92 protein-coding genes, 1 tRNA gene and 6 pseudogenes (1 of these 99 running past the window's edge) are annotated in these 115343 nt (G+C 54.0%); 68 read left to right on the forward strand and 31 right to left on the reverse strand.

All coding sequences use genetic code 11. The features are described 5' to 3' along the window. Positions 1-106: 106 nt before the first annotated feature. Positions 107-913 carry a lipoprotein NlpA gene (gene nlpA, locus ACLI4M_RS06430; RefSeq protein WP_133622685.1) on the forward strand — a complete coding sequence of 269 codons (807 nt, stop codon included), beginning with the start codon at positions 107-109 and terminating at the stop codon, positions 911-913. A gap of 48 nt (positions 914-961) precedes the next feature. On the opposite strand, the gene ACLI4M_RS06435 is transcribed toward nlpA, so the two are convergent. Further along, a complete protein-coding gene (locus ACLI4M_RS06435; protein WP_053110389.1) occupies positions 962-1522 on the reverse strand; it encodes a UPF0149 family protein in 561 nt (186 codons plus the stop codon). Between the two features lie 173 nt (positions 1523-1695). Here ACLI4M_RS06435 and ACLI4M_RS06440 point away from each other — a divergent pair, with 173 nt between their 5' ends. Both ACLI4M_RS06440 and ACLI4M_RS06445 read left to right on the forward strand, forming a co-directional pair. After that, positions 1696-2691: a hypothetical protein gene (locus ACLI4M_RS06440; RefSeq protein ID WP_133622684.1), complete on the forward strand. Its 996-nt coding sequence runs from the start codon at positions 1696-1698 to the stop codon at positions 2689-2691. A 721-nt stretch (positions 2692-3412) separates the two neighbouring features. Then, positions 3413-3748 (forward strand): SymE family type I addiction module toxin, encoded by a 336-nt coding sequence (locus ACLI4M_RS06445; protein WP_099754706.1) that lies wholly within the window; start codon positions 3413-3415, stop codon positions 3746-3748. Positions 3749-3789: 41 nt separating this feature from the next. Here ACLI4M_RS06445 and ACLI4M_RS06450 read toward each other — a convergent pair whose 3' ends face one another. Together ACLI4M_RS06450 and ACLI4M_RS06455 are read right to left on the reverse strand one after the other, a co-directional pair. Beyond that, on the reverse strand, positions 3790-4344 hold the full coding sequence (locus ACLI4M_RS06450; protein ID WP_133622683.1) for a hypothetical protein: 555 nt from the start codon (positions 4342-4344) through the stop codon (positions 3790-3792). Further along, the gene (locus ACLI4M_RS06455; RefSeq protein ID WP_133622682.1) at positions 4345-4869 is read right to left on the reverse strand and encodes a hypothetical protein; all 525 of its coding nucleotides are present in this window, start codon (positions 4867-4869) and stop codon (positions 4345-4347) included. 188 nt (positions 4870-5057) lie between these two features. On the opposite strand from ACLI4M_RS06455, the gene ACLI4M_RS06460 reads away from it, so the two are divergent. The 9 genes from ACLI4M_RS06460 to ACLI4M_RS06500 all read left to right on the forward strand — a co-directional run bounded on the left by ACLI4M_RS06460 (position 5058) and on the right by ACLI4M_RS06500 (position 14083). Continuing rightward, complete coding sequence (locus ACLI4M_RS06460; RefSeq protein ID WP_133622681.1) at positions 5058-6071, forward strand: HNH endonuclease domain-containing protein; 1014 nt, start codon at positions 5058-5060, stop codon at positions 6069-6071. After that, positions 6071-6661: a class I SAM-dependent methyltransferase gene (locus ACLI4M_RS06465; protein WP_133622680.1), complete on the forward strand. Its 591-nt coding sequence runs from the start codon at positions 6071-6073 to the stop codon at positions 6659-6661. The genes ACLI4M_RS06460 and ACLI4M_RS06465 overlap by 1 nt, the downstream gene beginning before the upstream one ends. Before the next feature lie 533 nt (positions 6662-7194). Further along, positions 7195-7707, forward strand: a complete 513-nt coding sequence (locus ACLI4M_RS06470; protein ID WP_133622678.1) for a helix-turn-helix domain-containing protein — start codon at positions 7195-7197, stop codon at positions 7705-7707. 323 nt (positions 7708-8030) lie between these two features. Continuing rightward, the gene (locus ACLI4M_RS06475; RefSeq protein WP_133622677.1) at positions 8031-8822 is read left to right on the forward strand and encodes a class I fructose-bisphosphate aldolase; all 792 of its coding nucleotides are present in this window, start codon (positions 8031-8033) and stop codon (positions 8820-8822) included. 14 nt (positions 8823-8836) lie between these two features. Continuing rightward, positions 8837-9388 (forward strand): glycerol-3-phosphate responsive antiterminator, encoded by a 552-nt coding sequence (locus ACLI4M_RS06480; protein WP_048917473.1) that lies wholly within the window; start codon positions 8837-8839, stop codon positions 9386-9388. Between the two features lie 20 nt (positions 9389-9408). Further along, the gene (locus tag ACLI4M_RS06485) at positions 9409-10947 is read left to right on the forward strand and encodes an FGGY-family carbohydrate kinase (protein ID WP_133622676.1); all 1539 of its coding nucleotides are present in this window, start codon (positions 9409-9411) and stop codon (positions 10945-10947) included. Positions 10948-10957: 10 nt separating this feature from the next. Beyond that, the gene (locus tag ACLI4M_RS06490; RefSeq protein WP_048917471.1) at positions 10958-11719 is read left to right on the forward strand and encodes an SDR family NAD(P)-dependent oxidoreductase; all 762 of its coding nucleotides are present in this window, start codon (positions 10958-10960) and stop codon (positions 11717-11719) included. A 16-nt stretch (positions 11720-11735) separates the two neighbouring features. After that, positions 11736-12737, forward strand: a complete 1002-nt coding sequence (locus ACLI4M_RS06495; protein WP_133622675.1) for a 2-hydroxyacid dehydrogenase — start codon at positions 11736-11738, stop codon at positions 12735-12737. An 83-nt stretch (positions 12738-12820) separates the two neighbouring features. Continuing rightward, a complete protein-coding gene (locus ACLI4M_RS06500) occupies positions 12821-14083 on the forward strand; it encodes a PTS galactitol transporter subunit IIC (RefSeq protein WP_133622674.1) in 1263 nt (420 codons plus the stop codon). An 83-nt stretch (positions 14084-14166) separates the two neighbouring features. Here ACLI4M_RS06500 and ACLI4M_RS06505 read toward each other — a convergent pair whose 3' ends face one another. Continuing rightward, on the reverse strand, positions 14167-14499 hold the full coding sequence (locus ACLI4M_RS06505) for a DUF1493 family protein (protein WP_133622673.1): 333 nt from the start codon (positions 14497-14499) through the stop codon (positions 14167-14169). 211 nt (positions 14500-14710) lie between these two features. Between ACLI4M_RS06505 and ACLI4M_RS06510 the strand changes: the two genes are divergently transcribed. Next, complete coding sequence (locus tag ACLI4M_RS06510) at positions 14711-15064, forward strand: DUF1294 domain-containing protein (protein ID WP_133622672.1); 354 nt, start codon at positions 14711-14713, stop codon at positions 15062-15064. A 223-nt stretch (positions 15065-15287) separates the two neighbouring features. On the opposite strand, the pseudogene ACLI4M_RS06515 reads toward ACLI4M_RS06510, so the two are convergent. Continuing rightward, positions 15288-15430 (reverse strand): annotated as a pseudogene (locus ACLI4M_RS06515) (DUF4942 domain-containing protein); the annotation flags it as partial. A gap of 78 nt (positions 15431-15508) precedes the next feature. Between ACLI4M_RS06515 and ACLI4M_RS06520 the strand changes: the two are divergent. The 5 genes and pseudogenes from ACLI4M_RS06520 (at position 15509) to ACLI4M_RS06540 (ending at position 22395) form a co-directional block, all read left to right on the forward strand. Further along, a pseudogene (locus ACLI4M_RS06520) lies at positions 15509-16431 on the forward strand (IS5 family transposase). A gap of 195 nt (positions 16432-16626) precedes the next feature. After that, on the forward strand, positions 16627-17535 hold the full coding sequence (locus ACLI4M_RS06525) for a helix-turn-helix transcriptional regulator (RefSeq protein ID WP_133622671.1): 909 nt from the start codon (positions 16627-16629) through the stop codon (positions 17533-17535). Between the two features lie 3 nt (positions 17536-17538). After that, a complete protein-coding gene (locus tag ACLI4M_RS06530) occupies positions 17539-18384 on the forward strand; it encodes a hypothetical protein (protein ID WP_133622670.1) in 846 nt (281 codons plus the stop codon). After that, positions 18384-19835, forward strand: a complete 1452-nt coding sequence (locus tag ACLI4M_RS06535) for a hypothetical protein (RefSeq protein WP_133622669.1) — start codon at positions 18384-18386, stop codon at positions 19833-19835. The genes ACLI4M_RS06530 and ACLI4M_RS06535 overlap by 1 nt, the downstream gene beginning before the upstream one ends. 40 nt (positions 19836-19875) lie before the next feature. Beyond that, a complete protein-coding gene (locus ACLI4M_RS06540; protein WP_133625006.1) occupies positions 19876-22395 on the forward strand; it encodes a hypothetical protein in 2520 nt (839 codons plus the stop codon). A 149-nt stretch (positions 22396-22544) separates the two neighbouring features. Here the strand turns inward: ACLI4M_RS06540 and ACLI4M_RS06545 are convergent, their stop codons facing one another. The 9 genes and pseudogenes from ACLI4M_RS06545 to ACLI4M_RS06585 all read right to left on the reverse strand — a co-directional run bounded on the left by ACLI4M_RS06545 (position 22545) and on the right by ACLI4M_RS06585 (position 46922). Continuing rightward, positions 22545-25202 carry a DEAD/DEAH box helicase gene (locus ACLI4M_RS06545; RefSeq protein ID WP_133622668.1) on the reverse strand — a complete coding sequence of 886 codons (2658 nt, stop codon included), beginning with the start codon at positions 25200-25202 and terminating at the stop codon, positions 22545-22547. Continuing rightward, complete coding sequence (locus ACLI4M_RS06550; protein ID WP_133622667.1) at positions 25192-27093, reverse strand: hypothetical protein; 1902 nt, start codon at positions 27091-27093, stop codon at positions 25192-25194. The genes ACLI4M_RS06545 and ACLI4M_RS06550 overlap by 11 nt, the downstream gene beginning before the upstream one ends. Further along, positions 27090-28478: a hypothetical protein gene (locus ACLI4M_RS06555; protein WP_133622666.1), complete on the reverse strand. Its 1389-nt coding sequence runs from the start codon at positions 28476-28478 to the stop codon at positions 27090-27092. The genes ACLI4M_RS06550 and ACLI4M_RS06555 overlap by 4 nt, the downstream gene beginning before the upstream one ends. A gap of 180 nt (positions 28479-28658) precedes the next feature. After that, positions 28659-30782 carry a UvrD-helicase domain-containing protein gene (locus ACLI4M_RS06560; RefSeq protein WP_133622665.1) on the reverse strand — a complete coding sequence of 708 codons (2124 nt, stop codon included), beginning with the start codon at positions 30780-30782 and terminating at the stop codon, positions 28659-28661. Continuing rightward, positions 30779-37126, reverse strand: a complete 6348-nt coding sequence (locus ACLI4M_RS06565) for a DEAD/DEAH box helicase (RefSeq protein WP_133622664.1) — start codon at positions 37124-37126, stop codon at positions 30779-30781. The genes ACLI4M_RS06560 and ACLI4M_RS06565 overlap by 4 nt, the downstream gene beginning before the upstream one ends. Beyond that, on the reverse strand, positions 37126-42063 hold the full coding sequence (locus ACLI4M_RS06570; RefSeq protein ID WP_133622663.1) for an Eco57I restriction-modification methylase domain-containing protein: 4938 nt from the start codon (positions 42061-42063) through the stop codon (positions 37126-37128). The genes ACLI4M_RS06565 and ACLI4M_RS06570 overlap by 1 nt, the downstream gene beginning before the upstream one ends. A 2-nt stretch (positions 42064-42065) precedes the next feature. Continuing rightward, entirely contained in the window at positions 42066-44930 is a 2865-nt protein-coding gene (locus ACLI4M_RS06575; RefSeq protein ID WP_133622662.1) for a DEAD/DEAH box helicase, read from the reverse strand. Positions 44931-45153: 223 nt separating this feature from the next. Then, a pseudogene (locus tag ACLI4M_RS06580) lies at positions 45154-45975 on the reverse strand (DEAD/DEAH box helicase); the annotation flags it as partial. A gap of 44 nt (positions 45976-46019) precedes the next feature. Next, a pseudogene (locus tag ACLI4M_RS06585) lies at positions 46020-46922 on the reverse strand (IS5 family transposase). A gap of 247 nt (positions 46923-47169) precedes the next feature. On the opposite strand from ACLI4M_RS06585, the gene zorA2 reads away from it, so the two are divergent. The 3 genes and pseudogenes from zorA2 to zorE all read left to right on the forward strand — a co-directional run bounded on the left by zorA2 (position 47170) and on the right by zorE (position 50632). Beyond that, the gene (gene zorA2 / locus ACLI4M_RS06590; protein ID WP_133622661.1) at positions 47170-48822 is read left to right on the forward strand and encodes a type II Zorya anti-phage system protein ZorA2; all 1653 of its coding nucleotides are present in this window, start codon (positions 47170-47172) and stop codon (positions 48820-48822) included. 6 nt (positions 48823-48828) lie between these two features. Then, complete coding sequence (zorB2, locus tag ACLI4M_RS06595; protein ID WP_133622660.1) at positions 48829-49536, forward strand: type II Zorya anti-phage system protein ZorB2; 708 nt, start codon at positions 48829-48831, stop codon at positions 49534-49536. A gap of 5 nt (positions 49537-49541) precedes the next feature. Next, positions 49542-50632, forward strand: a pseudogene (zorE, locus tag ACLI4M_RS06600) (type II Zorya anti-phage system protein ZorE). A gap of 92 nt (positions 50633-50724) precedes the next feature. Here zorE and ACLI4M_RS06605 read toward each other — a convergent pair. After that, positions 50725-51968 (reverse strand): annotated as a pseudogene (locus ACLI4M_RS06605) (tyrosine-type recombinase/integrase). Between the two features lie 205 nt (positions 51969-52173). Further along, positions 52174-52258, reverse strand: a tRNA-Leu gene (locus ACLI4M_RS06610). Between the two features lie 379 nt (positions 52259-52637). On the opposite strand from ACLI4M_RS06610, the gene ACLI4M_RS06615 reads away from it, so the two are divergent. The 20 genes from ACLI4M_RS06615 to ACLI4M_RS06710 all read left to right on the forward strand — a co-directional run bounded on the left by ACLI4M_RS06615 (position 52638) and on the right by ACLI4M_RS06710 (position 72517). After that, positions 52638-53150, forward strand: a complete 513-nt coding sequence (locus ACLI4M_RS06615; RefSeq protein ID WP_099754642.1) for a DUF2501 domain-containing protein — start codon at positions 52638-52640, stop codon at positions 53148-53150. A gap of 597 nt (positions 53151-53747) precedes the next feature. Next, on the forward strand, positions 53748-54305 hold the full coding sequence (locus tag ACLI4M_RS06620; RefSeq protein WP_048917465.1) for a fimbrial protein: 558 nt from the start codon (positions 53748-53750) through the stop codon (positions 54303-54305). A gap of 76 nt (positions 54306-54381) precedes the next feature. Beyond that, entirely contained in the window at positions 54382-54597 is a 216-nt protein-coding gene (locus ACLI4M_RS06625) for a hypothetical protein (RefSeq protein WP_133622658.1), read from the forward strand. 105 nt (positions 54598-54702) lie between these two features. After that, complete coding sequence (locus tag ACLI4M_RS06630) at positions 54703-57186, forward strand: fimbria/pilus outer membrane usher protein (RefSeq protein WP_133622657.1); 2484 nt, start codon at positions 54703-54705, stop codon at positions 57184-57186. Between the two features lie 47 nt (positions 57187-57233). Then, complete coding sequence (locus ACLI4M_RS06635) at positions 57234-57974, forward strand: fimbrial biogenesis chaperone (protein WP_413449785.1); 741 nt, start codon at positions 57234-57236, stop codon at positions 57972-57974. Positions 57975-57995: 21 nt separating this feature from the next. Beyond that, positions 57996-58619, forward strand: coding sequence for a fimbrial protein (locus tag ACLI4M_RS06640; protein ID WP_133622656.1), 624 nt, complete (start codon positions 57996-57998; stop codon positions 58617-58619). After that, entirely contained in the window at positions 58619-59677 is a 1059-nt protein-coding gene (locus tag ACLI4M_RS06645) for a fimbrial protein (protein WP_133622655.1), read from the forward strand. Before ACLI4M_RS06640 ends, ACLI4M_RS06645 begins: the two co-directional genes overlap by 1 nt. Before the next feature lie 9 nt (positions 59678-59686). Continuing rightward, positions 59687-60235: a fimbrial protein gene (locus ACLI4M_RS06650; protein WP_099754638.1), complete on the forward strand. Its 549-nt coding sequence runs from the start codon at positions 59687-59689 to the stop codon at positions 60233-60235. A 23-nt stretch (positions 60236-60258) separates the two neighbouring features. Then, positions 60259-60924: a DNA-binding response regulator gene (locus ACLI4M_RS06655; protein WP_133622654.1), complete on the forward strand. Its 666-nt coding sequence runs from the start codon at positions 60259-60261 to the stop codon at positions 60922-60924. A gap of 88 nt (positions 60925-61012) precedes the next feature. Continuing rightward, positions 61013-61210 carry a DUF4762 family protein gene (locus ACLI4M_RS06660; protein ID WP_048917458.1) on the forward strand — a complete coding sequence of 66 codons (198 nt, stop codon included), beginning with the start codon at positions 61013-61015 and terminating at the stop codon, positions 61208-61210. 74 nt (positions 61211-61284) lie between these two features. Further along, positions 61285-61950: a DsbA family protein gene (locus tag ACLI4M_RS06665; RefSeq protein ID WP_133625004.1), complete on the forward strand. Its 666-nt coding sequence runs from the start codon at positions 61285-61287 to the stop codon at positions 61948-61950. Positions 61951-61955: 5 nt separating this feature from the next. After that, positions 61956-62906 (forward strand): ABC transporter, encoded by a 951-nt coding sequence (locus tag ACLI4M_RS06670; RefSeq protein WP_133622653.1) that lies wholly within the window; start codon positions 61956-61958, stop codon positions 62904-62906. A gap of 8 nt (positions 62907-62914) precedes the next feature. After that, positions 62915-65029, forward strand: coding sequence for a peptidase domain-containing ABC transporter (locus ACLI4M_RS06675; protein ID WP_133625003.1), 2115 nt, complete (start codon positions 62915-62917; stop codon positions 65027-65029). After that, complete coding sequence (locus tag ACLI4M_RS06680; protein ID WP_133622652.1) at positions 65019-66170, forward strand: efflux RND transporter periplasmic adaptor subunit; 1152 nt, start codon at positions 65019-65021, stop codon at positions 66168-66170. The genes ACLI4M_RS06675 and ACLI4M_RS06680 overlap by 11 nt, the downstream gene beginning before the upstream one ends. Before the next feature lie 3 nt (positions 66171-66173). Then, positions 66174-68105: an ABC transporter permease gene (locus ACLI4M_RS06685; protein WP_133622651.1), complete on the forward strand. Its 1932-nt coding sequence runs from the start codon at positions 66174-66176 to the stop codon at positions 68103-68105. Next, positions 68102-69496 (forward strand): TolC family protein, encoded by a 1395-nt coding sequence (locus ACLI4M_RS06690; protein WP_099754634.1) that lies wholly within the window; start codon positions 68102-68104, stop codon positions 69494-69496. Before ACLI4M_RS06685 ends, ACLI4M_RS06690 begins: the two co-directional genes overlap by 4 nt. Then, a complete protein-coding gene (locus tag ACLI4M_RS06695; RefSeq protein ID WP_133622650.1) occupies positions 69483-70736 on the forward strand; it encodes a beta-ketoacyl-[acyl-carrier-protein] synthase family protein in 1254 nt (417 codons plus the stop codon). Before ACLI4M_RS06690 ends, ACLI4M_RS06695 begins: the two co-directional genes overlap by 14 nt. Then, positions 70733-71524 (forward strand): MaoC/PaaZ C-terminal domain-containing protein, encoded by a 792-nt coding sequence (locus tag ACLI4M_RS06700; protein ID WP_133622649.1) that lies wholly within the window; start codon positions 70733-70735, stop codon positions 71522-71524. The genes ACLI4M_RS06695 and ACLI4M_RS06700 overlap by 4 nt, the downstream gene beginning before the upstream one ends. A gap of 14 nt (positions 71525-71538) precedes the next feature. Further along, complete coding sequence (locus tag ACLI4M_RS06705; RefSeq protein ID WP_133622648.1) at positions 71539-71778, forward strand: acyl carrier protein; 240 nt, start codon at positions 71539-71541, stop codon at positions 71776-71778. Position 71779: 1 nt separating this feature from the next. Then, complete coding sequence (locus ACLI4M_RS06710) at positions 71780-72517, forward strand: SDR family NAD(P)-dependent oxidoreductase (protein ID WP_048917450.1); 738 nt, start codon at positions 71780-71782, stop codon at positions 72515-72517. A 117-nt stretch (positions 72518-72634) separates the two neighbouring features. Here ACLI4M_RS06710 and ACLI4M_RS06715 read toward each other — a convergent pair whose 3' ends face one another. Both ACLI4M_RS06715 and ACLI4M_RS06720 read right to left on the reverse strand, forming a co-directional pair. Continuing rightward, complete coding sequence (locus tag ACLI4M_RS06715) at positions 72635-73120, reverse strand: FidL-like protein (RefSeq protein WP_048917449.1); 486 nt, start codon at positions 73118-73120, stop codon at positions 72635-72637. After that, positions 73113-73847 (reverse strand): winged helix-turn-helix domain-containing protein, encoded by a 735-nt coding sequence (locus ACLI4M_RS06720; protein ID WP_062818068.1) that lies wholly within the window; start codon positions 73845-73847, stop codon positions 73113-73115. The genes ACLI4M_RS06715 and ACLI4M_RS06720 overlap by 8 nt, the downstream gene beginning before the upstream one ends. Before the next feature lie 172 nt (positions 73848-74019). On the opposite strand from ACLI4M_RS06720, the gene ACLI4M_RS06725 reads away from it, so the two are divergent. From ACLI4M_RS06725 to ACLI4M_RS06735, 3 genes are all read left to right on the forward strand, one after another. Then, positions 74020-74367: a FaeA/PapI family transcriptional regulator gene (locus ACLI4M_RS06725; RefSeq protein ID WP_048918870.1), complete on the forward strand. Its 348-nt coding sequence runs from the start codon at positions 74020-74022 to the stop codon at positions 74365-74367. 431 nt (positions 74368-74798) lie between these two features. After that, on the forward strand, positions 74799-76301 hold the full coding sequence (locus ACLI4M_RS06730) for a helicase HerA-like domain-containing protein (RefSeq protein ID WP_133622647.1): 1503 nt from the start codon (positions 74799-74801) through the stop codon (positions 76299-76301). A 7-nt stretch (positions 76302-76308) separates the two neighbouring features. Continuing rightward, complete coding sequence (locus ACLI4M_RS06735) at positions 76309-77586, forward strand: DUF445 domain-containing protein (RefSeq protein WP_133622646.1); 1278 nt, start codon at positions 76309-76311, stop codon at positions 77584-77586. Between the two features lie 131 nt (positions 77587-77717). Here ACLI4M_RS06735 and lptG read toward each other — a convergent pair whose 3' ends face one another. Further along, positions 77718-78794 carry an LPS export ABC transporter permease LptG gene (lptG, locus tag ACLI4M_RS06740; RefSeq protein WP_048914532.1) on the reverse strand — a complete coding sequence of 359 codons (1077 nt, stop codon included), beginning with the start codon at positions 78792-78794 and terminating at the stop codon, positions 77718-77720. Beyond that, the gene (gene lptF / locus ACLI4M_RS06745) at positions 78794-79894 is read right to left on the reverse strand and encodes an LPS export ABC transporter permease LptF (RefSeq protein ID WP_048914531.1); all 1101 of its coding nucleotides are present in this window, start codon (positions 79892-79894) and stop codon (positions 78794-78796) included. Before lptF ends, lptG begins: the two co-directional genes overlap by 1 nt. 256 nt (positions 79895-80150) lie before the next feature. Between lptF and pepA the strand changes: the two genes are divergently transcribed. The 3 genes from pepA (at position 80151) to ACLI4M_RS06760 (ending at position 85043) form a co-directional block, all read left to right on the forward strand. Further along, entirely contained in the window at positions 80151-81659 is a 1509-nt protein-coding gene (gene pepA / locus ACLI4M_RS06750; protein WP_048914530.1) for a leucyl aminopeptidase, read from the forward strand. Positions 81660-81725: 66 nt separating this feature from the next. Next, entirely contained in the window at positions 81726-82175 is a 450-nt protein-coding gene (locus tag ACLI4M_RS06755) for a DNA polymerase III subunit chi (protein WP_048914529.1), read from the forward strand. A gap of 12 nt (positions 82176-82187) precedes the next feature. Further along, a complete protein-coding gene (locus ACLI4M_RS06760; protein WP_133622645.1) occupies positions 82188-85043 on the forward strand; it encodes a valine--tRNA ligase in 2856 nt (951 codons plus the stop codon). Positions 85044-85109: 66 nt separating this feature from the next. Here ACLI4M_RS06760 and ACLI4M_RS06765 read toward each other — a convergent pair whose 3' ends face one another. Further along, positions 85110-86132, reverse strand: coding sequence for a M48 family metallopeptidase (locus ACLI4M_RS06765; RefSeq protein WP_133625002.1), 1023 nt, complete (start codon positions 86130-86132; stop codon positions 85110-85112). 2 nt (positions 86133-86134) lie between these two features. Beyond that, positions 86135-87322, reverse strand: a complete 1188-nt coding sequence (locus ACLI4M_RS06770) for a YjgN family protein (RefSeq protein ID WP_133622644.1) — start codon at positions 87320-87322, stop codon at positions 86135-86137. 224 nt (positions 87323-87546) lie between these two features. On the opposite strand from ACLI4M_RS06770, the gene ACLI4M_RS06775 reads away from it, so the two are divergent. Then, positions 87547-88050 carry a GNAT family N-acetyltransferase gene (locus ACLI4M_RS06775; RefSeq protein ID WP_048917313.1) on the forward strand — a complete coding sequence of 168 codons (504 nt, stop codon included), beginning with the start codon at positions 87547-87549 and terminating at the stop codon, positions 88048-88050. Positions 88051-88088: 38 nt separating this feature from the next. Here ACLI4M_RS06775 and miaE read toward each other — a convergent pair whose 3' ends face one another. Both miaE and rraB read right to left on the reverse strand, forming a co-directional pair. Beyond that, positions 88089-88847: a tRNA isopentenyl-2-thiomethyl-A-37 hydroxylase MiaE gene (gene miaE, locus ACLI4M_RS06780; RefSeq protein WP_099754124.1), complete on the reverse strand. Its 759-nt coding sequence runs from the start codon at positions 88845-88847 to the stop codon at positions 88089-88091. Between the two features lie 51 nt (positions 88848-88898). Further along, positions 88899-89321: a ribonuclease E inhibitor RraB gene (rraB, locus tag ACLI4M_RS06785; protein ID WP_048917315.1), complete on the reverse strand. Its 423-nt coding sequence runs from the start codon at positions 89319-89321 to the stop codon at positions 88899-88901. A 156-nt stretch (positions 89322-89477) separates the two neighbouring features. Here rraB and argF point away from each other — a divergent pair, with 156 nt between their 5' ends. The 5 genes from argF (at position 89478) to ridA (ending at position 92723) form a co-directional block, all read left to right on the forward strand. Continuing rightward, the gene (gene argF / locus ACLI4M_RS06790; protein ID WP_048917316.1) at positions 89478-90488 is read left to right on the forward strand and encodes an ornithine carbamoyltransferase; all 1011 of its coding nucleotides are present in this window, start codon (positions 89478-89480) and stop codon (positions 90486-90488) included. Positions 90489-90580: 92 nt separating this feature from the next. Beyond that, on the forward strand, positions 90581-90730 hold the full coding sequence (locus tag ACLI4M_RS06795; protein ID WP_166643152.1) for a hypothetical protein: 150 nt from the start codon (positions 90581-90583) through the stop codon (positions 90728-90730). A 12-nt stretch (positions 90731-90742) separates the two neighbouring features. Beyond that, positions 90743-91681 (forward strand): aspartate carbamoyltransferase, encoded by a 939-nt coding sequence (gene pyrB, locus ACLI4M_RS06800; RefSeq protein WP_133622643.1) that lies wholly within the window; start codon positions 90743-90745, stop codon positions 91679-91681. 10 nt (positions 91682-91691) lie between these two features. Next, the gene (gene pyrI / locus ACLI4M_RS06805; RefSeq protein WP_133622642.1) at positions 91692-92156 is read left to right on the forward strand and encodes an aspartate carbamoyltransferase regulatory subunit; all 465 of its coding nucleotides are present in this window, start codon (positions 91692-91694) and stop codon (positions 92154-92156) included. A 180-nt stretch (positions 92157-92336) separates the two neighbouring features. Next, entirely contained in the window at positions 92337-92723 is a 387-nt protein-coding gene (gene ridA / locus ACLI4M_RS06810; RefSeq protein ID WP_048917319.1) for a 2-iminobutanoate/2-iminopropanoate deaminase, read from the forward strand. A gap of 90 nt (positions 92724-92813) precedes the next feature. Here the strand turns inward: ridA and ACLI4M_RS06815 are convergent, their stop codons facing one another. Then, complete coding sequence (locus ACLI4M_RS06815) at positions 92814-95186, reverse strand: beta-N-acetylhexosaminidase (RefSeq protein WP_133622641.1); 2373 nt, start codon at positions 95184-95186, stop codon at positions 92814-92816. A gap of 192 nt (positions 95187-95378) precedes the next feature. On the opposite strand from ACLI4M_RS06815, the gene treC reads away from it, so the two are divergent. Beyond that, the gene (gene treC / locus ACLI4M_RS06820; RefSeq protein WP_133622640.1) at positions 95379-97040 is read left to right on the forward strand and encodes an alpha,alpha-phosphotrehalase; all 1662 of its coding nucleotides are present in this window, start codon (positions 95379-95381) and stop codon (positions 97038-97040) included. A 27-nt stretch (positions 97041-97067) separates the two neighbouring features. On the opposite strand, the gene ACLI4M_RS06825 is transcribed toward treC, so the two are convergent. From ACLI4M_RS06825 to uxaC, 3 genes are read right to left on the reverse strand one after another with little or no spacing between them, the layout of a single operon-like run. After that, entirely contained in the window at positions 97068-98558 is a 1491-nt protein-coding gene (locus ACLI4M_RS06825; RefSeq protein WP_048917322.1) for a UxaA family hydrolase, read from the reverse strand. Positions 98559-98567: 9 nt separating this feature from the next. Further along, positions 98568-100016, reverse strand: a complete 1449-nt coding sequence (locus ACLI4M_RS06830) for a tagaturonate reductase (protein ID WP_133622639.1) — start codon at positions 100014-100016, stop codon at positions 98568-98570. Positions 100017-100028: 12 nt separating this feature from the next. Then, the gene (uxaC, locus tag ACLI4M_RS06835; protein ID WP_133622638.1) at positions 100029-101438 is read right to left on the reverse strand and encodes a glucuronate isomerase; all 1410 of its coding nucleotides are present in this window, start codon (positions 101436-101438) and stop codon (positions 100029-100031) included. A gap of 367 nt (positions 101439-101805) precedes the next feature. Here uxaC and ACLI4M_RS06840 point away from each other — a divergent pair, with 367 nt between their 5' ends. From ACLI4M_RS06840 to ACLI4M_RS06890, 11 genes are all read left to right on the forward strand, one after another. Continuing rightward, positions 101806-103116, forward strand: coding sequence for an MFS transporter (locus ACLI4M_RS06840; RefSeq protein ID WP_048917325.1), 1311 nt, complete (start codon positions 101806-101808; stop codon positions 103114-103116). A gap of 147 nt (positions 103117-103263) precedes the next feature. Then, the gene (exuR, locus tag ACLI4M_RS06845; protein ID WP_048917326.1) at positions 103264-104040 is read left to right on the forward strand and encodes a transcriptional regulator ExuR; all 777 of its coding nucleotides are present in this window, start codon (positions 103264-103266) and stop codon (positions 104038-104040) included. A 315-nt stretch (positions 104041-104355) separates the two neighbouring features. Then, on the forward strand, positions 104356-105027 hold the full coding sequence (locus tag ACLI4M_RS06850; protein WP_048917327.1) for a DedA family protein: 672 nt from the start codon (positions 104356-104358) through the stop codon (positions 105025-105027). Then, on the forward strand, positions 105027-105416 hold the full coding sequence (gene mzrA, locus ACLI4M_RS06855) for an EnvZ/OmpR regulon moderator MzrA (protein WP_048917328.1): 390 nt from the start codon (positions 105027-105029) through the stop codon (positions 105414-105416). The genes ACLI4M_RS06850 and mzrA overlap by 1 nt, the downstream gene beginning before the upstream one ends. 167 nt (positions 105417-105583) lie before the next feature. Next, the gene (locus ACLI4M_RS06860; protein ID WP_048917329.1) at positions 105584-105952 is read left to right on the forward strand and encodes a DUF1090 domain-containing protein; all 369 of its coding nucleotides are present in this window, start codon (positions 105584-105586) and stop codon (positions 105950-105952) included. 41 nt (positions 105953-105993) lie between these two features. After that, complete coding sequence (locus tag ACLI4M_RS06865) at positions 105994-106299, forward strand: DUF883 family protein (protein WP_048917330.1); 306 nt, start codon at positions 105994-105996, stop codon at positions 106297-106299. A gap of 1 nt (position 106300) precedes the next feature. After that, complete coding sequence (locus ACLI4M_RS06870) at positions 106301-106693, forward strand: phage holin family protein (RefSeq protein WP_048917331.1); 393 nt, start codon at positions 106301-106303, stop codon at positions 106691-106693. Beyond that, entirely contained in the window at positions 106693-106974 is a 282-nt protein-coding gene (locus ACLI4M_RS06875) for a YqjK-like family protein (RefSeq protein WP_048917332.1), read from the forward strand. Before ACLI4M_RS06870 ends, ACLI4M_RS06875 begins: the two co-directional genes overlap by 1 nt. A gap of 208 nt (positions 106975-107182) precedes the next feature. Further along, positions 107183-107572 carry a DoxX family protein gene (locus ACLI4M_RS06880; protein WP_048917333.1) on the forward strand — a complete coding sequence of 130 codons (390 nt, stop codon included), beginning with the start codon at positions 107183-107185 and terminating at the stop codon, positions 107570-107572. A 77-nt stretch (positions 107573-107649) separates the two neighbouring features. After that, complete coding sequence (locus ACLI4M_RS06885) at positions 107650-108636, forward strand: glutathione S-transferase family protein (RefSeq protein ID WP_133622637.1); 987 nt, start codon at positions 107650-107652, stop codon at positions 108634-108636. Positions 108637-108789: 153 nt separating this feature from the next. Further along, positions 108790-108936 (forward strand): hypothetical protein, encoded by a 147-nt coding sequence (locus ACLI4M_RS06890; protein ID WP_166643151.1) that lies wholly within the window; start codon positions 108790-108792, stop codon positions 108934-108936. Between the two features lie 22 nt (positions 108937-108958). Here ACLI4M_RS06890 and ACLI4M_RS06895 read toward each other — a convergent pair whose 3' ends face one another. After that, positions 108959-109864: a LysR family transcriptional regulator gene (locus ACLI4M_RS06895; protein WP_099754119.1), complete on the reverse strand. Its 906-nt coding sequence runs from the start codon at positions 109862-109864 to the stop codon at positions 108959-108961. Positions 109865-109987: 123 nt separating this feature from the next. Between ACLI4M_RS06895 and ACLI4M_RS06900 the strand changes: the two genes are divergently transcribed. After that, a complete protein-coding gene (locus ACLI4M_RS06900) occupies positions 109988-110692 on the forward strand; it encodes a pirin family protein (RefSeq protein WP_048917336.1) in 705 nt (234 codons plus the stop codon). Between the two features lie 43 nt (positions 110693-110735). Here the strand turns inward: ACLI4M_RS06900 and ACLI4M_RS06905 are convergent, their stop codons facing one another. Together ACLI4M_RS06905 and ACLI4M_RS06910 are read right to left on the reverse strand one after the other, a co-directional pair. Beyond that, complete coding sequence (locus ACLI4M_RS06905; protein ID WP_133622636.1) at positions 110736-112214, reverse strand: SulP family inorganic anion transporter; 1479 nt, start codon at positions 112212-112214, stop codon at positions 110736-110738. Then, complete coding sequence (locus ACLI4M_RS06910) at positions 112211-112834, reverse strand: carbonic anhydrase (RefSeq protein ID WP_133622635.1); 624 nt, start codon at positions 112832-112834, stop codon at positions 112211-112213. Before ACLI4M_RS06910 ends, ACLI4M_RS06905 begins: the two co-directional genes overlap by 4 nt. 733 nt (positions 112835-113567) lie before the next feature. Here ACLI4M_RS06910 and ACLI4M_RS06915 point away from each other — a divergent pair. Both ACLI4M_RS06915 and ACLI4M_RS06920 read left to right on the forward strand, forming a co-directional pair. Next, the gene (locus ACLI4M_RS06915; RefSeq protein WP_048914525.1) at positions 113568-114947 is read left to right on the forward strand and encodes an MFS transporter; all 1380 of its coding nucleotides are present in this window, start codon (positions 113568-113570) and stop codon (positions 114945-114947) included. A 17-nt stretch (positions 114948-114964) separates the two neighbouring features. Further along, positions 114965-115343, forward strand: the 5' portion of a protein-coding gene (locus ACLI4M_RS06920) for a gallate dioxygenase (RefSeq protein WP_133622634.1). 881 nt of this gene lie beyond the right edge of the window; 379 of the gene's 1260 nt are visible here — the first part of the coding sequence; it begins with the start codon at positions 114965-114967; its stop codon lies off the right edge, out of view.

Here is a 115343-nt window from a genome sequence, read left to right on the forward strand (position 1 = left end):
CTGCTTATATCATGTGCTTTTTTAGCCTGGACTGCGCCGTTGACTCAGCGGCGGATTCACGGATAGTGGTTAGCTTTCTACCTCTTTGTATTTAAGGACAAATAACGTGAAACTGCCTGTACTTACCGCCGCGGCACTGATGCTGGGCATGCTGCTGAGCGGCTGCGATCAAAAAAGCGCCGACGCGCACCATATTAAGGTCGGCGTGATTAACGGTGCCGAGCAGGACGTGGCCGAAGTGGCGAAAAAAGTGGCGAAGGAGAAGTACGGGCTGGATGTGGAGCTGGTTGGCTTTAGCGGCTCGCTGCTGCCTAACGACCCGACCGCGCATGGCGACCTCGATGCCAACGTCTTCCAGCACCGCCCGTTCCTCGAGCAGGACAACAAAGCCAAAGGCACCACGCTGGTCGCGGTGGGTAACACCTTCGTCTTCCCGATGGCGGGCTACTCGAAAAAGATTAAGCAGGTCAGCGAATTAAAACAGGGCGACACCATCGCCATCCCTAACGACCCGACCAACCTGGGCCGCGCCCTGCTGCTGCTGCAAAAAGAGCAGCTGATTACCCTGAAGGCGGGCACCGGCCTGCTGCCGACCAGCGCCGATATCACCCGCAATCCGCTGCAGCTGAAGATTATGGAGATTGAGGGCGCGCAGCTGCCGCGCGTACTGGATGATGCCCAGGTCGCCGTGGCGATTATCAGCACCACCTACCTGCAGCAGACCGGGCTGAACCCAGTGCGCGACAACGTGTTTATCGAAGATAAGCAGTCGCCTTACGTCAATATTATCGTGACGCGGGAAGACAACAAGGATGCGCAGAACGTGCAGGATTTTGTGAAGTCGTATGAGTCGCCAGAAGTGGCAAAAGCGGCGGAAGGGATCTTTAACGGCGGCGCGGTGCCGGGCTGGTAACAGTAGAAAAGGCTGGAGAATGCGCGGGCATTTTCCAGCCTGAGTTTTTTAGTGCAGAACCTTCGGGCTGAACAGGCTGAGTGCCGCCGGGCGGATCGCCTCGATACTCTGCTCATGCTCTTCCGGGCTCATGCTTTCCAGCTTGTCGAAGTTCTCTTCGCTGCCGTGCAGGGCGATAGCCGCCAGCGCGGGCTTCAGCGCTTCCGACAGGGTTGGCCAGTTGTTGCCCAGCGCCACGCCCTTCATATAGCCGTAGCACCACTCCTCAACCACCACAAACTCGGTGCCTTCCATCTCGTTGAGGCCAAACAGCGGTTCGAACTGCTCCGGGTACTCGCTCAGGCGGTCAGCAATATCATTCATATGCTGCGCGATCAGCTCCATAAACTGCTCGAACTCTTCTTCCGATTCCCACTCCGGGTCGTTCTCTTCGCCGCCCCAGATCGCCGGCAGCCACACCTGCGGCTCCACCAGCGTTGGGCCGGAGAGGATAGCGGTGAACATACCGTCAAGTTCTGAGGCATCCAGCACCGAATCGTCATTACCGTACTTGGTTAAGATTTCGTCCAGGAACTCGAGTTCCTCTTCGGTTAAGGGTCCTTGTTGCATGCTGTACCTCCACGGCGTATTAAATTGCGTCTGCGAGTATTCTGGGTGCCGCGCAATAAAAAAGCTACCACAGCCTGTAGTTTAGTTTTACTCGTCGAGAAATACGTGATGACATTTCACAGATTAATCAGCGAGAAGCTAGCGGACAATTTTCACCACAGGAGTTAACCACCATGGGGTTCAGGCAGCGGGCGGCAGTGATTTTTAAAGGGATAGCGGGTGCCATCAGGAAAGAGCCGTCACTGACCGCCCTGACCATTTTCTGCCTGCTGAATATCTGGCTGGTCGGGGTGCAGCTGCCGGGCAAAGGCATCATCCTGCTGCTGAGCCTGGCGGTGCTGCTGCTGTTTCTGTTCTGGCGCGATGACTGGCGCTGGCTGGACCGGTTCCGACGCGGCTGGATCTGCTTCTCCCTGCACTCCCTTGAGGAGAATGCGCACACGCTGGCAACCTGGGCACTGCTGACATTCTTCCTCTCGGTATTGATCGTAAATGCAGGATGGATATCGACGGGGCGCCATCTACTGCTCGGCTTTGCCGCACTGGGGATGCTGTCCGCCCTGCTGCTGCTGTTTGCCTTAATGCGCAACGAGAACCAGACGTTAAAAAAAGCGGGATATATTCTGGGTGCCGCCGTGCCGGTGATTTACGCTATTACCAGCAGCTACGCGGCCAGCGATTTTTATATGATGAGCGGCATTAAGCTGGATGACTCCCCGGTGCTGAATCTGTGGGTCAAGGTGCTCTACTTTTCAGTGTGGTTCTCGCTGCTTATTTACCCCGCCGCCAGTATCACCTTTCTGGTGGTGATGAAAGGCAGCAGGCCGAGAATGATGCTGACCCTCACCACCTCCTTTTTTATTATCGTGCTGTCGATGCAGGGGCTGGTGCAGTGGTTCGGCAAGATCATGGTGGAAACGATGGATTATGCGATTAATCGCGAATGGCAGAGCAGCTATTACTGCGCCGATGAAGCGCGGCGCAGCGACCACGAGCGCTATTTCGCTATGGACGATGAGAACTGGGCGCTCTACTACTCCGGCCGTGACGGCAGCTGGGGCTTTGAGCGCCTGCACTGCACGACAGGCAGCGATGGGCAGCCCGATGCACTGCGCCGCCCCATGGAAGGCCCGCACCCCGTGCCGCAGTGGTTTAAAGATGTGCGCTGAGGGCTGACTGTATCCGTCACGTTGTAGGGGCCGATCCTTTTTTCCGATCGGCCCTATATTACCGCCCTGCATGAACCCTGTAGGGGCCGATCTTCTTTTCCGATTGGCCCTATATTACCGCCCTGCATGAACCCTGTAGGGGCCGATCCTCTTTTTCGATCGGCCCTATATTACCGCCCTGCATAAATCCTGTAGGGGCCGATCCTTTTTTCCGATCGCCCTATATTACCGCCCGGCATGAATCCTGTAGGGGCCGATCCTCTTTTTCGATCGGCACTATATTACCGCCTGCATGAATCCTGTAGGGGCCGATCCTCTTTTTCGATCGGCCCTATATTACCGCCCTGCATGAACCCTGTAGGGGCCGATCCTCTTTTCCGATCGGCCCTATATTACCGCCCTGCATGAATCCTGTAGGGGCCGATCCTTTTTTCCGATCGGCCCTGTATTACCGCCCTGCATGAATCCTGTAGGGGCCGATCCTTTTTTCCGATCGGCCCTCACTGTTAAAGAGATTAATTTTTCACATTCATTTTCAGGGAGGGCTATTTCACGGTTTTCATTTATTTTTTCGAGCCGCTTTGCATTTTCCAACACGGCTTTTATTTTTCGCTGTTTTCCTTTATCCCGCTGGATATAATTACAGGGTATCAAGTCGCGGCGTAAATGTGTTCGAGCACAATTACGCCGCTAGCCACAACAACTATAAGAGGTAGTTATTATGGATGAGCAGGATTGTAATGCAGAAATCATTGAACCAGAAGCCGCAGCGCCGGAATTACACCATTGCCGCGTGGGTTATGTGAGAAACCCTCCAAAATACTGGGATGTGCCCTTACTGCGCATCAGCGGTCAGTGGCTGGCTGATGCGGGCTTCCCACGGGGCACACCGGTGGAGATGCGCGTCGTGAACGGCTGCATAATGATCACCGTACGCGAGCAGTATGAATCACGCCTGCAAAAGGGGATCCGCATCGTGCGCAGGCTCCCGGAATCCAAGCAGCGCCGGGTAGAGAAGTACGTGGCGCGGCTGGCGGGTAGAAAGATTAAAGAGTAGTAGCAGTCAGCGATCCCGGCCTGATGGCCGGGATTTGGCAACTAATATACTGATTCATTACCCCTGCTCTTGGCGTTCACCTTGCTGCGTGCGGCAGCTTTCACCTCTTCAGCCAGTGCTTCCATCGTCCACAGGCAGTCTGCTCCCTGCGGCCCGACATCCAGCAGCGCCAGACGAGTTTGCTCATAATGTTGCGGGTCAAGCAGACCATCGCCAGACTTATTTAATGGAGGAACGCAGCTGGTACCCGTTCCCTGCTGAAAGGGATAGGTATGCTGATTTTTATCCAATATCGCGAGCACCGCTAGCGTATCTTCCGCGTTTGGCAGCAGCGCGTCGTACAGCGCCTTACCAAGCTGAATGGCATGCGGCCTGTCCATCACAGGAGCCAGTTGCGCAGCCAGAGCAATCCAGTCTGCTCTACCTGCGGAGATATTGGCGAGCGTTGTATTCCAGTCGGCGTCAGGAATTTTCTGGGAAAATTCAGCTGGCCAAAAATATTTGATATCGCGCTGAATATCATCTGGAGTGACCGCGGCAGCTGAGAATGCGGGGATGGCGATTAGCGTTAGCCACCATTTCACTGGGATAATCATTTAATCCACCATCCTGAACGGACCTGCCTGGCCCACCGTCCTGATAAGTTGCGCCAGACATGGTTTCGACTTAGCCGTGTTGAGTTTATTAAGAGCCTGCACCGATTTCACAAAGTATTCGTTCTGTTGCGGAACCGTTTCAACATAAAGCGGCATTGAACACACAGACCGAACGCTGACAGGCGGCACGCTGTCATTAAGCACTTCCATTACTCCACCAACATTTTTTGGGATAGCCTGTGCAAGCGCGGTAGCAAGATCCTCAGCGAACCCGGCATCGGTAGCGGCGGCAATCAGTGGGATTATCTTTAACCATTCGGCATTCCCGCTGGATATCCCTGCAATAATATATTCCCAATCACTTTTCACCGCGGCGTGCGCATTCTCTCTGGCTAATGCCTGAAGGTAAGTCTTCGCGCCAGTATGCTGGATATGATCTACAACACTTGTCGGCGTTAGCGCAGCGAATGCCGCAATGGAATTGAACGAAATAGCGCTTAGTGTAAAGAGCATAAACTTATTCATCTCACATCCTGTGTTGATGGCGGGCCAATACATGCCCTGCATTAATGACCCGTTCGTTTTTATCACTCATCCTGAAATTTTGCGAGCCGTCCCGCATTTCTGGTTTACATCGCCGCCATTTTGCTATGTGATCACGTTACTCGTTTAGCCCACTTATCGGGCGCTAACCGGAGCGGGATCCATAACCTATGCGCTTCTATCAGGCCGACCCGACGCTGGCGAACTACTGGCGCGGAGTGATCCTGTTTGGCAAAAACGTTGCCTCCTATAAGTTCGCCCTCGCCCATGCGCTGTATGACCTGCAGCAGCATCAGGACGACCTGATCCCGCTGGAAACCTTAGCCGCACCGTTTGCCCGCCACCTCTGCACGCACCTGCGCGATGCGCCAAAACAGATCACCTCGCGGCAAAGTCAGTTTCTGAATGCCTGCATGCAGTTCAACAACGAGGAGATCGGCGAAGCGCAGCTGATTGAGCAGACGATACGCCGTGGCTTTGCCAACGTGATTGACGCTTTCCATAACGTGAACAGCGCCGAGATCGATAAACGCTTCTTTATCGACGAGCGCAAAACCGCCAAAGGGATTCGCCTGACCGATAACTTCTACCAGCTGACGCAGACCGCGCAGTTTAACAACCTGGTGCAGGAGACGGATGCCCGCTGGCGACTGGTGGAACAGGCGTGGGCGATGGGCGTATCGCGCAACCTGATCGCGCTGGAATACGATCAACAGGAGCAGCTGCTGTTCAGCCGCCAGCAGCAGCGACGCATCAACATCACCAGCTGCCGCGACAGCCTGAACGGCTACCAGAAGGGGCGCTGCTTCTACTGCTATCGCGACATTAGCCTGCAGGCGGGCGATGACAACCTCGCCGACGTCGACCACTTTATTCCCTGGTCGCTGCACGCCACGCACGCTAACCTCAACGGCGTCTGGAACCTGGTGCTGGCCTGCCAGTCATGCAATCGCGGCCACGAAGGCAAGTTTGCGCGCATCCCGTCGTTGCAGCTGCTGGAGCGGCTACATCACCGTAATGAATACTTTATTAACAGCCACCTGCCGCTGCGGGAAACGCTGATCCAGCAAACCGGCAGCAGCAGCCAGCAGCGCCACAACTTCCTGCAACAGCGCTGGCAGAGCGCGCTCAATGCGCTGCTGCACACCTGGCAGCCCGCCGCACAAGGGGACAGTATTTTCTGATGAACAGTGACTATTACCAGCTGCACGCACAGCGCTTTTTCAGCGAGACGGTGGATGTCGATATGTCCGAAATGTATCGCCCGTTCGTCGCCCACCTCAAGCCGGGCGCGCGGATACTCGACGCCGGCTGTGGCTCCGGGCGCGATGCCAAAGCGTTTAGCGAGATGGGCTATGCCGTGGAAGCGTTCGATGCCTCCGTCGAACTGGTCGAGCTGGCGCGCCAGCATACGGGATTACCGGTTAAGCAGATGCGCTTCGAGGACGTCACTGAAGTGGAGCGCTACGACGGTATCTGGTGCTGTGCTTCCTTGCTGCACGTGCCGCTGGCGGAACTGCCGGGGGTGATGACGCAGCTGTCAGAGGCGCTGAAGCCGGGCGGGGTTTGGTATCTGTCGTTTAAGTACGGCTGCGGGGAGAGGGAGAAGGATGGAAGGAGGTTTACGGATATGGATGAGTCTGGGTTGGGAGAAATGATCGTTGGGTTATCAGGGATTGAGGTTGTGGAGTGCTGGCTAACTGGGGACAAACGCGCGGAACGGCAGAACGAGAGATGGTTTAATGCTCTAATTGCAAACAAACCCTCTCACTAACCCTACTCGAAATAATCCATATCCAGTTTTGGTACGCGCAGCAGACGGGAAGAGCCCCCCACTTCACTCTAGCGAAGCGGCTCATGCAATCACAGACTATATCGTCCGGTTTTACAGCCTGTTAAAGCCGCATGAATATAATGGTGAGTTATCTCCAAACGAATCGGAAACCGATACCTTGAAAAACTTTAAAGCGGTGGGCAGTCTTATAGTGGACCACTTCGCATCGCATCATAATTTTTTTGCACCTGGAAGGGAGTTAAAGCTGGGATTAGATGTGCTGGTAGAATGGCCTGCCCAAGCAATAGGTTAGAAATCCCTTCGCCATCAAGTGTTTAAATGACCTTCACAACTCAGTTTGCCATCTCCGCTTGACCCACTACCCCCTCATAAAGTGCTAATATTCTTTTCTTTCCATCCTAAAAAACAATAATATTATCTTTTCATCATCTCCTATCAACTGCCATGCCTACCACAATATATGTGCTATTATTATTTCCACAAAAACCATAAAAAGATAAAATATTAGCATCATGGCAAAAAAAACAGCACCTCTACTTCCTGTCACTGCCCGGCTGCTTACCGATTTTGGTGAGAGGCTAAAGCTGGCCCGCCTGCGCCGTAAACTAACGGCCAAACAGGTTGCGGAACGGGCAGGTATGACGCCAATGACGCTGCGTTCGCTTGAAGCAGGGGGGGCCGGTGTCACAATAGGTGCCTACTTGTCCGTCATGCAGGTGTTGGGGCTGGAAAATGATGTGAATAAGTTAGCCGCTGAGGATGAACGGGGTCGCCAGCTCCAGGATTCCCGCCTGTTAAAAAATGATGGCGTTGCGGCAGCTAAACCCAGGATGCCCCGCAAGCCCATTGCGGATAAAACTTCACTCAGCGATGCCGCTACCGCTGTCACCGATAAAGGATCTGACGGTCCGATAGGGCACCCGGTAAAAAACCATCGCGCCTCGTCCCTCCAACGGAAAGAGGCGGGTACCACATCAGCGGATCTGGCTGCACTGCTTAAACCGCCGAATAAACCGATAAAATGAAATGGTTTATAACTCCCTCAGCGTGAACAAAAATACATGGCGGAAGCATTCAGGCTTGCGGTGAATTAACCACTTACCAAGGCGTGATGGACGTCTCATTTTATCTATCCCGACTGGACAATGCGATCGCCTGCATGCTAGTTATTAACCGCACGGAAGAGTGAGTTTATATTGGAATATATAAACGCCTCTTTCCAGGATAAATAATTCAAGAGTAATGGTTTGCCCCCCCGAACCATTATCATCAGGGTACGTGAAGAGTAAGCCCTCAGAGATTCGTTTCTCTGAGGGCTTTTTTTGTTTTTCTATTCAGGAGGAAATCAATGTCTAAACAACGTCGTCTGTCGAGAATTTTTGCAAAAGATGGCAAATCGGTCACGCTGGCGCTCGATGGTTATCACTTTTCAACTAAAACAGCGGGTATTGATAATACACTCAGTCAGCTTCCGGATTTAGTCGCGCAGGGTCTGGACTGCGCGCTGGTCACTTACGGCATGCTGAAAAATTTCGGTGAGGCATTAAGCCACGTTCCGGTGGTATTACGCGTCGATAGCACGGTAAGTATTTTTGATAATAGCGTGCCCGATACGGTTGCGGTGTTCTCCATTGAAGATGCGCTGAAAGTCGCGGCTGAGGGCGTGGTGTGCATGACCTTCCCCGGCGCCTTCAACGAGGAGAAAACCCACCTTATGGCAATGCAGCTGGCGCAGGCGGCCGACCGCTGGAATATGCCGCTGATTGTTGAATCCCTCCCTTACGGCTATGCCGTGACCAGCGACGACTCGAACAACCCGACGATCATTGCGGCGGCGGCCAGAGCCGCGGTGGAGCTGGGCGCAGACGTGATCAAAACCCGCTTTAGCGGTACTGACGACGACCGGCTGATCGTCGAGGCAGCAGGCGTACCGGTGCTGGCGCTCGGCGGGCCTAAAACCGGTATCGACGGCTACTTTCAATTCGTACAGCACTGCATGCAGGCTGGCGCAAAAGGGGTGGCGGTGGGCCGCAATATCACGCAGGACCCACAGCCAGCAAAAGTGGTAGCAGGTCTGAATGCCATCATCCATCACAATGCCACGGCGGAAGATGCTTACAGCCTCTACATGGCTCATTAACATCGGAAATCACTATGCAGTTAAATAACACCATTATTCCCTCAGTCAGAAAGTATAAGCACCTGGATAAGGCGCTCGCCTGCCCGTCGGAGTATCTGCTGTTGTCGGAGGCCAATATCGGCAACCTGCAGTCGCTGATTGGCAAATGTCATCAGGGCGGTAAAAAAGTGCTGGTCCATCTTGAACTGCTCGGCGGATTTAAACCGGACCAGGCAGGGATCGCCCTGCTAAAAAATTATTACCGGGTTGATGGTGTTATCTCATCCAATCTTTCCGCGCTGCGCTATGCCAAAAAAGAGGGGCTGCTGACCATCTTTCGCGTGTTGCTTATTGATTCGCGCTCGCTCGACCACTCCATCGATATCGTTAAGCACAACCCGCTGGATGCGATTGAAATTCTACCGGCTGAATACGCCTGTCAGTGCCTGGAATTAATTAGCCGTAATTTAAACGGCTGTGAGGTGGTATTTATCGCCGGGGGCTTCGTAAAGCGCAAAACCCTTGTAGAGAAAATATTCCATGCCGGATTTAAAGGGATCACCACCAGCGAACCTGGCTTATGGTAACCAATCAGGAGTCCACGCTAATGAATGATGAATTCGTCATGGGCATTGATAATGGCGGCACCTTCACCAAGGCCGCCATTTACGACCGCCGCGGTAAGGTTATCGCCAGCGCCGCACAGTCCACCCGCATGCTGACCCCGCAAGAGCATCATACCGAACGCGATATGGATGAACTCTGGGCCGCCAATCTTGCCGTTATCCGGCAAGCGCTTGAGCAGTCCGGCATTGCCGCCAGCCAGATCAAAGGCATTGCCGTGACCGGCCACGGCAACGGGCTGTATCTGGTCGATAAAAGCGGTCATCCGCTGCGTAACGGCATTATCTCTACCGACAGCCGGGCAAAAGAGTATGTGGAGAGATGGCAAAACTCGCCGGAGTTTATCTCCCATATTCTGCCCAAAACCATGCAGTCGGTCTGGGCCGGGCAGCCCGTCGCCCTGCTGGCCTGGCTGCAGGACCACGAGCCGGAAACGCTGCAAAACACCCACGCGATTTTTATGGTGAAGGACCTGGTCCGCTTCTGGCTGACCGGGGAAGCCTGCGTGGAGCTGACCGATATCTCCGGCACCAGCCTGATTAACGTGCGCGAGCGCCGCTATGACGACGAACTGCTGGCGTGGTGGGGCCTTGCCGGGCTGCGCGACAGATTACCGCCGATTAAGCTCTCCACCGACTGCTGCGGCACCCTCAGCGCGGAGATCGCCCGCCAGACCGGGCTGCAGGCGGGAACGCCGGTTGCCGGGGGCGTGTTCGATATCTCTGCCTCTGCTATCGCCTGCGGCATCAACAGCATGGATAAGCTGGCGATCGTCACCGGCACCTGGAGCATCAACGAGTACGTCACCGATCGACCGGTGATCGACAAAGATCTGTTTATGACCTCCATCTACCCGATCGACGGTAAATGGCTGATCACCGAGGCCAGCCCCACCTCGGCCAGTAATCTGGAGTGGTTCATCAATAACTTTATGGAGGGCGAGCGGGAAAAAGCGGCCTCGGAGGGTTCATCCGTTTACGACCTGTGCAGCGCGCTGGTCTCCTCCACTACGCCGCAAGAAAGCCACCTGCTGTTCTTTCCCTTTGTGTTTGGCTCTAACACCATCCCGGATGCCTCCGCCGGCTTTATCGGCGTCAGCAGCTTCCATAAAAAAGCCCATTTCCTGCGGGCGATCTACGAGGGCGTGGCCTTCAGCCACCTCTATCACACCGAGCGTTTACGCCACATCAACCCGCAGTTAAGCCGCACGATTCGCATTGCGGGCGGGGTTACCAACTCCCCTGCCTGGCTGCAGCTGTTCGCCGATATCTTCCAGGCGCGGCTGGAAATCGTCGATGTCAAAGAGCACGGCACGCTGGGCACGGCGATGACGGCAGCGGTGATGATCGGCTGGTTTGACGACGTCTTTAGCGCCTCTCAGGCGATGGTCCACGTCTCGCGCACCGTGCTGCCCAACCCGGACAATCAGCAGGTCTATCAGGACAAATATCAGCTGTATAAAAATCTGCTGTCAGAGATGCAGTCCCCGTGGCGGCGCTGCAGCCACTTCATCACCGATTAATGAGGCAAGCATGGATCTGAACTTAAAAAACCGTAGCGCCATCGTCACCGGGGGTGCCAGCGGGCTGGGGAAAGAGCTGGTGCTGTCGCTGGCAAATGAAGGGGTCAACATCTGCTTCAGCTATTTAACGCATGAAGAAAGCGCGCAGCAGCTGGTTGCCAGCGTGAAAAATGCCACCGGCGTTAACATTATCGCGGTGAAAACCGATCTGGCGGATGAGCAAAGCCGGGAGGCGCTGTTCGCAACCTGCGTTGCAAGGCTGGGTAGCGCGGACATCCTGATCAATAACGCGGCGATCTGGCTGAGCGGCTACGTCACTGAATTATCCCAGCAGGACTGGGACCGGGTGATGAACATCAATCTGAAAGCGGTATTTCACCTCAGCCAGCTGTTTGTTAATCACTGCCTGCAGCGGGACCAGGCGGGCAGCATTCTGAACATTACCTCCCAGGCGGCCTTTCACGGCTCTACCACCGGGCATGCGCACTACGCGGCCAGTAAAGCGGGCCTGGTGGCGTTCGCCATTTCGCTGGCGCGCGAGGTCGCCAGGCAGAAAATCAACGTCAATAACCTCGCCGTCGGGATGATGGATACCGCGATGGTTCGTCACCAGCTCGAACGGGATCCTGACTATTACCTCAAGCGCATTCCGCTGGGCCGGGTGGCCCAACCGGAAGAGATCGCCGATATCGGCGTGTTTATGGTCTCCCCTAAAACCCGCTATATGACCGGAGCCACGGTCGATGTCACTGGCGGGATGTTGATGCGTTAACCCATGGAGAACAGTTATGAAATGTCTGGCGATTGCCGATCTTTTTATCAACAAAGCGATGATGGAATCCGGCCTTAAGGCGCTCAGGGATGAAGGCATCGAGGTTGAAGTGCGCGAGTGGACGCATCCCTCCGTCGAGAAATTACAGCAGGATAATCTGCGGGTTGAGCAGCAGGGTGCCGAAGCCGTGGCGTTACCCGCAGAGCTGCTGCTGGCAGCGGAGGACGCCGACATCCTGATCGTCCAGTTCGCCCCGGTGAATACCGCCGTCCTCAACCAGCTGCCACAGCTGAAGATTATCGGCGTGCTGCGCGGCGGCGTGGAAAACGTCAATCAGGACGCTGCGCAGGCGCGCGGCATTGAGGTGATAAATACGCAGGGGCGCAATGCGCGCAGCGTGGCGGAGTTCACCGTGGGCACGATCCTCGCGGAGATGCGCAATATTGCCCGTTCGCACGCTGCGCTGCGCGCTAAAATCTGGCGCGGGGAGAGCCCTAACCAGCGGGCGATCCCGGAGATTGGCGGCAAGGTGGTCGGCCTTATCGGGCTGGGCAATATCGCCCGGCGGGTCGCCGGTTATCTTAGCGCGTTTGATACGGAGATTATCTTTTACGATAAGTACGTTAGTGGACACGATCGCTATGAAAAAGTCGATTCGCTGGATGAGCTGGTCAAACGCGCCGATGTTATCTCGCTGCATGCCCGGCTGACGCCGGAAACCGCGCAGATGATTAACGCGCATCATTTCTCCCTGATGAAAAGCAGCGCGATTATCGTCAATACCGCCCGCTCCGGGTTAATCAATGAGAGCGACTTAATTGCGGCCTTACAAGCCGGGAAAATTATGGGTGCCGCGCTGGATACCTTTGATGACGAACCGCTGCCGGATAACAGCCCTTTTTACACGCTGAGTAACGTGACGATTACGCCACATATTGCCGGTAGCACTATGGATGCCTTCAGCAACTCGCCCAAACTCTTTTCTGAGGCGCTGCTGGCCTGGCTTAAGAAAAAATAATCCTCACGCTGTATTCAATCCACATAGCCAACCGGGCGCGGAATATTCCGTGCCCGTATCTTCCGCACGCTGAAGGAATGATTATGGATATTATCAACAGCATTATCAGTCTGGGGGCATCCGTCATGATGCCCGTAATATTCTTTATTATTGCGCTTTGCTTTGGGGTCACCCTCGGCACGGCATTTAAAGCCGGGATGCTGGTTGGAATCGGGTTTGAAGGGGTCGGACTGGTGATTGGCCTGCTGCTGACCCATCTCGGCCCCGCTTCGCAGGCGATGGTTGAACGCATTGGCCTGCACCTGACGGTGGTCGATACCGGCTGGCCCACGGCCTCAACCATTGGCTGGGGCTCGCCGCTGATGCTGCCGGTGGTGGTCGGTTTTATTAGCATCAACCTGGCGATGCTGCTGCTGAAAATCACCAAAACGGTGAATATCGATATCTTCAACTACTGGATATTCCTGCTTGTGGGTTCAGTGGTGTATGCCGGAACCGGTAATTACTGGCTTGCTGTCGGGATTACCTTCGGCATATTTATTTTGACGCTGCTGGCGGCAGATTTCACCGCGCCCTACCTGCAGAAAAATTATCACCTCAAGGGGATCTCATTCCCCCACCTTACCTGTATATGCTACGTGCCCTTTGCCATGGTCTGTAATTACCTTATCGATAAAACCCCGCTGATCAGAAAAATAAACTTCGACCCGGAAACGATTAACAAAAAGTTTGGCGTTTTTGGTGAGCCGCTGACGTTAGGCTTTGTGCTGGGGTTACTGCTGGCGCTGCTGGCCGGATATGGTGCGTCGGCGGCGGTTGCGCTGGCGATTAAGGTCGCGGCGGCCATGCTGCTTCTGCCAAAAATGATCGAGATCCTGGTGCAGGGATTAATGATCGTGCGTGATGCGGCGGAAGCAAAGCTGAAGGCGAAATTCCCCGGTCGGGATTTCTACATCGGTATGGATACGGCGTTACTGATTGGCGAACCTTCAGTGCTGGCAACCGGGCTGCTGCTTATCCCCATGACGGTGGTGCTGTCCGTCATTCTGCCGGGCAACCGCGTGCTGCCGTTCGTTGACCTGGCGTCACTGATGTTCCTGCTGGCGATGGTCACGCCCTTCTGTAAACGCAATATGTTCCGCATGTTTATTACCGGCACGCTGATCGTCACCTGCATTTTGTACGTCGGCAGTGACATTTCCCCGGAGTACACGCAGGCGGCGCGAAACGCCAATATCCCGATCCCGGAGGGGATGTCTGAGGTAACCAATATGGTCGGGGGCGCAACCACTCCCGTCGGGTGGCTGGCAGTGAAGTTCGCGGAGCTGTTTGGCACGGCGCATTAGCGGCGAAGGATTGTGGTGGGCGGAGTGAGCGGGACTGAGTTGATACGGTTGGAGGGGCAACCGTATCAACCCGGTGCCATTGATTAGTCGTACAGCCACTTCCCTGCCTTAGCCGATTCAATCAGCATCCCAAGAGTGAAGTCGGGTACAGGAGTGACTGGAAATTTCTTGAAGGGATTCCACGAAAAAGGCTCATCAGGATAGTAAGTTTCAATCATGTAACTCCCCTGTTGAACCTGGAATTCTCTAAAGAACTCGTCCATTAAATCTTCGGCTTCACCAACATCTAAGCGCATATCCGTGTCTAAATCAGTTGCGGGTGTGAGCAGCCGTTGCTTCTTTTCGTTGTTAAATAAATAAACACCGTTGTAGCGCCTTGCCAGTGCGATAACCCGCTGCTCAATATCACCGTCCATGCTTTATCGTTCCTCCCTTTTCGTGAGGGAATGGCAGTTTCGCCCCCTCAATGAATCCAAAATCATAGCGATCAAATTATCAGCGTTCTGGAGTTTAAAAGCGATCTCATGCCTTGGATATCGCTCCTTCCCCTCTCTTGCTTTCTCGCGAATCCTGCGCAAAATCAGCTACAATCGCCCCTCTTTCTCAACAGTGGCCACCGTAAATCCCATGACCCTCAATACCTTCTGTTACCTGCTTCTGGCCTTAGCGGCGGTCGCCAGTGCGCTGCTGCCGCACCCGCTGGTGATGTGGTTGCTGCTCGCCAGCGTGCTGACGTTTGTCATCTACGGCGGGGATAAAATGGCGGCGCGCAAAAGCTGGCGCAGAGTGCCGGAGTCGACGTTGCTGGTGCTGGGACTGGCGGGGGGATGGCCGGGTGCGGTGCTTGGTCAGCAGCTGTTTCGCCATAAAACGCAGAAGCAGCCGTTTAAGCGTTACTTCTTTATTACTGTTCTGCTGAACATCGGGATGATGGTCGCGCTTTACTGGTTTTATCCGAACGTCATCAGCCTGGTGATGTGATTGAGGAAAGCTGAATGTCAGGCACAAAAAAACCACCTCGCGGTGGCTTAAATGTTCATAACTGATTTATGGTGCGAAGGCCGGACTCGCACATAATGAATAATTCTTTGATTTTAAATAAAAAACTGGCATCAGATAATATACCAACGTCGATACCAACACATTAAATCGTTGGTTTTGGGACTCGAATCGGGGCAAAGACACGATTTGATCCAGTATGAATCTAACGTGCTGCTAGCATCCCCGGGTAGTGCTTCGCAATAATGTCATTCATCCTCTCTGTCAGTTCCAGACGCTTAAACGTCAGATGCGCGGTACCTTCTGAAAGTAACGAATGCTGAAGAACTCATCCTCGTAAACGTTCTTAGGCTTTGTTGAATAAATCGAACTTTTGCTGAATGGAAGGATCAGATCACGCATCCTCCCGACAACACAGACCGGTCCGTGGCAAAGCAAAAGTTCAAAATCACCAACTGGCCCACCTACAACAAAGCCCTCATCAACCGTGGCTCCCTCACTTTCTGGCTGAATGATGAGGTCATTAAGGCTTGGTATGAATCAACTATACCTTCATCACGAGGAAGACCTCAGCGTTATTCTGACCTTGCCATCACCACTGTCCTGGTCCTCAAACGCGTATTCCGGCTGGCCCTGCGGGCTGCACAGGGTTTTATTGATTCCATTTTCTCCCTGATGAAAATTCGTTGCGCTGCCCGGATTACACCAGCGTCAATAAGCGGGCAAAGTCGGTTAATGTCAGTTTTAAAACACCCACCCGGGGTGAGATCGCACACCTGGTGATTGATTCCACCGGGCTGAAGGTCTTTGGTGAAGGGGGATGGAAAGTCAATAAGCACGGCAAAGAATGCCGTCGAATCTGGCGGAAGTTGCATCTGGCCGTTGACAGCAACACACATGAAATCATCTGTGCAGATCTGTCGCTGAAGAATGTCACAGACTCAGAAGCCTTCCCGGGTCTTATCCGACAAACACACAGAAAAATCAGGGCAGCAGCGGCAGACGGCGCTTGCGACACCCGGCTGTGCCATGATGAACTGCGGCGCAAGAAAATCAATGCGCTCATCCCGCCCCGAAAAGGAGCGGGTTACTGGCCTGTGGAGTACGCAGACCGTCACCGTGCTGTTGCGAATCAGCGGCTGAGCGGGAGTAATGCGCGGTTGAAATGGACAACAGAATATAACCGTCGCTCGATAGAGGAAACGGCGATGTACTGGATAAAACAGTTGTTTAGTGGTTCACTGACGCTGCGTGACTACGATGGTCAGGTTGCGGAGTCCATGGCCATGGTGCGGGCGCTGAACAAAATGACGAAGGCAGGTATGCCGGAAAGCATTCGTATTGCCTGAATATGCGATCAGCTACAGGGACGCTCGCCCGGTATCTGATTTATTCAACAAAGCCCATTGATGCATGAAATCTTTAAGATAAACTGTTTTTGAGCCGATATAGAAAAAGGAGGCTCTCCATTTTTCTGTCGCTTACTGACATAACCTGTCAGTAAGTAAGATTACCATCAGGGAAAAGCTATCAAGGGAAGACTTATGAGCGGGCATGAAGTCATGGTACAGAGAATAACCGTCATTATCTCAGAACTTTATCAATACGGTTTTGTGTCTCGCCAAAAGTTGATGGACGAATTCAAAATTAGCGAACGCACCTTATATCGGGATCTTAACCGCTTAGGCGATCGTATAATCCATAATGGCGATGGTATTTACAGGCTGGCACCTGCTTATGCCAAACCTCAATCACTAAAAGAACTGCAAAATCTCGTCCGTATTTTAGGTATGGAAGCGTTATTTCCCACAAAAAAACTCTTTTCCCAGCCTGATTTAACGTCGTTAAGTATCCGTGCTTTACCGAGCGATCCTGAGGCTCAACGAGTACTTGAGAATAACTTTAGTCTGTTTGATAAAGCGATTCGCGAAAACAACATTTGCGAATTTCACTATAAAGACAAACTCCGTACCGTTGCCCCTTATAAGCTCATTAACATAAAAGGTGTCTGGTATCTCGGTGCTGTGGATAGAGGAAATGTGAAGGGTTATCAGCTCAGTAAAATTCGCTGGCTGAATCTTACTCCCGTACATTTCACGCCAGAGCGGCACATAACCCAGTACTTTGCTGAAGAAGATGATGTCTGGTTTTCTCTGAATAAGCAGACGGTACACGTCAAAATCGCAGCCGAGGTTAGCTACTACTTTCAGCGGCGCAACTTATTACCTGCGCAGAAATTAATACGACAAGAATCAAACGGTGATTTGATTGTGCAAACCGAAATGGCGCACGAAAACCAGCTCTTCCCTCTATTACGATACTGGTTACCCAATCTCATTATTATTTCCCCTATTAGCCTGCAACATCGTTTTCAGCAGAAGCTCAATCAACAGATGGCTGAAATGGAAACAAAATACGGCATGGCTATTTTTGACGACATGCAACAGGAGTAAATCATGCTACGCGGTTCAGAAAGAAAAGAAGCATTAGCCAGTCTCACCAGAGCAACTAACCAATATGAAGCACAGGCAAAAGATACTCAGGAGGAGATCACTGCGCTCTTTTTGCTGCGCCAAAAGTGCAGTAAAAATTTGATTACTCGTGGTGAAAGCTTTGTAAACCGACTGGCGAATAAACCCAAAGAATTTGATAAATCCTGGAGCGAACTGAAAGCGGAAATTGCTGAATTCGATAACATCGTCGAAAAACTGGAAGAAGAATACCGAACATCACACGTTGGAAAAGGGACCGCTGCCGCAGGGGTTGCAGTCGGAGCGGGAGTCGCAGCATTTGCCCCCACGGCAGCCTTAGCCATTGCAACGACTTTTGGTACGGCCTCAACGGGTACCGCAATTGCAACTTTAAGCGGCGCTGCGGCAACGAATGCTGCACTGGCATGGCTTGGTGGTGGTGCACTGGCAGCTGGCGGCGGAGGCATGTCCGCTGGAGGCGCATTGCTGGCGTTAGCGGGTCCAGTCGGTTGGGGAATTGGTGCCGTAGGTATTGCGGGAGGAACCTTACTGGCTCGTCGTAAGAATGGAAAAATCATTGACGAAGCTCAGCGCGAAGATCGCCAGGTTCGCGTCAAAACCAGCGAATTGAGAGTGATGGAACGCGGAGCTCAGGAACTAAAGGTGTTAACGTCAGAGCATTATCATGGCACTGAAAGCATCGTCGATGCACTGGAAAAGACCGCACCGCGAGACTATAGCCAGTTCAATACGCATCAGAAAGATCAGCTAGGGGCGTTGATTAACCATATCAATGCGTTGTCAAAACTGATCAACAAGAAAATCCAGTAATGAATAGTTTAAATAGTCATGATGCGGTTGGTGACCAAGTTATCGGCAGTGCAGTTGGTGCCCTCAATCAGGCCCGCATCAAGGATGAATTGTTTAAGTTGGCGCAGCAGGATAGCGCCTTTACTTTTGCGGGCGAACAGATGCAGAAGGTGCGTGATTTTATTGCGTCACCGAATAACATTCTGGGTTCGATGAGTACCAAGCACGGTGAGATTGCTGAACAACTTGAGGTGGGCGTGCGCAATGCATGCCAGGCGATCGATGAGGGATTGGTTGATGAGTCGGCTTTAGGTGCAACATTTAACGAGGTGGGCCGCACCGCCCCTGCGGACTACAAGATTGATGGTATTGAAGTACAGTCAAAATTTATAAACGGCATTAATAACAATTTAACGCATGTCCTGAAGCACATGGAAACCTATCCCGACTTCACAAAGGGTGAGCCGTTTTACCATATCCCGAAAGATACCTGGCAGACCATCCAGGACGTCATTGACGGGAAGCCGGTAGAGGGATTGAGCGAAAAAACATTACAGGCTATTAAGGATAAAGTTGCCGATATTGAAAGCGCGACGGGGCGACCATTTGCCGATGTCGTGCGCCCAGGTGTTTCCGATTACAAAGACGTTCAATGGGGGAAAATCGAAGAAACACTTGATAAGCATGATCAGGAATTAGGTAAGCAGAACGAGACTAAAAAAGCTGAAATTATCGAGGATCACCAGCCTTCGCTGAACGAAGCCATGCGGGCGACAGCGATGGGAGTAGCTTTCGGGGGGGCTTTTGCTCTCGGAACGGGGATATACCGCAAGTATCGTGACGGTAAAAATATATTTTGTGGTGAGTTCGATGCACAAGACTGGCAGGACGTGGGGCTAGATACACTAAAAGGTGCAGCCATTGGAGGTGTATCCGCTGGAGCGATTTATACCCTTACCAACTATGCCTCGATGGGAGCACCATTCGCCAGCGCACTTGTCACCGCCGCCAAGGGGGTTGGAAGCCTTGCCTTATCTTACCATCAGGGTGAAATAGATCTTGATGAGTTTACCGAGCTCGGGCTCATTGTTTGTGCCGAGTCCGCGATTGTTGGTACAATGGCCATTGCAGGCCAGGCGTTAATCCCTGTTCCTGTGCTGGGAGCTGTGATTGGCTCTATCTCCGGAAAGTTCATGGTCACCGTAGCCAAAAATCTGGACAGCAAAGCCCGCCAGGCTCTGCAAGCCAGAATGGACCATTTTACTCTTCGGTTGAATGACATTGAGCAGCAGGCACTCAAGCGCATCTTGTCCGAATTCACGGCATTAGGTGAACTGACAGCAGCAGCTTTCAATGTTGAAAATAACCGTAAATTACTCGAGGCGAGCATTACACTTGCTCAGGCCTATGGAGTAGAGAAAAACAAAATCATTAAAAATGCGGATGATTTGGACGCATTTATGATGGCGTGATGCCGGGATGAAACCGGTTAAAACAAGGATAAAAATAATAATGCTACAGATAATTGGTGTATTAATTCTTCTGGTTATAGGGTTTGTTATTCTTAAAGCGTTATTTCGGGCATCGCTCAATATTCTGGGTGTGGTATTAGGTCTAGGGGTGCTGATTGTAGCAGGACCACCGCTATTAGCAGGTTATATTGTGGAGCGCATAACCTCTGCGCTTCGCCTACGCTGGTTGTTGGGTGTTCCACTGGTCATTTCTGGCATGATCATTAGTTTTATGTGGGGGCTTGATGGCAAACATATCGCCTATGAAGCTCATACCTTTGACTCCATGAAGTTCATTTTAACTGCCGCTTTTGCTGGAGGCCTGCTAGCGCTGCCCGTGCAAACCAAAGCAATTCTGAGAAATGGGCTTACATCAGCCGACATTGTCAGGAAAATTAATGAGTATTATTGCTGTTTTTATACTTCTTATTTTTTGATGGCCTGTTCTGCTGCCACTCCATTTATCGCATGGCAATACAATATCTCATCTTCGCTAATGTGGTGGGCTGGTTTGCTTTACTGGATAGCAGCCTTGCTGACGCAGTTCTATGCGGCAAATCAGATTCAGGAACTCAAGAAATTAGCGATTGCTATCAACGAAGGATTGAAGGAAAAAAAAGCAATCAATAGCCGAGGATGGCTGACAGAGCTAAAAAAAGGAAGTAACCTCTCAGCAGAATTAATCGAAAGTATTTATTTGAAGCTGGTATCGCAATATATTTTGCAGGGCGATACGCGTGAACAAGAATTGGCGGGCGAAAACTGGTTATTGAATGATGCCTGGTATGAAACAAAAATGGCTGAATTCAATGAACGATTAAATAGCAAGCTAACTCATTCTTCCGATGAGCTGAAAATCCTTTTCGCCAATCGACTAAATTTACCTTCCGCTGCAAACGATGATCTCCTGAATCGTTATCTCGATTGTGGGAGTTATTATTCATTTTCAGACGGACGCAAATTTGTCTCATTCCACTATATAGATGAACTTTGTACCTGCACGTCATGCGGTTTGAGTGACATTAAAAGTGTGAATGGTACTGAGCATGTAAACCATGAATGGTATTGCTCTGATGTCTGCCGGGAAACTGAAAAACTGTGTCTAGAAATCCATGAGAGACCACAGGCTGAGTTTATTTCCAGCGCAGCGACGAATGGCCTGATACTCATGACGTTGCCAGAAGTCTGGAATACCAATGAAAAAATGTTTGCTACGGGTGGACAGGGGCATGGTTTCGCAGCTGAAAGAGGAAACCATCTGGTCGACAAAGTACGTCTGAAAGACGCACATATACTCGGTGACGACAATGCAAAAAATGGAGCAGATAGGCTAGTTAATGGTACTGAGATCCAAACAAAGTATTGTGCGACTGCAGCGCGCAGCGTAGGGGCGGGTTTTGATGGGCAAAATGGTCAGTATCGTTACTATGACAGTAACGGCGCACCGATGCAGCTTGAAGTGCCTAAAGATCAGTATGCAAAAGCACTTGAAACTATGCAGAACAAAATTCGCGATGGCAAAGTGCCAGGGGTTAATGATCCTACTGAAGCGACAAAACTGGTACGCCAAGGTCATCTTACTTATACCCAGGCCCAAAATATTACTAAGTTTGGCACATTCGAATCCATTACTTACGATCTTGCAGAAGGGTCTATTGTCAGCCTTGCTGCAGGCGGGCTCAGCTTTGGGCTGACGGCTTCTATTTTCTATCTCAATACCGGTGATCGTAAGGCCGCGCTACAAATAGCTGCGATTCAGGCAGGGAAAACCTTTGCCCGTACGCTGACAGTTTATGTGACGGTTCAGCAGTTACACCGCATTGGCGCCGTTCAGGGGTTTCTTAAAAATATTGATTTCGCGGCAGCCAGCCCAACTGTAAGGAATGCGCTTCAACAAGGTGTTGGGGCTACTAACTTGAATTCGCTAAATAAAATAATGCGCGGCACACTCGTTACATCTTTCGCGCTGGTAGCCGTTACCACAGGCCCGGATATGATCAAGATGATACGTGGTCATATTTCTGGAGCTCAGTTTATAAAAAATCTGGCTGTAACCTCTTCCGGCGTGGCAGGAGGAGCTATCGGTTCCATTGCTGGCGGAGTAATGCTTAGCCCATTAGGTCCGTTTGGCGCTTTAGCTGGGCGCGCAGCAGGCGGCTTACTAGGTGGGATGATTGCTACAGCTATTTCCAAAAAAATTGCTGGTGCTCTGGTTGAAGACGATCGGGTTAAGGTGCTGACGCTCATTCAGGAGCAAGTAACATGGCTTGCGACAAGCTTCATTCTTACAGAGCATGAGCTGGAAAATCTTAATGCGAATCTGGCAGCAGTGCTCGACCCAAAAACGCTGGAGATCATCTTCGCTGCTAAAGAGCAAGGCCGTGCAACAGCCAATATGTTGATCAAGCCGCTGGTAGTCAGTGTGGTTAAGCAAAGGCCGATTCTAACCTATGGCCATGCGCAAATTAGCGAGATAGTTGATCAACTGGAGACTGCAGCGCCGATTTCTGCTGCTGCATGACCGAAATAATATAGGGACAAATTTTTAAGACAATATAGCGGCTGGGCCAGTGTGTAGTGGCTCCAGCCACTACACACTGGCCCCCTTCTTTGATAATCCGTTGATATACGAGGGTGATTATCGTATGTGTGGGAATCACCTAGAGTAGATCACTGCTGATCAAACCTTGCTGGATAAGGATCTTCTTTATCCTTGTCCTTACAAGGCTGTCGTAGCCATCGTTGCCAATCCTGAGTGTCCTCCTGGAGATCAATTGCACTATCGAAATCCTGGGGTTCACAACTGTCAAGCTTCTCTTCAACACTATGTTTATGGCGAATAAATGATGCCAACTGATCCTGGTCAAATGAACCTTCAAGGAAAGGATAATTTATTATCATCTCGGCTTCTCCTTGGACCTTGAGCATGGTATTGATACGGCCAAAGAGGCGGTCAACTCGCCCATTCCGCTGTTCATTATCACCAGGCGTCCAGGCAATGCCGTAATGGTGCACCTGATGACATTGAAGATGGAGGTTCACACCTTCCTGCAATACTGAAGTCGCTACCAAGACATTCGGGAAGAAGGGCGAGTTAAATCCGCGAATCAAGCGTTCACGGTTGTGGGATCGCCCGCTAGCGTACCAGCCAGGGCTGTTAAGGCTGGTAAACTCGCGCCAGCTGTACTGATTACTATCCAGCTTCTGACCAACAATTTTCACGCATAGTGTTTCGAAAGTTTCGATGGCAGCCACAAAGTAACGCTGCATCAGCGATCTCTTCAGTTTGGGGGTCACCCACTCAACAAAATGCTCATAGCGCTGCTGAACTTCGTTCTTTTGAGGTTTACGCCTGAACTCAGTAAACCAGCAATAGAGCTCAATCATCACCGGGCTGGCAAACAGGTAACCAGTGCGCAGATAGTTGGCAAAGTTTTCAATGATTGCCATGCCGTTAGGCTGGTCGAGCCACTTTATCAGTTGCTCTTTTGCCGGTTGCGGGAGCTCATTGAACATCAGTCCCCAGGCGGTAGGCAATGCCTTGGTATATTCAATCCCCGCCGCTAATAGGGTTTGCGACCACCGGGCATCGCGCGCGGCATCACCATAGCTCTCGCGCTGACGTTCACCAGACTCTTTTCGGTAATGATAACGATAGGTACCAGTTGTGCCGTCCAGTGCGGGTTCCAGAAACAGAGAGAAAAGACTTTCCGGGCGGCGGAAACGCAAACTGACGTTGGCACAGTCAGTGCTGCGCAGGCCGGTTTTCTTCGTTACAAACAACTCCGCTATTTTACTGGAAAGCTTCAGCTCATTATCTGCTTCGGGTTCATCTGCCGCGCTATCTTCCTGCATATGCTCTTCCAGATCCGGCTCCCCGCTGGATTTTCCCGATAAAAGATCAACGAAGATTTCCCGCGACCAACCCGATTCTCGCCATTTTTCCCGTGCATCAGCGGGTAGATGCCAGACATCCATCAACCGCTTAGCCATCATTTCGTCATAACGAGCGTTGATGCGCTGGGTAATTTCGCGCACCGACGGAATGCGGCGCACAAAGACCAGATGCTTTCTGCTGTGTAGCGGCTGCAACTGCTCGAATGGATCGCTGGTAACGCAGGCATCCACCAGCGCATCGTATTTCGGGTGATCTGGAAAGCGGTGATAGATATCGTTAAACTGCCGGGTAAGCCTGTTGAGCAGAGAAGAATCCGGGGCTTGGTTGAAGTCGTTATGGATTTGTTCTTCTTCATCGCCACCATTGTCCCGCTCACTGGCTGTGCTACCCGTTGATTCAAACCCTTCAAGATAGCCATAGAGCATACGTCTGCCGCCACCCGACTTTTTCTCTTTATCCAGCTGGACAACCAGTTGTTTCTGATAAAGAGCAAAGAACAGCTCTGCATCCAGCCGGTCAGTAAAGTTGGAAACGCTGGCGCGCTCATGACGATATTCATATTTGCTGTGACTGCCCTCCCTGCCCTGCATTTTGCGCAGGCGGCGGATGGCAAAATCATTCATCAGAGCGCTGACATCATCCACTGCGTACCGCTTTGGCAAGTCACTGAAGTAGCTAAAAATGTCGTAAATATTTCGCGGTGATGAGTGATTGGGGGTTCCCGTCAACAGTAGTACATTGCTACCCAGCCGATCCTGCGCATCACCAAAGAAGGCCTGAGCGGCAGCAGCGCGCTGTGAGCCGCTTCGGTTACGAAAGTAGTGCGCCTCATCAATGATAATTAAGTCAAAGCCTCCTTTTCCCAGAGCTTGCTTAATCTGCTGACGATACGACGCGCCATAGGCTTCTGCAGCGTTCAGAGCATCTTCTTTTTCAGACTGGGGCACCAGGCCGCTTAATGAGTGGATGGTAGTGAGGTAGAAATGGTGTGCCTTTTTCTCCACTGCTGCCGCCAGATCTGCCAGCCTGCCTTGAATTTGCGGAGCATATTTTTCCTTCCCTTCTGCTGAGGTAAACGCATTATTCGCTGCCCGGTAGTGCTTCTGGGTGAAGGTGCCGAATTCCTTTTCCCAGTTGTCGCAGAGCGTCCTGTTAGGTGCCATCACCAGAATGCGCGCATCGGGTTTTGCCTCCCATAACAGCAGCATTATACCTATCGCCTGATAGGTCTTGCCCATGCCGACTTCATCGGCGAGAAGCGCCAGTCGTTGTTTACTCAGCAAATTCCACAATCCAGCCACACCCTCAGCCTGCTTCGCCGCCATGCTGGACGCACCGGATTGATACTGCCAGTGCATATCAGTCGCATCGAAATTCATCACGGCTGAAACCTCAACCGGGGTAATGATCTGTTTTAACTTATTCGCCATAACTACAGTCTTCCCTGATGGCAGCGAGATAACGCAGGCTAGCGGCATCGCTAGTTAGAGGTGGAATGGCAACCTGTAGAGACTCCCACAAGTGCGCTGCGACAAATATGGCTTCAGCCCCCTGTTTGCGTCGGATGCTTTTAACACGCTTTATTGCCAGAGCAGCCAGACTGTTAACTTCCTGCGCCAGGAACCAGTTAAATACCGGATGGGTTGGTTGCTTCGCCCGCTCTCTGGCTATTTCTGCCAGTTCCTGCAGACAGCCAGGTTCGCTGAACAGACGACGATAAAGCAGGGTGCCATCTTCCACCTCTACCAGCCAGTTGCGACGTTGTTGGATGGCCTGAAACAGGCGGAAATAGCTGGTGACTTCTAACCTAACGATTTCTGTCTCTACCTCACTTTGCACTTCGTCTTGCGCCCCAACGCCCCGCAGCATAAGGCGATCGCTCAAACCGGGATCTGCAGAACTCAGATAACTGTTAAGCAGATCATCGAGCGATGTAAAGCTCAGCGCGCGCCGGTGTTCAGTACCAGTTTCGACGATCATACCCTGCCAGTCTATTTTTCCTGCTCTACGCAGGGTATAAAAAGGGTTATCCAACACGGCATCGCTCTTCAATACTGCCAATTGCTGTGGGGACTTCAGAACTTTACCATTAGCTTTCCATACCAGTTCATTCGACCCATTGATACCCGGCAGTATCAAGTGGTAACCCGACTCTGGCTTGCCACTGAACCATTGCCCGACAATCTGATATTCGCAGCGGGTCCAGTCAAAAATAACGGTGAGATCGAAAGGAGGGAGTTCGCCCATCTCCAGCTCCTCTTCCTTCAACAGTGCTTCACTGGCGAAATCCTCCTCATTAACATCATCCCATTCTTTGCCGCAAATCGTGATGTTACGAGAGACCGGATGCACAATTCCCGCTTCTACATTCCAGTTTTTCTCCATGAGGCTGCTACAACCGGGAGAAGTGAAATTCCAGGAACCCACTGCCAGTTGCGTACTTTTGCTGCTTTTCGCCAGCCAGAGCTTGGCATGGGTCATCAACGCACGATCGTCTTTGGGAGCAGGCGAGTCGTGAAGGGTCAGCGCTTTACTTGTTATTAGCTCCTGAATACTTTCACTCCAGCGAGTGCGTATATAGCTTCCTTCGACCAAGTCAGGAACTAATTCTACGTGCAATTCCGGCCCTAACCTGCCAATAAAACCTGCCAGATCAGCAGCAAGATAAGGTGACCAGACGCTCAGCGTTTTCAACTCAACACCCTGTTTCAGGGTATCCAGCAGCGTGGCGCCAGCCAGACTGTGAATAAATGACCAGTCATGATCATCGCCAAGAAACTTACGGCGTATGGGGAAGAACGCTTCTTTATTCAAACTGTTGTCGATAGAGGTAAAAAACTGTTTTACCTGTTGGTACTGGGTATTACTGGCAACGCAACGAAAAACTACTGCTTCCTGATTTCGCCCCCATCCACTCAGCGTAAGGTTGGCACTGCCCGCACCCACAATAATCTTTCTGTTGTGATCTTCGAGATAAAACACTTTCGGGTGAAACAGTGCGCGATCCTTGTCCAGATAAGAGTCTTCGCCTTGAGCCAGCCTACGCACCGAAACCGGATACACCGCTATCGAGGTTCTTTTCGGCTTATCTTTCGCCATCATGTGCGGATCGCAATAAATGCGGAAATCAATGCCGCTCTCGTCCAGCGCTCGTTGCAGGCCTTCAAAGTCCATACGACTCGCAGGCACATCCATTCCCAGTACAGCAGGTAGCACCCAAGTCTCAACAAAAGAGATATCCAGATTAAAGGTGGTAAGCCAAACGCGCTTTAGATCGCCCATTTCAGCAATCTGCTTTTTAAAAGTTTCTAGCAGTTTCATGCCGCGCTTCCCCATAAGCCATTCAGCATGTGCCTGAACTGTGGCAAATAGTAACGGTTTACCCAGTCGCTATTCCGGCGTTCTTCACGAAGCGAATACGGTGGCACTTGCAACACAATCTCGTCGCCTTCCAGCATTAGCCACGGAAATTGCCCTCGAGCTTCCATTAGCTTTTGATGATAGGCCAGCAGACCCCGTACCTGTTCTTCCAGCAATGTCTCGCTGGCCAGCGTTAATAACTGCTGAAAACGTCTAGCGGGAGTTCCGGAAAGGGAGGAAAGTAGTGCACCATTTTGTTGAAGCTGAGCCGCCATTTGAGGCAGATGTAGTTCCGTGAGACCGCGCGACTGCCAGAATTGACGGAACTCTGCCAGTGTTTGACTACCCTGTCGGCGTAGACCAGAAAACATCAGATCGATCAACGACAAAAACGGCTCAGCCTGGCAGATATTCTGTAACGCCATGAGATCGTTCTCATTCATTTCAGGCACACTTTTAGCCTGTTGTACGGCTCGTTTGAAAACCTCTGCGACTGTGAGCTCCGGTTCGTCCGAACGTTCACGTTCCTGCTCAAGTACCAGATAAATCGCCCCAGCCGCGTGTTTATCCAAACCTGTTCTTTGCAGCCAGAATTCACGGGAGTAATCACCCACCATTTTGGGGTCGCGGAATGCCGTCACATAAGCCTTTTTAAGGCTGGCAGGAATGTCTTCGTAAACCGGGCTGAGATCGCGCTTATGTGATACCCGCATTAGTGACTGCAAGTGGGTCAGAGCCGCTTCACGTAATTTATTCAGCTCTGGCACATGCTGGATAAATGCCTCTGCAGCCTGCCACACAGGCTTATTACCCGGCAGATCGTAGCGGTAATCAGTAGTGAAAAACTGCATATTCATCATTGGCGATTTGTAGCGCCCATTGGTGCCAAGCGCAATCTGATTGGTCAGCAGCTCACTGCCCTTCTCATGACCAAAATGTAACGGAGGATTTTTGTCTGCGGCATTCCATTTTGGCCGGGCTTTATTGATACCCTGCACACCGGTGAGCGTGACGCCCCTTTTTTCAGCCGCCAGCATGGAGTAGATGTAGATATTTTCAAGATGGATAAGACAGGCTGCGCTGAACTCGCGCGCCTGCTTTTTATGATAGAGGCTTTTCATCGCGCCAGCAGTTTGCTGCTTGTCATCTGCCAGCAGCTGGCGAAGTACGCTGTGATGCATCAGATTCAGCGTGTATTGCCGCACATCATTTGCGATAGAAGTAATACGGCTATGAAAGATGTCCTGCCCCCAGGACGACCAGATGACTAATTGCCCAAGCGGATCAACATTCAGTTCACCTGTTAGCGAGTCATCGTATTCAGTCAGAAATTTTTCTATGTACATTTCGTTGCGTCAGTCCTTTATGCCCACAGGGCTAACAACACGCAATTTGTGTACTGCGAAAGCCCTTCCATGTGCCACTTGATTTCCTAATCCTTACCAAATCAGCAAATCAGTGGCCGATATTGATTAGGGCTAAAATGCAGATAACCAGAAGCTGTAGCCTCTGGTTATCTGGTTGTGTTACTCGCTTTCAGGCTCCAGTAAGAAACTGGGTTTACCGTATGATGAAACAAATAAACCTTTTACCGCACGCGTTGCTGCCACGTGAAGCAATGCTCGTTCATTAAACAACGCATCGCGCTTTTCTACAGGATCATCTGAAGTGATGGCTTTCACCTCAGGTACAACACCATCGTTAATCCCGGCAAGGAAGACATACTGGAACTCAAGTCCTTTGATGCGATGCATCGTTGCCATACGCACCCCAGAACGTTGTTCAGTATCACCACTATCCTGGCCTAACGAATAAGTTTCAATTCCAGCATCATCTAACACATAAGCATAACGGTCATAGGCGTGCTTGGTACGGGCCGTTATACAAATATCCTGGGAACGCACATTATTAGCCAGTAACGCCTGAATCTGTTTAACGATGGTGCCTGCCTCTTCTTTAAAATCGGTAGCATGCGTTATGGTTGGTAAATCACCATGCAGCAATGACAAATAATCATTGCTGGCATCTGCTTCACCATCTAGGTTATCTACCTTAACTCCAGTCAACAACCCAACGGCAAACCGACGAGTTTCTTCGGTTGTACGGTAGTTAATTTTTAGCTTCTTACTTCGGCGGCCACGGACATTAATGCCACATTGCCCCAGAACAACCTTATTGCGATAGATCCTCTGATGCCCATCACCGACAATAAACAGATCATTAGGCGACTCAGGTACCAGACTACGAATTAGAGTAAAGGCCGGAGCACCAATATCCTGGGCTTCATCGACCACAATGCTGCTATAAGGTAACTGAACCTGTTTTTCTTTAAACAGGACAATCGCTTCATGCATCGCATCCCCCATTTCACGCAACTTTGCGCGTGCCATTTGGGAACGAAACTCTTCAAATACAGGCCATATTTTGGCTCGCTGAATACGTGACAATGCCGTTCCTCGCCCTAGCCGACTCACTTTAAGGTAGTCTTCACGACTGTAGACCGCATTGGGTTGCACTACCCGAGCCCATTCTTCCGCGTAAAAATTATCAGATAAACCGAGCTCTGCTGGGACTTGCTGCAAGGCATAACTCCAGCATTTACGTCGACCTTCATCGCTTTCATAAACTACACGGAAATCATAACCATGACGTTTAAGTTGTTCACTCATCCAGGCATCAATATTAATAACTTCGATGCGAGCCATTTCTTCACGAGAACAAAGACGCTGTAAATTGGCGCGAATATCTGCAGCAAGGTTACGAGTAAAAGTCGTAAACAGAATTTTCTTGCCAGGTTGATCATCTAAACGTTGAGCAAGCCATCTTGCACGATGCATAGCAACTACGGTTTTCCCTGTACCAGCGCCACCCAAGACACGAACAGGTCCGGTTGCAGGATTTTCTACCAACTTACGCTGGCTGGGGTGCAAAAAGATTCGCCACTTTTCTAGAGGTGCATTAAGCATTTGGAGCAGTTCTTGCTCATTTTCCACTACATGGAATCGACGCTTACTGCGTTCAATAGCTTCGATGAAGTCGTTAGTATCGACAGGCATATCTTTGCGGTCGTTAAACTCTTCCAGAACCTCCTGGTAATCCAACCCTTCAGACAACCAATGAAGTGGCTCCCAGGCCTCTGCAGGCATAACGTTTTCAAGCTGGTTAAGCCCATCGACATCCGTAAGAACCATAACCTGATCGATAAATACAGGAGGAACACCTAGTGCCAGGATCTGATCGGCTGAATATGCAGCAAACAGCTTAGATTTATCAGGTGCAACAGGTTCAGGTACAGCCTTGATATAACTAATATCAATAACCTGAATCGCCCCCGTTAATGGGTGAATCGAACAGTCATGACGGCGCGCCCATTCATAGGCTTCGTCATGCTTGTCTACCCACATCAGCATATATATCGCGCCTTGTTCTGGTTTAAGCACGATACCGCGGTAAGTTTGATCAATGCGTACCGAATGAATATTGGCACTTCGGGCATCGTGAATCTTTTCGTAGTTCAGCCCATTACTGGTGGGATCCTGGCGAAACTTAGAAATAAACTCCTGAACTTTCTTCTGCTGCGCTTTTGGGATACGAGCAAACGCCCCCAAAAAGCCATCAGAAAGTGCCACTTTTGGCAACTGAACCGTCATTTATCACCTCCTGACAGATGTTGTAAGGTTTCTTCGCTGATTGGGCCTAACGAGACCTGCCAGCCATGTATGGTGAAATGAGAAGCGAAGCTCTCATCCTCAAAAATAATTGCCTGTTTTTGATCAGGCCAGGCAAGATCTGCTTCTCCAATAATCTCACCCAAATCGTTTTGTAAGGCATAGCCAGGAACAGGTGCTCCAAGGTCATGAGCCTGAAGCAAAGCAATTTCTTCACTGGTGAGTAATTCAAACTCAATAATTTCTGCCCAACTGGCATCTGACTGCACTTCTTGAGCTGTTTCTATCGGCAAAACTACTAATTTTTCTTGTGGCTGGTGTATTGCTTTACGGCTTGTAAACGACATATCAGGCAAAAATTGCAGCAGGTTAACCAGGCGCCAGAAACCATAAAATCCAGCTTCATAACCGCTATCTTCTGAATGGCGGTCATCAAAACAGAGATGTAGTCGTAATGCCTCACACAGCTGATCAGCAGTTGGCGTGATCTTGAGATAGCTCTGAAGCAGTACTGATGCCAACTCAATAAATTGTTGAGATGAACCGCAACTGTCCAGAAGCCCGCCAAAAACAAAAGGTTCGTCGGGTAAAATTTGCTTCTGGCGTACTGGTGAGGCATTTTCCTGCATTTCATAAGCATATTTTTGCTGAACGCCAGCCTCTTGTGAGCGCTTAACATCCAGCCACACCCAGGCATGTGCGGCAGCCAGCTGTTTCCAAAACGTCGTTTTTTGCTCAGGCTCTGCCAGATAATCAAGTAACAAATCGAAGCTGTTCCTGTCCTGAACGGAAGAATGTAAGGTAACGAAATTGACATCATGGAATCGGTTATAAATCGTAGGCTGTTTCATTGCCGGATTATGCCCAAGACCAAGCACATCCTGCAGATGCTTACACCCAGCCTCATTAAGATCACGCCAACCAATAGTCCAGACGTGGTAATTCCCGCTATCTTTGATCGCTTGCCGTTTCTGAACGTCATCAAAAACTGTGTCTTTATGGAAGGCATAGCCATCGAGGAATATCGCAACTGGCTTTATATCTGCTGGTTGCGCAATAGGGTAAAGAACAAAATCAGGGCGCGATGGAATACCCACCCCCTCTTTAACCCCTAAATCTACCTGTGCTTTTAAATGCCAACTGGACGAAGACTCTGCTCGGGTGTTGATAACCCAGCCTGCGCTTTGGTGCGCGTAGCTGCGGCTAACAACCAGGCTTTTTTGCTCCTGTAAGCAGCTGATAAATCGCTTCTCAAGCTCAGACCCCATCATTGCGTCGAGCGAAATACTATTGATGGTTTTAATTTGGCGAATTTTATCGCTGGCTTTAAGAATTTGCGCCAACAGTACGCGCGACTGGTCACGTGAAACAAACTTCATGCGCCCACGGTCACGATAGGCGTACACACAGCGGTAGCAGCCATCTTTGCTGGTATCGTGATTACAGCTACATTCCACTAATGCCTGATAGGCCTGCTGCAACAATTTCAGCAGGTTGTCTGGCGTTCTCATCAATTCTTTTAGAGAGCCCGTTCCTCCCGGCACCGTATCGTAGATAACCAGATATTGCCGCCACGATTCACCCTCGTTTTCAGGTTCGCGATACACAACCCCCTTCAGGTGATCAACATTCCCCTTAAAGTAATGTTTCAACCCAAGCTGGATGGCAGCAGCAAGTGACGACTCAACAATACGGTCATTACTATAACTGGTTACAGGTAATAAAATACGCAGCGCTTCGGATTCCAGCTGGCGATAAAGATAGAGATAATCTTCAAACTTCGCTTTTTCTGGTTCACTCCGGTACTTACAGCTCAGATCATGATCTCGCCGCGGATCATTGTTACGCGGGCGTTTTACCATCCCACAGCTCAGGCAAACCTGGAAACCAGTACGTCGCTTTTTGTCACCCGCAATCATCAACTCGCTGGCATCATCAGCCATCTTGCCGAAGTTAATATCGCGCAGAGTCACTTTACTCAAGAACTCAAAGCCAAACGGGACTTCGCCTTCGTCAATGGCATAGGCCGCCGTGACATCCTGAGGTTCATAACTAACCAGTAACTGCCGCTGGAAGAAAGTCGGTTCGCGGCTATCACTTTCATCGCTGATTTGGCTATCGCGTGCACTGGCACGAGCATAGACCTGACGCAATTTCAGTAAGGTCGTTTTCTGCCCTGCATCAGCCCAAACAGGCGTGCCACATTTTGGACAGTACTTATGCTGGTCACCCGTTTGATCGATATTTTCGCTGTAGTTGCAGTGGCTACATATCCGCCAGTTTTCAGGCTTCGAGACGTTAAGATCGATTTGTTCGATCTCTACTTTATGCCCACCAGCATAAAAGTTATTCAAGGGGGCTAGCTCAGCCAGCGCTGTGGCGGCAGGGCGTTCATACTCGTAGGTTGTATTCTGGAATTCACGTTCTTGTCCCCCTTCTTTACGCCTCCACAAAACAGAACGTAAAGTCACACCGGCTTCCGGGAAAGCATAGTTCGGCAGCAAGCCTTCATCAGTGAGGAAGTTCAGGGTCTGCTTGTCGTTTATTTGACGAATCAGTGACTGCAATGCTGAACGCTCAGAAGTCAGTTCACGCATATCAGCTTCGTAATTTTGATCTCGAGGCGCAGCTTCCAGCTTTTCGATGCTGCGTTTCAACTTGTCGATACGCGCACGCAATGATTTTCGATCTTCAAGTAATTGCGCTAGTGCAGTATCTATTCTTTGTTCAAGCGAACGATAATTTCGCTCACCGGTGAGGTAATGGGTCAGTTGCAGCAGGGTATCAGCTTCCAGTTGCGGGAAAATCCCGGCAAAACGTTCAGCAATCGCCACACGATGTTCCTGCACATAGCGCAGGAAATTGTATGGGAAACCGCCCTTACGGCCAGTATCCAATTCATCGAGCATCTGCTTTACGTTTTTACTGATGGCGGAGCCCGGCACACCCGTTTTTACCCAGTTATCCAGGCAGAACGCGGCGAGTTGTCGCTCGAGAATCGCCACTGCATTGAGAAATACACCGGGAGCCTGAACCTGCCCCTGCATCATCTCCAGCGGTTCTTCAAAGAAGAACTGGTCGTGTGGATTTCCTTCGGCAACAGTAATGTTTAATGCATTCCCGTCTTTACGACCGGCACGCCCGATACGCTGTAAATAGTTAGCCTGAGCCGGGGGTACGGAACAAAGTAGAACCGAAGAAAGATCGCCAACATCGATCCCCATCTCCAGCGTAGGGGTCGCTGATAATAAATTGATGTTCCAGGGCTTAGTGCCGCGATAGAACGATTTTTCCGTTGCCTCGCGATCTTCGCGGGTCAGCAAGCCGGTATGCTCAGCCCCCATGACGCGAGCAATATCCATATTGTCCCAACGCAGCGTCGGCTCGCTATCTGTAATCTGGTAGCGACCTTCATCACAGCGCAGTGACATACAGGGGGCATTTTCCCAAAGCCACGCCTGTTCGGAAGGGGCTCGAACGATTTCCCGGCAGCACGTGCAGTTGAGCTGGGTGACATCACGGCTGACAACCAGTGCCGAAGTACTCAATCCCCAGGCTACACGGCCTTTGGTATCGAAAGATGTCACCATTCCTGCACTTTGCAGCGCCGTATAAAGCAGCCGCAATATCGTTTCCGAAGTACTACTGATGAAAATATTATCGCCGCTGTTTAATGAGCGCGTTAACCAACGCTGATACCAGCTTGGGTTGTCCTTAGATCCGTTAAGACGGTGGAAGCCGGTGATTTTTTCAAATGAGGCGTAAACAGGTTTACGCGTTTTCGGGCCGATAGATGGCATGTAGCGTGATGTACGCTCTTTTTGCGTCATCATAAAGGTCGTGCCATCCCGCCGATAACTTTCAAATGCCGGATGCATCACCGCACCAGCATGGCGCTGATACCACAAAATCCCTAAAGCCAGATGTGTGACTTGTTCAACCGTCACGCCATTCATCAGGTCACCCAATTCTTCGCAAAGCTGCTGATGTAGCGCTTTAATTGCTGGGTTAAGCCGTTCTGTATCCACGCCGGTAGCAGCAAAACCCGTGGTCTCTAACGTTCGCCCGATGCTGGCACGAAGGGTAAACTCGCTCCACACCTCCCAGTCGAGACGTAAACGAACCAACTCCTGAAGATCCGAGTTTTCAGTAAGTTGGCCTTCGATTTTTAACGTCTGATAATCGTTTAGCCACTGCATATTTGGCGCGATGAAATTCGCCACAAAATGTGCGTCATCGGTCGAGGACTCACGTGTTTGCTGGCAAACCTTCTGGGCGAATACGTCAAGCCGTAAGGTTTCACCCACATTGAGTAAACGGGCAATCTGCCCACGCACCATTAATGGCCACGTGCGGGCAGTAAAGAAACTTGCGCGGTGGGCTGCGTCTTGTACGGAGTCTGAAAAAGTGATCAGCTTTTTATGTTCGTTAAACTTACTGCCATAGAGCTGATGGATCATCACCGCCGATAAGCTAGCCGCTCTGGAACCGAGGATCGAGATACCATTTTTGCTGTTGCAATAAGGGCATTCGTTGGCGAACTCAAGCTGGTCTTTGCGCTGTTTGAGCATGTCAGGGATCAGTACCCGCACCATTTCGCTATACCCGCAGTGCCCACACTGCACGTTGGATTGCTTATTAAGCTTCAGGCAAGCCGGGCATAATTTTTGATGCATACCGCTAACGGCTTTTTCATTCTTATCCGGGAAGGCCAGCACAATCGAGCGGCCCTTTTCAAAGAACTGGCGATAAATCCCATCAAGATCGGTTTCCAGCTGCACATTTTGCCCGTGGCGCATACTCACCCAACCAGTGGCATGGCAGTCACGGCAGTGGATGACCGGCAGGTGATGTTCTCGGTCTTCAACAGTCAGGTCATCGGCAAAAACCAGTTGCGGTGTTTTTGAAACGCTGGCCACCAGGCGGCGCATTTCACGTAACCATAATTGTGAACGCAGTTGTACAAAGGGTAAGACCGGGCGTGGTTTGCCTGCCGCAATGCGCTGCTGTTGGTCGCCTGGGTTTTCCGGCACTTCCAGCCTTGCCTGAGCAATCAACGCCAGAATACTTTGCAACACCAGAGCAGCGTGCTCCGCGCTTTCAGAAAGCATGACCTGTAGGTTTTGAAGGCACTGCTGTTCGGAAAGAATACTGCCCTGTAAATCACGCAGTAACACATGCAACACACTGTGGCGACGTAACATTTCACCGAGCGCTACGCGTTTTTCACGCCCGTTATCGTCTTCAAGATTCTCAGGAAGACACAATTTACTTTCAGGGAACCAAAGAGGAATTTGCCCATTCAGATAGTCAACTGGCGTGGTATAACGATGAGGTTCAAGCGCCGTTTTATCTTCTGGCGCTGGATACTGGCTGTTAGTTATTTCAAAGCCTTGCAGATACTCAGCTGCGCTATAACGATCTTCACGGATCACCGCAGCATCGGTAAACGGCTGATCAAAAATAGTTTGTGCGTAATCCAGCAGTTGCCCCAGCTCATCTCCGACGGTTGCGGAGGTACCAACACAAGCAAAACGTCCGTTATCTACACCGACATGGTATTTAAGGCGGCGCACCAGACAGGCCAAATCGGAACCCTGAGCACCATCAAAAGTATGCAGCTCATCCACCACCAGATAGCGCAACATCCCGGGCTTATTGTGCCGCCATAGCTTTTGGTCGCCGGGGCGCATCAGCAGGTAGTCGAGCATTTTATAGTTAGTCAGCAGGATATCTGGCGGGCTGTCGCGCAGCGTATGTTTGCAGGTAATCACCTTATCGGCAGACATTTTTTTGCTTGGGTGTTCTTCGCTATCACCAACAAACAAGCCTACGGTGACTTTACCGTGCAGGCGTGGATCGCCACTGATAGTTTGAGCAAAGCGGCTGGCCTGATCGGTTGCCAGGGCGTTCATCGGGTAAATGACTATCGCTTTCACCCCGGCACCCGGTGTTCCTGCACAGTAGTTAAGCAGCGGGAACATAAAGCATTCTGTCTTACCGGAACCCGTGCCGGTTGCCACTAATGTGGGCTGAGGCTCAGCATGACCTAACCGTTCAAAAGCCTGGGCCTGGTGGGCGTGCGGTGGGAATGGCAGCGACAGATTTGGGAAGAAATCCAGCGGCAATAAACTTTTACGGAACGGTAGCTGAGCGGAGAGATACGGCCCTTTCAGCAACGCTTCCGGCTGGCGCAGAAACTGCTCCAGCATATTAATGTTACCGTTCTTTTCGCCATTGAAGAGCGGGCTATTGAGCGGAAATGCCGCACGTAAAAACTCGGCTACGCTGTCGGCAACCTGCCGACTGACAATGGAAGGCAGCATCAGACGCTCTCCTTATCACTTTCAAAGAATGCCCAGGCGACTTTATAGTCGTCTTCGCGGTCTGGTTTGATAAACGGTGCCTGCCAGGTTACTGTGCGGCGCTCGCCTTCATCGTTGCGGGTGTAGTCATCAAAGGTCACGCTGACGGTACCGGTTTGCAGGTGTTTAACATCGTCCCAACCGATAGCCAATTCCTCGCCATCTCCGCCCTTCCAGTCCGGGCTATCCACCGAGAACGCATAACCATTTTTCAGGTCTGCTTTACGCGCGGTACGCGGCAGGCCAACACCTACCAGCCCTTTGCTTGGGGTAAAGATAATCCGGCCGATTTGATCGTACCAGCTGTCGGCTTCGTACTGACGCATCACTGGGAATTGTACGCGGTAGATAGTCAGCAACTCTTCGAGTGTTAACCCTAGCGCCTGAGCGACAAGAACGTCGATTTCCACCAGCGCCTGACGACGGCTGTAATCGGTGCGTAACGCACAGTTACGCTGCCATTCAGGGGTGAGATTGGCGAAGAATTCTAGTGGGAGGTGTGGGAGACTACGGCTCCAGCGCTGGGTATTAAAGTCAGAGGTGTAGCAGGATTGCCAAAGCTCTGAGTAACTATTCACCAACGAAACCAAACTCAATACTCGACTATGTAAAGCAGTTCTATATTTATCAGCTGTAAGGACTGGCAACTGGTTTATGAGAGAAGTATTGGCATGCCCCATACCGGTACTTTTAACGCGATAGTCCAAAGGGACCGACAGAGTCATCGCAAAGTAATCCAGCATTGTTTGGGTGTTTTTAAAAGCAGAACCAAGACAAGTGTTTATATGACCAACGCCCGGTGGAACAATAGTTGTAATCAGCGTTCTCTCTGAAGATGACCCAATCATTTCACGGTTAACGAAACGATAATAATCCGTCACCTTCCTCGGCTCATCTTCACCAAGCTCAGTCCAGGTTACTCGCGGCGTACGTTTGGCATATTCCTGCGCATCACATGCAGGGATGTAGTTGGTGCGTGGCAAATAGTCTTCTGGCAGAGTCAACATATCGAGGCAATCGTAATCACTATTTAGCGTACAGTTTGCTCTTGGCGTTTTGTAGAACGGATTTCCCACAAAGAAATGCGGTCCTGATAAAACCCATTGTGATGCATCTTCTGGAAACTGTGTTTGTCGCACAATAGTTTCATCTTTTTGCTGATTAGTTTCATGCCACATTTCCAGTGACACATACTCACCCTGCAAATCTCCCAAACGCTTCGGCTGATCAGCAAATTTCTCAAGTACTGCAACAAGTTGTGTGGCATGTAATGCTGGCAGACGAGCCTGACTGGCAGGAGTTCCTTCACTATCATAAAGACGAGCAAACAAAGAGAGTTCGTGCAAACCAACGTTAATGAGACGAGAAAGGTGGCCAGTATTGTTCCATAAAATAGATGAACCAGCTTCCTGAGCACTATCGTATTTTATACCAGGAACCTGTTCGGAAATATTACTGTGAGAAAAGGATGTATCAATCGTTGCTGGTAAAAAAACATTAGCCATTGAAACAAAACTTATTAGATTTTGGTCAGGTCCAAAGATATTTATGCCGAAACGAGTTTGATCATGTACTTCATTAAACAATAGGTAAGCATTGGCAAATTGAAAATGTGCCCTCAGCCTCGGATACACAGCAGCACGCAACTGCCCACCTTTCGGATCGTCATAAATCCCTTCTGGGTGCAGGAAGCCCGCCACACCGTTTTTTGCTCCCAAACGCCACGCCTGCGGCAAGAAACATTTATACAGGTTGGTCTGCACACCACGCAGCACCGGGTAGTTCTGCTGCGCATTAAGGAAGTTCTGCATCCCTTCACAGCCTTCATACTCACTGCGCCAGGCATCTTCCAGCGCAGGGATTTGACTAAAGGTTTGTTCGCGTAGCGTCACCAGTTTCGACGCACTCAATTTACGCAGCACAAATTCTGGTTCGAAATCACCCAGCACGCCCGCTTCCTGCCATTCCACTTTCAGCCACGGTGGGTTACCCAGCATCAGGTCAAAACCACCGCGTTCGGCAAACAGATCGCTGAATTCTAAATCCCAGTGGAAGAAACGGTGTTGTTTACGCAAAGCATCAACCACTTTCAGTCGCGGCAAATGGCGGAACAACACATCAGTTTTCAGACGACCCGCGATAGAGAATAGGGATTCTTCTTCACGTTGGCTTTCCTCTTCTTCAAACAAACCAGCCATGATGTTTGATTCGGTTGCGGTAACTTCTTCCGTCACCACAATACCGTCGAGCAGGGTCTCCAGATCAAACAGCCAGTCACTGCGATCCGGCAGTTCATCGGCTTTATCAATCGGCCAAAACCACAGCGCACACCAGTAGTCCATTACCCAGCGCAGTTTTTGATAATCGCTATTGTCCTGATGACGTTTGCTGAACGTCTCGTCCTTACTGCGCATGCTGGAGTGCAATTGCGCATCGGCTGGCAATGGCCAGACGGCATAACCATCGGCGGTGGCTTCGCGCTCGGCTTTAAGCTGCTGGCGATAAGCATTCCACAACGCTTCTACTTTGCCGCTGATACGCTGCAAATCATTAATTTCATGAGGCTCAAAGCTTGCGGTAAACGCTTTACGCCAGGAATCTAACAGCTTGTAATCATCCGGATAACGCTGCTTAGCCGTTTTATCGCTGTAGTTTGCCATGCCGCTATCTGGCAGCAGGAAGTGGAAAATCTGCTTTTCATCACGCGGCGTATTCATCGCCAGCTCAGCAGGTTCGCAGTTAAGCCAGCTTGGGTCTTTAGCTTTTTTGTAAGTCAGTTCGCTTTTATTGAAAACCTGACGACGGGTACCAACCAGCGAGTTACCACAATGCAGCTGGTAACCGAACCACGGCACAAAGGTGTCACCGCTTATGGCGTTCAGCCACAGGGAAACTTCCGCCAGTTCCACTGCCACCGGGTTTAAGTCCACGCCGAAGACGTTGTTATCTGCGATGTACATTTTCACCCGTTGTAATTCCTGGGTGTACTGATCCTGTGGAATACGTCGCCCTTCCGCCTGCTGTTTATGGAACAGATAAGCTTCTGCTAACTGGTTGATGGCTTCGTTAAGGAACGCAGCACTTCCCATTGCGGGTTCGCAAACGGTGAGTTTTAAAACCGCATCGGCTTTGGCATGCAGATCGGTCATCGGATCAATCTGCTCTTTAAACAGTTCTTTGAGCGCGTATTTTACCAATGAGCGAGTCAACACTTCCGGGGTGTAGTAAGACGCCGATTTCTCTCGGTCACGTCCGGCCATGCGGTAGATGAAGCTACCCCGACGGTGAATACGCAGGCTGCCATCTTTCTCGTAAACCTTTTCGTCCTCATGGTATTTCTTGATCTCATCCTCACTGACGAAGTAGCCGGTTTCCAGCTCGTTAAACTCTTCCCCGGCTTTTTTCACTTCATAGAGATCATGACTGGCAAAAAAACCACGATAGGAGAGCAGCGCTTCATATACCGCACCTAACTGGTTGATCCCTAACTGGCGATAAGAAATACGCCCGCGACGCGCAAAGCGCCCTTTGCCTGGACGGCTAAGGGACATCGCCTGAATAACCTGTTGCAGCGTTTCGTTACGGAACACGACACGGTTCAAATAAGGCGTGTTTTCTGTCGCAAAAAGATGGCTTTCAAGACGAGGTATTTTGAACTGGTTGTTGTGGACGCTGATCTGTTCGCCGCTGATCCAGTCGCTCTGGATCTTCTCGCCGCCTTTGTAGCCCTCACGCACCAGCTTAAACAGCATATTCAGGCTGTCATGCAGGTAGCGGCCATTTCTGTCCTCTTCGCTGGTAAGCGGGATCATTTCCAGGTCACGCAGGGTTTCCAGGCTGTAACCTTGCAGATAGGTCCGCGCCTGCATTGGCGCATAGCCCAGTTCCGGACGTGCTTCGATATAGAAGAGGAACAGCAGACGGTACATATAGCGCAGGCATTCACGGCTGAGATCTTCCGGGTTAACGGCTCGGTTACCCGTATAGTTTGCCAGCCCTCGCTCAATGAGGTAACGCATCGCTTCGTTGCCGAGCAGCTCGATACTTTCACGCAGCGCATATTTCAGATCTTCGGATACCCCAAACGCATGTTTGTGGGAATTGTCATCCAATGAATCGAGATAAGGCGCGCCGCTGCCAGGCATGAGCGAATCTTTGTGCAGTAACACCGCCGTCGCTTTCAGCGTTTCCGTTTCGCGGCGGCTTAAAATTTCTTCGAAATCAAAACGCAGCAGACGGTTTTGCGCCCACTTGGTGCGGTCCAGCAGCAGCAACTGGCGGTTGCCAAGTAGCAAGATAAATCGCGGGGGTTCTGGCTGAGTGAAGACTTCGGAGGAAATCAGCTCCTGCCAGGAACGATATTCACCACGGGCATTTTTACGCAGATTATCACGGTGCTTTTTATCTACATCAGCCGGGAACTGAGCCTTCAGCAAGGATAACGCCAGTGGATCGAGAGTGCCCTCTTCCACATCGTGGGCTTCAATAATCCATAACCACGGGCTGCCATCAGCGCCGTTATAACGCGCCAGTACAGGAAGAGGAGAACCGTCCTCCAGCACCTGAATTTGCGGGTTCAGCTCATAGCCTAAAGCCTGCATCAGAGGCCGCCAGCGGCTGTGTTGATCCACCAGTCGTTGCGGGATCTGGCGCTGTTTTTCCTGTTCAGATAACTGGCGGAAGAAGGCTGTCGCCAGGCTGTTTAGCTGATTCCAGGGCGCCCGGTAGCCCGGCGTAAACTCTTCGCCTTTTTCTCTGGCAGCTCGTTCCACTTCGCGAGCGGCATTTTCCTGTTCGTTCCACGGCTCCAGAGCTTCGCGGATATCGCTGGTAAATACTTCGCCCAGATAATGGTTGGAGTAAAATTCGTTTTCGTTATTAATACCGACCAGCGCCATGATTAACCCTCCGCTCCGGTGATAACAGCAATGACCTGAATGTAGGGTTCTTTTTCTGTGGTCATCGTGTCCTCAATCCATTCGATATAGCTATTAAAGTTGTGTTCAATTTCACGCTGGCGCTGCTTTTTACGGCTCTGTTTAACGGATTCTTGCTGTTTGTTTTCGGCAAAATCCAGCTCCAGCTGGCCTATCTGGCGTTCTCTGAGTACATCCAGCTTTTCCAGATGTTCATTGAGCTGTTGGTTAATTTTGTCTTCAAACGCCTGACGATCGTGCGCAAAAACATCGCGAGCACGTTCAATCGCTTTTTCCAGTAGCTGCTGCTGGCGTTGATGGTTACGTCGCCCGCCACCGGCATTGGTTAGCTTTTTGCGAAGCTGCGGATTGTTTGCCAGGAATTCAGCAAACGGCAAACTCCAGGTTAACTGCTCAAGATTAAAACTCACCACCAGCCATGAATTCACCATCGGGTGAGATTTACGATTCGGGAATAAACCCGAAAGAATAAAATGGTCTTCATCTGGCGAAAATAGATGCGGCAGGCGAATCACCGGTGCCTGATGACGACCAAAGGCAGACTGCATTTTGTCATCTAACCACTGAACAACCGGGTTGATTTGCCAGAGATAATGAATATCTGGCCAGGCGTGTTGCTCCCCACGGGAACGGATAATGGAATCAGTGATGACTTTTTTATCCTGGCTTAGGTAAAGCTGGCCATTTTCCGGGGTGATTTCTGGAGGAAGCTGATTAAAGCGTTGGCGTAACTCTTCCGGTGCCACCAGCGACAGAGTGTTATCAGGCAAGGTTTCGTATTGAATACGTTGGCCACTGGCCTTCAGATAACTCAGGGCTTTTTCACAGTAGGTTTGTTCATCCGCGAAGAGGCTGGTATCAGTGGCCGTTAGTGACTGAATGTCCTTGGAAACCACATTACTCAGTTCGCTGAATAAATCGTGTTCAGTACTTTCACCAACGTTACTGTTCAGCAGCTCATCAAAGAGGCTGGCACCGTTATCGCTACCTTGCATCATATAGCCTGCGACCTGCTCTTCTTCCTCTTCCTGGGTAAACTTACCCGTGAATTCTGAACTGTCACCGATATTTTTCTGCGCTTGCTCATCTTTGTTGATCAGCACTTGCAGAACGCGCATATCACCATTGATTTGCGGTTCGTTTGCTTCAGTTAGCAGGTAACGAATTTGTGGAACGTGCTTTTGTCCGTAGCGGTCGATACGCCCGTTACGTTGCTGGAATACCATCAATGACCAGGGAATATCGAAGTGAACCATTTTGTGACTCAGGTGGTGCAAGTTGATACCTTCCGATGCCACATCAGAGCAAATCAGCAAACGCAATGGTGACTGTTGCTTACCGAAGGCTTCAATAGTTTCCATCAGCACGGTATCACCCTGGTCTCCGCGTAATGTAGCGACTTGCTCTGGTTTGATTTTGAGATCAGCAAGCAGTTGCTGGTGCAAGAATTCCAGCGTTTTTATGCTCTCGGTAAAGATCACCAGACGGTCGTCGCTGTTATTGGCTTTCCATTTGAGATCGCTGCGGATGGTTTCCAGCAATAACTGGTATTTGCTGAACTGACTGGCATCAACATTATTCAAAGCCAGCAGCAGAGAATGCAGTTCGTTAATTTGGCTCTGGCTATTAATTTCTTTACAGCTTTCCAGGCGTTTCAAACGGTTCGCAACCACGCTGGCGCAAGCCATAGGGCTTGAGAACAGCGCTTTCTCCAGCGTGATTTTGAACAAACGACCTTTGTTTGCTGAAGTATCTTCATCGTCGTCATCGCGGAATTTACTTTCTAGAAGACTCCGGTAAACCTCTTCTTCTGCGGATGTCGCTTCTCGTTGAAGTTCCTTGATTTCACGCTCAGGGAATTCGCCAGCCATTTGGTCTTTCACGTCTTTCTTGAAGCGACGCACAACCAAATTTTTATCCGAGAAATCTGCGTACTCATACTCTTTAGGATTAGCAATCGCAGTGGGATCAAGCATGTTCATCAGGCTGGCAAAACTTTCAGCTTTACCATCATGAGGGGTCGCAGAGAGCATAATTAACGTATCGCTTCGCCCGGCAAGCAATTTTGCCAGTTTGCTGCGTAAGGAGCTGGTCCCTCGTTCAGCGACGTTATGCGCTTCATCGATGACAATAATATCCCACCAGGCATTTTCCAGATGGTGACGGTATTCAATGTCTTGTTTCAGGGTATCGATGGAAATAATCGTTTTATCGAAATAGTGAAACGGGTTGTGGTTCGTGGGGATACGGTTGCGTACTTTTTGCAAACCTGCAGAATCAAGACGGGTAAGAGGAATCGCAAAACGGCTCCAGAACTCTTTCTGAAACTGAGTAAGCATGGACTTGACTGCCAACACCAGGATACGTTTCCCACGCCCACGGCGGATTAATTCAGAAACCAAAATTCCCGCTTCGAGCGTTTTGCCAAGGCCTACAGCATCGGCAATCAAAATTCTCTGGCGTGGCTGCGCCAGCGCCATCCGCGTTGGATCAAGCTGGAAAGGCATCGAATCCATCGCCGCTTTATGGCCGAAGTGAACCAAATTATCTGTCGGCACTCGCTGGCGAAGCTGGCTTTCGATATAAAGTTGTGATGCCTGATAGTTGGCGGAGTCGTCCTCTACCAGCTTAGTTTTTGCAGGATCCAGTATTTCTATTTTTTCTTCCAACCCTGTCAGAAACAACCCTTCTTTACCGCGTACAAGTTCCGAAATGCCGTCACAAATAAGCAAGTGACCACCATCACCGCTGTTGTCTGCGCGACGAATACGCCACTCTGCGTCACGAATGACTACCCGCATTCCGGGTGCATAATTTTGTTCGTTCATCGGTTTTTCTGTCTGTTGTAGCAGCAATGCAAATCGGCGGTTTATCGGCACCAGCACGGCATACTGCGATAAAAAAGAGGGAGTTAAATAGTATCACGATAGCTGATTAATGTGATGGCTTAATGGGAGACATCTCGCAATAATTTAGTTTATTTATTAACCAGAGACATGAGAATAGTGCGCTTCATCATCCCCCTGCCCTGAACAGGCAGGGGGCCTTCAATTACCCGACAATAATGTAGCTTCGCAGACCATTATCTGGAGCGATGAGATTTGCCCTACTGGAAGCGACTATTTCGACTTGCCGGGAAGGATGCTCTTCGAAGTCAAAGAATGAATCGCCCTGGCAGCGCCAGTAGCCAAGCCCCATATCCAGCAGTAGATAACCTTCACTACCATCTTTGAATGACACAGTTAACTCGCGGCCATGGCCAGTCGTTAGGTTATCACCAACAAACCATGAAATATTCCCTGACTAGGCAGGGCCCAGATATCCTTCGTCCAGCAATGTTCTCAACACCTGCTCCCTGTCTTGCTCGTTGAGCCAGGCGTTAAATAATGAGTCATGTTGACGCGAACTGTAGTCGAGCTTTTTCACCGATATCGAGAGTGCCGCTCGTTCTGCCATTCCTTGTTCGACCAATTCAGTCAAAAGTTCGGCCAGCAGACGTGCAGTGAAAGGACTATTCACATAACGATCGCTATATTGCACCTGAGCTATTTCACGTTTTTCGGTGAAAGCACGCTCCCAGAATGGGTGTTGACTGCTTATAAGCGCCCAGAAACGTGCCCCGAAACCTTCCAATGGGCCATCAAGTTGGTGGGACAAATGGATTCGAACAGCTTCCGCGGGCAACTTAGGTAACAGTTCTTCCAGGGAGAGCGCATTTCCAGGATAATCCTTAGCAGCGCACACCTGACAAGATACAACAGGAGTTGTTGCACTCTGCCCCCAGCTTTTACCAGGGATGGTAATGGCATCATTGCCTGCGGCCCACTATAGGCAATGATCATCACCAATAATTTGCGCCAACCAGCGACCTTGAATAATTCGGATTTAGATAAAAGCGCCTCTCGTCACTGACCTCATCAGGCAATCCGCACGCTTTCTGGCATCCCTGCGCGCGTCATTTTGTTCAAGGCACGGATCATGGCCATAGCTTCTCCAACCTGCGCATCATAATCCCCCAGCGTCAGATGCCCACCAAACGGCTGTTTGACCCGGTACATTGCCGTTTCAGCCACCCACCGCCGGTTATAAGCCGCGTGCCATTTCCAGTAAGTATTGCTCCCGGTAATCCTCTGCCTGGCCACCGCCTGATTTCTGTCGGCATACTCCGCCGGCCAGTAACCGGCCCTCGTCCGCAGCGGGATTAATGCCTTAATTTTCTTGCGCCTCAGCTCGTCGTGGCACCTTTTTGTGTCATAAGCCCCGTCGGCGCAGGCGCCCCTGATTTTCCTGTTCGTCTGACGGATCAGGCCCGGGAATGCCTCTGTATCCGTCACATTGTTCAGGGAAAGGTCAGCGCAGATAACCTCATGCGTTCCGGCGTCCACCGCCAGGTGCAGTTTACGCCACACGCGGCGTTTTTCCTGACCGTGTTTTTTCACCTTCCATTCGCCCTCACCGAAGACTTTTAATCCGGTGGAGTCGATAACAAGATGGGCTGTTTCGCCGCGCGTGGGTGTTTTGAACGGAATATTGACGGATTTAGCCCGCCTGCTGACGCAGGAGTAATCCGGGCACCTGAGCGGGAGCTTCATCAGGGTAAAAATGGAGTCAATAAATCCCTGCGCGGCGCGCAGCGTGAGGCGAAAAACGCGTTTGAGCATCAGTACGGTAGAAATAGCGAGTTCAGAATTACGTTGCGGACGACCACGTGAAGACGTGTCTGGCTCGTCATACCAGGCCTGGATAGCCGACTCATCAAGCCAGAATGTCAGTGAGCCCCGTTTGACGAGCGCCTTGTTGTAGTCAGCTCAGTTGATGATTTTGAACGTTTTTTTGCCACATGATACCGCTACATGATCGGGAATGTGGTGAACTGATCCTGACTACGGCCAAAAGTTCGATTTATTCAACAAAGCCCCTTCAAGACTGATTGATTTTATTTATTATTAGATTATTTTTGCTACAATGATCGCAAAAATCAAGTTAGTCCGCAGCACTTTGAAAGATTTTTTCCATTGTGCTTGCCGCTAAGCTTAAAAATTACAATTACGTAACACAGGAATCGTCATGTTAGCCCAGCTTTTTGAACATTTGTTTCACTCTGTTGATTCAATGCTTGTAACCAATATTTTTATTTGGGCCGTAATTTTAATCTTCGCCTTTGCGTGGTGGTGTGACTATAAAAATATACACAGCAAGTTTAGGGAGTATGCTCCAACATTAATGGGAGCATTGGGTATATTAGGTACCTTTATCGGCATAATTATTGGGCTACTAGATTTCAATACGGAAAGTATTGATACTAGCATCCCAGTACTACTTGGTGGATTAAAAACTGCATTCATCACAAGTATTGTCGGAATGTTTTTCGCTATTGCATTTAATGCACTTGATGCATTTTTCTTTGCAAATAAAAGAAATAAATCGGCAAATAATAAACCAGAGCTTATCACTCCAGATCATATTCACCATGAACTGAAAGAGCAAAACCAATTTTTGGAAAAGTTAGTATCGGGAATGAGTGGCAGCGAAGAAGGTTCTTTGGTTGCACAGATAAAATTATTACGTAATGAAATAAATGATACATCTCGCACCCAACTTACTCATCATAATGAATTTACTAATAAACTATGGGAACAACTTCAACAATTTGCAGATTTGATGGCCAAGGGCGCGACTGAGCAAATAATTAACGCACTGAGACAAGTCATTATTGATTTTAATAAAAACTTAACAGAACAATTCGGTGAGAACTTTAAAGCTCTTGATGCTTCGGTAAAAAAACTTGTCGATTGGCAGGAGAACTATAAAACCCAAGTCGAACAAATGGGCGCACAGTACCAACAAAGTGTCGAGTCATTAGTTGAAACTCGTGGTGCAGTTGCTGGTATCTGGGAGGAGTGCAAAGAGATACCACTTGCAATGGCTGAATTACGCGATGTTTTGCAGGTTAATCAACATCAAATAAGCGAGTTATCTCTGCACCTTGATGCTTTTGTTTTATTACGTGATAAAGCAACCGATGCAGTTCCGGCTATCCATGAAAAACTGAATGAAGTAGGTGAATTGCTTAAAGCAGGTGCCTTGAGTGTCAGCACCACCTTGGGGCAAACAGGAGAGGAACTACTTACCAATTCAAATGCCATGCGCATTGCCCTGGATGAAGGCTCAGAAGGTTTCAGACAGTCGGTTACTCAGACTCAGCAAGCATTTGCATCAATGGCACATGATGTAAGTAATTCCTCTGAGACTTTAACAACAACGCTGGGTGAAACTATTACTGAAATGAAGCAAAGTGGTGATGAGTTCTTGAAGTCTCTTGAATTACATTCTAAAGTTCTTCACCGTAATATGGAACAAAACACAGCCAGTGTTATTGACCTCTTCACTAAAACCGGTGATAAGTTTAATCAACAGTTATCTAATAATGCAGATAATATGTTTGGAACCATCCAGTCAACATTTGACAAAGCAAGTGCAGGTTTGAATTCACAGGTAAAAGAATCAGTTGAGCGCTTTGGTAGTTCCATCAACGAACAACTACACGCTTTTGAACAAGCTACTGAGCGTGAAATGAATAGGGAAATGCAAGCACTAGGAAATTCATTACTGGCAATCAGCCAAGGATTTGTTAAAAACTACGATCATCTAATAAAAGAATATCAAAGTATTCTTGGCCAACTACAACCATTAATTAACTCAAGACAAAACCATGGGTAACAATTAATGGATAAAATTATAGGCAAACCTACCCAGAAGAAAACCCAGGATAATGAACACTGGGTTTCTATGTCAGACCTAATGGCCGGACTAATGATGGTATTTATGTTTATTTCTATTGCTTATATGCATTATGTGCGTATTGAAAAAGAAAAAATAAAAGAAGTGGCTGTTGCCTATGAGCAAGCTCAACAGCAGCTTTATAATGCTTTAGAGGTTGAGTTTTCGAAAGACCTACCATCCTGGGATGCCGAAATCGATAAGCAAACCCTTGAAGTAAGATTTAAATCCCCTGATGTTCTTTTTGGATTAGGCAGCTCAGACTTAAAACCAAAATTCAAAGAAATTCTTAACGACTTTTTCCCACGATATTTGAAAGTATTAGATGAGTATAAGCAGCATATTACTGAGGTACGTATAGAGGGACATACCAGTACAGATTGGACGGGTGCAGCCAATCAAGATATTGCCTATTTTAATAATATGGAGTTATCTCAAGGAAGAACTCGTGCAGTATTACAATATGTATATTCTTTAAAAGAATCAGCTGGTCACCAAAAATGGGTGAAAAGTAAATTTTCAGCGGTTGGATATTCATCTTCACATCCAATTCTTACCCCTGAAGGAAAAGAAGACCCAAACCGTTCACGACGAGTCACGTTTAAAGTTATTACAAATGCCGAATTACAAATTCGTCGTATTATTCAGGAATAGTCAAAATGAAGTTAACTCTTGATTTTTCTGAATTGATTGCGCTAGGAAAAAAATGCTTCCTTCTGGTGCTAAATTTTCTCTTGATGAAGCGCTTGTTGTATTCGATCCTATTGATATTGAATTATCTGCTGGTAAAGAAGTCAGTATTGCCGACCTTGACCCTGGCAGTGGCTTAATTTCCTACCAGGGTCGTCAAGTCCTTTTATATATCCGTGATCATACCGGGCGCTATGATGCGGCGATTGAAGATGGTGAGAAAGGGAAACGTTTTCATATTGCTTGGTGTCGAACACTTGACGAAATGCGACAGAAAAATCGTTTTGAGCGCTACCATGCAACAAACCGTGTTGACGGTTTATTTGAAATTGATAACGGTTTAGGCCGCAGTCAAGATGCTGACTTAAGAGTTTGCATGAATTGCCTTGAGCGCCTTAATTATAAAGGTAGTATTGATAAACTACAAAAAAGAGTGGTATTTAAATCGTTCTCATTGAATAACTTCTTCTCTCACTACAGTACTTGCTTCCGTCATATGCCAAAAGGTATTCATGATAAAGCAAACAGTGGTTATGTAGATAATTGGAAAGATATTTCTCGTTCTGTTCGTGAACAGGCAGCTTATAAATGTAATGATTGCGGAGTTAATTTAATATCCTCACGCCAGCTCTGCGATGTTCATCATAAAAATGGTGTTAAATACGATAATTCAGCAGAAAACTTGCATGTTCTTTGCAAGGATTGCCATCGCAAACAACCTCTCCACGAAGGAATATTTGTCACTCAAGCTGAAATGGCAATTATTCAACGATTGCGCTCTCAGCAGGGGTTATTAAAGGCTGATTCTTGGAAAGATATTTATGAGCTAACTGATCCATCTGTTCACGGTGATATTAACATTATGCAAAACAAAGGATATCAACCTCCAGTTCCAGGATTAGACTTACAGAACTCTGCACATGAGATTATTGCAACTGTAGAAGCTGCATGGCCCACATTAAAAATTGCAGTGAATTTAACCGAAATACAAGTAGAAGGTTGGGAAATATTCACAGTTGGTGAACTCGTAAAAAAGATACAATCTGGGGTTATATTTTAATTCGGTAAAAATTTGAAAGAGACCTGATATTCACTCAGGTCTCTATAGTGTTTTCTTTTATGCAAAGTAAGTTTTATCGATGCACTCTATCTTTATGACAGGGAGTTTTTAATCTTCGCATAGTCAAAAGGCGAGATAACGCTTTTCCGATTTGCATCCAGAAAATCACCCCACCACTGCAGCATCAATTTGCGCTCATCCAGATGCTCGGCCTCATGAATATACGCCGCACGCACAGAGTTACGTTCCATATGGCTCATCTGCCTCTCTACTGCATCCCTCGACCACAACTCTGACTCAATCAGCGAACTACACGCCATTATTCTAAAACCGTGGCCGCACACTTCAACCTGTGTGTCATATCCCATTACTCGCAATGACTTGTTAACTGTGTTTTCACTCATCGGCTTACGGGATCGTGATCGCCAATGAAGATCAGCTCACGGTTTCCACTCGTACTTTTGATCTTTTCCAAAATGGCTAACGCCTGCCGCGACAAAGGAACAAGATAAGGAGTCTTCATCTTCGAACCGCGCTGAGAATGCTTTACACCTTCCAGCGCTTCACGCTCACCGGGGATCGTCCAAATAGCCGTTTCAAAATCCACTTCTGTCCAACGGGCAAAACGCAGCTCGCTTGAACGAATGAAAACTAACAGAGTGAGTTCAACTGCTAATCTAGTTAACGGCCTGCCGGAGTAGCGATTAATGCGATGTAATTCAGGTATGCGGTTAAGCTCCAGAGGAGCACGATGCTATCTTTTCGCCGCCGCAACCGCATCGGCAATCTCTTGCGCAGGATTGTAGTCGATTAAACCACTCTGAACGGCAAAGCGCATAATCGCGGTAGTACGCTGCTGTAAACGGGCGGCAACTTCGAGCCGCCCGGATGATTCCACAGCTTTAATGGGTACAAGCAGACCCCGTGTCTTCAATTCAGCAATGTTCCGCTTACCAATAGCAGCAAAGAGATTATCTTCGAGGCTTTTCAATACACGAGCACTATGTGATGCAGACCACTTCTGATTACTGGCGTGCCAGTCTCTGGCGACCACTTCAAACGCGATCGCCTCTTGTTTCTGTTCTACCTTAACGGCTTTCTTGTTCTCACTGGGATCGACACCATTAGCTACCACCTTGCGGGCTTCACCCGGCGTGCCCGGGCATCAGCCAACGAGACTTCAGGGTATTTCCCCAACGCCAGCATCTTCTCTTTACCGCCAAAGCGATAACGTAGTCGCCAATATTGCGAACCGTCAGGGTGAACCAGTAACACCATGCCCGCCCGTCAGTAAGCTTATAGGTTTTGCATCACACCTAGCCGTACCAACTTTCACATCACTAAAGCCTTTATATGTGACCTTTTAAGGGTTCACAGTGGTTACAAAAAGTATCGAACCGGGATATATCCGCATCACCAAATTGAGGCAGTTTGAATCAGGTTGTCTGAGCCGAATGAAAAGCGAGGAAAGCCTTGCCGAAGCTAAATCTCAGGCACAAAAAAACCACCTCGCGGTGGCTTAAATGTTCATACCTGATTTATGGTGCCGAAGGCCGGAATCGAACCGGCACATCTCTCGATGGTTGATTTTGAATCAACTGCGTCTACCGATTTCGCCACTTCGGCACTGAAGGGTATGCGGAAAACGTTGTGGATTATACCGTTACCCCCTGTATACGCAACCCCATTCCGCACGTGCTGGGTGTGAGTGCTGAAAAAACACGCGCTGGGGTCAGAGAATAACGGGCCGGGCATGCCCGGCCCCTACGAAAAACGGTGGGTGACAGGTGTGAGAATGGCGGACCAAAAAACGGAAAACGGTGGGTGATGGGGGTATAACGGGCCGACCATAAAAGCGGTCGTCCCCTACACCAGGTGGAGGTGGCAGCACGAGTTACGGAACATTCCTAAAGGAACTCAGCGCGGATAACAGGGTCCGAAAGGGAAGCTATCGTTGCAGCGCCACGGAGGGCTGCGCGCCACATCACATTGTATAGGTCACCTCATGAAAGCAGCTTCTCAGTTTGTTCTGGCACTGTCCGTCTCCACCGCCCTGTTCACCGCTGCGGCGGGGGCTGCCAGCTGGCAGGATCAGCTTAACTCGGCCGCCAGCGCGCTGGGGCAGAACGCCAACAGCAACTCCGCCTCTTCTACTACCACCACCCAGAGCGGCACCTCGCTGGGCGCGCTCACCGGGCTGCTGAACGGCGGCAGCCAGTCGCTCAGCTCCGGCACCATGACCAATGCGGCGGGCGTGCTGCAGTACTGCGTGCAGAACAACATCGTGGATAACAACGTCTCCTCGGTGAAGGATAAGCTGCTCGGCAAGCTGGGCCTGGCGGATACCCAAAAGCAGCAGGAAACCACCGACTACAAACAGGGGCTGATGGGCCTGCTGAATACCAGCAACAATCAGCAGGTTGACCTGAAGTCGCTGGGCGATACCGCCATCGGCAAAAAAGTGAAAACCAAAGCCTGCGATCTGGTTCTCAAACAGGGTAAACAGTTTATCTCGTAACTTCTCTCTCAGGCGGTGAGGCTGTCCCCTCCCCGCCTCTCTCTGCCGTGCCAGACAAATACCCCGTACCGGGTAATGTCACTATTTAGCCCTAAACTTTATAGGGATAAAGCCCATCGTAATCCGTCGCTAAACTATTTCTCAAGTCAGCCTGCGGGCGCTCTTATTACCCGGCTTTTGCATCGCTCTAATTCCATCTCTGAAGATTTGTAATCCCCATAAGAGTCCCTACAACCAGGAAATATCTTAAAAAAAATAGGAAATAACACCTCAGTCTAACTTTAAACAATCGGATAACTCACAACTTAGGATTATTCTAACCTCTTCGCGAGATATACCTTAGAAAAAGACCCCGATCTTAAATTTTGATGGCGTATATCACTGAGCTAGTGCGCAACTCTTTTAGGATTTTCTTTATTTTGATAGCATCCTTTCCAGTTCGGTTAAGCACTTTCACTCATTACTGATTTACAAGGGATGGGCGAAACATCACTTAAGCGAACAATACGGATAGCACCTGACAAGGATCGAATTATAGATTGATCGTGAGGTTGTGACTCTTTATTTCTCAGGATTTTAATATAAACAGGATGAATTATGAAAATGACTAAAGTAGTTATGGCTGCTGCTTTCACTGCTGCTCTGAGCTCTGGGGCTGCTTTTGCCGCTGATACCACCACAGGGCAGATCAAATTCGAAGGTGAACTGGTCAATACCGCCTGTGGTCTTTCTGCAAACTCCAGTCCAGTGAACGTTAATTTCTACCAGGTTCCTGTATCAGCACTGGCAAATGGCCAGCGTGCAGCCAGCGTACAGAAAAACATTGAACTGCAGTACTGCGACACCACCGTAGCGCAAAGTGCTGTTGTTACCTATAACCCAACCAGCCCAAATGCCGTTGATGATTCACTGGCAGCATTTACTTCTGGTACTGCCTCTGGCGCGGGTATCGGCATGCTGGACAGCGCTAACCAGGAAGTTAAGTGGGGCCAGCCTACTGCATCCGTGAAGCTGGTTAACGGCACGACGACCATTCCATTTGTTGCTTTCCTGCGTTCAGAAAAAACCACAGATGCTGAGAATAATGTTGCTTACAGCCCGGTTACAGCAGGTTCTTTCGAGTCGACCATTAATTTCGAAATCGCCTACCAGTAATACGCAATAAAGATACAGTGCGGGGGGATCCCCCCGCACATTTTCACATTCGATGGCAATGCCAGGGAGAGTCAGAATGGAGATCGGCAACGCAATAAGTAGCGATGAGCGTCTCATTGCTCTTTTTTCTGCGCGAGCTGAAGCAGGAAAAAATCATACTCTGTCGGGCCTTAAACAGAAAAATAAAATATCACCACAAAAAAGAACCCCAGCTAAGAGCAGAAAAATTAAACTCAGTGCATTAAAACACTTATCATTGAGAGCGCTAACCAATAAAAAAACACCCCGATGATATTACGGAAGGCATCTGTTTTCGGGGGGTAGGTTTACGCTATCCGTACTGAAAAGTTCGTTATGAAACGCAGAGCATTTAAACATTTTTTCCAGGATTGAAATCATGTTGGGAACTTTCAGAGTTAAATCAACCGCGGCCATTTTGCAGGCAATCAGCGTCTGCTACGCCACGGCAATATATGCTGACGATAGCGTTGAATTCAATACCGACGTGTTAGATACCGCCGATCGTACCCATATCGATTTATCTCGTTTCTCAACGGATAACTACATCTCGCCTGGCAGCTACCTGCTTGATATTCGCGTTAACGGCAAGTCGCTGGATCAGGAAAAAATTCGCTATATCGAAACCGCAAAGGGAAAAAGTGCCCAGCCCTGCATCAGCAGCAGCCTGCTGAATAAGCTGGCGCTGAAAGAAGAAGCGCGGCTGAAGGTCGCCCAGCCCTATGAGAATTGCTACTCGCTGCAAACGCTGCCGGGTGTGCAATTAAGTAACTATGCCGGTTCGCTCGACATTACCGTGCCCCAGGCATGGATGAAATACGACGATCCTGACTGGACGCCACCCGAGCGCTGGGATAACGGCATCGCTGGCCTGATTTTTGATTACAGTCTCAACGGACAAATGACCCGACAATTCGACGACAGCCATAATTACAGCACGGTATCAGGCTACGGCCAGGCCGGCGCTAATCTTGGCGCGTGGCGTCTGCGCGGTGAGTACCAAACCAGCTATTACAGTGACAATCACCAGTTTGCTTTCGACTGGAATCAGATTTACGCCTATCGTCCCCTGCCGATGATGGCGGCCAAACTGACGCTGGGTGAAATCTCGCTCAATTCGCAGGTTTTTAGTACGGTGCGTTTTACCGGGGCAAACCTCGTCAGTGACGAACGCATGCTCCCCCCCGCCCTGCAAGGCTACGCGCCTGAAATTCAGGGAATTGCGCGCGGGAATGCCACCGTAACGGTCAGCCAGAGCGGTCGTATTATCTACCAAACCACCGTGCCTGCGGGACCGTTCAATATTCAGGACTTGCGCAGCTCGGTGCGCGGCACGCTGGACGTTCGCGTCGAAGAGCAGGACGGCTCGGTGTCTACCTTCCAGATTAATACCGCCGACATTCCCTATCTGACGCGCCCGGGATACGTGCGCTACAACCTTGCCGGCGGCACGCCGTCGACTTACAGCCATAAACTGCAGGGGCCTTCGTTCATTTCCGGGGATTTTTCCTGGGGGGTCAGTAATGCCTGGTCGTTATACGGCGGGCTGCAAACGTCTGGAGAGGAATTTTCCGCCTCCACAGTGGGCGTCGGGCGCGACCTGAGCGTGCTGGGGGCCCTTTCTGTCGATGCCACCCAATCCCTGAGTAAACAGCGTGATGGCGAGCGTCTTACCGGCACCTCCTGGAAGCTGAGCTACGCGAAAACCTTTGACGAATACCACAGTGCGATCACCTTCGCAGGCTACCGCTTTTCACAAAAAAATTACCGAACGATGGCGCAATACCTCGACGATCGCTACCGCGACTATCAGGACTCACCGTTTTTTGGCCGTGAAAAAGAGCTGTACACCATCACCGCCAATAAAACCTTTTGGCCGGATAGCGCGGACCAGGCTACCACACTGTTTTTGTCCTACACCCATCAAAATTACTGGGAAAACAAACGCAGGGAGCGCTACGGCATGTCTGTCAGCCGCAGCTTCCGCGTGGGGGATACCAAAGGTATCAGCGCTAATCTTTCGGCATACCGCTCCGACTATCGTGGACGCACGGATGATTCTCTCGCCCTCTCGCTCTCGATCCCGATAGGTGACAGCCGGTGGGCCGGTGTGGATGTACAGAGCTATAACGGCAAGAGCAGCCCGATGGCGTCCTACACCGATAACAGCGACGCTAACAATCTGTGGCGTATCCGCAGCGGCGCCAGCCAGGACGGCAACGCCAGCGTTGACGGCTACTACCAGCGTCGTGCGCAGATGGCAGATATCAACACCAATGCCAGCTACCAGCAAAATCGCTTTGTGGCGCTAGGCACATCAGTGCGCGGCGGCTTTACCGCCACACGCCATGGCGCGGCGCTGCACAACGGCGGAGCCACCATGAACACGGCGCGGGTGATGGTCGACACCAACGGGATCGGCGGTGTGCCGCTTAATGACAAACGTTCAAGAACCAACAGTTTTGGTATTGCCGTGGTGCCGGACATCGTGAGCTACAGCAGTTTTGATACCCGCGTTGACGTTGACGCGATGGATGGCGACATCGAACCCGCCAAAGCCATTACCACCGCGACGCTGACCGAAGGGGCCATCGGCTATCAGGCTTTTGGCATGGCAAGGGGATTGAAAATCATGGCCACGCTGCGCCTGGCTGACAATAGCGTACCGCCATTTGGTGCCGAGGTTTATAACGCAGACGGTGTCAGCGTGGCGATGGTGCTGGATAACGGGCAAGCCTGGCTGGCGGGGGTCAATCCTGACGAGACGCTGAACGTGGTCTGGAATGGTAAAAATCAGTGCCGCATCGCCATGCCGTCGGATATCAACGAGCAAGCCACCAGCTTGCTGCTGCCGTGCCGCTAAGCACGCCCATGATGTTAATTCACAGTCATAAAAGGTCAAAAATGAGCATGAATAAATACACAACCCATTGGATGGCCGCCGTGGCGCTGAGCGTACTCAGTGGCCAGGCCGTAGCGGGTATTTCACTCGATCGGACCCGGCTGATTATTACCGAGAAAGAGGCCTCAGCTAGCGTAAATCTCTCGAATACCAGTTCAGCCATTCCTTTTCTTGCCCAGTCGTGGGTAGAGGATGAAAAGGGCAATAAGATCACTGCACCGCTGCTGGTTTTACCTCCGCTGCAGCGCATTAATGGCGGGCAAAAGGGAATTGCACGCGTCACAAAGACTTCGGGAATAGAGCAGCTGCCTAAGGACAGAGAGAGTCTGTTCTTCCTCAACGTGCGTGAGATCCCGCCGAAACCCGATAAGCCGAATACGCTGCAGCTGGCGATGCAGTCACGCATCAAGCTGTTTTACCGGCCGGCTGCCGTGATCCCAAAAAGTAAAAGCGAGGTCTGGCAGGACCAGGTGGTGTTCCAGAAAAACGGCAATCAGATAACGGCACAGAATCCGACGCCTTATTACATCACCCTTCTTGGCTTGTCGGACGATGCGAAGCGCAAACTCACCCACTTTCCAGGGATCATGATTGCGCCGAAATCCAGCCAGCAGTTTGCTATCACGGAAGCGAGCGTCAGCACCTTCTCCATGATGTACGTCAACGATTATGGCGGCCACCCGGAGCTGAAATACCGCTGTGACGGCAACACCTGTAAAGCGCTACCGCCTGCGCAGCAGGATCAGTAACCAGGTAACAGGGAGCCGACAATGCGCCACACACTTTCATCTCTGTCTCTGTTGATGATGAGCCTGACACTTCCGCTGCAGGCAGAGACGTTACGGCTGCCAGATCTTAAGGCCGGGGAGCAGACTCGCGAGGTCAACGGCATTGTCCGGTTCCACAGTCTGGATCTTACCTTGCCGTGTACGGTGATAACGCAGAGCCATATGCGGGATATTGCGCTGGGCGCAATTGACGCGGGACGTTTTCATCAGGCTGGCGATCGCAGTCAGCCGGTACACATCAGACTGAATCTGAAAAATTGCCTGAAAGGAGCCGCCGGTGCGCCAGCCCCTAACGGGGCGAAGCGGGTGGTCAGTAACAGGGCGGCCAATCCCGCGGGTGAGCGAACTATCCAGCTGATTTTTATGGGAGAGGCCGATCCCAGCAACGCGGAACTGCTGCGTATTCGCGGAACCGTGCAGGGCGCAGGCATCCGGCTGCTGGATATCAACGGCAACGCGCTGGCGTTCAATCAAACAGCCCGATCTTATCTGATCAATGCCGGAGACAGCGAGTTTGACTTTATGGCCGCGCTGGAATCCACGAGCGGTCACGTCAGCAATGGCGAATTTAGCAGTCTGATCCGCCTGAAAATGGAGTATCTGTAATGAAAAATTCCACGCTGTTACGCCAGCCACTCTGTCGGGGCCTACTCTCTGCTGCTGCACTGCTGCTGCCTCATTTAGCCTGGTGCGCCGAGCCTCATGGCGCCATTGAGCCTACGGCGGGCACCTATGACTACAACATCAACCTGGAAAATCAGGACATCACCGATAACCGCATAGGGGCCACTATCCCGCGCGCTTATAGCCTGAGCGGAAGCTACTCGGCCAGGGTCTATTGCAACAGCAATATTAGCAATGCGCCTATCTACTTCTCCTCCACGGCGACGCTGCCACAGGACAGTCGCTACGCAGGCTTTCTCAAGCTCAATGACTACCTGTCCGTCAAAATTGAGATCTGGATTAGCGGCGCGCGGCGCGAGTATTTTGCCGTGCCGTTTAATAACGTTTCGAATATGTTGGCGAACAGCTGTACCGCGCCCTCCTCAAGAATAACGCCCGATATGGACTCGGGCTCAATGGGCCGCGTGACCTTTATGGTGACCAAACCCATCATTAACGGCATCAGGCTGGAGGGTACCGAGATTGCCAGGCTGTTCGGCAGCCTCGTCGCGGGTAACCAGGGCACGGTGGCCCTTTCGCGCACCAACATCAATTCCGCCATCATTACCGTTCCGGACAAGTGCGTGATTAATCAGGGCACGCCTGTGGTGGTGGATTTTGGCACCATCCCCGGAACGGGCAGCAAGCTGAACGGCATTAATTACAGCCAAAATATACCGATCCACGTTAAGTGCCAGGGAGGAAGTTTTGCCAGTGGCGCACTGAATATCAAGCTGGGTATTCAACAGCCCTCGCCGGCTTTTGACGACGGTCGATATCTCAGCGTCAGTGGCTCTCCTGCGCGTCCCGAGCTGGGTATCGCCCTTAAGGACAGTCAGGGTAAAGCCATCATCCCCAATACTTTTTATGACGTTCCGGGCTTTACCAATAATGAAGGGAACTGGAATCTCGTGGCCGCGCCGATTGCAAAAAGCGCCACGTCGATGATTCAGGAAGGCGAATTCAGCGCCTCGGCAACTATCGTCGCGCAATTCCAGTAAGGGAAGAGAATGAAAAATATCATTATTGGTCTCGTACTGATGCTGCCTCTGCTTCTTGCGGGTCCCGCGCAGGCCGCTGGCGAACTGATTGGTGGCCAGCTGGATTTTAAAGGCGTTGTGGTGGCTATCCCCTGCAGCATCGCTCCGGAATCGGAAAGTGCACCGGTAGATTTTGGCAAAATTTCCACGCGCGATCTTTACCACTCTGAGAAAAGTGAACCCATTGCTTTCACGCTCAAGCTACAGGACTGTAATCCGCAATTGGCAAGTACCGTCACCGTAACCTTTAGCGGCAGCGAAAACCCCAATCTGAAAGACCACCTGGCGATAAAGCCCTCGACATCCAATGGGGCCAGCGGTATTGGCATCGGACTGCTGGAAGAAGATAACACGCCGATCCAACTGGGAGTGGCAACGCTTCCTGTCACGCTTAAAAGCGGGATGATGCAGCTGAACTTTAAAGCTTTTGTCGCCGCAGAGCCTGAAGCGCTATCAAAAGAAACCTTGACCACCGGGCCTTTTACCGCCACGGCAAACTACATATTGAATTATCAGTAACGGCATCAAAAGGGATTTTCAGCATGACGTATCGATGTTTTTTTTATGACGAAAATGCCTACTTTTTTGAGGGGATGAAGGCGAGCATTTCATCTTTATTTCGTGAAACAAGAAATGTGTCATTTTCGCTAACGGATGATTACGAACAGCTTATTGATCGAACTAAAAGCAGGATCGAGGGTAACCAACACCTGTGGCTTTTCTGCGATTTAGATATGCTCCCTATGGAGCGTTTTGTGATGCTGAACAGAATGCAGGGTTGTTATAAGCACCAGAACAAAAAGCTGGTCATTATGCTAAGCAATCATCATATGCCATTTTTCTTAACCATCTACAACCTGTTTCCACAGGCGCACTGGTTAATGAAAAATGAAAAAATGGAGCATATCCCTGCTTTTCTTAATGGACTGAATCAAAAAAAAGCCAATGAAAACCGGTTCAGCTACTCGCTGATAGATTATACCCGTAACACTATACGCAGTGGTGATGTCCATCATTTAATCTCCTGTAATGAGTGGTGGTTAATTGAAGAGATATTGAGAGGGAAATCCCTGTCAAATATTGCCCATCAGGCGGACACGGACATCCGAAAAATTAGCTATGTAAAGCGCAAGCTAATGAAAAGGCTAAATATAAAAAATAACATCGCTCTTTTTGAGAAGTTCAAATGGCTTAACCCCTCAAGATAAGGGAATAAATACGATATTTACCGCCGGGTTTTCCGTCGGTATCGCGCAGCACCTGTCTGCAAAATCAACCTAAAGTAAGGAAATAAAGATGAAAAAAGTGACCGCTGTCGAAGCCGCACGCATTATTGGTGGCACCTGTAAGACCTGTGAAAGCACCTATCAGCTGATTACATCAGGTAGCGTGAAGTCCTGTAAGCTGGTCACAACCTGCACCGATAAGCACGGTACGGTTATTTCCAGCACATCAAAAGATGCGGCCAGCAGCAATTGTGGCGTGTTGAACTAATCCCTTGAAGGGCCAATACCCGGAGTCACTCTTTTCCGGGTATTTTTCTGTTTCATAACGAGATGAAGATGACTATTCAGATTAAACGCCGCACATTTATCGGCTATTCCCTGTTGCTGATTATAATCTCTGTACTGATAACCGTACTGTGCTATCACCTGTTTGTGTTTAATACCTTCTCCTCTGACGTTAACCAGACGCAAGCTTTTCGTGAGGTCAGCGATGAAGAGGTTAAAAACAGCCCTATTAAGGACAATAAAACCATTATTGAGGTGATGTCTCTTGGCTGCCACTACTGTGCCGCGAATGAAGATAACCTCGCCGAATTCGCACGTTCGCTGCCGGCGGGAAGCCAGTTCAAAGCGATTCACATCACCAGCGACGATAATGGCCTGGCCGTCTACGCTCCGCTATTTGCCACGCTGGAAGAGATGGGTATTGAAGAGAAGTATCGCGACAGCGCCTATAACGCCATCATTACGCGCAATATCAATCTCAGCGATGGCGAAGCGCTTGAAGCCTGGCTAACAAAAAATAATATCGACGTGGGGGAATATCATCGTGTCAGTCAGAGTGACGCAGTAAAAAATCGCCTGAACTATATGGCGGAGGTGACCCGGCATTACGCTATCCGCTCCACGCCAATTTTTATTATTAACCGGCGTTACGTCGTCGCTCAGGATCGCGATTTCCCGGCGTTTGCCGACCGAATGCGGCAGCTGCTCAGCGAGGATAAGTGATCCCAGTGCTGAAGCTTCTGTTGATCCGTATCGTCTTTAGCGTCAGAAATGGCGTTGAGCGGACTGCTGCATTACGCAGTCTGGGGTCGCGCGCGGCCATGGTGATACTGCGCAAAATTTTGCGATACGGCTATCTGCCCGCGCTACTCGCGGTCGCCAGGGCGCTCTGCGCACTGCGTCTTGTCGGCCGGGGCTGGCGTTTGCAAAATGCGGTGGCAACCGAGAACTACCGCTGTCTGACGGGGCAGACTGGGCAGATCAACGCCGCGTGGATTGCGGTGCGCCGTCGCCTGCTGGAAGAAGCGGCCACCTGGGGGCAGAACCCGGCACTTCTGCAGCAGATCCAGCGCTGCGCCAGACAGCTTGATGCGGTAGTGGCACCGCTGCACCGCGAAAAGCACCCGATTATTCTCGCGCCGTTACACTCCGTCTCCGATGTGCTGGCCGCGATGGTGGGCGCCAGCGTGACGCCGGGGAGAGCCAGCGTGGTCGTCTCCGCCAGTGCGGCGCGCTATAACCGCCACACGCGGGCGCTGGGTGGCATCCAGCTCTCCTACTGCTCTATTCATCAGCAGAATAAGGCGCTGGCTGGCGATCTGATGTCGCTGCTGAACGACGTCATCGATGGTCAGCAGAATATGATCATTTTCCCGGATATTTCTCCGGACTATACCCTGCAGGCAGAGGGCGCGCTGGCGGCTAAGCTGCCCTGCCGTCTGTTTGGACGCGCGGCAAAGTTACACAACGGCGTGGTACGCCTATCTGCTGCCATCTCCGCCCAGGTGGTTTTTTATCATCTCTATTACGATCGCGGCCTGCATATCCATATTCATGCCCCCGTGGCGGCTAAAGCGGTGCCCGGCGCCCTGCCTGGCATTATCGAACAGACGCTGCGAACCCGTCCCCAGGACTGGTTGCTCTGGCACAACCACTCTCTCTATTTTATTAATCACTGAACATCATGATGAAAACGACGATCCCCGATGTTATTTTTCAGGAAGAGACCAACGAGTGCGGTCTCGCCTGTGTGGCGATGCTGGCCCAAACCCAGGGGCACCGCGTCTCTCTGGAAACCTTGCGCGAGCTGTTTCCGGCTTCCGATCACGGCACCTCACTTGATGCACTGATGAAGATGATGGCCCGCCTGGGCGTGGCCACTACGCCGGTCCTGTTTGAGCATGCTGAGCTGCGGGATCTGCCGCTACCGGCCATTTTGCACTACGGTGCCAGCCACTTTGTGCTGCTGGCTTACCGCAAAGGCAATCACGCCTGCGTGATGAATCCGGCGATAGGAGAGCAGTGGCTGCCGCTGGCGGCGCTGAAGCAGGAGATCAGCGGCTATGCCCTGATTGTCGATCCTGACACGCATCTGACCGCTCAGATCGCTGAACCCCCGCAGAGCAAAGCGCCGCGCGCGCCGCATGCTATGAGCCTGAAAGAGACCGCCGCCGTACCGGGGATCTACCGGCTGATGATGCTGACTTTTCTGGTGTCGCTTAGCCTGTTTCTGATGCCAACGATGGTGAGCAACGCGATTAACCAGGCCTTCTCCAGTACCGGGAGCGACACCTTCCCCTACGGGGCATTTATCGTGGCGTTTATTGTCTCCACGCTGATGGCAATGGGTGTCAGGATCGTCAGCGAAAGGTTTATCAAACGCTTCGTGCTGATCAACAGCAGCCTCGGCTTCTCGCGTCTGCTGAACAACCCGCTGCGCTTTTTTGAAAAGCGCGCGCCGGGGGAGATTTTCAGCCGTTTCACCGCCTGGCAGTCGGGAATGCTACAAAAGATCGAGCTCGACAACAGTCTGCGCTCCGACTGGGTGATCGCCGTCATCTCCCTTGCCATCATGTTCTGGATCGCCCCTCTGCTGGCGGCCATTTCTGCCGTCGGCGTGACGGTCATGGGCCTAATCAGCATCTGGGCGGTGATCCGCGATCGCTGGTACACCCAGCAGCTACAGCTGAAGGGTGCGGCACTGAACGATTTCTTTATGGAGACGTTACAGGGCGTTCTGACGGTCAAAACCGCCGGGCTGGAGAGCCAGCGCCAGATCGCCTTCGCTGCCTATAGCCGCGATCTGTTCTCCTGCCTGCAGCGGCAAAAAATCTATCAGCAGGTAAAAGAGGGGCTTTACCAGCTGACGGGCAGCATAGAGATGGTGATTTTTATGCTGCTGGTGCTGCCCATGGTCCACAGCAAGCTGATCTCGCTGGGCGATTTTTTTGCCTACAGCTTTCTGCGCCAGATCTTTACCTCATACATTACGCGCATCTTCTACTCGGTGATCCAGAAGTCTCAGCTGCACATCATTGACGGCCGCGCGCACAGCCTGTTTCTGCCAGCGGAAAACGGTGCAGAAGCCGCCCCGCCCGAACCGGTCCTGGCGCACAGCCCGCCACATCTCCACTTTGAGGCCATTCGCTATGCCTGGGATGCGGAAAAAACGATTCTCGACTCGGTCTCTTTCTCTCTGGCGGCCGGTGAGCAGATAGCCATTTTCGGTGAGTCCGGCGCGGGGAAAAGCACCTTACTGCGGCTGATTGCCGGGCTGTTTTCGCCGCAGGCGGGCACCTGCTATGCCGGTGATATTCCGCTACCTCGCCAGCAGCTGGCGCAGTTTGTCTGCCTGCAAAGCCAGGAAGATATCCTGTTTAACGCCTCCGTACGCGAAAACATTACCCTGTTTGATGCCGCCTATCGCGAGCGCGACCAGCAGCGCATTGAGGCACTGCTGGAGTCGCTTGCGCTCGGGGACGCGGTGCGCGGCCTGCCCGGCGGGATTAACGCCCTGATCCGCGAAAGCCACGCCGCGCTGTCGCTGGGGCAACGTCAGCGTCTGCTGCTGGCGCGGGCGATGTACAGCTCACGTCCGGTTCTGCTGCTCGATGAACCGACCGCCAATCTTGACGACGAAACGGCCGCCATCGTGATGGCAGCCCTCCACGCCCACTGTCAGCGCAACGGAAAATCATTGATTGTCGTGACCCATAGCGAACAGGTGATGTCCGGTTTTCATCGCGTTTATCGTCTCGCTGAAGGCCAACTGACGCCACAGGAGCCGCGACGTGAAGCTTAGACCCCGTTGGATAGCGACAGGCTGTGTGCTGGCGATAGCCGTGACCCTCGCCGCCATTGCAGCCTTCGACACCTCATCTTCCCCACAGGAAAGCCTTCAGCTTGAAACGCTTGAACGTGGTGACATCACAAAAATAGTCATGGTCACCGGCATACTGAAACCCGCCGTGCAGGTTAACGTCGGAGCCCAGGTGAATGGCCAGCTGCGCAAGCTCTACGTGCAGCAGGGCGACACTGTGCGTAAAGGCCAGCTGCTGGCCGAGATCGATCCCACTCTCCAGGAGTCAGAACTGAACAATGCGCTGGCGCAGTTAGCCAGCGCGAAGGCGCAGAAGCTGGCGGCGCAAGCCACGCTGCTGCGCTACCGCCAGGAGTATCAGCGGCAGAAGATGATGATGCGCGATGGCTCCGGCATTCGCAGTGAGTTTGAACAGGCGAAGGCACAGTACGATGCGCAGCAGCAGCAAATTGCGGTAAACGACGCGCTGATTGTGCAGGGTGAAATGGCGGTGAAAACGGCCAACGCGAATCTTGGCTATACCCGCATCGTCGCCCCAATGGACGGCGAGGTACTCGGTATTGTGACACGCGAAGGGCAGACGATTGTGTCGTCGCAAACCGCACCGACGATCCTGGTGCTGGCCGATCTCGACACCATGCAGGTACAGACGCGCATTTCCGAAGCGGATATTCAGAAGATCCATCCTGGCCAGCCGCTGCAGTTTTACGTTATCGCCAATCCCGACAAACGCTACGACAGTGAGATGGGCTACGTGCAGCCGGCCCCCCAGGAGGCGCTGGAAGAGCAAAACAGCCGGGGAAATAGCACCAATCAGCAGGCCTCTGCGGTCTATTACACCGGCACCTTTACCGTGCCCAACGCCGACCGCGAGCTGAAAACCTCGATGACGGCTCAGGTGTTTATCCGCATTGCTGCAGCGAACAACGTGCTGCGCATTCCGCTGGCCGCACTGGGGCAGCCGCTGGAGGCCAACCACTACCGCATCCGCGTCTTTAATCACGGCAAACTCTACTCGCGCACCGTACATATTGGCATCTCCGACCGTCAGTACGCCGAAGTGCTGGCGGGGGCTCAGCCCGGCGATCGGGTGGCACTGACCCCGGACGGAGGCCAGGCGTAATCCATGGAACCCATAATCATCTTACGCCATGTCTGCCGGGCGTTTCGTGCCGGAACGCAAACCCTACCGGTATTAAGCGATATCTCACTCACCATTGGGCACGGGGAGATGGTGGCCATCGTCGGCGCTTCCGGTTCCGGTAAATCTACCCTGATGAATATCATTGGCTGCCTGGACCGCCCGACCTCCGGCGAGGTGCTGATCGATGGCGCGGCGGTACACCTGGCCGACAGCCAGCATCTTGCCGAACTGCGCAGTCGCTATCTGGGCTTTATTTTTCAGCGCTACCACCTAATGCCCTATCTGACGGCGGAAGAGAATATCGCCATGCCGGCGCTGTATACCGCGATGCCGGAAAAAGAGCGTCACGCCCGTATTCATTCCCTGGCAGACAAGCTGGGCCTGCGCGAACGCCTTCATCATCGCCCGACCCAGCTTTCAGGCGGTCAGCAGCAGCGCGTCAGCATCTGCAGGGCGTTAATCAACGGGGCGCAGGTCATCCTCGCCGACGAGCCGACCGGAGCGCTCGATAGCGTCAGCGGCAAAGCCCTGATGGACGTACTGCATCAGCTTCATGCCGCAGGTCACACGGTGATTATCGTCACCCATGACCACCAGATTGCCCGCCAGGCGCAGCGGGTGATTGAGATCCGCGACGGCAGAATCATCAAAGATGCCCGTCAGACCCGGCCAGCTACGCCCGTCTCCCTGCCTGAGCAGGATAACGGGCGTGCCTCGCTGACGCGCAGTCTGACGGAATCTTTCCGCATGGCCTGGCGCGCCCTGCGCGGGCACCGCATGCGCGCCTTTCTCTCCATGCTGGGGATTATTATCGGCATCTCCTCCGTTGTCTCCTCCATGGCCGTGGGTGAAGGCGCACGTCAGACCATCATGAATGAAATTGGTAAGTTCGGCACCACCACGCTGGAAATCCATCCCGGTAGCGGCTGGGGCAATCAGCGCCCGGATATGACACGTGCTCTGTCAATGGATGATGTCAGCAGCCTGGAAAAACTCCCGTGGGTGGTGGGCGTCTCCCCGCTGCTGAGCAGCATGACGACAGCCGTGCGCAAAGGCTACGACGCTTCCGTCATGCTGAACGGCGTGTCGCAGAACTACTTTGCCTTACAGGGACTGCAGTTCGTACAGGGACACGGCTTTGGCGCACGGGATGTGGCTGAAAGCGAACCGGTGTTGATCCTTGATGAAACCGGCCGTGATGCCCTCTTTCCGGATGGTGAAGATCCGCTAGGGAAGATCGTACAGATTGCCGGGGCGCCGTGGCGCGTGATCGGCGTGGCCTCCCGCCCCGGGCCGAAGATGATCGGCGGTTTTGTCAGCGGCTGGATACCCTACACCTCGCTACAGCAGCGCATCACCGGCGACAAACCGCTCGAAGCCATCACTCTGCGCTTTCAGGAGACGCTGAAGCCCGCCGAAGCGACGCGCAGAGCGGTGGATCATCTGGTACGCAGTCATGGCAAAAAGGATTTTTTTACCCAGACCGACGATAAGCTGGCAACGGCGCTGCAAAAAACCTCGGACTCGATGTCGCTGCTGATTACGGCGATTGCCGCTATTTCGCTGCTGGTCGGCGGCGTCGGCGTCATGAATATCATGCTGGTATCGGTTACGGAACGCACCCATGAAATCGGCATTCGCCTCTCTGTCGGTGCGCGGCCGTCGGACATTATGAATCAGTTTCTGATCGAGGCGGTCACCATCTGCGTGCTGGGCGGGCTGGCAGGCATCGCCGGTTCGTGGCTGGTAGGTACGCTGTTTTCTCTGATAACGGATGAGTTCACGATGGTTTTTACCCTCTTTCCGCTGGTCATCGCCTGCCTGTTTTCCGCGGCTATTGGAGTGACGTTCGGCTATTTTCCGGCGCGCAGAGCTGCCCGACTTAACCCGATGGAGGCGCTGGCGCGAGAATGAAGATCCCCGCCTTACTTACCGCGATATTGCTGCTGAGCGGCTGCGGTCACCTCGGCAAGAGTGACTATCAGCGCCCGCTGCTTTCACTGCCCGAGCGCTGGCCCGCTGTGGATCGGTCCGATCGGTTCGATCGGCGGTATGACAACTGGTGGGAACGTTTCGACGACCCCACGCTGTCGCGCATCATCACGCAGGTTCTGACCACTAATAACGATGTGGCCGCCGCGGCCATTACCCTGCAGCAGGCGCGCGTGGCCGCCGGGCTAACCGCCACTAACCTGTCGCCGAACGTGGAGCTGACCGGCAGTGCCAGCAACAGCCAGCACCTGCGCGGCGCCGCCGCGACCAGCGAGAGCTACAGCAGCCAGTTAAGCCTGAGCTACGAGCTGGATCTGTGGGGCAAGCTGGCGCGTGTTCGCGAGCAAAGCGAATGGCAGGCCGTCGCCAGCGCTGAGGACTATCAGGCCACGGTGCTCTCCACCATTGGCACCACCGCGCAGCTTTACTGGAACATTGCCCTCTACAACCAGCAGATCCGCAACCGGCAACAAAGCCTGGCGATCTCGCAACAGACGGCGCAGCAGGTGGCATCCTGGTTCCGGGCAGGCAAGGTCGGACAGCTGGATGTGCTGCTCTCTCAGCAGGCGCTGATTGAGCATCAGAACCAGCTGCGCACGCTGCAGCAACAGCGTGAAAACGCGCGCAATGCGCTGGCGCTGCTGCTTAACCGCCCTGCGGAGCAGCACACGGCGGAGGCCGCCTTCCTGCTGCCCAGCCAGCGCGTGCCGGTGCGGGAAAAAACGCCGCTGCAGGTGATTGCCCATCGCCCCGATATTCAGGCGGCTGAGTCACGCCTGCGCGCGGCACTGGCGGGCTATGACGCCTCGCGGCTGAGCTTCTACCCCTCGCTGTCGTTGAATGCTGCTCTGAATGCCGGAAGCCAGGCGTTTAGCCAGTGGTTCCGCGACCCCGTTCGCACCGTCGGCACGTCACTCGCGCTGCCCTTTATCCAGTGGAATACCACACAGCTCACCGTCAGGCAGTCGGGGCTGGCGATCCAACAGGCGGCCATCACTTTTCGCCGCACCGCGTATACCGCTCTCGCCGAGGTGGATAACGCGATGGAGAAGCGCCTCAGCGCCGCGGAGCAGCGCAGCCGCCTGCAGCAGTCGCTGTCGCTGGGCCGCCAGCGTTTAACCCTGACTGAAAGCCGCTATCGCGCTGGCGCGGTGGATTTTAAAACGCTGCTGGACGCCCAGGACGATCTGCTGACGCTGGAAAATACCCTTGCACAAACGCAATACGATTACCTCTACGCCACGCTTCAGCTCTGGCTGGCGCAGGGGGGTGGCAAAACGCAATACAGGATATTAAATAATGACGTTAAATAATCAGGGAAAACGCGTGGTTGTGACCGGATACGGTGCCGTCACGCCGCTTGGCGCAACGGCAGCAGCAAGCTGGCAGTCGATCATGGAATACCGCCGGGGCTACCGCTACGTGGATAAAACTGAGCTGGGCATCCATACCCGTTTTCTCGGGCTGATCGATGAGGAGCCAAGCCTGAAAGGTGTACCCGCAGCGATCCGCCGTAAGCTGCCGCGCTTTGCGCGTCTGACGGTCGGCGCAGCGCGCCAGGCGATGGCGATGGCCTTTGGTGAGGCGCTGCCGCGGGCATTTTATTCTGCGCTGGATTGTGGGGTGATTATGGGGACAGGCTGGGCGGGACTGGATGAAAGCTACAGCGCCCAGGAGGAGTTTGCTACCACCGGCGTCACCTCGCCGTTTAACTGTTTCTTCGCGATGCCCAGCGTGACCACGGCCGCGTGCAGCCAGTTCTGGGGGCTAAGCGGCTATCAAAATACGGTTATTGCTGCCTGCGCCACCGGTACAATGGTGATTGGCGATGCCTGCGAGGTGATCCGCAGCGGTAGAGCAAAAATGATGCTGGCCGGCGCCGGTGAGTCGCTGACCAGCCACTGTGCGGTGTGGAACATCGACGTTCTGGGAGCGTTAAGTAAGGAGCAGTCCGATCCACAACGCGCCAGCTGCCCGTTCAGCGCCCACCGCAGTGGGTTTGTGCTCTCCGAAGGCGCGGCGGTACTCTGCCTTGAAGAACGCGAAAGTGCCCTGGCGCGCGGCGCAACGATCCTCGGGGAGATCACCGGTTACGCAAACTTCTCCGATGCCTGGGACTTCACGTCGCCCGCTGAGGATTGTCTCGCGCGCGTTAAAACCATTACTGAAGCCCTGCATCAGGCGCAGCTGGCGCCCACGCAGCTGGACTATATCAATGCTCACGGCACTTCAACGCCGCTGAACGATCTCAATGAAACCCAGGCGCTGAAGATGGCGCTCGGTGAGGCCGCATACGCGATCCCCGTCTCCAGCACCAAGTCCTACTCGGGCCATCTCATCTCCGCTGCAGGCGTTTTTGAAAGCATTGTTTGTCTGCAGGCGATGGCACAGAGCACCATGCCGGCAACCGCCAACTATCAGCAGCCGGACGAGCTCTGTGACCTCGACTATATCGTTGAGGGACATCGCGCCGGGAACATTCGCCGCACGCTGAACCTGAGCTTTGGCTTTGGGGGAGCCAATGCGGCACTGATCCTGGAAAAACACCCATGATGCCGCTGCACTACACCCTGAGCGATGCACACGACTGGGCAGGCTTCTCCGGGGATTACAATCCTGTCCATTTCGACGCGTCCTGGGCAAAAAAACAGGGCGCAGCGCATCTTAGCGTACACGGCATGCGCGCGTTACTTGATGTCAAAGCCGCAATCAGTCCATCTGCCAGCGATGCCCCCCTGCTGAAATGCACGGTGCGCCTGCGCAGACCGCTGTGGTGTGACATGCCCTATCAGCTGATACGCGATGAGAAAAAAGCGGCAGCGGCCATCGTTCGCGACCCGGCCAGCGGAGAAACCTGCCTCACCTGCCAGATCGCACCCACCGCTGCCCTGCCGGACGTCGACAGCGTCAACGTCAGCCGCGGCGAGCTGGATCGCCCCACGCTGACGCGACTTCAGCAGAAGTTTGCCTCGCTTTTATCTGCCGGACAGCGCTGGCACTTCCTCGACGCGCTGCTGTTTCGCCACCTGATTCAAGATGAGGCGCTGCTTCGTCAGGAGGCCGTCGCCGCTATGCTGCCGCAGGGCACGACGCTGGAAGCCCTGTTCGCCCACATTCCCGTGATTCAGACGCATCAGGAAAGCCTTTTTGACCACCGCCTGCTGGCAGACTGGCATCCGTACGACCCGGCAGAAAATCTGACGCTGGAAACGCTGCCGGTGATGGTCATCGGCGATCTTCAGCAGGGTGCGATTATTCGTATTGCAGCCAGAACCCACTCGCGCAATCACTTTATCAGCACTGCCGTCACTCTCAAGATTGGCCCGGTGGCCATAGCATAAATAAGGATAATATTATGACTGTATACCGCAAAATCAGCGAAATGATCTGCGATGCAAAAGATCTGGAACCCGGCGACATCACGCCAGAAACGACGCTGCCACAGCTTGAGCTGGATAGCCTGGATTATGTCGAACTCATGGTGCTGGCAAAGCGCGAGTTTAAGGTCACGCTGACGGCCGATATGTTTATCAATCATCCCTTTATGACCCTCGAAGAGCTTTGTCAGCTTATTGAGCAGGAGATGGCGCGTTAATATGACCAACAAATGGATATTGATAACCGGCGGCAGCCGGGGAATAGGCAAGGCGCTGGTTATGCACCTGCTGACCGAGTGGAACATCGTCTTTACCGGCCGCAGCGCAGAGAGCATTGCGCCGACGCTGGCGCAGGCACGGAGTATGGGCACCGACACCTGGGTTGAAGGGGTATGCTGCGACGGCACGGATGACGGGCGCGTCGCGCAGGTCGCCGGGTCGTTACTCGAACAGTTTGGCGCACCGCACGCCATTATTCATAACGCGGGGATCGCCCGCGATGCCCTGCACATTCATCAGAATGCGCAGGACTGGCGCGCAATTCTTGATAACAACCTGGTCTCAGTGATGAACTGGCACCAGGGGCTGCTTGCCGAGATGATGACGCAGGGAAGCGGTTCGATCGTGCTGATGTCGTCCGTCACAGCGCTTCAGGGCAACAGCGGGCAGACGGCCTATGCCGCCAGCAAGGCGGCGATGATTGGCATGGCTCGTTCGCTGGCGCGGGAGGTTGGCCGGTTTGGTCTTCGGGTCAACTGCCTGGCCCCGGGATTAATCGCCAGCGAAATGATTGAGGCTGTGCCCGCCGCGAAACTGAAAACGATGCGGCAAAATATCGCGCTACGGCGGCTGGGCGATCCTGTGGATGTGGCCCAGGCCGCCGCCTTTCTGATTGGTGATAACAGCAGCTATTTAACCGGGCAGACGCTGGTGCTTGACGGTGGGCTCTCGGCCTGATTAACCCACGCCGCGAAATAGCTGATTTCGCGGCATCATCAGCTGTGATTGGGCCCACCGCTTGCGGTTAACCTGCTGCACCTGGACAGAGAATTTCCTGTTAGCGCAGCGAGGGGATTAACTGTGGGCCTCCGCTGGATTGCGTAGGCAACCGAACTGCGGAAAGGTATTATTGCCGAACAAAATGACACTATCCCCGACACGCTTAAGGAAAATAATTTTTTCCTTCTGCCTCATACCGAAAAGCAAGCCCGAGACCAGCCCATCATCAATATTGTCTGTGTCGTCGCGCACAGTGTCGAGGCTGACAACTTTATAGAGGTCGGCCTTAAGATTATAGCGTTTATACGCTAGCTCAATCGTGCGGGCGATAATATACTTTTTGCTTTGGTGAGTGAGCAGGCCATCCATTTTAATAAACAGTTTATCACCGTCAACATGGACAAACATGACGCCCTGGGCACGGATCACCTCATTATTTACATTTTGAGTCATGGTGAATGGCGTTTCACAGATAAAAACGGGATCCTTGGAAAAATAAATTACTCCGCCTACCGACAGCAGACAGGTAATAATTGCAAGCAAAGCTGACAGCTTAAGCATTGTGAATCTCTCTTATATACTCACTGGTACAACGATTGCCATTTCGTTCGCATTCAACCATCAAAATTTGAACGTGGTAACCTAAATCACTTTCTATAACCTGACTGTAAAGATAGATTTTTTTTGGCACCGAGCAGTCCAGCACTCTTCCGGACAAAGAAAAAGCGTTATGAATATCCTGCATTGACATGGGAAGATAGACATAAAAACTACACTGATTCAGTGACATCTTTGACGGAATTAATTCTGTGATGTGCTCTTCCACCCTGAAGAAAAAGACAATAAATGCTAAAAAAACAACACTCCCTCCGGCCATAAAATAGATCCGACCCGCGATGAGCTTTTCGTATAAAAAAGGCAGCCATCGTTGATTGACAGCGACATTGGGAGCGTTGACTTCTTCATTAATTACCGCATGTTCCGAGATCGTAAACCCAACGCGAGGGACAGTAATAATAATCTCCTGTTCGATCCCCAAATCATGTAAATTTTTTCGCAGTATTGAAATATATTGATTCAAATTACTGTTAGAAGCCCGTGCGCCAAACTTATCAAAAATAGACTGAAAAATCTCATCGCGCGCTAATACCTCTCCGGAATGCGTCAGCAATGCAGCCAGCAGGCGCGCCGATGTTTGGGATAACTCGATACAATCTCCCGTGAGCAGATTGACAAGTAAAGCCTTTTCGGTATCAAAAATAACTACGCCTTCGATATTGAATCTCATATTCTCCTCCAAACTTAGATTTACTGAACACCCAAAAACAGAACAATAAAATAAAAAAATGATAAATTTTAGATAAAACTTCTGATTCAAGCTTCATTTCACGTTAATGTTGCTAACGAATTACTGGGATCTCATACTACGAGCTTCCTTTGAAGCCCATGGAGTAGGCAAAATGAAAACCTCTGTATGTTCTTACAGTTCAGGTGAGTTACGCAAAGGTCACCACAATCATCTTAAAAATCTGCTTATGCTGGCAATGGAAATGGGTATTAGCAATGTCGAGATTAAAAAGGTTAATATCCCCGAACAGATCTTTATTCTCAACTCGTTAAAAGAGCACTCTTCTGAGGGGTTGTCGACAAGAGAAATTGCCGACCTATGCGGCATTTCCATTTACAAAGTCAGACATTTGCTTCTCCCGTTAGAACAACGCGGCTGTGTGAGCAGAGATAAAATAAAAAAGTATCATAAATGGTACTTACTCAAGGACCAACAGGATCTTAAAATATTGCAGCGATGAATGTTCCCTCTTAGAACAGAAAATCACGTTATATTCATCGCATTTAGAGCATTAAGAGCCGTTGCATCCAAAATGGGGTGCAACGCTCTTTCATTTAAATTGTAATTATTAATAACATCCTGTCTAAGACGGATGATTTAACTTTAAAAAACACCCCTGCCCGCCAGCACATTTTTTAACCTTCCTGGCTTTTATTTTCATCATGAAAATAAAAAGAGATGAGGAGTTGTTATTATCTCCGCCATCCTCCCCTGCCGTGACAGCTTGAAAATCCGCATTGACAGAGAGTAAATAGCGCTATTAATTTATCCTTTACACTACGCGATGATTTCCTCATCATCGCCTTATGGTTATGTATTTTTTGTAGAAAAATGGATGCCTGCCAGGCTTACAGGGGTCCCCTCCTCTTCCAACCCGATGGATAACTCACTATGACCGAGCCGCTGCTGATTGCCCAGACCACCGAACACCAACTGCACCTGCTGCCCTCTATGGCCAACCGTCACGGGCTGATCACCGGGGCGACCGGCACCGGAAAAACCGTCACGCTGCAAAAGCTGGCGGAGAGCTTCTCCAACATCGGCGTGCCGGTGTTTATGGCCGATGTAAAGGGTGACCTGACCGGCATTGCCAAAGCAGGTGCGGAGTCGGAAAAGCTCAGCGCCAGGCTGGCAAAAATCGGCGTCAGCGGCTGGGCGCCGCAGAGCAACCCGGTGGTGCTGTGGGATATTTTCGGCGAGCGCGGCCACCCGGTGCGGGCCACGGTGTCCGACCTTGGCCCGCTGCTGCTGGCGCGCCTGCTGAACCTTAACGAGGTGCAGAGCGGCGTGCTGACCATCATCTTCCGCGTGGCCGATGACCAGGGGATGCTGCTGCTCGACTTTAAAGATCTGCGCGCCATGACGCAGTACATCGGCGACAACGCTAAAGCGTTCCAGAGCCAGTACGGCAACATCAACAGCGCGTCGGTCGGGGCGATCCAGCGCGGGCTGCTGGCGCTGGAGCAGCAGGGTGCCGAGTATTTCTTCGGCGAGCCAATGCTGGATATCAAAGACTGGATGCGCACCGATGCCGACGGCAAAGGGGTGATCAACATCCTCGCCGCCGAGAAGCTGTACCAGATGCCGAAGCTGTACGCCACCAGCCTGCTGTGGCTGCTGTCGGAGCTGTACGAGCAGCTGCCGGAGGCGGGCGACCAGGAGAAACCCAAGCTGGTGTTCTTCTTCGACGAGGCGCACCTGCTGTTTGATGAAGCGCCCGCCGTTTTGCTGGATAAAATTGAGCAGGTGATCCGCCTGATCCGTTCCAAGGCGGTCGGGGTGTACTTCGTGTCGCAGAACCCGGCGGATATTCCCGATGCGGTGCTCGGCCAGCTGGGGAACCGCGTGCAGCACGCGCTGCGCGCCTTTACGCCGAAGGATCAGAAAGCGGTGAAGGTCGCCGCACAGACCATGCGCGCCAATCCGGCGTTTGATACTGTCACAGCAATTCAGGAGCTGGGCACCGGCGAAGCGCTGATCTCCTTCCTGGATGAGAAAGGCAGCCCGTCGGTGGTGCAGCGCGCCTCGGTCATCGCCCCCGGTTCGCGCATGGGGCCGGTCACCGACGATGAGCGTAACGGGCTGATCAATCACTCGGCGCTGTCGGGCAAGTATGAAGAAGCGGTCGATCGTGAGTCGGCTTACGAGCTGCTGCAAAAAGGGGTGCAGGCAGCCACCGACAGCGCCAGCGCGCCGGCGGCGAAAGGCGATGCGGTGGCGGTCGATGACGGCATTCTCGGCGGGCTGAAGGATATCCTGTTTGGCAGCACCGGGCCGCGCGGCGGCAAGCGCGAAGGCGTGGTGCAGAGCGTGGCAAAAAGCGCCGCCCGGCAGATCACCAATCAAATCATTCGCGGAGTATTGGGCAGCATTATGGGCGGCCGCCGCAAGTAGGGAGTTTATGGATAAGGAACTGGAACTGCGGCAGGCCAGGCGCCTGCCGCTGATACTGCTGGGCGTGGCGGCGCTGCTGTTTATCGCCACGGTGGTCTGGCCGCTGTACTACCCGCCAAACCTGTGGATAGCCGGACTGAAGGCGGTGTCGGAGGCGTCGATGGTTGGCGCGCTGGCCGACTGGTTTGCGGTCAGCGCGCTGTTTCGCCGCGTGCCGATCCCGCTGGTTGGCCGCCACACCGCGATCATTCCGCGCAACAAGGACCGCATCGCTGATAACCTCGCGCTGTTCGTACAGGACAAATTCCTCAACACCGAGTCGCTGCTGGCGCTGATCCGCCGCCACGATCCGGCGCAGATTATCGCCCGCTGGCTCAGCAGCGCTGAGAATACTGCCCGCCTCAGCGGCTATCTGCTGAAGATGGTGCGCGGCTTTCTCGACCTTGCCGATGACCAGCGTATTCAGGCATTCATGCGCCGCGCCATCCACAAGGCGATCGACAAAGTGGACCTCACGCAGTCAGCCGCGATGATCCTGGAAAGCCTGACCAAAAATAACCGCCACCAGCAGCTGCTGGACGATGCGCTGGCGCAGGTATTGCAGCTGATAAACAAGCCCGGCACGCACGAGTTTATCGCCCAGCAGGTGGTGCGCTGGCTGAAGCGCGAGCACCCGCTGAAGGAGAAGATGCTGCCGAGCGAGTGGCTGGGTGAGCAGAGCGCCGGCGTGGCGGCGAAAGCGGTGCAGTCGATCCTCAGCGAGATTGAAAATGATGAGTCGCACCAGCTGCGCCAGGGCTTTAACCGCGCGGTGCAGCGGCTGATTACCCGCCTGCGCACCGACGCGGAAATGGCAGAAAAAGCGGAGGAGATGAAAACCTGGCTCAAGCAAGACAAGGCGCTGAACGGCTATATCAGCCAGCTGTGGGGCGATCTCAGAGCCTGGCTGAAGGCCGATCTCGACCGTGAGGACTCACAGCTGCACGCCAAAGTAAGCGCCGCCGGGCAGTGGTTTGGCGAAACGCTGATGCAGGACAGCGCGCTGCGCAGCTCGCTCAATCAGCATATGGAGGACGCCGCCAGCAGCGTGGCGCCGGAGTTCTCGGCGTTTCTCAGCCGCCATATCAGCGATACGGTAAAAAGCTGGGATGCCAAAGATATGTCACATCAGGTGGAGCTGAATATCGGCAGCGATCTGCAGCGCATCCGCATTAACGGCACGCTGGTCGGCGGGGTGATTGGTTTGATTTTGTATCTGCTGTCGCTGTTGCCGCTGGTGCTGTAAGAAAAAAGGGCTGACCGAAAAAGAGGGTCAGCCCCTACAGGGGGTAGTGAACGGTGCGCCGTCATCAGGGGCGGCCTGTACCGATCTTGTAGGGGTCGACCGCTTTTCTGGTCGACCCGCAACCGCAACAATTACCTGCGTTTCAACAGCATATATACGCTAATGGCGAAGAACGCCGCGCTGGGCAGCAGCGCGCCGAGGATCGGCGGGATGTTATACACCAGGCTCAGCGGGCCGAAAATCTGGTCCAGCACGTAGAACAGGAAGCCAAAGCTGATCCCGGTCACCACGCGCATCCCCATCGACACGCTGCGCAGCGGTCCGAAGATAAACGACAGCGCCATCAGCATCATCACCGCCACCGACAGCGGCTGGAAGATTTTGCTCCACATATTCAGCTGATAGCGTCCGGACATCTGGCCGCTCTGCTTCAGATACTTCGAGTAGTTATACAGGCCGGTGATCGACAGCGCCGCCGGGTCCAGCGCCACCACGCCCAGCTTGTCCGGCGTCAGGGTGGTTTTCCACTCGCCGGTCAGCGTCTGGCTGCCTCTCACCTGCTGCGGGTCAGTCAGGTCTGATTCATCTACCTGCGCCAGCGCCCATGCTTTTTTATTCGCATCGTACTTGGCCGATGCCGCGTAGCGCACCGACTGCAGGCGGCGCTGCTGGTTAAAGCTGTAGATGCTGATGCCCGCCAGCTGGTTGTCGTCGCGAATACGTTCAATAAAGATAAAGTTATTCCCGTCCTTCGCCCACAGCCCGCTCTGCGTGGAGAGCAGCGAACCGCCCACCAGCTGCTGCGCACGGTAGTTACGCGCCATCTGCTCGCCCTGTGGGGCGACAAACTCACCAATCGCCATGGTCAGCAGCACCAGCGGGATGGCGGTTTTCATCACCGAGGCGGCAATCTGCATACGGGTAAAGCCGGATGCCTGCATCACCACCAGCTCGCTGCGCTGAGCCAGCGTTCCGAGGCCCAGCAGCGCCCCCAGCAGCGCCGCCATCGGGAAGAAGATCTCGATATCTTTCGGCACGCTGAGGATGGTGTAGAGCCCGGCGCCGAGCGCGGTGTAGTCACCCTGCCCGGTTTTACGCAGCTGATCGACAAACTTAATGATGCCGGAGAGCGACACCAGCATAAACAGCGTCGCCATGATGGTATTGAAAATCGTTTTACCGATATATCTGTCAAGAACGCCAAACATCACACCGATCCTCCGCGAGTAAAGCGCGCGCGCAGGCGGCGCATCGGTACGGTATCCCAGGCGTTCAGCACTATCGCCAGCCCCAGATAAGCCAGGTTAACCACCCACATCCAGAGTGCCGGGTCGAGGCGCCCTTTGCCGCCGCTGGAGCGTAACGAGCTCTGCAACAGGAAGAAAATCAGGTAGAGCAGCATGGCGGGCAGCATCGACAGCACGCGCCCCTGGCGTGGGTTGACCACGCTGAGCGGCACCACCATCAGCGCCATCACCAGCACCGAGAACACCAGCGTCAGGCGCCAGTGCAGCTCGCTGCGGAAATCGGGTTTATCGGACTGCCACAGGGCTTTCATGCTCATCTGCTCGGAATCATTGGGATCCAGAATCGCTTCCTGATGGCCGACAATCGCCTGATAGTTCTTGAAGTCGGTAATGCGGAAGTCGCGCAGCAGCGCGGTGCCTTCGAAGCGCGTGCCGCTATCCAGCGTCACCACCTGGGAACCATCGGCACGCTGCGACATATGGCCATGATCGGCCACCACCACGGACGGGCGGGCATTGCCCTTCGGCCGCATCTGCGCCAGGAACACGTTGTCAAAGGTGTTGCCTTTGGTGTTCTCGATAAACAGCACCGACTGGCCATCGCCCGACTGCTGGAACTGCCCGGCCGCGAGTGCAGCGGCACCCGGGTTGGCTTTGGCGTTCTGCATCACTTCGCTTTGATAGCGCGAGGACCACGGCCCGAGGAAGCCAACGTTGACCGCTGCCACCAGCGCGGTAAACAGCATCAGGATCATCGCCGCCTTCACCAGCACGCTTTTGCCTAAACCGCAGGCGTGCATCACCGTGATTTCACTCTCGGTGTATAACCGGCCAAGCGTCATCAAAATGGCTAAAAACAGGCTTAACGGCAGGATAAGCTGCGCCATTTCCGGCACGCCAAGGCCCAATAATGTGAGTACTAAATTTGTTGGAATCTCGCCATCCACCGCGGCTCCCAAAATCCTGACTAACTTCTGGCAAAAGAAGATCAGCAGCAGGATGAACAGGATAGCCAACTGGCTTTTGAGCGTTTCCCGAACCAGATATCTAATGATGATCACGCTGAGTACGCCTGTGAAAACTTGTCTTTTTGCAGGAAAATCGCTAGTTTCATCGCTTACACGCCATTTTTTCTATCAATGGCCCAAGTCATAGCTAAAATAGTATGACAACAATCGCGTTCTGGTGATGCAAAAAAAAACTTATTATCACCAAAACTCAATCTGACAGCGACATATTGCACCAGCGCTATACGGTACGAAAGCGGTCCATTCTAGCCGGAGCAAGCGCCGTTGTCTTTAAGATTCAGGAGAGTGCATGGAGTTCAGTGTAAAAAGCGGTAGCCCGGAAAAACAGCGCAGTGCCTGTATTGTAGTGGGCGTGTTTGAACCGCGCCGCTTGTCACCGATTGCTGAACAGCTCGATAAAATCAGCGATGGCTACATCAGTGCCCTGCTGCGCCGTGGTGAACTGGAAGGAAAAGTCGGTCAGACGCTGCTGCTGCATCATGTACCGAACATTCTCTCTGAGCGCATCCTTTTGATCGGCTGCGGCAAAGAACGTGAGCTGGACGAGCGCCAGTACAAGCAGGTTATTCAGAAAACAATTAACACTCTGAATGACACCGGTTCGATGGAAGCCGTCTGTTTCCTGACCGAGCTGCACGTAAAAGGTCGCAATACTTACTGGAAAGTGCGTCAGGCGGTGGAAACCTCCAAAGAGACGCTGTACAGCTTCGACCAGCTTAAAAGCAACAAGGTCGAGCCGCGCCGTCCGCTGCGTAAAATGGTGTTCAACGTGCCAACGCGCCGTGAGCTGACCAGCGGCGAGCGCGCTATCCAGCACGGCCTGGCCGTTGCGGCGGGCGTGAAGGCAGCGAAAGATCTCGGCAATATGCCGCCAAACATCTGTAATGCCGCATACCTGGCCTCGCAGGCGCGCCAGCTGGCGGATGCGTGGAGCAATATCACCACCCGCGTGATTGGCGAGCAGCAGATGAAAGAGCTGGGCATGAATGCCTACCTCGCCGTCGGAGCCGGATCGCAGAACGAATCGCTGATGTCGGTGATTGAGTACAAGGGCAACCCGGATGCGGATGCGCGCCCGATTGTGCTGGTCGGTAAAGGCGTCACCTTCGACACCGGCGGGATCTCGCTGAAGCCTGGCGAAGCGATGGACGAGATGAAGTACGATATGTGCGGCGCGGCGTCGGTGTACGGCGTGATGCGCATGGTGGCCGAGCTGGGCCTGCCGCTTAATGTGGTCGGCGTGCTGGCGGGCTGTGAGAACATGCCTGGCGGCCGCGCTTATCGACCGGGTGACGTATTGACCACCATGTCCGGCCAGACGGTGGAAGTGTTGAACACCGATGCCGAAGGTCGCCTGGTGCTGTGCGATGCCCTGACCTACGTTGAGCGTTTCGATCCGGACGTGGTGATCGACGTGGCGACCCTGACCGGCGCCTGCGTGATTGCGCTCGGCCACCATATCAGCGGCCTGCTGTCGAACCATAACCCGCTGGCGCACGAGCTGATTGGCGCGTCCGAGCAGGCGGGTGACCGCGCATGGCGTCTGCCGATGGCCGATGAGTATCAGGAGCAGCTGGACTCCAACTTTGCCGATATGGCAAACATTGGTGGCCGTCCCGGCGGTGCGATTACCGCGGCCTGCTTCCTGGCGCGCTTCACCCGTAAGTACAACTGGGCACACCTCGACGTGGCCGGTACGGCCTGGCGCTCCGGCAAGGCCAAAGGCGCAACGGGTCGCCCGGTCGCCCTGCTGTCGCAGTTCCTGCTTAACCGTGCGGGTCTGAACGGCGACGATTAATCCCGGCGGGGCGACCGAAAAAGAAGGTCGCCCCCTACAGTTTTATCGCAATCATTTGGCATCATTATGAAAAACGCAACTTTCTATCTGCTGGAAACCGACACCCCGGTTGACGGGCTGAGCGCGCAGGAAGCGCTGGTCTGTGACCTGGCCGAGGCGCGCTGGCGGGAAGGGAAACGCGTGCTGGTCGCCTGCCAGGATGAAGCCCAGGCTATCCGCCTGGATGAAGCCCTGTGGCAGCGTCCGGCCAGCGCCTTTGTGCCGCATAATCTGGCGGGTGAAGGCCCGAAATATGGCGCACCGGTCGAACTGGCCTGGCCGCAGCGGCGCGGAAACTCGCCGCGTGACCTGCTGATCAGCCTGCTGCCGCAGTTTGCAGATTTTGCCACCGCTTTCTATGAAGTGATAGACTTCGTTCCCTATGAAGCATCCTTGAAACAGCTGGCGCGCGACCGCTACAAAGCGTATCGCAGCGTTGGATTCCACTTGAATACGGCAACGCCGCCCCTTGCCTAAGACATAGCAGAAATGGAAAAGACATATAACCCGCAAGATATCGAGCAGCCGCTCTACGAGCACTGGGAACAACAGGGCTACTTCAAACCGAATGGCGATACCAGCCAGGAAAGCTTCTGCATCATGATCCCGCCGCCGAACGTCACCGGTAGCTTGCATATGGGTCACGCCTTCCAGCAGACCATCATGGACACCATGATCCGCTACCAGCGCATGCAGGGTAAAAACACCCTGTGGCAGGCGGGTACCGACCACGCGGGCATCGCCACGCAGATGGTGGTTGAGCGTAAAATCGCCGCCGAAGAGGGCAAAACCCGTAAAGATTATGGCCGTGATGCGTTCATCGAAAAAATCTGGCAGTGGAAGGCCGAGTCTGGCGGCACTATCACCCGTCAGATGCGCCGTCTGGGCAACTCCGTGGACTGGGAGCGCGAGCGCTTCACCATGGATGAAGGCCTGTCGAACGCGGTGAAAGAAGTGTTCGTGCGCCTGCACAAAGAGAACCTGATCTACCGCGGCAAGCGCCTGGTGAACTGGGATCCGAAGCTGCGCACCGCGATTTCTGATCTCGAAGTGGAAAACCGCGAGTCGAAAGGCTCGATGTGGCACATCCGCTACCCGCTGGCCGACGGCGTGAAAACCGCTGACGGTAAAGATTACCTGGTGGTCGCCACCACCCGCCCGGAAACCGTACTCGGTGATACCGGCGTGGCGGTCAACCCGGAAGATCCGCGCTACAAAGATCTGATCGGCAAATTCCTCGTGCTGCCGCTGGTCGGTCGCCGCATTCCGATTGTGGGCGATGAGCATGCCGATATGGAGAAAGGCACCGGCTGCGTGAAGATTACCCCGGCGCACGACTTCAACGACTACGAAGTGGGCCGTCGTCACAAGCTGCCGATGATCAACATTCTGACCTTCGACGGTGATATCCGCGAAAGCGCCCAGGTTTACGACACCAACGGCGAAGAGTCTGACGCCTGCGACCCGACCATTCCGGCGGCGTTCCAGAAGCTGGAACGCTTCGCGGCGCGTAAAGCGATTGTCGCGGCGATTGATGCACTCGGCCTGCTGGATGAGATCAAACCGCACGACCTGACCGTGCCATACGGCGACCGTGGCGGCGTGGTGATCGAGCCGATGCTGACCGACCAGTGGTACGTGCGCACCGCTCCGCTGGCGAAAGTGGCGGTAGAAGCGGTGGAACAGGGTGATATCCAGTTCGTGCCGAAGCAGTATGAGAACATGTACTTCTCCTGGATGCGTGACATTCAGGACTGGTGCATCTCCCGCCAGCTGTGGTGGGGCCACCGCATTCCGGCCTGGTACGATGCCGAAGGCAACGTCTATGTGGCGCGCAGCGAAGCAGAAGCGCGTGCGGAAAACAGCATCGCGCCCGAGGTGGTGCTGACCCAGGACGAAGACGTGCTCGACACCTGGTTCTCCTCCGGCCTGTGGACCTTCTCCACCCTCGGCTGGCCGGAGAACACCGAAGCGCTGCGCACCTTCCACCCGACCAGCGTGCTGGTCAGCGGCTTCGACATCATCTTCTTCTGGATTGCGCGCATGATCATGCTGACCATGCACTTCATCAAGGACGAAGACGGTAAGCCGCAGGTGCCGTTTAAAACCGTCTACATGACCGGCCTGATCCGCGACGACGAAGGGCAGAAAATGTCCAAGTCGAAGGGTAACGTGATCGATCCGCTGGATATGGTTGACGGGATTTCGCTGGAAGACCTGCTGGAAAAACGCACCGGTAACATGATGCAGCCGCAGCTGGCGGAGAAGATCCGCAAGCGCACCGAGAAGCAGTTCCCCAACGGCATTGAGCCGCACGGCACCGATGCCCTGCGCTTCACGCTGGCGGCGCTGGCCTCAACCGGCCGCGACATCAACTGGGATATGAAGCGCCTGGAAGGTTACCGCAACTTCTGTAACAAGCTGTGGAACGCCAGCCGCTTTGTGCTGATGAACACCCAGGAGCACGACTGCGGCTTCAACGGTGGCGAGCTGGAACTGTCGCTGGCGGACCGCTGGATCCTCGCGGAATTCAACGAAACCGTGAAGGCCTACCGCGGCGCGCTGGACAGCTACCGCTTCGATATCGCCGCCAACATCCTGTATGAGTTCACCTGGAACCAGTTCTGCGACTGGTATCTGGAGCTGGCGAAGCCGGTGATGAACGGCGGGACTGAAGCTCAGCTGCGCGGCACGCGTAATACGCTGGTGACGGTTCTGGAAGCGTTGCTGCGCCTGGCGCACCCAATTATTCCATTTATTACCGAAACCATCTGGCAGCAGGTGAAAGTGCTGAAGAACATCAGCGACGACACCATCATGCTGCAGCCGATGCCGGAGTTCAGCGCAAGCCGCGTTGATGCCGCTGCAATGGCCGATACCGAATGGCTGAAGCAGGCTATCGTCGCGGTGCGTAATATTCGCAACGAGATGAATATCTCCCCGGCTAAGCCGCTGGACGTGCTGCTGCGCGGCGCCAGTGCCGACGTGGTGCGTCGCGTTAACGACAACCACAACTTCCTGAAAACCCTGGCGCGCCTCACCACGCTGGAGCTGCTGCCAGCGGGCGAGAAAGGACCGGTTGCCGTGACCAAGCTGGTTGACGGTGCTGAACTGCTGATCCCGATGGCGGACCTGGTGGATAAAGCGGCCGAGCTGGAACGTCTGGCGAAGGAAGTGGCGAAAGTGGAAGTGGAGATGGAAAAAATCACCACCAAGCTGGGCAACGAAGGGTTTGTGGCGCGCGCACCGGAAGCGGTAGTGGCGAAAGAGCGCGAGCGCCTGGCCGATTTCGAACAGGCCAAGAGCAAGCTGATTGAGCAGCAGGCGGTTATCGCCGCGCTGTAAAATGAGCGGGAGGGGCATGCCCCTCCCCTACAACACCCGTAGGGGCGCGGCATGCCGCGCCCTTTTTTATTGCCGCGATCCGTCCTGAATCGCCCTGATGCGCGCAGGCATATCCGGGTGGGTACTCATCCATTCCGGCAGACTCAACCCGCCGCTCACCTTCTCCCCCGACTGCGCCAGCTGCTGATAAATCTGCACCATCGCCGCCAGAGAGCGCCCCTGCGCCTTCATCTGTGCCACCGCGTACTCGTCCGCTTCGCGCTCCATACTGCGCGAGAACTGCAGCTGGTTAACAAAGGCGGCGGACTGCAGCAGCGTATCGCCGATGCCGCTGACGTCCCCGGTTAGCCACAGATAGCTGAGGCTGACCAGCGAAGAGCGCACCAGCATGCGCATTGGGTGACGGTAAGCGTGATGGCCGATTTCGTGCAGCATCACCGCCGCCAGCGCATCGTCGCTTTTCGCCATCTGCACCAGCTCATCGCTGATAATCAGCGTGCCGTCCGTCAGCATAAAGGCGTTGGGACCGCCGGAGAAATGCATCACCTTCAGCCGCAGCGGCGTCGGGTCATCTTTCATCTCAGCGGGCACGGTGGCGGCGAACAGGCCCTGTAAGCGCTTAAGCTGCCCGGGCGTCAGCTGCCCGCTGCTAAAGCCGCTGTTTTGTAGCAGGGTGAAAGTCTGCTGCCCCACCTGACGCTCAACGTAGCTGGGGATATGGCGCGCCAGCACGCTGCTGACGGCGGGCAGGATCACCCAGACATACAGCGCGATAGCCGCCAGCGTTGCCAGCAGCATCAGGCCGACGCCGCGACGATGCTGCTCCAGCCGGTGAACCAGCCCCGGGCGATGGCGCTGCTGCCACCACTGGCGATACGCAGCGTCATCCTGCGGCACAAAGCGGCCGCCGTCGGCAAAGGTCAGCGTCAGGGGGATGGTGCCGAGCGCAGCGGAAACCTTAACCGCGCTCAGCAGCTGGATCTGCTGCTGCCCACCCTGCTCCAGCGTCAGATGGCGCTCGCCCAGTGTGAGACGGGCAGCCTCGCGAGCTGCCCGTCCAGGGGACTGATAGTAGCCGTTCAGCTGCAGCATCAGATGCCCGGGTTAAGATCGAACGCCGCCACCACTTCTTCCGCCACGGCGGTACGCGCCGATTCGTGGTGCGCACTGATATCCAGCAGGGAGATATCGCCTTCCAGCGCGGTGGCGTTCGCCAGATAGCGCGCCAGGCGAATTTCAGCAATTGGCGCACCCAGGCCCAGCGTGAAGATCACAATCAGGGTATTGGTCAGCGTCAGCGCAAGGAATGAACCTGTCGATAAAGTTGACTTAAGGCGCAGTTTTTCACCAAGTTGAGTCTGGCCGAAAACATAATTGCGCTGTGCGGCAATTAAATAGGCGGAGGAAACCAGCCCGCCGAAAATTAACACCACAAAGGTCAGGAAAATATTAAACAGATTGCCGCCCATCAGGTTGCCCATCATCGCTGGATCGCTCATGCCCATCGCGGCGGCATAAATAAGCGAAATAAACAGCGAGCCAATCAGCATCCCGGCGACAATCAGGAATGGCAGCATAATCGCGAAGCTGATTAATACCATTTTGATAAAGGTCTTTTTCTGCAGCTCAGCCTTAAAGGGCTGCTGGCCGTAAAACATATTATTGATATACAGGTCGTGATTCATTGCCGCAACCGTGCCCTGCACCGCTGCCAGCCCGGCGAGGAACAGCACAAAGCACAGCACGCCGACGGTCAGGGCCGCGCTGATATTGCCGCTGGTCGCCGCCATCATGCCAATCATACCCACCACCAGATACAGGGCGGCAATCATCAGCACCGGTGCCAGATACATGGTCCAGTAAGCGCGGCCAATGCGGCAGTGATAGTTAAAGCGCACGCCGCGGAAGCTGCTCATCAGCGCGTTGTAGCGCCAGCTGCGCACCACAATCCACGGCACCAGCGCAAAGAACGCCAGCAGGAACACCAGTGAAATGGTCGGCAATGCGGCGGAGAGAATAAAGAACAGCACCAGACCGACAAAGACAATAATGCGCCCTTTCAGAATGTCGATCGGGCGGGCATGATAATCAAAACGGTCACCGGCGATTTCGGTATTACCATAGAAATAACGGCGGCGGCGCACGGTCGCCCAGGCGGAATAAATCCCCAGGGTAATGATGGTCAGTAATGCGTTGACCAGCCAGATAGAGAAATATTCGCCGGAACGGCCATGAAACAGCACAGCATGGCGCTGTGAAGTCGAGGTATTGTTTTCCATTAGATTTTCTTCCTGAAAATAAGAATAGTTATCTGCCAGGCAGATTATTAAAGTTAAATAAGTAGCGCGGCTATTTAAGCATGCCCCTCAGAAACGGACAATAAATAATTATCATTCAGCTTAATAGCGGTCTCTCAGGGGCGTTGCCACTGCGCAGGCATTGCATCAATACGCCACCAGTGTTATTACACTTACCTGCTGCCGAACTGCTATGAGCCTGAGTTATGACTACCGCTATAAATTCCACCCTGCTGGTGCGCCCGATCGCTGCTGCGGATAATCCCCACATTGCCGCCGTAATCCGCGCCGTGTCTGCCGAATTTGGCCTGACGGCGGATAAAGGCTATACCGTCTCTGACCCGAATCTCGATCATCTGTTTGAGGTTTACAGCGCAGCCAGCTGCGCCTATTGGGTGGTCGAGCTGGAAGGGAAAGTGGTGGGCGGTGGCGGTGTCGCACCGCTGGCGGGCAGCGATGCCGATGTCTGCGAGCTGCAGAAAATGTATTTCCTGCCGCAGGTGCGCGGCCTCGGGCTGGCACGTCGCCTGGCGATTCAGGCCATGGATTACGCCCGCGAGTGCGGCTTTAAGCGCTGCTACCTGGAAACCACCGCTTCGCTCACGCGCGCAATCCGCCTGTATGAGCACCTCGGTTTTTCCCATATCGACGGGCCGATGGGCTTTACCGGCCATGTCGACTGCGAAGTGACGATGCTGAAAAGTTTGTAACCGTGGCGGGCGCACCATCCAAGCGCCCCCCAACCCTGTCAGACCGGCACGCCGCTGTGAAAGCGCAGCTGGCTGTCCGGTTCGCTGATTAAGCGCGCTTCGACCTCCCCCATCTTCTGCACTCGCGCCGTGATATCCGTCGGCGAGATCAGCGCCGCCAGCGCCAGATAATCCTGATAGTGGCGCGCCTCGGAGCGCAGCAGCGAGACATAGAATGCCGCCAGCTCCCGATCGAGATGCGGCGCCAGGCTGGCAAAACGTTCGCAGGATCGCGCCTCGATATACGCCCCGCAGATCAGCTTATCCACCAGCGTTTGCGGCTCATGGGTCGCCACTTCGCGCAGTAATCCTTTGGCATAGCGGCTGGCGGTAATGCGCGCATACGGAATGCCGCGCGCCTGCATAATCTCCAGTACCTGATAAAAGTGGTGCAGCTCCTCTTTAATCAGCAGCACCATCTTATCCACCAGCTCGTCGCCGTAAGGCACCTCTTCGCGGCTGATAATGGTTTTCGACAACCCTTTGTGCTGTTCAAGGAAGGTGAGATCGGCCTGGTCGTTGTGGACAAAGTTTTCCCACGGTTTCAGCCACGCCAGCAGCGCATCGCCGCTCTCTTTGTCGGCCACGTATTTGCGGATCAGCCACATTGCGGTCTGGGCCGCTTTCAGCTCGCACACCAGGTGGTCGGTGAGCAGCGTTGCCAGGTTTTCCGGCTGGCGCGCGGCATCAATCCAGGCTTGCGGGGTGCGGCAGTGCAGGAAGCGGGTGACGGGGGCAAGAAGGTGTTCGATGTTCATCAAAGCAAACTCTATAGGGGTCAGACATGCCTGACCCGTCCTGATACAAAATTAATGGCGGATGCCGTTGTCTTCGCCGTCGATCTCTTCGCCGTCTTCGTCGTCTTCCTCTTCGCCGTCGGGATCTTCGAAGTAGGTGCCCCAGCCGTCGTAGTCGACGTTAAACTTCGCCACCAGGTCAATCAGCTGCTCAACCTGCGCGTCAATCAGCTCGGCGGTCAGCGCGCTCTCACTGATGATGTCGCAGCACTGCACTTTGGTGCCATCTTCCAGATCCAGCTCTTCTGGTTCAGTCACTTCATAGCCCAGCTTGAAGGCTTCTACCGCGGCTTTTTCCAGCGCGTCGAAGCTGTCACAGGAGAGATGATGCTCAATGGTGTACAGTGCATCAGGGTCGCTGCCATCATCCAGCAGCTCTTCAATAATCAGCCGCGTCTCTTCACGCTGCTCTTCCAACAATGCTTCGTTAGCCATGATCCATTCCTCATTAGGGCGTTATTTCCAGTATTTTCCCACAGTGCCCTCCGCGCCACTACCTTTAAACAAAAGTTTCTTCACGCCGGGGTTGAAAATGCATATTCATACGGTTAAATTGAATTTTAATTCATTAAAGGTTATCCGGAGTGCGTTATGAGTCACTTATATCACCGTCACTTTCTCAGGCTGCTGGATTTCACTCCCGCTGAAATCACCGGCCTGCTGGCGCTGGCGGCCACGCTGAAGACTGACAAGAAAAATGGCGAAGAAATTCAGCACCTGAAAGGCAAGAATATTGCGCTCATCTTCGAAAAAGACTCGACCCGTACCCGATGCTCTTTCGAAGTTGCCGCATTCGATCAGGGCGCCAACGTCACCTATCTTGGCCCGAGCGGCAGCCAGATAGGCCATAAAGAGTCGATGAAGGATACCGCCCGCGTGCTGGGCCGCATGTACCATGCCATCCAGTATCGCGGCCACGGCCAGGCGCTGGTGGAGTCGCTGGCTGAACATGCCGGCGTGCCGGTATGGAACGGGCTGACTAACGAGTTCCACCCTACCCAGCTGCTGGCCGACCTGCTGACCATGCAGGAACATCTGCCGGAAAAAGCGTTCAGCCAGATGACGCTGACCTACGTCGGCGATACTCACAACAATATGGGTAACACCCTGCTGGAAGCCGCCGCGCTGATGGGCATCGACCTGCGCCTCGCCGCGCCGGAAAGCTGCTGGCCGGACGCAGAGCTGGTCGCCGAGTGCCGCAAGGTGGCGGAGAAAACCGGCGGCAAAATCACCCTGACGGCCGATATTCACGCGGCGGTCAAAGGTGCCGACTTTATCTATACCGACGTCTGGGTGTCGATGGGCGAGCCGAAAGAGGTGTGGCAGGAGCGTATTGCCCTGCTGCGCCCTTACCAGGTCAATATGGCGATGCTGCAGGCTACCGGCAACCCGCAGGTGAAGTTCCTGCACTGCCTGCCTGCGTTCCACGACGACCAGACCACGCTCGGCCAGCAGATGGCGCAGCAGTACGATCTGCACGGCGGCATGGAAGTGACGGACGAGGTGTTTGAATCCGCGCACAGCGTGGTGTTTGATCAGGCGGAAAACCGTCTGCACACCATCAAGGCAGTGATGGTGGCGACCCTGGCGCAGCCCGGCTAAATCCGCCAGGGCAAACGATTACCTGCGCGGCGATTTTCGCTTGCCGCCGCCAGGTGAATGCGTATAATGCACCCCGTTTGCCGGGAGGATGCATGAAAATAACCAGCCAGAAAAATGCCGAACTGACGCGCCGTAATCGTGGCGGGCAGCATGCTTTTTCCTTCCGTGGCACTCCCGATCATCAGGAAAAGCCCCTCATTGAGGGGCTTTTTTTTGCCCGAATTTCAGCCCCGCACGCGTAGAGGAGAGTGAAAATGGCCGCTAACCCGCTCTATCACAAACATATTATTTCAATTAACGATCTCAACCGTGACGAGCTGGAGCTGGTGCTGCGTACCGCCGCCAGCCTGAAGGCCAACCCGCAGCCGGAGCTGCTGAAGCATAACGTGATTGCCAGCTGCTTCTTTGAGGCCTCCACCCGTACCCGCCTGTCGTTTGAAACCGCCATGCATCGCCTTGGCGCGTCGGTGGTCGGTTTTGCCGACGGTGGCAACACCTCGCTGGGCAAGAAAGGCGAAACCCTGGCGGATACCATTTCGGTGATTGGCACCTACGTTGATGCCATTGTGATGCGTCATCCGCAGGAAGGGGCCGCACGCCTGGCGACCGAGTTCTCCGGCGGCGTGCCGATCCTCAACGCCGGCGATGGCGCTAACCAGCACCCGACCCAGACGCTGCTCGACCTGTTCACCATTCAGGAGACCCAGGGCCGCCTGAGCAACCTCAACGTGGCAATGGTCGGCGACCTGAAGTATGGCCGTACCGTGCACTCGCTGGCGCAGGCGCTGGCAAAGTTTGACGGCAACCGCTTCTACTTTATCGCCCCGGATGCGCTGGCAATGCCGGCCTACATCACCGATATGCTCGATGAGAAAGGCATTGTCTGGACGCGTCATGACAGCATCGAAGAGGTGGTGCCGCAGGTCGATATTCTCTATATGACCCGCGTGCAGAAAGAGCGTCTGGATCCGTCGGAATACGCCAACGTGAAGGCGCAGTTTATCCTGCGTGCTGCCGATCTGGCGGGCGCGCGCGACAACATGAAGGTACTGCACCCGCTGCCGCGCATTGATGAAATTGATACTGACGTCGACGCCACGCCGCACGCCTGGTACTTCCAGCAGGCCGGCAACGGCATTTATGCGCGTCAGGCACTTCTGGCGCTGGTACTGAACAGCGAAGCGACTCTGTAAGGGGATAATCATGACGCAAGATAATAAATTACAGGTTGAAGCAATCAAACGCGGCACGGTGATTGACCATATCCCGGCGCAAATCGGCTTTAAGCTGCTGTCGCTGTTCCGCCTGACGGAAACCGACCAGCGCATCACCATCGGCCTTAATCTGCCGTCGGGCGAGATGGGGCGTAAAGACCTGATCAAGATTGAAAATACCTTCCTGACCGACGACCAGGTGAACCAGCTGGCGGTGTATGCGCCGCATGCCACCGTGAACCGCATCGACGATTACAATGTGGTGGCGAAGATAGCGCCGACCCTGCCGGATCGCATCGAGCGCGTCCTGACCTGCCCGAACAGCAACTGCATCAGCCGCAGCGAGCCGGTGTTTTCCAGCTTCGCGGTGAAACAGCGCCAGCACGAGCTGCACCTGAAGTGCAAATACTGTGAGAAAGAGTTCGCGCACCATGTGGTGATGGCCAGCGATTAACCCCATTGCAATTGCCGTGTTGCGTGGGCAGGATGTTCCACGTGCCCGGTAAATACCAGGGCGAGGCATGCCCGGTAAATACAGGGCGAGGCATGCCTCACCCCTACGGAGAATTGCGTTTTGTAGGGGTCGGGCATGCCCGACCCGCAATCCCCCTAACAAACACCTTCAGGAGAAACTATGTCGCGTGAAATCAGTACGGAAAATGCGCCAGCCGCCATCGGACCTTACGTTCAGGGTGTCGATCTTGGCAGTATGATCATCACTTCCGGCCAGATCCCGGTCGATCCAAAAACCGGCGCGGTTGCCGACGATATCGCTGCACAGGCGCGCCAGTCGCTGGAAAACGTGCAGGCCATTGTGGAAGCAGCCGGTCTGAAAGTGGGCGATATCGTGAAAACCACGGTGTTCGTTAAGGATCTCAACGACTTTGCTACCGTTAATGCCACTTACGAAGCGTTCTTCACTGAGCACAACGCCAGCTTCCCTGCACGTTCCTGTGTGGAAGTGGCGCGCCTGCCAAAAGATGTGAAAATCGAAATCGAAGCGATTGCCGTTCGCCGTTAAGCGGCGCGCATGCGTCTGTTTGTAGGGGTCGATCAACGATCGACCCTCCGGGCGTCTGTTTGTAGGGGTCGATCAGCGATCGACCCGCAGTTATTTCCCGTAGCGCAATAATTTCTCAATCGGATAGACCAGCGCAATCACCACTTCATCCTGCGTGAGTGCCGCCTGGTCCAGCAGCTGATGCATCTTCGCCACTTCGCGTGCGCCGAAGGTTCGCTCCGACTCCATCGCATCCAGCAGTGACAGCCCCATCTGACTGATCGCCGCCACCTGTCCCGCCACCGGCAGCAGTGGCCGCAGCTGTGGGTTTTGCGCCAGCAGCGGCTCCACCTGCGGGATATTTTGCTGCCACGCTCTGAGCTGATGGCGAATCGCCTGCAGCGCCTGACGGTCGCCGCGATTGACGATCAGGGCATCGACCTGATGGTCCAGTTCGCGCACTTTATCGCTCTCCGCCGGCAGGATATCGGCCAGGCGATTAAAGGGTTCGGCCAGCATGTAGTGCCCGGCCTGATATTTCAGGTGCTGGCGGGTATACCACTGCGCGGGCTCCAGCGCCTCGGCAAAAATCTGCAGGGGGATGATGTCGCTGCTGTTCGCCAGCCGGGTCATTTGCAGCTGCGCCTGCGCGTGCTGCTGTAGCCCGACCGACACCACCGACCAGCTGTCGACCGCCGCCAGCCGTCGGTACATGTTCTGCACGTTGTTGACGTCCTGCGCCGACCACAGGCGCTCACCCACCACAAAAGCGCGGGGCCACAGGCGCACATCAATCACGCTCTCATCAACCATTTCGGCCCACAGGGCGGCTTCGCCACCCAGCAGATTATTGCGCAGCTGCGCCTCGTCGGGCACCGGAGGCGCAATGCCGGGCGGCGTCTGTGCCAGGCGGCTGCCCGCCGTCGGATAGCGCACGTTGCCAATGCGCCAGTAGCCGCTTATTTTGTCCCCCGTCACGCTGAGGGTCGGCTGCAGCTCCCCCATCCAGCTGTCGACGCGGAAGGTGAACTGATTCGGCGCCAGCCAGCGCACATCACGCACCATGCGGCGTGAACGCCCGTCGAAATCAATAAAGCCGCGCCAGCCGCCGACGGCGTCAATCAGCGTAAAGCTTCCGCTCAGCGGCTTACCCTTAAGGCGCGGCAGCGTGAACTGCCAGCTCTGGGCCACCTCTTTGTCCTGCAGCCGATCTGCGCCCTTCAGCCCCTGTGGCCACACTTCATTACGGTAGTGATAGCTGGCGGGCTGCGCCTGGTCGAGATAGAAGCCGGTGGAGAGAATGCCGCGATAGTCGTTTTTCGCCACCTCGCCCAGCGCATCCGGCCCCTGCCAGGACTGGATCACAATGCTGCGTGGCAGGTCGGGGTGATAGATCTCATCCCAGCCGACCATCTGGCGCCGATGCTTTTCGAGGATCTTCTCCACGCGCTGATTAAAGTACGCCTGCAGCGCATGGGCATCCTTCAGCCTCTGCTGCTGCATAAACTGCCGGATAGACTCAGAGCTGTTCCACTGGCTGGCATCGACCTCATCGCCGCCGATATGGATATAGGGGTCGGGGAAGATGGCCGCCACTTCACCCACCAGCGTGTCGATAAACTGATAGACCTGCTCATTAGACGGGTCGAGCAGCGGCTTGAATACCCCCCAGCCGCGCTCCATCTGATACGGTCCCGGCGCCGATATCAGCTGCGGCATCGCTACCGCCAGCGCCGAAGCATGGCCCGGGAAGTCGATCTCCGGCACCACGCGCACGCCGCGCTCGCTGGCATAGCTGACGATATCGCGCATCTGCTGCTGGCTGTACCACAGGCCGTCGCTGGCCTTTTCCTGCAGCTGCGGGTAGTGGCTGGAGGCGAAGCGCCAGCCCTGATCGTCCGTCAGATGCCAGTGGAACACGTTCATCTTTGCGGCGGCAATGCCGTCGATCTGACGCTTTAGCGTCTCAATGGGCAGGAAGTGGCGCGCAGAGTCGATCAGCATACCGCGCCACGGGAAGCGCGGGCGGTCGTTGATGGTGACCAGCGGCAGCGCGCCGTTATGCACCAGCTGCAGCAGGGTCTCCATGCCGCGCATCGCGCCAAAACGCGTCTCAGCGTCGAGCTGTATCCCGGCGCCGTTCACCGTCAGCCGGTAGCTCTCATCGCTGTCCGGCTGCGGCGTAGGGGCCACCTTGCGCGCAATGTTGATGGTCAGCAGGGTGGCGCTGCTGGAGACCGGCAGGCGCGGATTGCCGGTCTGGCTTGCCAGCCGTAGCTGCCAGCGCGGCAGCGCTTCGCTCAGGTCGTCGCCGCTAACACGCACCTCCAGCGGCGTGGTCAGCGCCAGGCTACCGCCGTCCTGCGGCTGCTCCACCTGCTGCGGCCACGGCATCAGCGGGAGATCGCCCGCAGGTGCTGAAAGAACAGAAAATGGCAGGAACAGGGAGCAGACAAGCAGCGCGCGCGGCAGTGACCAGGGCATATTAAGATCCTTTAATAATGGTGTTCCCTTAAAACATAATTCGCGGCTTACATCAAGTTACACTCCTGAAAAGCTGCGCCAGCGCGACCTTTTAACTTTGTCAGCTAAAACCCCCTGACAGAGGGTGCGGGTTAGCCAGACACTGGCTACGCTTATCCCATCAGCCTAACCCACAACTCTCCGGACTGAGCGATGCATAAGATCCCACCCTGGTGGCAGAATGGCGTGATTTATCAAATCTATCCCAAGAGTTTTCAGGACACCACCGGCAGCGGGACCGGGGATTTAGCAGGGGTCATCCAGCGGCTGGATTACCTGCAAACGCTGGGCGTCGATGCCATCTGGCTGACGCCCTTCTACCTTTCGCCGCAGGTGGATAACGGCTATGACGTGGCGAACTACACCGCCATCGATCCGCAGTTTGGCACGCTGAACGACTTCGACAATCTGGTGGCGGAGACCCACCGGCGCGGGATGCGTATTATCCTCGATATGGTGTTTAACCACAGCTCGACCCAGCATCACTGGTTCCATGAGGCGCTCGATCCGGGCAGCCCTTACCGCTCCTACTATATCTGGCGCGACGGCACCCCGCAGCAGCAGCCCAATAACTGGCTGTCGAAGTTTGGCGGTAGCGCCTGGCGCTGGCATCCGGAGAGCGGCCAGTACTATATGCATCTGTGGGCGCCCGAGCAGGCCGAGCTGAACTGGGAGAATGAAAACTTACGCGCCGAACTGAAGCAGGTGGTGAACTTCTGGGCCGATCGCGGCATCGACGGGCTGCGTCTCGACGTGATTAACCTGGTTTCCAAGCAGCAGGATTTTGCCGATGACCCCGGCGGGGACGGGCTGCGCCTGTATACCGACGGTCCGCGCATTCATGAGTTTATGCAGGAGATGAGCCGCGAGGTGTTCCGCCCGCGCCAGCTGGTGACGGTCGGCGAGATGTCGTCCGCCACGCTGGAGCACTGCCAGCAGTACGGGGCGCTGAGCGGGGAAGAGCTGTCGATGGTGTTCAGCTTCGATCATGTCGAAGTGGATTTTTATCACGGCCAGAAGTGGACGCTTACCTCGCTCGATCTGGTGGCGCTGAAGGCGATTTTTACCCACTGGCAGCAGGGCATGCACAATCAGGCGTGGAATGCGCTGTTCTGGTGTAATCACGACCAGCCGCGCGTGGTGTCACGCTGGGGCGACGAAACGCAGTATCGGGTGGAGTCCGCCAAGCTGATGGCGCTGGCGCTGCACGGGATGCAGGGCACGCCCTATATCTTCCAGGGGGAGGAGCTGGGCATGACCAATCCGCACTTCACCCGCATCATTGATTACCGCGATATTGAGAGCCACAACATGTACGCCGAGCTGCGAGCGCAGGGGCGCGACAGCGACAATTTGCTGGCTATCCTCGCCAGCAAATCGCGCGATAACGGGCGCACGCCGATGCAGTGGGACAGCAGCGAGAACGCCGGCTTCAGCAGCGGCACGCCGTGGATTGGCATGAGCGACAACTTCACCACGGTGAATGCTGCGGCGGCGCTGGATGACGAGAATTCGGTGTTTTACTGCTACCAAAAGCTGATCGCCCTGCGCAAACGCTATGCCATTCTGACGTTTGGCGACTATCTCGACCTGCTGCCCGACCATCCGCGGCTGTGGTGTTATTGCCGCCGCATAGCGGGGGAGACGCTGGTGGTGGCCACTAACTTCAGCGGCGACACGCAGGTGTGGCATCCGCCTGCCTACAGCGGCCACTGGGAGGTGTTGATCAGTAATTACCCGGACACCCACGTCACGCCGGGCGAAGTGATGCTGCGGCCGTGGGAAGCCGTGTGGTGGTATCAGAAAACAGCGTAAGGGTCTGGGTGGGGCCGGCCCTTGCCCCTATAGCGTGACCCCACTCTTAAATATCGCCAGCTCGCGGAAATCGTTCACTTCGTTGCGCGTCTGACGGCCGTTGGCGATCGCCACAATGGTATCGACAAACTGCGCCAGCAGTTCGGGCATCGGCGTGCCGTGGATCAGCTGCCCGGCATCGAAATCAATCCAGTGCGGCTTCTTCGCCGCCAGTTCGCTGTTGGTCGCCAGCTTTACCGTCGGCACAAAGCCGCCGTAAGGCGTTCCGCGCCCGGTGCTGAACAGCACCATATGACAGCCCGCTCCCGCCAGCGCGCTGGTGGCAACCGCATCATTACCCGGCGCGCTGAGCAGGTTTAACCCCGGCTGTTGCAGGCGCTCACCGTACTTCAGCACGTCCACCACCTGGCTCTGCCCGGCTTTCTGCGTGCAGCCCAGCGACTTCTCCTCCAGCGTGGTGATACCGCCCGCTTTATTGCCCGGTGACGGGTTCTCATAAATCGGCTGGTTGTGGGCGATAAAATAGCGTTTGAAGTCGTTGATCATGCGGACGGTACTGGCGAAGGTCGCTTCGTCGCGGCAGCGGCTCATCAGGATGCGCTCCGCACCAAACATCTCCGGCACTTCGGTCAGCACCGTGGTGCCGCCGTTGGCGATCATCTGGTCGGAGAAACGCCCGAGCAGCGGGTTCGCGGTGATGCCGGACAGGCCGTCGGAACCGCCGCACTCAAGGCCGAACTTCAGCTCGCTGAGCCGCCCCGGCTGACGCTTGTCGTGGCGCATCACGGCGTACAGCTGGTGCAGCCGCTCCAGCCCCGCTTCCACCTCGTCGTCCTGCTGCTGGCAGATCATAAAGCTCACGCGCTGCGGGTCGAACTCGCCCAGCGTCTGGCGAAACACGTCCACCTGATTGTTTTCACACCCCAGCCCAATCACCAGCACCGCGCCGGCGTTCGGATGGCGCACCATGTTTTGCAGCATGGTGCGGGTGTTTTCATGATCCTGCCCGAGCTGTGAGCAGCCGAACGGATGGCTGAACAGATGCACGCCGTCGATATCCGCCGCGTTATCCGTCTCTTTCAGGAAGCGTTGCAGGATCTGGCGCGCAATGCCGTTGACGCAGCCTACCGTCGGCAGGATCCACAGCTCGTTGCGGATCCCCACCTCCCCGCTGGCACGGCGGTAAATCTGCACTTCACGGTCCGCAGCCTGCGGCGGCAGCGTAGCGAAAGCAGGCTGATAATGATAGTCGTCGAGATCGTTGAGATTGGTGCGCGCATTGTGCGAGTGGATAATCTCCCCGGCGGCGATCGGCTGGGTAGCATGGCCGATAGGCAGGCCGTACTTCACCACCAGCTCGCCCCCGGCCAGCGGCTGCAGCGCAAATTTATGCCCGCGCCCAACCGCCTGTTTCAGCACCAGCGGCTGCTCACCCTCGCTGATGCTCTCCCCTTCCTGCAGGTCGCGCAGCGCCACGGCAACATTGTCGAGGCTGTGGATCTTAATGATGCTTTGCATGTATCGGCCTTAGTTCAGCTGCGCCAGCGCGGCGCGCATCCCGAGCGTGTTGATGTGGTGTAAGTGAGCGGTAACCTGCGCCGCCAGCCCCGGTAACCTGGTTAAATCCTGCCCCCAGTGCGCCGCATCGCTCAGCACCTCGGCGACCAGCCGTTCGAGAGGAATGTCGCGGCACTCAACCTGCGGCCACAGCGTGGCGAAGCGCTGCAGCCAGTGCGCGTCATCCTGCAGGCTGTAGCGCACGCCCGCCCGTTCACCGCGGTAGTAAGCCAGCAGCGCCGCCAGCGCGAAGCTGAGGCGCGGTGACGGCTGGCCGTGCCGGGCGATCTGCCACAGCAGCGCGGGCAGCAGGCGGGTGCGGAATTTGGTCATGCCGTTCAGCGCGATGGCGCTGAGCGAGTGGCGAATATAGGGATTGCGAAAGCGGCTCAGCACCGCATCGGCAAACGCATTCAGCTCGTCACGCGGCTGCGCCAGCGTCGGGATAATCTCATCACGCAGCGTGCGCTCAACAAACTGCGCCAGCGCGCTGTCGTCCATCGCTTCTCCCACCGCCTCCAGCCCGGCCAGAAACGCCACCGGCACCATGGCGGTGTGCGCGCCGTTGAGGATCGCCACCTTGCGCTCTTTATAGGGTTTGATGTTGTCCACCAGGCGGATATTCAGCGCCAGGCTGTCGAGCCGCAGCTCGTCGGCCAGCGCTGGCGGCCCCTGGATCACCAGCTGGTAATAGACCTCCCCCGCCACCAGGTAGTCGTCGCGATAGCCCAGTTCGGCCTGTACCCCGGCGGCATCGTCGGGGTAGCCGGTAACAATGCGGTCCACCAGCGTGGAGCAAAAGAGGTTGTGTTGCTCAACCCACTGCATAAAGGCGGCGGGCAGCTGCCAGTGCTGCGCGGTTTGCCGCACGCAGCTCAGCAGCGCGGCGCCGTTATCGTCGATCAGTTCACAGGGCAGCATCACCCAGCCCTTGTCCGCCGCGCCGTCAAAGTGCTGCCAGCGCTCAAACAGCAACCGCGTCAGCTTCGCCGGGAAGCTGACGGGCGGTGCGGCGTCCAGCCGATCCTGCGGGTCAAAGTAGATCCCCGCTTCGGTGGTATTGGAAACCACAACACGCAGCAGCGGATCGCGCGCCAGCGCCAGAAACTCGGCAAACTGTTCTGCCGGCTGGATCTCACGATTCAGCGAGCGGATCAACCGCGGTTCGCTCACCACTTCACCCTGCGCATTGATGCCGCGGATCAGCGTGGTATACAGCCCGTCCTGATGATTCAGGCTGCGCGGGCTGTGGCTGCTGCGCGGCCTGACCACCACGATCCCGGCATCGAGATCGCTGTGCTGGTTGAGCAGATCGATCTGCCAGTCGATAAAGGCGCGTAAGAAGTTGCCCTCCCCGAACTGGATAATGCGCTCGGGATAGTGACGCCCCGGAAAATCGCGGCGGTTCAGCTGCTGCATGTGCACCTCTCCTTACAGCTCGATGGCGAAGTAGTCGCGGGCGTTGTTAAAGCAGATGTTCTGCACCATTTCGCCCAGCAGCGCGATATCGCCCGGCGCTTCGCCTTTTTCTACCCAGCGGCCGATCATCTGGCACAGCAGGCGGCGGAAATATTCGTGGCGCGTGTAGGAGAGGAAGCTGCGGCTGTCGGTCAGCATGCCGACAAAGCGGCTCAGCAGGCCCATCTGCGCCAGCTGGGTCATCTGCCGCTCCATGCCGTCCTTCTGGTCGTTGAACCACCAGGCGGAACCAAACTGCATCTTGCCCGGCTGCCCTTCGCCCTGGAAGTTTCCGGCCATGGTCGCCAGCACCTCGTTATCACGCGGGTTGAGGCAGTAAAGGATGGTTTTCGGCAGCGCGTTATCGCGGTTCTGCGCATCCAGCAGTTTCGACAGCGGCTCCGCCAGCGGGCGGTCGTTAATTGAGTCGAAGCCGACGTCCGGCCCCAGCAGCTGCAGCTGGCGGCGGTTGTTATTGCGCAGCGCGCCGATGTGATACTGCTGCACCCAGCCGCGACGGGCGTATTCTGCGCCCAGCCATACCAGCACCGCCGTTTTAAACTGCGCGACTTCAGACTCGGGCGGGATAGTCCCGGCCAGGCGGCGGGCAAGAATGCCGTCCAGCGTGGCTTCATCCGCTTCGCCATACAGCACCACGTCCAGCGCGTGATCCGACACCTTACAGCCGTGAGCGGCGAAGTGATCGAGGCGCGTTTTCAGCGCACGCTTAAGGTCGTCAAAGCGCGTGATATCGGTATCGGAGACTGCCGCAAGGGTTTGCAGATAGTCGGTGAACCCTTCCGCTTCGATATTAAAGGCTTTATCCGGCCGCCAGCTCGGCAGAACTTTGGTGGCAAAGCTGCCGTCTGCGGCCAGCGCACGGTGGTGGCGCAGATCGTCAACCGGATCGTCGGTGGTGCCAACCATCTTCACGTTCATCTGCTGCATGATGCCGCGCGCGCTGAAGGCATCCTGCGCCAGTAAATCGTTGCACTGGTGCCAGATAGCATCGGCGGTTTTTGGCGACAGCAGCGTGTCGGTGATGCCAAACGGGCGGCGCAGCTCCAGGTGCGTCCAGTGGTACAGCGGGTTGCCGATGGTGTCCGGCACCGTGCGCGCCCAGGCGTCAAACTTTGCGCGGTCGCTGGCATCCCCGGTACATAACGCTTCCGGCACGCCGTTGGCGCGCATGGCGCGCCATTTGTAGTGGTCCCCTTTCAGCCAGATATCGTAGAGATTGGTAAAGCGGTAATTTTCGGCAATCTGCTGCGGCGGCAGGTGGCAGTGATAGTCGAAAATCGGCTGGTCGGCAGCGTAGTCGTGATAGAGCCGACGGGAAAACTCACTCTCCAGTAAAAAATCTTCACTCATAAAGCGCGACATAGGGTCTCTCCTGCTTTGTGACAATGCCAGTAAAGTTATCATACCAATTATGGCGAACGCTGAATAAATAGTGAGAATCCGATCACAAAAACACCACTAATTATCGCGGCAAAACCGCTCCACCCGGCAAAAAAGAGGCTAACCCGCTCTCTTTTCAGCGATTTTATTATCCCTCATTACAAAAATGGTTTTTGTGATGGCATTCAACTTTTAAATCTGTATGACAAGTTATCGTGACGGCGTTTTGTCAATCTATGTACAGATTTCTCACTGATGTGCGGGTGCTGATATGCAGCAAGCCGTCCCGCTCGATAGCGGTGTTCACCTCGGGTGCAACATCAATAATAATTACGGGAAGAGGTTTTAAATGCGTAAAATTAAAGGGTTACGCTGGTATATGATCGGTCTGGTGACCATCGGTACCATTCTGGGCTACCTGACGCGCAACGCCATTGCGGTGGCGGCCCCGACGCTGGAATCTCAGCTGCATATCACTACCCAACAGTACTCCTATATCGTTGCCGCTTACTCAGCCTGTTACACCATTATGCAGCCGGTGGCGGGCTACGTGCTGGACGTGCTCGGCACCAAAATTGGCTATGCGATGTTTGCAATTATCTGGGCGATTTTCTGTGCCGCCACCGCGCTGGCAGGCAGCTGGGGCGGGCTGGCGCTGGCCCGTGGCGCAGTCGGTGCGGCGGAGGCAGCGATGATCCCCGCCGGGCTGAAGGCCAGCAGCGAGTGGTTCCCGGCGAAGGAGCGTTCGATTGCCGTCGGCTACTTTAACGTTGGCTCTTCCATCGGGGCGATGATTGCTCCCCCGCTGGTGGTGTGGGCGATTGTCGCGCACAGCTGGGAGATGGCCTTTATCATCACCGGCGTGCTGAGCCTGATCTGGGCGCTGTGCTGGCTGGTGTTCTATAAGCATCCGAAAGACCAGAAGAAGCTCGACCCGGAGGAGCGCGACTACATTCTTTCCGGCCAGGAAGCTCAGCACCAGACCAATAACGGTAAAAAGATGTCGGCCTGGCAGATCCTGCGCAACCGCCAGTTCTGGGGCATTGCGCTGCCGCGCTTTCTTGCGGAACCCGCGTGGGGCACCTTCAACGCGTGGATCCCGCTGTTTATGTTTAAGGCTTACGGCTTCAATTTGAAAGAGATCGCCATGTTTGCCTGGATGCCGATGCTGTTCGCCGATCTCGGCTGCATCGTTGGGGGCTACCTGCCGCCGTTTTTCCAACGGGTGTTTGGCGTAAACCTGATTGTCTCACGCAAGCTGGTGGTGACCATGGGCGCGGTGCTGATGATCGGCCCCGGTACTATCGGCCTGTTTACCAGCCCGTATGCGGCGATTGCGCTGCTGTGCGTCGGCGGCTTTGCCCACCAGGCGCTGTCCGGCGCGCTGATTACGCTCTCATCCGACGTGTTTGGCCGTAATGAAGTGGCGACAGCCAACGGCCTGACCGGGATGGCGGCGTGGACGGCCAGCACCCTATTTGCGCTGGTGGTCGGGGCGCTGGCGGATACGCTCGGCTTCAGCCCGCTGTTTGCCGCGCTGGCGGTGTTTGACCTGCTGGGCGCGATAGTGATCTGGACGCTGCTGAAGAACCAGCCGATTTCCGAGCTTGAGCAGAAGAAGAAGGAGCGCGTGGTCGGGGCGGTGACGCAGCATTCGTGATTGATATGACGGGCGGACCGAAAAAGAGGGTCCGCCCCTACGGCTCCGCCAAATGCCAGGGGTCGACATTTTTTCGGTCGACCCTTCACCGCCAAAAGTGGTATAACAAATTCCATTATCACCCTGTCCTCAACCGGAGCGTGGATCATGGAACCGACCGACTCGCGTCGCCTTTACCAACAGCTGGCCGCCGAACTGAAACGCCGCCTTGAACAGGGTGTTTATCAGGTGGGCGACAAGCTGCCCGCCGAACGTTTTATTGCCGAAGAGATGCGCGTCAGCCGTACCGTGGTGCGTGAGGCGATCATCATGCTGGAGGTGGAAGGCTATGTGGAAGTGCGTAAAGGCTCCGGCATCCACGTCATCTCCCAGCAGCAGCAGAACCGCGTTAACACCGACAGCAATCTTGAATTTGCCCATTTCGGTCCGTTTGAACTCTTGCAGGCGCGCCAGTTAATTGAAAGCAATATTGCCGAGTTTGCCGCCACGCAGGTGACGCGCCAGGATATTGTGCAGCTGATGGACATTCAGGCACAGGCCCGTAAGGAGGACCGCTTCCGCGACTCCGAATGGGATATGAAATTTCACGTGCAGATTGCCCTCTCCACCCAGAACAGCGCGCTGGCCGCAATTGTCGAAAAGATGTGGCTGCACCGCCGCCACAATCCTTACTGGCTGAAGCTGCACGAGCATATCGACGACAAATCGATTGAGAGCTGGTGTGAAGATCACGACAACATCCTTAAGGCGCTGATGCGTAAAGACCCTGCCGCCAGCAAGCTGGCGATGTGGCAGCACCTGGAAAACACCAAGCAGATGTTGTTTCATGCCACCACCGACGATTTTGAATTTAACGTCGACCGCTATATGTTTGCTGAAAATCCGGTGGTCACCCTCGATACCGCTGCCAACGACGAAAAATAGCACTCTTGATCCAGGCTGGCCTAACCCATTGAGTAAAATACGTTCAATAGTGTCAGCCTGTGTAAAACTCCTTCCTGCCAGCCGATTCCAACGGTAAAACATCGTTGGCCCGGTGTTTCTTCCTGTCCAGGCTTACGTAATTTTGTTACAGTTATCTGGCTTTTTTTACTCTTGCAACAGGGTGCAAAAAGCACAGTGATTTTCACTGGCTTCGCTGTTCAGCCGCTCGTTACATGGCAAAAAGCACCGCTAAAATGATTAATTAAGTGTGTAAATAGCTGTAAGACGAGCCTACTTTGGTGTACAGGACGATTAATGGATATTTTCAAATCTCTGGTGCAGGCGCTGTGGCAACAGGATTACGCCACTCTGGCTGACCCGACGCTGGTCTGGGCCATCTATTTTGTACTGTTTATGATCCTTTTTCTCGAAAACGGCCTGCTGCCCGCCGCTTTTCTGCCTGGCGACAGCCTGCTGATTCTGGTCGGCGTACTCATTGCCAAAGGCACCATGAGCTTCCCGTTGACGATATTTATTCTTACCACCGCTGCCAGCCTCGGCTGCTGGGTCAGCTATATTCAGGGGCGATGGCTGGGCAACACCGCCACCGTGCAGAAATGGCTGGCGCATCTGCCGGCGCAGTACCATCAGCGCGCACACCAGATGTTTCACCGCCACGGGCTGTCAGCCCTGCTGATTGGCCGTTTTATTGCATTCGTCCGCACGCTGCTGCCCACTATCGCCGGCCTGTCTGGCCTGAGCAATGCGCGCTTTCAGTTTTTTAACTGGATGAGCGCCCTGCTGTGGGTGCTGATTTTGACCGTAATGGGCTTTGCGCTCGGTAAGACGCCGATTTTCCGCAAATATGAAGATCAGCTGATGTTCTGCCTGATGTTACTGCCGCTGGTGCTGCTGGTGTTCGGCTTGTTTGGTTCGCTTTACGTCCTGTGGCGCAAAAAACATTCTAATGAGAAAGGAAACTCATAATGCCTGACTTTATTAAACTGCCCGCACGCTCGCTGCGGCTGCTTCCCTGGCTGGCGCTGGCAGTGGTGGCGCTGCTTGGCCTGGCGATGGTACCTGCGCTGTTTCGCAGCGATACCGCCCTGCAAATTCGCGCGTCGCGCCAGGGGATCAGCCTGCCCGACGGCTTTTATGTCTACCAGCGCCTGAACGCGCAGGGCATCCATATCAAAAGCATCACGCCGGAGCAGAATTCCCTGGTGATCAAGTTCGACTCCCAGGAGCAGAGCGCCGCCGCCGAAAAGGTGCTGCGTGAACTGCTGCCTTACGGATTTGATATCGCACGGCTGGATAATCAGGGTGCATCGAACTGGATTAACCGCATCAGCCTGCGTACGCAATCCATCGGCTAAGCCCTCTCGCCCCGCGCTCGTGCGGGGCTATCCCTAAGAATCCTCTCTCTTTTTGAGCTTTCGCCGTTTTCTGTCTATGCTTTATAAGCCGTAAATAGCGACACCCCTGTTTCAGGAACACGATATCTTCGATCCCGATATCCGCGCAAAGGAAGGTTACGACCACTATGACATACCGCATTATCCTCGGTGCAAGCCTGCTGGCTCTGGCCACCTTTAGCCAGGCGGCGTCCTTGTGCGAGCAGAAAGAGCAGTCTATCCAGCACGAAATCGACCTTGCGCAAAAGCATGATAACCAGCGCCGGGTCACCGGACTGGAACGTGCGCTGACGGAAACTCGCGCCACCTGTAGCGATGCCAGCCTGAGAGATGCACGTCAGGAAAAGATTAAGCAGCATCAGCAAAAAGTGGCCGAGCGCCAGCAGGAACTGAAACAGGTTGCGGACGGTGATGACCAGGAAAAGATCGCCAAGCGTGAAAAGAAACTGGCCGAAGCCCAACATGAATTGAAGGAAGTGCAGGCTGCCCCCTATTAAGGCCCTGTCAACGCTACTTAATATTATTAAAGGAGTTTTCCATGTCTAAAGATACTACCTCAGAACATCTGCGCGCCGAGCTGAAAAACCTGGCTGACACGCTGGAAGAAGTGCTTAGCTCCTCAACTGAAAAATCCAAAACCGAGCTGGATAAGCTGCGCAGTAAAGCACAGAGCGCGCTGAAAGATACCCGTGCCCGCCTGGGTGACTCTGGCGACCGCATCGCGCAGACCACGCGTGAAGCAGCAGAGCGCACCGATGTCTACGTGCGCGATAACCCATGGACCAGCGTGGGTATCGGTGCTGCTGTCGGTGTGGTTCTGGGCGTGCTGCTGACCCGTCGTTAATATGGCTGATAACCGTCAAAGCCAGGGCCCCGGCAAAGGGGTCATTAACATCGGGCAGCGCATCGTCACCACGCTGGTCGGCATGGTTGAAACCCGTATCCGTCTGGCGGTGGTGGAGCTGGAAGCTGAAAAAGCCAATCTGATTCAGATGCTGCTGATGATTGGCCTGACTATGCTGTTCACCGCGTTTGGTCTGATGAGCCTGATGGTGCTGATTATCTGGGCAGTAGATGCACAATACCGGCTGATGGCAATTGCCATTACCACCGGCGTGCTGTTCGCTCTGGCCTTGATATTGGGCCTGTGGACGCTGGCAAAATCGCGGCGTTCTACCCTGCTCAGCGCCACCCGCAAGGAGCTGTCGGAAGACCGCAAGCTGCTGGAGGATGAGTGATGAGCCGTGAACGTGAAGCCCGAAAGGCGGCGCTGCTGAAGGAGATCCAGCAGCAGCGCCTGGACCTGAGTGCCGGGCGTAAAGCCTGGCTCGTACGGACCGAGCGCTACGACCACGGCTGGCTGGCTCTCCTCAGCGCGAAACGCTATCTGGCGCTCGGCAGTGGTCTGATGGCCATCTGGTCGGCGCGCAACCCGCGCAAACTCGGGCGCCTGGCCCGACGTGGCCTGGGCCTGTGGAGTACCTGGCGCGTAGTGCGTAACTATCTGCCCCGCCGTTGATCGTTCTGCTTTTACAGCCGCGCTTAACCGGCGGCTGCACCTCACCAGTTTTCTTGAACAACTTCGACAGATTATCTCGCTTACAATAATTTCATCCCGCGCATATTATCTCCAGCAACGAACGGCAGTGTGCGCTTAAGACGCCTCAGGCCTAAGTAAAAGCTCGGTCGGGCTGCTGCACGACCTTCAATTCTTGTTTGGGGTAATCATGAAAAAATTAGAAGATAGCGGTATGGTACTGGCGCGTATCCTGATGGCTGTGCTGTTTATTGTGGCAGGCTGGGGCAAACTGACCAACTACGAAGGTACGCAGCAGTTTATGGCCTCCATGGGCATTCCGGCGCTGTTTGTGCCGCTAACCGTGCTGCTGGAGTTTGGCGGTGGTCTGGCTATCGTATTTGGCTTTTTCACCCGTACCACCGCGCTGATTACTGCGGTGTTCACCATCCTGACGGCGATTCTGGCGCACAGTAATTTCGCCGTTGATGGCTCAACCATGTTCCTGAAAAATGTCAGCATTGCAGGCGGTTTCCTGCTGCTGGCTATCACCGGCCCTGGCGCATTCAGCATCGACCGGGCGTTGGGTAAGAAGTGGTAAGTTCGCTATACTGATTTTATCGGGGGCGGGGATCATATCCTCGCCCCTTTTCATTTGCAGCAGCACAGGGAGGAAGTATGGGACAACTTATTGACGGCGTCTGGCACGATCGGTGGTATGACACCAAATCGACCGGCGGCCGCTTTAAACGCTCCGAATCGGCCTTTCGCAACTGGGTCACTGCCGATGGCAGCGCAGGCCCGCACGGCAAGGGTGGATTTCAGGCGGAGGCGGGGCGCTATCACCTGTATGTTTCACTGGCCTGCCCGTGGGCGCACCGCACGCTGATTATGCGCCAGCTGAAAGGGCTGGAGGAGATGATCACCGTCTCCGTGGTGCATCCGCTGATGCTGGAGAACGGCTGGACGTTTGATGAAGATTTCCCTGCTGCTACCGGCGACAGCCTGTATCAGAACGAATATCTTTACCAACTTTACCTGCATGCAGACCCGCAGTATAGCGGGCGCGTTACCGTGCCGGTGCTGTGGGATAAACATCAGCACACCATCGTGAGCAATGAGTCCGCCGATATCATCCGCATGCTGAACAGCGCATTTGATGGCGTAGGCGCGCGCGCCGGCGATTATTATCCGGCAAACCTGCGGGCAGAAATTGATGAGCTGAACGCCTGGATCTACGACAGCGTCAACAATGGCGTGTATAAGTCAGGATTTGCCACCAGCCAGGCGGCTTACGATGAGGCGGTGAATGCGCTATTCATCGCGCTGGATCGGCTGGAGTCGATCCTCGGCAAGCATCGCTATCTGACCGGGGAGCAGCTGACCGAAGCCGATATTCGGCTGTGGACCACGCTGGTGCGCTTCGACCCGGTGTACGTCACCCACTTTAAGTGCGACCGCCATCGCATCGGCGACTGTCTCAATCTCAACGGTTTCCTGCGCGATCTGTACCAGATGCCGGGCCTGGCCGAGACGGTGAATATTGAGCATATCCGCCATCACTACTACTGCAGCCACAAAACCATCAATCCGAGCGGCGTGATCTCACTCGGCCCGGCCTGGGACTGGGATGAGCCGCACGGACGCGACCGTCACTTTGGCTGATTTTTGACATAAGGAGCGAAATCAACTTTCGCTCCCGGCTTCTCCGGCCATTTCTTGATCTGGCACAACTTCCCGCCTCTGGCGCTTACGTATCTTTATTGATGTATTCGCCTGATGCGGGATATCCGCCAGATTTCAACCCGGAGAGAAGCCATGATCAAACCCCTCGCTTTCTGCCTTGCCGTCGTGATGCTGTGCTATGTGGCGTTTGTCGGCCACTATTACTATCAGACTTTTTCAACCTTCAGCGGTATTCAACATAGCCAGGAGATCGCTGCGTCAGATAATCCCGCGTCCTGACCCGTCAGCGTGCTGCGGGGGGTTAACTCTGGCGCTGTTTTGCCAGCAGCTTTGGTATCTCCCGCAGGCACCATGACTTCGCTTCACCCATACTGTCACGCCGCCACGCCATAATAATATCCACTTCCCGCGTATATTCCGGGCTGACCACCCGCAGGCGCCCTTCGTTAATATCCTTTTCCACCATCGAATACGGCATGGTGCCGACGCCCAGCCCCGCCAGCAGCGCACGATGCTTATCTTCAATGGTACTGACCGTCAGGCGCTGCTGCTTGTCGAGCAGCGTTACCGTCAGCACCGGACGTTCGCGGGCGGTATCCGCCACCGCAATGCCGCGATATTTAACCCGGGTGGTTTCCGACAGCGGTTCAGGTTCCTGATGGATCGGGTGTTCCGGGCTGGCAACATAGACGCTGAGCAGCGTATACAGCTTGCGGGTGTTAATTTCAGACGAGGCGCGAAAATGCAGGTCCGGGGCAATCACAATATCGGCACGCCCCTGCTCCAGGCGCTCCCACGCGCCGGCCAGCACCTCCGTCATCAGCGACAGTTGGGTATTGGCTTTGTCTGCCAGCCTCTCCACCAGCGGGAACAGCAGCTCGGTCGAGACCAGCGCCTCGGCGGCAATGGTCAGATGCGTTTCCCAGCCGCGCGCCAGCGCTTCCGCATCGGTGGTCAGCTTATCGGCCGCTTCCAGCAGCACGCGCCCGCGCTCCAGCAGCATGCGCCCGACGTTGGTGAACTTGGTGCGGTGACCCGAACGGTCAAACAGCACCACATCCAACTCCTCCTCCAGCTTCTGCATTGTATAACTGAGGGCGGAGGGGACTCTGCCGAGTTCGTCGGCGGCGGCGGCAAAACTGCCCCGACGATCGATGGCATCCATGACACGCAGCGCTTCCAGCGTCAGAGCACGATCTTTGGCCATAGTAATTCTCTGTCAGGAAATTTGAATATAGCCAGCAGATTAACTGGCTAACAATCCGCCGTCCAGAAACTTAACATAACAGGATAATAAGGCCGGTCCAGTCCGGCCAATAAGGAGAAACGTATGATTACCAGTCGAACCGCAGAGCAGTGTGGCACAGCCGATTATGGCTGGCTGCAGGCGCGCTATACCTTCTCCTTTGGTCACTATTTTGATCCAAAACTGCTCGGCTACGCGTCATTGCGCGTGCTGAACCAGGAAGTGCTGGCACCAGGGGCTTCCTTTCAACCACGCACCTACCCGAAGGTCGATGTCCTCAATCTGATTTTGCAGGGCACGGCCGAGTATCGCGACAGCGAGGGCAACCACGTCACGGCGCAGGCGGGTGAAGCGCTGCTGCTGGCGACGCAGGCGGGGGTGAGCTATTCAGAACATAACACCAGTAAAGAGAGCAGCCTGACGCGTATGCAGCTGTGGCTGGACGCCTGCCCGCTGCGCGAGAACAGCGCAGTGCAGCGCATGGCACTACCTGACTGCCAGCGCTATACGCTATTAGCCTCTCCGGACGGCAGCGACGGCAGCCTGCAGCTGCGCCAGCAGGCGTGGGTGCATCAGGTGCTGCTGGAGCCGGGCGAAAGTTTCAGCCTGCCGCTGCACGGCGCACGCGCCTACCTGCAATCGATCCACGGTTCACTAAAGGCGGTAACCCAGTCGCAGCAGCAGGAAAGCCTGACCTGCGGCGACGGCGCCTTCCTGCGCGAAGAGCAGAGCGTGACGCTGACGGCAGAAACCCCGCTGCGCGCGCTGGTGATTGATCTACCGGTTTAACCACAGCGAGCACGCCGATCCCCTCCGCGCAGCGTGAATTTGCCTACGCCAGCTTAACCGGCCACTGGTTGAGCTGGATCCCGCGTTTCTTCGCCCCTTCGCCAAAATCTTTCAGCAGCGCTTTAACGTCCGGGTCGATATATTCCGCGCTGTCGTGATCGACAATCACCACGCTATTTTCCGGGATCTCCGCCAGCAGCCCCTTCAGCCGTGGATTATGCATAAAGGTCAGATTCTGCTGGAAGCTCAGCACGTAGTGGTCGTCGTAGCGCGTCAGATGCATCGCGTTGCGGTGGCTTTGATAGATGCTGAACAGCAGCTGCGTCGCGAGGCCAATGCCGATCCCCGCCAGCATGCCAAATATCAGAATGCCGCCAACGGTGGCGAGGAACGGCACCGACTGCTGCGCCCCCTGACGCATCTGCGCGACAAACAGGCCCGGCGCCGCCAGCTTATAGCCGGTATACAGCAGCACGGCGGCCAGGCTTGCCAGCGGAATGGCGTTAAGCATGCCGCTGAACCATAGCCCGCAGATCAGCAGCAGCACGCCGTGCAGCAGGATCGACAGCTTGCTCTGTGCCCCCGCGCTGACGTTGACCGAACTGCGCACGATCACCGCGGTGATCGGCAGGCCGCCGAGAAAACCACAGAGTGCATTACCGATACCCTGCGCGCGCATCTCTTTATCCGGCGACGGCGGCGGATTTTGCGGCCGCAGCTTTTTCAGCGCTTCCTGGCTGAGCAGCGTTTCCAGGCTGGCAACAATCGCCAGCGTCAGCGCCACGATATACACCGCCGGGTTCTGCCACGCCAGCCAGTCGGGGCGCTCCAGCTCGCCGGTCAGCGCCTGAATGCTGTCGAACGCGGGCAGTGAAATGCGCGGCAGACCGGCAGAGAGCTCGGGCATCAGCCGCGCGCCAAACACGGTCGCCAGGCAGCCCAGCAGCACCGCCACCAGCGGGCCGGGCGCCCAGGCCAGCCATTTATTGCGCTTCACGGCGGGCGTGGTCCACAGCCAGAGGATCAGCAGCCCGCTCAGCGACACCGCCACCGCCGGCAGGGAGATATTTAGCGAACCGCCGGTCAGCAGCGAGGTCAGGTCGCTCTCCCCTTTTGCGCCCAGCGCCACCGGGATCTGCTGGATAATCAGCAGAATACCAATTGCCGCCAGCATGCCTTTGATCACCGTACCCGGCACCAGGCTGATAAAGCGCCCGGCGCGCAGTACGCCGAACATAAACTGCAGCACCCCGGCGATAATCAGCGCCAGCAGCAGCGCGGAGAACGACCCCAGCGTTTCAATCGCTCCGGTGACGATGGTCACCAGCCCGGCCGCCGGCCCGCTGACGGCAAACTTTGACGGACTGAACGTGGTCACCACCAGCCCGCCGACCACGCCGGTCAGCAGCCCGACAAACGGCGGCAGCCCGCTGGCCTGCGCAATGCCAAGGCACAGCGGCAGCGCCACCAGAAACACCACCAGCCCGGCCGGAATATCCTGTCGTAAGGTTTTCAGGTTCACGCGCTGGCCTCCTCTGTTTGCTGAATCAGCTCCTTCAGATGGCCGCTGTGCAGGTCATAGACGCAGCCAAACAGGTCAAGATCGCTCTTCTCCCGCCAGGCTTTCACAACCGGGGCGGTTTTGACCAGCTGGGCAAACTGCGCCAGCACGTTCGCTTCCACCAGCCGGTTGAGATGCTCACCCTGCTGCTCTTGCGCGCTCAGCGGAGCCAGATCGGCCGACAGCGCCTGGCGCAGCTGGCTGATGCGCCGCGCCAGCGCGGAGTTCTCGTCGCTCAGCGGCATATCCGGCAGCGTCAGGGCCGCCTGCACCCCGCCGCAGCCGTAGTGACCGCACAGCACGATGCGTGAAACCTTCAGGTATTCAATTGCATACTGCAAGACGCTCATAAAGTTATCGTCGTTGCTCACCACCATATTGGCGATGTTGCGATGCACAAACAGCTCGCCGGGATGCGCACCGGTCAGCACTTCCGCCGGGACGCGACTGTCGGAGCAGCCGATCCACAATGAGTGCGGCTGCTGCCCATCTACATTTTGCCGGAAATAGTGCGGATGACGTTGGCGTCGCTGTAATGCCCAACTGCGATTTTTAGCTAACAAGGGTTTAAGTGTCGTCAAAATAGCCTCTCTTCTCCGCAAAACGGATTATCGCTGTCATCGATTAACTGATGGACCTGGAAATAAGTTTTAACATCTTAGTTAATAGAAATGGATTAAGACTAATCTTAACTAGCAGTAAATAGTGCATTTGTAATTTTAATTAAATTCGCTTTCTATTGCGTGGATATTCCTGCATGCGCGCGTCATACCCTTTACTTATCGATATATAAAAACACCATCAATTCATAGAGATATAAAAAATAAAATTTCAGATTATCATCTAAATAAAATACCCACGTCTCTTAAAGTAATTAATTTAATCATAATTATTATCCGCCCTGCGCAACGCGCAATATTATCTTATTGCTCTACAACGCTTTATTATTTAGTCACTCTATTTATCAATAATTGTCAGCAGATGCGGATTTATTTAATCAGATTTACATTCTTCCTCTTTCGGCGTTTCCCGCCCTTGTTGCCTGCTTCCCCCGATTGATAAAATTACGACACAGCTCACCAAATAAACAAAACTCATACCCTCATAACGATTTTATGGCAGACAAATCTATGGGCTATCCCTAAGTTGGTAGTGGAAGTAAAAACAATGAAACTCGTAACAAACTGTTTTAACAGCAAAAAATAATAATACTTATCCCTGTAATCGGGTTAGAGTGAATTCCTTAAGGTGAGTCACGCCAGAGAAAATTCTTAACCCGTAGACGTTATCAATAAAAAAATCAGAGCGTATCCTATGAGCAATCACGACATTATCGATGTAAAAGGCTGGATCGACTCCCGCCCGATCACCGGATACCAGTGGCTGACCCTCGCCCTGTGTTTCATCATCATCATGTTTGATGGCTACGACGCGGCGGCGATGGGTTTTATTGCTCCGGCGCTGATTGAGGACTGGGGCATCAGCCACGCAGAGATGGGGCCTATTTTGGGTGCTGCCATGTTTGGCGTGGCGCTTGGCGCGCTGATTGCCGGCCCGTGGTCCGATAAATTTGGCCGCAAGCGCGTCCTGCTGCTGTCGATTGCCGTCTTCTCCAGCTTCAGTCTGCTGAGCGCCTTCGCCCGCACCCCGCTGGAAATGGGCGCGCTGCGCTTTCTTACCGGCCTCGGGCTGGGTGCGGTCATGCCCAACTGCGTGACCCTGGTATCAGAATATATGCCGGAGCGCCGCCGCAGCCTGATGATCACCGTGATGTATAGCGGTTTTAATATTGGTTCGGGGCTGGGCGGGTTTGTCGCGGCCGGAATGCTGCCGCATTATGGCTGGCAGTCCGTGCTCGGTTTGGGCGGCCTGCTGCCGCTGCTGATGCTGCCGCTGCTGGTGTGGTTACTGCCGGAATCGGCGATGTATATGGTGGTGCGCAAGGTCAGCCGCGACAAGATCGCTGCCGTGCTGCAGCGGCTGGGGGGCGAGTTTTCCGCAGGCACCGCCTTTATTCTCAATGCTCCGCTGATCCCGAAAAAAGCGCAGGTGCTGCAGCTGTTCAGCCGCGGCTATGCGGGCGGGACGCTGGTGCTGTGGCTCACCTACTTCATGGGGCTGTTCGTCATCTATCTGCTGAACGGCTGGCTGCCGACCATTATGCGTTCTGGCGGCGTAACGCTGGAGCGGGCGGCGATCGTCGCCGGTCTGTTCCAGCTGGGCGGCACGGTTGGCGGACTGCTGGTCGGCGGGCTGATGGACCGCTTTAAGGCGAAATACGTTATCGCGCTGTTCTATCTGATGGGCAGCCTGTGCCTCGTCTCTCAGGGCATTTGGGGCTTTGGCCCGTCGCTGCTGGCGCTGCTGGTGTTCCTTGCCGGGGTGTGCATCAACGGTGCGCAGACCGGCCTGCAGGCATTTTCTCCGGCATTTTACCCGACCGAAATGCGCGCCACCGGCGTGTGCTGGATGCACGGCATCGGCCGCAGCGGGGCCATTATCAGCTCTTCCCTGGGCGGCGTGCTGCTCGGCGTGTTCCCGGGGCAGACCGCTATTTTTATCGTTTTGTCGCTCCCGGCTGTATTAGCGGCGCTTTCAATCACCCGACATCACCCCGCTCAGGTGTCCCGTCAGGTCAAAGGCATCGACCTTAATGACCTGCCGTCCCTGTCGCGTACCCTGAATAACCGTTAAACCAGAGGTCACCACTCATGGCAAAAATTATCGGCGGTTTGGCCGTTTCTCACACCCCTACGATTGGCTTTGCGGTCGATCACAATAAGCAGCAGGAAGGCGCCTGGGCGCCGATTTTCGACGGCTTTGCGCCGATGCAGCGCTGGCTGGAGGAGAAGAAACCGGACGTGCTGCTGTACGTGTTCAACGATCACGTCACCTCATTCTTCTTCGACCACTATTCGGCCTTTGTGCTGGGCATTGACGACCAGTACGCCGTTGCGGATGAAGGGGGCGGCGCGCGCGATCTGCCTCCGGTGCGTGGTCATGCCGCCCTGTCGCAGCATATTGGCGCCAGCCTGATGGCCGATGAGTTCGATATGTCCTTCTTCCAGGATAAAGCGCTGGATCACGGCC

Origin of the sequence: Erwinia sp. LJJL01, from assembly GCF_047300805.2 — a bacterium.
In the GTDB taxonomy this organism is placed as follows: Bacteria; Pseudomonadota; Gammaproteobacteria; order Enterobacterales; family Enterobacteriaceae; genus Erwinia; species Erwinia aphidicola.

Coding starts and splice junctions, on each gene's coding strand:
- ACLI4M_RS06435 (WP_053110389.1), bottom strand. CDS start 1,522: ATGCAACAAGGACCCTTAACCGAAGAGGAACTCGAGTTCCTGGACGAA.
- ACLI4M_RS06440 (WP_133622684.1), top strand. CDS start 1,696: ATGGGGTTCAGGCAGCGGGCGGCAGTGATTTTTAAAGGGATAGCGGGT.
- ACLI4M_RS06445 (WP_099754706.1), top strand. CDS start 3,413: ATGGATGAGCAGGATTGTAATGCAGAAATCATTGAACCAGAAGCCGCA.
- ACLI4M_RS06450 (WP_133622683.1), bottom strand. CDS start 4,344: ATGATTATCCCAGTGAAATGGTGGCTAACGCTAATCGCCATCCCCGCA.
- ACLI4M_RS06455 (WP_133622682.1), bottom strand. CDS start 4,869: ATGAATAAGTTTATGCTCTTTACACTAAGCGCTATTTCGTTCAATTCC.
- ACLI4M_RS06460 (WP_133622681.1), top strand. CDS start 5,058: ATGCGCTTCTATCAGGCCGACCCGACGCTGGCGAACTACTGGCGCGGA.
- ACLI4M_RS06465 (WP_133622680.1), top strand. CDS start 6,071: ATGAACAGTGACTATTACCAGCTGCACGCACAGCGCTTTTTCAGCGAG.
- ACLI4M_RS06470 (WP_133622678.1), top strand. CDS start 7,195: ATGGCAAAAAAAACAGCACCTCTACTTCCTGTCACTGCCCGGCTGCTT.
- ACLI4M_RS06475 (WP_133622677.1), top strand. CDS start 8,031: ATGTCTAAACAACGTCGTCTGTCGAGAATTTTTGCAAAAGATGGCAAA.
- ACLI4M_RS06480 (WP_048917473.1), top strand. CDS start 8,837: ATGCAGTTAAATAACACCATTATTCCCTCAGTCAGAAAGTATAAGCAC.
- ACLI4M_RS06485 (WP_133622676.1), top strand. CDS start 9,409: ATGAATGATGAATTCGTCATGGGCATTGATAATGGCGGCACCTTCACC.
- ACLI4M_RS06490 (WP_048917471.1), top strand. CDS start 10,958: ATGGATCTGAACTTAAAAAACCGTAGCGCCATCGTCACCGGGGGTGCC.
- ACLI4M_RS06495 (WP_133622675.1), top strand. CDS start 11,736: ATGAAATGTCTGGCGATTGCCGATCTTTTTATCAACAAAGCGATGATG.
- ACLI4M_RS06500 (WP_133622674.1), top strand. CDS start 12,821: ATGGATATTATCAACAGCATTATCAGTCTGGGGGCATCCGTCATGATG.
- ACLI4M_RS06505 (WP_133622673.1), bottom strand. CDS start 14,499: ATGGACGGTGATATTGAGCAGCGGGTTATCGCACTGGCAAGGCGCTAC.
- ACLI4M_RS06510 (WP_133622672.1), top strand. CDS start 14,711: ATGACCCTCAATACCTTCTGTTACCTGCTTCTGGCCTTAGCGGCGGTC.
- ACLI4M_RS06525 (WP_133622671.1), top strand. CDS start 16,627: ATGAGCGGGCATGAAGTCATGGTACAGAGAATAACCGTCATTATCTCA.
- ACLI4M_RS06530 (WP_133622670.1), top strand. CDS start 17,539: ATGCTACGCGGTTCAGAAAGAAAAGAAGCATTAGCCAGTCTCACCAGA.
- ACLI4M_RS06535 (WP_133622669.1), top strand. CDS start 18,384: ATGAATAGTTTAAATAGTCATGATGCGGTTGGTGACCAAGTTATCGGC.
- ACLI4M_RS06540 (WP_133625006.1), top strand. CDS start 19,876: ATGCTACAGATAATTGGTGTATTAATTCTTCTGGTTATAGGGTTTGTT.
- ACLI4M_RS06545 (WP_133622668.1), bottom strand. CDS start 25,202: ATGGCGAATAAGTTAAAACAGATCATTACCCCGGTTGAGGTTTCAGCC.
- ACLI4M_RS06550 (WP_133622667.1), bottom strand. CDS start 27,093: ATGAAACTGCTAGAAACTTTTAAAAAGCAGATTGCTGAAATGGGCGAT.
- ACLI4M_RS06555 (WP_133622666.1), bottom strand. CDS start 28,478: ATGTACATAGAAAAATTTCTGACTGAATACGATGACTCGCTAACAGGT.
- ACLI4M_RS06560 (WP_133622665.1), bottom strand. CDS start 30,782: ATGACGGTTCAGTTGCCAAAAGTGGCACTTTCTGATGGCTTTTTGGGG.
- ACLI4M_RS06565 (WP_133622664.1), bottom strand. CDS start 37,126: ATGCTGCCTTCCATTGTCAGTCGGCAGGTTGCCGACAGCGTAGCCGAG.
- ACLI4M_RS06570 (WP_133622663.1), bottom strand. CDS start 42,063: ATGGCGCTGGTCGGTATTAATAACGAAAACGAATTTTACTCCAACCAT.
- ACLI4M_RS06575 (WP_133622662.1), bottom strand. CDS start 44,930: ATGAACGAACAAAATTATGCACCCGGAATGCGGGTAGTCATTCGTGAC.
- zorA2 (WP_133622661.1), top strand. CDS start 47,170: ATGTTAGCCCAGCTTTTTGAACATTTGTTTCACTCTGTTGATTCAATG.
- zorB2 (WP_133622660.1), top strand. CDS start 48,829: ATGGATAAAATTATAGGCAAACCTACCCAGAAGAAAACCCAGGATAAT.
- ACLI4M_RS06615 (WP_099754642.1), top strand. CDS start 52,638: ATGAAAGCAGCTTCTCAGTTTGTTCTGGCACTGTCCGTCTCCACCGCC.
- ACLI4M_RS06620 (WP_048917465.1), top strand. CDS start 53,748: ATGAAAATGACTAAAGTAGTTATGGCTGCTGCTTTCACTGCTGCTCTG.
- ACLI4M_RS06625 (WP_133622658.1), top strand. CDS start 54,382: ATGGAGATCGGCAACGCAATAAGTAGCGATGAGCGTCTCATTGCTCTT.
- ACLI4M_RS06630 (WP_133622657.1), top strand. CDS start 54,703: ATGTTGGGAACTTTCAGAGTTAAATCAACCGCGGCCATTTTGCAGGCA.
- ACLI4M_RS06635 (WP_413449785.1), top strand. CDS start 57,234: ATGAATAAATACACAACCCATTGGATGGCCGCCGTGGCGCTGAGCGTA.
- ACLI4M_RS06640 (WP_133622656.1), top strand. CDS start 57,996: ATGCGCCACACACTTTCATCTCTGTCTCTGTTGATGATGAGCCTGACA.
- ACLI4M_RS06645 (WP_133622655.1), top strand. CDS start 58,619: ATGAAAAATTCCACGCTGTTACGCCAGCCACTCTGTCGGGGCCTACTC.
- ACLI4M_RS06650 (WP_099754638.1), top strand. CDS start 59,687: ATGAAAAATATCATTATTGGTCTCGTACTGATGCTGCCTCTGCTTCTT.
- ACLI4M_RS06655 (WP_133622654.1), top strand. CDS start 60,259: ATGACGTATCGATGTTTTTTTTATGACGAAAATGCCTACTTTTTTGAG.
- ACLI4M_RS06660 (WP_048917458.1), top strand. CDS start 61,013: ATGAAAAAAGTGACCGCTGTCGAAGCCGCACGCATTATTGGTGGCACC.
- ACLI4M_RS06675 (WP_133625003.1), top strand. CDS start 62,915: ATGAAAACGACGATCCCCGATGTTATTTTTCAGGAAGAGACCAACGAG.
- ACLI4M_RS06685 (WP_133622651.1), top strand. CDS start 66,174: ATGGAACCCATAATCATCTTACGCCATGTCTGCCGGGCGTTTCGTGCC.
- ACLI4M_RS06690 (WP_099754634.1), top strand. CDS start 68,102: ATGAAGATCCCCGCCTTACTTACCGCGATATTGCTGCTGAGCGGCTGC.
- ACLI4M_RS06695 (WP_133622650.1), top strand. CDS start 69,483: ATGACGTTAAATAATCAGGGAAAACGCGTGGTTGTGACCGGATACGGT.
- ACLI4M_RS06700 (WP_133622649.1), top strand. CDS start 70,733: ATGATGCCGCTGCACTACACCCTGAGCGATGCACACGACTGGGCAGGC.
- ACLI4M_RS06705 (WP_133622648.1), top strand. CDS start 71,539: ATGACTGTATACCGCAAAATCAGCGAAATGATCTGCGATGCAAAAGAT.
- ACLI4M_RS06710 (WP_048917450.1), top strand. CDS start 71,780: ATGACCAACAAATGGATATTGATAACCGGCGGCAGCCGGGGAATAGGC.
- ACLI4M_RS06715 (WP_048917449.1), bottom strand. CDS start 73,120: ATGCTTAAGCTGTCAGCTTTGCTTGCAATTATTACCTGTCTGCTGTCG.
- ACLI4M_RS06720 (WP_062818068.1), bottom strand. CDS start 73,847: ATGAGATTCAATATCGAAGGCGTAGTTATTTTTGATACCGAAAAGGCT.
- ACLI4M_RS06725 (WP_048918870.1), top strand. CDS start 74,020: ATGAAAACCTCTGTATGTTCTTACAGTTCAGGTGAGTTACGCAAAGGT.
- ACLI4M_RS06730 (WP_133622647.1), top strand. CDS start 74,799: ATGACCGAGCCGCTGCTGATTGCCCAGACCACCGAACACCAACTGCAC.
- ACLI4M_RS06735 (WP_133622646.1), top strand. CDS start 76,309: ATGGATAAGGAACTGGAACTGCGGCAGGCCAGGCGCCTGCCGCTGATA.
- lptG (WP_048914532.1), bottom strand. CDS start 78,794: ATGTTTGGCGTTCTTGACAGATATATCGGTAAAACGATTTTCAATACC.
- pepA (WP_048914530.1), top strand. CDS start 80,151: ATGGAGTTCAGTGTAAAAAGCGGTAGCCCGGAAAAACAGCGCAGTGCC.
- ACLI4M_RS06755 (WP_048914529.1), top strand. CDS start 81,726: ATGAAAAACGCAACTTTCTATCTGCTGGAAACCGACACCCCGGTTGAC.
- ACLI4M_RS06760 (WP_133622645.1), top strand. CDS start 82,188: ATGGAAAAGACATATAACCCGCAAGATATCGAGCAGCCGCTCTACGAG.
- ACLI4M_RS06770 (WP_133622644.1), bottom strand. CDS start 87,322: ATGGAAAACAATACCTCGACTTCACAGCGCCATGCTGTGCTGTTTCAT.
- ACLI4M_RS06775 (WP_048917313.1), top strand. CDS start 87,547: ATGACTACCGCTATAAATTCCACCCTGCTGGTGCGCCCGATCGCTGCT.
- miaE (WP_099754124.1), bottom strand. CDS start 88,847: ATGAACATCGAACACCTTCTTGCCCCCGTCACCCGCTTCCTGCACTGC.
- rraB (WP_048917315.1), bottom strand. CDS start 89,321: ATGGCTAACGAAGCATTGTTGGAAGAGCAGCGTGAAGAGACGCGGCTG.
- argF (WP_048917316.1), top strand. CDS start 89,478: ATGAGTCACTTATATCACCGTCACTTTCTCAGGCTGCTGGATTTCACT.
- ACLI4M_RS06795 (WP_166643152.1), top strand. CDS start 90,581: ATGAAAATAACCAGCCAGAAAAATGCCGAACTGACGCGCCGTAATCGT.
- pyrB (WP_133622643.1), top strand. CDS start 90,743: ATGGCCGCTAACCCGCTCTATCACAAACATATTATTTCAATTAACGAT.
- pyrI (WP_133622642.1), top strand. CDS start 91,692: ATGACGCAAGATAATAAATTACAGGTTGAAGCAATCAAACGCGGCACG.
- ridA (WP_048917319.1), top strand. CDS start 92,337: ATGTCGCGTGAAATCAGTACGGAAAATGCGCCAGCCGCCATCGGACCT.
- ACLI4M_RS06815 (WP_133622641.1), bottom strand. CDS start 95,186: ATGCCCTGGTCACTGCCGCGCGCGCTGCTTGTCTGCTCCCTGTTCCTG.
- treC (WP_133622640.1), top strand. CDS start 95,379: ATGCATAAGATCCCACCCTGGTGGCAGAATGGCGTGATTTATCAAATC.
- ACLI4M_RS06825 (WP_048917322.1), bottom strand. CDS start 98,558: ATGCAAAGCATCATTAAGATCCACAGCCTCGACAATGTTGCCGTGGCG.
- ACLI4M_RS06830 (WP_133622639.1), bottom strand. CDS start 100,016: ATGCAGCAGCTGAACCGCCGCGATTTTCCGGGGCGTCACTATCCCGAG.
- uxaC (WP_133622638.1), bottom strand. CDS start 101,438: ATGTCGCGCTTTATGAGTGAAGATTTTTTACTGGAGAGTGAGTTTTCC.
- ACLI4M_RS06840 (WP_048917325.1), top strand. CDS start 101,806: ATGCGTAAAATTAAAGGGTTACGCTGGTATATGATCGGTCTGGTGACC.
- exuR (WP_048917326.1), top strand. CDS start 103,264: ATGGAACCGACCGACTCGCGTCGCCTTTACCAACAGCTGGCCGCCGAA.
- ACLI4M_RS06850 (WP_048917327.1), top strand. CDS start 104,356: ATGGATATTTTCAAATCTCTGGTGCAGGCGCTGTGGCAACAGGATTAC.
- mzrA (WP_048917328.1), top strand. CDS start 105,027: ATGCCTGACTTTATTAAACTGCCCGCACGCTCGCTGCGGCTGCTTCCC.
- ACLI4M_RS06860 (WP_048917329.1), top strand. CDS start 105,584: ATGACATACCGCATTATCCTCGGTGCAAGCCTGCTGGCTCTGGCCACC.
- ACLI4M_RS06865 (WP_048917330.1), top strand. CDS start 105,994: ATGTCTAAAGATACTACCTCAGAACATCTGCGCGCCGAGCTGAAAAAC.
- ACLI4M_RS06870 (WP_048917331.1), top strand. CDS start 106,301: ATGGCTGATAACCGTCAAAGCCAGGGCCCCGGCAAAGGGGTCATTAAC.
- ACLI4M_RS06875 (WP_048917332.1), top strand. CDS start 106,693: ATGAGCCGTGAACGTGAAGCCCGAAAGGCGGCGCTGCTGAAGGAGATC.
- ACLI4M_RS06880 (WP_048917333.1), top strand. CDS start 107,183: ATGAAAAAATTAGAAGATAGCGGTATGGTACTGGCGCGTATCCTGATG.
- ACLI4M_RS06885 (WP_133622637.1), top strand. CDS start 107,650: ATGGGACAACTTATTGACGGCGTCTGGCACGATCGGTGGTATGACACC.
- ACLI4M_RS06890 (WP_166643151.1), top strand. CDS start 108,790: ATGATCAAACCCCTCGCTTTCTGCCTTGCCGTCGTGATGCTGTGCTAT.
- ACLI4M_RS06895 (WP_099754119.1), bottom strand. CDS start 109,864: ATGGCCAAAGATCGTGCTCTGACGCTGGAAGCGCTGCGTGTCATGGAT.
- ACLI4M_RS06900 (WP_048917336.1), top strand. CDS start 109,988: ATGATTACCAGTCGAACCGCAGAGCAGTGTGGCACAGCCGATTATGGC.
- ACLI4M_RS06915 (WP_048914525.1), top strand. CDS start 113,568: ATGAGCAATCACGACATTATCGATGTAAAAGGCTGGATCGACTCCCGC.